Here is a 113,350-nt window from a genome sequence, read left to right as displayed (position 1 = left end):
TCACCGTCTGCGGTGGCTTCGCGAAGCTGTCCAAGCTGGCGGCGGGTCATCTGGACCTGCACTCCGCCCGCTCCCAGGTCGACAAGAACTTCCTGGCCGAGCTGGCCCGGGCGGGCGGCGCCGACGAGGACCTCGTGGCCCGGGTGGCGTCCGCCAACACCGGCCTTGCCGCCCTCCAGCTGTGCGCGGCCCGGGGTGTGCCACTGGGCGACCTGGTGGCCGTGACCGCCCGCGACCAGGCCCTCGGGGTGCTGCGGGGCGCCCCGGTCACGGTCGACGTGGTGTGCATCGACCGAGCCGGGACGGTGGTGGGGCGCTCGTCGCCGAAAGGCCCGCGGGAGGACTGACCTGCTCAGCGGCGAACTCGGCGGCGAGCCCTATCGGCAGAGAGCGTCGAGGTCGTCGGAGAAGCCCGGGAACTCGGCCTTGGCCACATCCGCCAGAGCACGCGGGAAGGGCCGGTCGACGGCTATCCGCTCGCTCATCCGGCCGGTCAGCCCTGCTGCTCGGTGATGTTGACCATCCACGGGATGCCGAAGCGGTCCGTGACCATGCCGAACACATCCCCCCACACCTGCTTGTCCAGGGGTACCGCCACCGAGCCGCCACCGGACAGCTTCTCCCAGTAGCCGCGCAGCTCGGCGTCGTCGTCGCCGCTGAGGCTCACCGAGAAGTTGTTGCCCGCCGTGTGCGGCATCCCGGGCGGGGCGTCGGCGCCCATCAGCGTGAAGCCGCTCGGGGTCTCCAGCATGGCGTGCATGATCCTGTCGCCTTCCGGTGTGCCCGGCTGGCCGCCGCCCGACTCGCCGTAGGTGTGCATGGCCAGCGTGCCGCCGAGGACCTCCTTGTAGAACTCCATCGCCTGCCGGGCGTCGCCGCCGAAGCTGAGGTAGGGGTTGAGACGCGAGGTCATGGGAACCACCCTCCGAACTGGGTCCAGTCGATGTCCGCAGACTAACCGCGGCCACCGACAACGCCCCGGCCCCGCGCCGCGCCCCTGGTGGGGCCGCCGCTACCCGGGGTACGTGCGCGGGGTCCAGGCGATCCGCTCGCCCGGGCCCTGCGCCCCGCGCCGGACCGTCCGCGTCTGTGACGAACCCACCAGCAGCAGCGTCCGCATGTCGACCGTGTCCGGATCGAGGTCCTCGAGCCGCACGATCCTCACGCTCTCCCCCGATCCGCCCACATCGCGCGCGACGACCACCGGAGTGTCCGGCGCCCGGTGTTCCAGCAGCAGTTCGCGGGCCTTCGCCACCTGCCACGTACGGCTGCGCGAGCCGGGGTTGTACAGGGCGAGTACGAGATCCGCGCTCGCGGCGGCCCGTAGCCGCTCCGCGATGACCTCCCAGGGCTTGAGCCGGTCGGACAGCGAGATGGTCGCGTAGTCGTGGCCGAGCGGCGCACCCGCCCGGGCCGCCGCGGCGTTCGCCGCGGTCACCCCGGGCAGCACCCTGACGGGCACGTCCGCGTAGGCCTCCTGGGATGCCGCGTCCAGCACCGCCGTGGCCATCGCGAACACCCCCGGGTCGCCACCCGAGACCACGGCGACGCGGCGTCCGCGGCGTGCCAGGTCCAGGGCGAACTCGGCGCGTTCGGCCTCCACCTTGTTGTCGGAGCCGTGCCGGCGCTGGCCCGGGCGCACCGGCACCCGGTCCAGATAGGTCGTGTAGCCCACCAGGTCATCGGCCGAGGCGAGGGCGCCCCGGGTCTCCGGGGTCAGCCACAGCGGCCCCGCGGGACCCGTGCCCACCACCACGACCTCGCCCTGCGGCCGGGCTTCCGGGGGCTGCTGGTCGATGCGGCTCGGCAGCACGGCTACCGAGAAGTACGGCACCGTCTCCGGATCCACGTCGGCCAGGCGCTCCGTGCGCTCGCCCTCCATCGTGGCCCGTTCGACATACCGCGCGTCGTCGAGCCGTCCCGCCCGCCGCAGCGCGCGCCGCACCGCCGGGAAGGTACGCCCCAGCTTCATCACGACCGCCGAGTCGGTCGCGGCCAGCCGGGCCGTCAGCTCCTCCTCGGGCAGCGTGCCCGGGATGATCGTGAGGACCTCCTCCGCCTCGCACAGCGGCTCCCCGAGACGCGCCGCCGCCGCGCTCACGGAGGTGATGCCGGGGATCACCTCGGTCGGGTAGCGGTGCGCGAGCCGCTTGTGCATGTGCTGGTAAGAGCCGTAGAAGAGCGGGTCGCCCTCGGCCAGCACGGCGACGGTGCGGCCGGCGTCGAGGTGGGCTGCGAGCCGCGCCGCCGCCTCCTCGTAGAAGTCGTCGAGCGCGCCCCGGTAGCCCCCGGGGTGGTCGGTGGTCTCGGTGGTGACCGGGTACATCAGGCGCTCCTCGACATGGTCGGAGCGCAGGTGCTTCGCCACGATCGAGCGGGCGATGGAGCGGCCGTGCCGGGCGCAGTGGTACGCCACGACGTCCGCCTCCGCGATGACCTCGACGGCCCGGAGGGTCATCAGGGACGGATCGCCGGGACCGAGTCCGACCCCGTACAGCCGCCCGACCTGCTGGGTGCCCATCCGCGTGCTCACTCTGCCTCACTCGCTATCGCGTTGATCGCCGCCGCTGCCATGGCACTGCCGCCTCGCCGCCCGCGTACCACCAGGTGTTCCAGGCCCGAGGAGTGCGCGGCGAGCGCGTCCTTGGACTCCGCGGCGCCTATGAAGCCGACCGGGATGCCGATGACGGCGGCCGGGCGGGGCGCCCCCTCCTCGATCATCTCGAGGAGGCGGAAGAGCGCGGTGGGCGCGTTGCCCACGGCGACGACGGCGCCGTCCAGCCGGTCGCGCCACAGCTCCAGCGCCGCGGCGCTGCGGGTGGTGCCGAGTTCGGCGGCGAGTGCCGGGACCTTCGGGTCGGAGAGCGTGCAGACCACGTCGTTGTCGGCGGGCAGCCGCTTGCGCGTGACCCCGCTGGCGACCATCTGCGCGTCGCACAGGATCGGCGCACCGGCGCGCAGGGCCTCACGGGCGCGGGCCACCACACCGGGCGAGTACGCGAGATCGCGGACGAGGTCGACCATGCCGCAGGCGTGGATCATCCGCACCGCGACCTGGCTGACGTCGGCGGGGAGCGCGGCGAGGTCCGCCTCGGCGCGGATGGTGGCAAAGGACTGGCGGTAGATCTCCGCTCCGTCCTTCTCGTAGTCGAACACGGTCTTCTTCTCGCTCATCTCGGTGTGGGGGTACGGGAATCGGTACGGGCTCCGGCGACGGTGCCGGCGAGTCGGTCGCGGGACGGTACGGGTACGCAGCGGCCGCGGACGCGCACCCGGTACGCGCCGTCCGAGGTGGCCACCACGTCCACGTGGTCTCCCTGCGGATGGCCGCAGCGCCTTTCGCAACCGGACCAGTACACCGGGAGGCCGGGGCCGTCGACCGGCGTGGCGTCGGCGCGTACGTCGGCGAGGGACTTGGCGCACCCGGGCCGCCCGGTGCATGCCCCGACGCCGAACCAGGGCGAGTCGATCCCGGTGACGAACCCGGCCCGTCCGAGCGCGTCCAGCCGCGCCCGCGCCGCGCCGTCGTCCGCGAACCCGGGCACGACGATCCCGCGCCACGGTGTGAGCCGGATCTCGTCGGCGGGGGCGGGCAGCAGCGCGCGTGCCTGGGCGGCGGTGAGGCGGCCGAGCGGCGCGACGGCGGACACCGCCCGGCCGCGCGGGCCCGCCACGATCCCGGGCAGTGGCCCCGCGGGCCCGGACCGCTCTGTTCCGTCGGAGCCGGCGCCGGGCGGCGGTGGCAGCGGCACCGCCGCCACTCCCGCTCTCTCCAGTCCGGCGCCCACCGCGATGTGCTGCCCGTCCGGGAGCTCCCTTACGCGCCAGGCGCCCGTATCCGCTTCGGCCGCCGCCGCCAGGAACGCTTCCGCCGCTGCGAGCGCGGCGCGCGGCGCGTCGACGGCTCGGGCGACACGGAAGGCGAGGCGGCGGCCCATCCGCAGCACCGCCGTGCCGTCCCGCTCTGCGAGCAACGTCACATCCGCGCCGAGCCCCGCGACATCGCCCCTCCCGTCGTCCAGGGCGAACAGGAAGCGTCCGGAAAGACCCGACGGGCCGGCCGCCCACTGCGCACCGCACAGCAGTCCGTCCAGCTCACGGGCCCACAACTGCACGTCAGCGCAGCCGAGCTCGTCCAGTCCGGCGAGCGGCGAGGCCACCACGTTGCGTACCCGCTCATGGGTGTCGGACGGCAGCAGCGCGGTATCCCGCAGCAGTGCCGCGAGCGGCGCCCCGCAGGCGTCCCCGAGGCCGCGCAGCTCCACATTGCCCCGGGAGGTGATGCTGAGCGATCCGTCCCCCAGCTCATCGGCCGCCGTGGCCAGTGCATCGAGTTGATTTCCCGTCAGAAACCCACCAGGGAGCCGGAGTCGGGCCAGTCGTCCGTCGTCCGCCGCATGCAGCCGCAGCGCCCCCGGGCAGGCGTCGCCCCGGTCCCGTATACGAGGTTCGCCCGGGTCTGCGGGGCTTGTGGGTGTGGGCGGCATGGCGGCGAGCATACCCACGTCCTTCCAGGTGGCCGCCGTGCGATCCCGGGCCAGCATCTACTATTCAGGCGGCATGGGGTCCCAGGGCCCCGGGGAGGAAGCCCGGTGGAAATCCGGCGCGGTCCCGCCACTGTGAGCCAGGCCCGGGAAACACCAGCAACAACCGAGGCCCGGCGAGTCAGGAACTCCCGCCGACCACGACCACCCGGGGCGCGGAAACCCCGAGGAAGGCCTGCGCACGCGATGACGCACGCGAAGACCACGCCCGCGACAATCCTGCTGCTGTCGACCTCCGACACCGACCTGCTCAGCGCCCGCGCTTCCGGTGGCCCGGTCGCGTACCGCTTCGCGAACCCCTCCCGGCTCCCGGTCGGTGACCTCCCGGGTCTCCTGGAAGGCACCGACCTGGTCGTCGTACGGCTGCTCGGCGGCATCCGCGCCTGGCAGGAGGGTCTTGACGTGCTGCTGGCGCAGGACCGGCCCGTCGTCGTCCTCAGCGGTGAACAGGCCCCCGACGCCCAGCTGATGGAGGCGTCCACCGTCCCGATCGGCATCGCGGCCGAGGCCCACGCCTACCTCGCCCACGGCGGCCCGGACAACCTGGAGCAGCTCGCCCGCTTCCTGTCCGACACGGTGCTGCTCACGGGACACGGCTTCGAGTCCCCGGCGACCGCGCCCACCTGGGGTCCCCTGGAGCGGACGAAGCGCACGGACGACGGCCCGACCGTCGCCGTGCTCTACTACCGCGCCCACCACATGAGCGGCAACACCGCCTTCGTCGGCACCCTCTGCGATGCCATCGAGGCGGCGGGCGGCCAGGCCCTGCCCCTGTACGTCGCCTCGCTGCGCGCCCCCGAGCCCGAGCTGCTCGACCGGCTGCGCGGCGCCGAGGCCATCGTCACCACCGTCCTCGCCGCGGGCGGCACCAAGCCCGCCGAGGCCCAGGCCGGGGGAGACGACGGGGCCTGGGACGCGGGCGCGCTCGCCTCGCTCGACGTACCGGTGCTCCAGGCACTGTGCCTGACCGGTTCGCGCAGCACCTGGGAGGAGAACGACGAGGGCCTCTCCCCGCTGGACGCCGCCAGCCAGGTCGCCGTCCCCGAGTTCGACGGTCGCCTCATCACCGTCCCGTTCTCCTTCAAGGAGATCGACGAGGACGGACTGCCCGCCTATGTCGCCGACCCCGAGCGCGCCGCCCGCGTCGCCGGGATCGCCGTACGCCACGCCCGGCTGCGCCACATCCCCAACGCGGACAAGCGCCTCGCGCTCGTGCTCTCCGCCTACCCGACGAAGCACTCCCGCATCGGCAACGCGGTCGGCCTCGACACCCCCGCCTCCGCCGTCGCCCTGCTGCGCCGACTCGCCGCCGAGGGCTACGACTTCGGCGCGGAGGAGATCCCGGGCCTCGCGTCCGGCGACGGCGACGAGCTGATCCGCGCGCTGATCGAGGCCGGCGGCCACGACCAGGACTGGCTCACCGAGGAGCAGCTCGCCCGCAACCCGGTCCGTATCCCCGCCGCCGACTACAAGCGCTGGTACGCCACCCTGCCCGCCGAACTGCGCGAGCAGGTCGAGCGGCACTGGGGCCCGGCGCCCGGCGAGATGTTCCTGGACCGCAGCCGCAACCCCGAGGGCGACATCGTGCTCGCCGCCCTGCGCCGCGGAAACCTGCTGATCGTCATCCAGCCCCCGCGCGGCTTCGGCGAGAACCCGATCGCGATCTACCACGACCCCGATCTGCCGCCCTCGCACCACTATCTGGCCGCCTATCGCTGGATCGCGGCCCGCCACGACGACGGAGGCTTCGGCGCCGACGCGATGATCCACCTCGGCAAGCACGGCAACCTGGAGTGGCTGCCCGGCAAGAACGCGGGTCTGTCCGCGGCCTGCGCCCCCGACGCCGCACTCGGCGATCTGCCGCTGGTCTACCCCTTCCTGGTGAACGACCCGGGCGAGGGCACCCAGGCCAAGCGCCGCGTCCACGCCACCCTGATCGACCACCTCGTGCCGCCGATGGCCCGCGCCGACTCGTACGGCGACATCGCGCGCCTGGAACAGCTGCTCGACGAGTACGCGCAGATCTCCTCCATGGACCCGGCGAAGCTTCCGGCGATCCGTGCCCAGATCTGGACCCTGATCCAGGCCGCCAAGCTCGACCACGACCTCGGAATGGAGGACCGGCCGGACGACGACGGCTTCGACGACTTCCTGCTTCATGTCGACGGCTGGCTGTGCGAGGTCAAGGACGCCCAGATCCGCGACGGTCTGCATGTCCTGGGCGGTGCGCCCACCGGGGCCGAGCGGGTCAACCTGGTCCTGTCGATCCTGCGCGCCCGTCAGATCTGGGGCGGTACGACCGCGCTGCCCGGGCTGCGTGAGGCCCTGGGCCTCGACGAGTCCGCCGCGACGCGTACGACCGCCGACGAGGCGGAGGCCGCGGCCCGCGCCCTGGTCGAGGCGATGGAGGAGGCCGGCTGGGACCCTGCCGCTGTCGCCACCGTCGCCGAGGGGCATGGAACGGCCGTGGCGGACATCCTGGACTTCGCCGCCCGCGAGGTCGTCCCGCGGCTCGCCGCCACCACCGACGAACTCGACCACGCCGTCCACGCGTTGAACGGCGGGTTCGTCCCGGCCGGTCCGTCCGGCTCCCCGCTGCGCGGCCTCGTCAACGTGCTGCCGACCGGTCGCAACTTCTACTCCGTCGACCCCAAGGCCGTGCCCTCCCGCCTCGCCTGGGAGACCGGCCAGGCCCTCGCCGACTCGCTGCTCACCCGCTATCGCACCGACAACGGCGAATGGCCCACCTCCGTCGGCCTCTCCCTCTGGGGCACGAGCGCGATGCGCACCGCGGGCGACGATGTCGCCGAGGCCCTGGCGCTGCTCGGTGTCCGCCCGGTCTGGGACGACGCCTCGCGCCGGGTCAACGGCATCGAGCCGATCCCGGCCGATGAGCTGGGCCGCCCCCGCGTCGATGTCACCCTGCGCATCTCCGGCTTCTTCCGGGACGCCTTCCCGCATGTCATCGGGCTGCTCGACGACGCGGTACGGCTGGTGGCCTCGCTGGACGAGCCCGCCGACGTCAACTTCGTGCGGGCGCACGCCCAGGCGGACCTGGCCGAGCACGGCGACGAGCGCCGCGCCACCACCCGTATCTTCGGCTCCCGGCCCGGTACTTATGGCGCCGGTCTGCTCCAGCTCATCGACTCACGCGACTGGCGCACCGACGCCGACCTCGCCGAGGTGTACACGGTGTGGGGCGGTTACGCGTACGGCCGTGGGCTCGAAGGCCGGGCGGCGCGCGAGGAGATGGAGACGGCGTACAAGCGGATCGCGGTCGCGGCCAAGAACACCGACACCCGCGAGCACGACATCGCCGACTCCGACGACTACTTCCAGTACCACGGCGGCATGGTGGCCACCGTCCGCGCCCTGCGCGGCACGGCTCCCGAGGCGTACGTCGGCGACTCGACCCGCCCCGAGACGGTCCGCACCCGCACCCTGGTCGAGGAGACCTCGCGGGTGTTCCGCGCCCGGGTCGTCAACCCCAAGTGGATCGAGGCCATGCGACGCCACGGCTACAAGGGTGCGTTCGAACTGGCCGCGACGGTGGACTACCTGTTCGGCTACGACGCCACGACCGGGGTCGTCGCGGACTGGATGTACGACAAGCTGACCGAGGCCTACGTCCTGGACCCGGAGAACCGGGAGTTCCTCCAGCAGGCCAACCCCTGGGCGCTGCACGGAATCGCCGAGCGGCTGCTCGAGGCGGAGTCCCGTGGCATGTGGGAGAAGCCCGACCCGGCCGTCATCGAGGCGCTGCGCCAGGTGCTCCTGGAGACCGAGAGCGATCTGGAGGGCGACGAGTAGCGCCTCGCGCTTCCGGCGGCACGTAAGGATTTCGTCATCGGCCGATGCCCCCGTTGCAGCCCCTTCCCGGGCTTCAATGGGGGCATGAGAACGTCTGTGCTGAAGAAGCCGGTGGTCAGGGTGGTTCTGGCGGTCGTCGCCGTGGCCCTGGCCATCGGGGTGTACTGGTTCGAGCCGTGGAAGCTGTTCGTGGACCAGACCGTGCGCGAGGAGCTCCCGCAGGCCGCCGTGCCCACGGCGCCGGTGGACGGATCAGGCGCGCCCTCCGCGCCCGCAGGGCCCGAGGTGCTCGCCACCGGCACGTTCATCAGTCATGAGCACGACACCGAGGGCAAGGTCGAGGTCATCAGGCTCTCCGACGGCAGCCGGGTGCTCCGGCTCGAGGGCCTGAACACCAGCAACGGCCCCGATCTGCGGGTCTGGCTGACCGATGCCCCGGTCAAGGAGGGCACGGCGGGCTGGCGGGTCTTCGACGACGGCGCGCATGTCAGCCTCGGCAAGCTCAAGGGCAACAAGGGCGACCAGAACTACGCCCTGCCCGCAGATGTCGATCTGTCGAAGTACACGAGCGTCAGCATCTGGTGCGACCGCTTCGACGTCTCCTTCGGTGCCGCGGAGCTGTCCCGGTAGGGCTGGGTTCTCCCCCGGGCCTCCGGCCGGGTGACTCCCTTCGGCTCACCCGGCCGCCCACGGGCCGCGTAGCCTGGGAGGACGATGAACACGTTCACCACGTCATGGGGCGATCTGGGGCTCACCCGCTACCCCGAGGACCCTCGTGACCAGCTCCGCGCCTGGGACGCCGCCGACGAGTATCTGCTGCGCCACCTCGAATCACTCGAGGACCCCGCGGCCCTCGGCGGCACCGTGGTCGTCCTGGGCGACCGCTGGGGCGCCCTGACCACCGCGCTCGCCTCGCACGGCCCGGCGCAGATCACCGACTCGTATCTCACCCAGCAGGCCACCCGCGCCAATCTCGCCCGCAACCGGCCCGCCGAGCAGCTCGCCGGCGTACGGCTGCTGTCGACACAGGAGCCGCCCCCGGACCGTGTCGACGTCCTGCTGGTACGCGTGCCGAAGAGCCTCGCCCTCCTCGAGGACCAGCTCCAGCGGCTCGCCCCGCGACTGCACGCGGACACCCTCGTGGTCGGCACGGGCATGGTGACCGAGATCCACACCTCCACGCTGAGGCTGTTCGAGCGGATCGTCGGTCCGACCAGGACCTCGCTCGCGGTGAAGAAGGCACGGCTGATCTTCTGCACCCCCGACCCGGCCCTGCGCCCGGCCGGTGAGCCCTGGCCGCGCGGCTACGAGCTGCCCGGGGACATCGGAGTGATGTCCGGCCGTCCCGTCACCAACCACGCGGGCATCTTCTGCGCCGACCGCCTCGACATCGGCACCCGCTTCCTCCTCCAGCACCTGCCCGAGCCCCGGGGCCCGGTCCGGGTGGTCGACCTGGGCTGCGGAAACGGCGTGGTCGGTACGGCGGCGGCAGTCGCCAACCCCGAGGCCCATGTGGTCTTCACGGACGAGTCCTTCCAGGCCGTGGCATCGGCCGAGGCCACCTTCCGGGCGAACACGGACCCCGGTGCCAAGGCCGAGTTCCTCGTGGGCGACGGGCTCGCGGGCATCGAGCGCGCCTCGGCGGACCTGGTGCTGAACAACCCGCCGTTCCACACCCATCGGGCCCTTACCGACAGCACCTCCTGGCGCATGTTCACCGGCGCCCGTGCCGCGCTGCGCCCCGGTGGCGAGCTGTGGGTGGTGGGCAACCGGCACCTCGGTTACCACACCAGGCTGCGCCGTCTCTTCGGCAACTGCGAGACCGTGGCCGGGAACCCCAAGTTCGTCGTACTGCGCGCGGTGAAACGCCGCTGATTGCGCTCCATCGAATGCCCCTGTACGGGATATTGGGTGCATGACGGATCACAAGGGTCGTTGGGAACGGCAGGGGCTGATTCCGGCGAGCCGGCGGGAACCGGCAGAGCGGACCGCGGAGCCCATCTACGCGTCACTGCTCGCCCAGTGGTCGGCCCAGGGCAAGGCCGTCCCCGGGCCGGACCGTGAATGGACGGCGATCGTCTCGCGCTCCTGCTGGCCGCGCTGGTAGCCCCCCGGGGCTCTTCCGCCTGTCCGCCAGTCCGCTGTCCGCGCGTCCATGCACCCGGCCATTCGGGTGAATTCGGGAAACCAGAACCCGAATGCGCGCGTTGAACCGACGCGCGGACAAGTTCATGAGTACCGGAGGCGGGGCTCCTGACGTCATTCGGCAGGCGGAAATATGACCGCCGGGCAGACGTGTGGAATTGATGGATCGAGGGTTTCTTCGCCGGTAGCCGCTCGTTGGAAGTGCGTCGATGACCTGGTCGTGGGTCTTGTGAGTCTGCCCGCGGCACTCATCGGCATTGACATGATCCAAGGGCTAGGAATCCAAAGGAATCCACATGAAGTACAGGAAGACGGCCACACTTTTCGCCGGGGCTGTGCTGGCCATGGGAATCGCTTCTCCCGCCATCGCCGACTCGGGTGCCACCGGAGTCACCTCCGCCTCCCCTGGTGTGCTGTCCGGGAACCTGCTCCAGGTGCCCGTGCACGTGCCGGCGAGCGTGTGCGGCAACTCCGTGGGCGTCATCGGCCTGATGAACCCGGCCTCGGGCAACGCCTGCATGAACGGCTGACGAACAGCTCGTCACGCGGACCAGTGGCCCTGAGGGGCTGTGATCCGCCGGTCCGGGGACGTGCCCGCCGGTGCGTCCCAGGACCGGCCTTCGAACCAACAGCGGGAAAGACAACGAGATGCGACAGCGACAGGTCATCACCAAGGGAATCCTGACGGCCGCGGCGGCCACCAGCATTCTGTCCCTGAACAGTGCTTACGCCAGCGCCGCTTCCCAGGCCGACGGGGAGGCCCAGGGCTCCCCGGGTGTGCTGTCCGGCAACAGCGTCCAGGTGCCCGTGGACGTTCCGGTCAATGTGTGCGGCAATTCCGTGAGCGTCGTGGGAGCCCTCAACCCGGCGTTCGGCAGCGTCTGCGCCAACGCCTCGGCTCGGGGTATGTCCGGTTCCGAGGCATCGGGCGACACGGTGGGCTCCCCGGGTGTGCTGTCGGGCAACAACGTCAAGGTCCCGGTGCACGCCCCCGTCAACGTCTGCGGCAACACCATCGATGTCGTCGGGCTTCTGAACCCGGTGACGGGCGGATCCTGCGCGAACGACGAGACGCCGGGCACCACGGTGCCTCCGGGCGAGGTCCCGCCGAACACGCCGCTGACGCCGGTGGCCGAGGTCCTGCCGGGTCCCGGTGGTCCGGTGGACGACAGCGAGGTGGCGGGCGCCGTCCACTCCCCGCAGCTGGCCGAGACCGGCATGGGCGCCGGCTCGGTGGCCGCCGCTGCCGCGGCCATGGCCCTGCTGGTCGGCGGAGGCGTGCTGTACCGGCGTGGCACGGTCGGCGCCCGGCGCTGAACCCCTCGATACCCTCACCACCCCCGCCCGCACGTGTGCGGCCCCCGGCCGGGAGAGTCCCCCTCGACTCTCCCGGCCGGTGCACGTTCACGGCACCAGCTCGCGGTAGATGTCCGCGACCGCCTCCGCCGTGATCCTGGCGTTGTGGCTGGACTGCACGTGCAGATGCCCCTGGCGTCCCAGGGTGGCCCGCAGCGGCGCGTTCAGCAGGAGGTCCGCCACCGCCGTGGCCAGCGCGTAAGGGTCCTGCGGGGGCGTCAGACAGAACAGCGCGTGGCCGGGCGGGAGGCTCTCGCGCGCTCCGCCCACATCCGTGACCACCACCGGGCGCCCACAGGACATCGCCTCCAGCGGCGCCAGGGCCATGCCCTCCCAGCGGGACGGCACCACGACCAGGTCTGCGGCCCGGTACCAGGGCGCCGGGTCGGTCACGGCGCCGGCGAAACGCACCGACGCGGGGGCGGAGAGGCGCAGCCACTCGGCCTCCGGGCCGTCGCCGACCAGCACCAGGCAGGCGTTGGGAATCCGGCGCAGCACCTGCTGCCAGGCGGTGAGCAGCACATCCTGGCCCTTCTGGCGGCACAGCCTGCCCACGCACACCACCAGCGGCGCGGACTCCGGCAGATCACCGACGAGCGGCGGCCGGACCCGCGGCCGGTCATCGGGGGCGGGCCGGAAGTGCTCGGTGTCCACCCCGTTGGGGATGACGGTCCAGCGGGCCCGTACACCGGCACGCTCCGCCGTGCGCAGCTCCGCCTCGCTGACGCACACCACACGGTCCGTCCAGCGGGTCCCGTAGCGCTCCCAGCGCCGGGCCAGCCCCGCCGTGACACCGCCGGCCGCCTCGAACGACCAGGCGTGCGGCTGGAACACGGTCGGGATCCGGCCCCGTACGGCGAGCCGTGCGGCCAGCCCCGCCTTCCCGCTGTGCGCGTGCACGATCTGCGGGCGCACCCGGGCCACCAGCCGCGCCAGCCGCCCGACCTCGGGCAGCAGCAGCGGTCCCGGCCCGCTGCCCGCACGCCAGCGATGGACCTCGGCGCCGAGCCCGCGTGCGCAGCGGGCGAGCCCACCGCCGTCGGGGCAGGCCACGGCCACCCGCAGTCCGCTGCGGATCTGATCGGTCACCAGATCCGCCACCACCCGTGCCGCTCCTCCGTCGGCGGACTGCACGACATGGAGCACGGCCGGCCTGCGGCCGGGCGGGCCGGGCGGACCCGGCGGAAGGGACGGTGGCGGCAGCACGTGCAGATCTCCGATCCGAGCATATGACCAATGTCGGACGGTGAATGCCGGATGTCCCGCATGGGCGGCCCGGTATTTCACGTATTTACGTATTCATGCTCGGGCCGGTTGTCGGGCAGTGCGGGGATTCTAACGGAATTCCCAGGCTGAATCGCGCAGATGGCCCTGTGATGCGTGGGCCAGGTTCAGCGAGTTAACCCATTCGGGGTTCTCCCGTATCCGGCGAGAGGTGTCGTCGTTGAGCGAATTGCCCTCATCGGTTACCCCGAAAGGAAATCAGGAAGATGAAGCGAATCGCCACGTCGGTCATGCTGGCAGGCACCGGAGCCGCTCTGGTCTTCGGTGGTGCGGGGGTTGCCTCCGCCGACAGCGGTGCGACCGGCGCTGCCGAGGGTTCGCCCGGTGTCCTGTCCGGCAACACGGCCCAGGTCCCGGTGCACGTCCCGGTTGGCGTCTGCGGCAACACCGTGAGCGTTGTCGGTCTGCTCAACCCCGCCTCCGGCGTGGGCTGCCAGAACGCCTGACACGGTCTCAGCGGTCCCGGCAGCAGCTTCGCTGCCGGGCGCTGACACTCGTATCGGCCGACCGGTTTTCACTCTCATGGCCGCACAACCTGGCGGCCGTCGCTTCCGTTGAAGCATCTGGTCGGACAGTCACGTCCGGCCACTGAAACACCTTGATCAAGGAGTGCCTCTCCATGTCGCGTACCGCGAAGGCTCTTGTCCTTTCCACCGTTGCTGCCGCCGCCGTTGCGGGCTCCGCCGGTATCGCCACCGCCGACAGCGGTGCGCAGGGTGCCGCCGCCGGTTCGCCCGGTGTGCTCTCGGGCAACGTGGCCCAGGTCCCGGTCCACGTTCCGGTTGGCGTCTGTGGCAACACCGTGAGCGTTGTCGGCCTGCTGAACCCGGCGATGGGCAGCGCCTGCGTGAACGGCTGATCGCCTTTCACCGACTTCCCCTCGGGCCGCCCTTCCTGCCATGGCGTCACATCGCCATGGCAGGGAGGGCGGTCGCTTCGTTTCGCTCCCGCCGATCCAGTGCATGCGTTCTCGCGCATTCGCGTTCCGAGAATTCCCCGGCTTCGGAGTTTCCCGGGCCTCGGGGGCTCGTTACACATCACGGAGCAGCAACAAGCAGCACCATGCAGCACGGCAGGCATACGGGCGGTCGGCCGCAAACAACCGCAATATGCCCGAACCGCATGACACTTGCGCCGCGACACGCGTGGCCGAAGGAGAGATTCACTGATGAAGCCCATGAAGGTTGCCGCCATCGTCGCCGGGTCCCTGGTGGCCGCGGGGGCCGCCTCGCCGGCGTTCGCTGTCGACTACCCGCCCACCACCCTCGGCGGCGGTATCAACACCCTCACGACCCAGTCCAAGTCCGCCACCCAGCCGCTGACGGGCGAGGCCCTGGACTCGGAGAAGCAGGGGTCGCTGCTCAACGAGGTCAAGGGCGCGACCACCGAGCTGAACCAGGCCAAGCACGCCGCCCCGGCCAAGCTGATCGGCGGGCTTCCGGTCAGCGGCTCCTGATCCTCCGGGCCGCACAGGCACGCCGACCTCCGACCCCCGGCACCTCGCCACGCCTCCTGACACCTTCGGAGTAATCGGTGTCGGGGGTCGACCGCGAAGGTGAGGCGACTGTTCGGAAAGTCCTGATACGTCGCTAAGGTCCCGAGAGTGACCTCAACCTTCAGCGCCGTAAGTGCCCTCTGCCCGGCCCAGTTGGGCACGCTCGTCGTCATCGCCTGGAAGGGCGAGCATCCCGACGACGAGCGGGACATGCCGTTTCTGCTGGCGTACTCGCTCGGGGACGGTGAGGGCGGCCCCGACGCGGTGACGGCCGCCGCCCGGCAGCTCCTCGACGAGGTGGGTCTGCCGGTCGGCAGCGAGTACGTGGACGTGGTGCAGGAGGGCGGACCGCCCATCACGCTGGTGGTCGAGGACGGCCGACCGGGTCAGGAAGTGGTGCTGACGATGCCTCACCTCAGTGCCCGGTGTGCGGTCTCGCCCGAGTGGCTGACCGCGGCACGAGGACACGGGCACGTCTACTTCCTCTTCGCCAGCCGGCCCTGGCCCAAGGCCGCTCCGGGAGTGCCGGTCAGCGAGGGGGAGCTGCGGGACTTCGTGGGCGACGAGGCGGTGCTGTCGTCGGCGGCCCACTGTCTGCTGCCGGTGCGTCAGCTCCAGGGGTGACGCGGGAGAGCGCGGCGGACCGCAGAAGCACGTCAAAGGGCCCGGCGGCGGTGGTATGACCGCCTGCCGGGCCGGGATTACGCCATGCGGATTACGGGTGACCGGTCTCGCTCGCCGGGCGGGTGGCCGTGCGGGGCACGAGCCTCCGAGTGGTCCCGGCGAGCCTGAGTGGTATTCCACTGGCGGGGGCGGCCAGGGCCGCCAGGTGGCGAAGCGTCAGCTTCATGATCGAGCTCCTCGATACAAGGGTCAGGACACTTAAGACGCTAATCGGAATCTGACGTTCCGTCGCGTCGGGCGAGGCAGTGACTACTGCGTGCGCGCATCGGCCCAGGTGAGGAACACAGGACTCAGGACTTCGGACAATGGACACACAAGTACGCACGCACAGGCGCGTCCCGCGCCCCGCCACCGCTTCCGGCGAAGCTCCGTCAGATGCCGTGGACTGCCTGGCTGCCTCGCGCGGCCTTGCCTGGCTGCTGGTGGTCACCGGCGCGGCGGGGCTGCTGGCGTCCTGGGTCATCACGATCGACAAGTTCCTGCTGCTCGAGGACCCCGGCTTCACCCCCGGGTGCAGTCTCAACCCGGTCGTCTCCTGCGGCAGCGTCATGAAGAGCGACCAGGCGGCGGTGTTCGGCTTCCCCAACCCGATGCTGGGCCTCGTGACCTACGCCGTCGTGATCGCGGCCGGCGCCGGACTGCTGGCCGGTGCCCGCTACCGCCGCTGGTTCTGGCTGGGGCTCAACGGCGGCGCCCTGTTCGGTGTGGGGTTCTGCACCTGGCTCCAGTTCCAGTCGCTGTACCGGATCAGCGCCCTGTGCCTGTGGTGCTCGCTGGCCTGGGTCGCGACCATCGTCCTGTTCTGCGCGGTGACCCGGCACACCGTCGTCCACCGGATGCTCCCGGCCCCGGCAGGAGTGCGGACCGTGCTGCGCGAGTTCGGCTGGATGCCCCCGGTGCTGTGGACCGGTGTGATCGGGATGCTGATCCTGACCCGCTGGTGGACCTTCTGGATCAGCTGACCGCATGTCATACGGGCGTGACCGTCCGCGCGGCCGGTGAGGTGCCTGGCGGAGTGCGGTACGGCGGCCCGGCAGGCCGTTGACATGGGTGTCGGGTACACGCAGACTCATGACGCGCTGCCGGGACGCACGCGGACACGGCCACGGGCGCGGCCACCGCCACGAAGGAGCTGACATGACCGATCGCCTGCGTGACGTGTACATCGTCGATGCTGTCCGCACGCCCATCGGCAAGTACGGCGGCGCGCTCTCCGCTGTCCGCCCCGACGATTTTGCCGCCGGGGTCCTGAGCGCCCTTGTGTCCCGTACACCCGGTCTCGATCCGGCCCGCATCGACGATGTCTTCTTCGGCGACACCAACGGCGCCGGCGAGGACAACCGCGATGTGGCGCGCATGGCCGTGCTGCTCGCGGGTCTGCCGGTCACGGTGCCCGGCACGACCGTGAACCGGCTCTGCGGCTCCGGTATGGAGGCGGTCATCCAGGCGGCCCGGGCCATCGCCGTCGGTGACGCCTCGATCGCCGTCGCGGGCGGCGTCGAGTCGATGAGCCGCGCGCCCTGGGTGATGAACAAGCCGGCCCGCGGATTCCCCGCTGGCCACCAGCAGATGTACTCGACCACGCTGGGCTGGCGGATGGTCAATCCACGGATGCCCGACGAGTGGACCGTCGGCCTGGGCGAGGGCGCCGAGCTGCTCGCCGAGAAGTACGGCATCGGGCGCGACGAGCAGGACGCGTTCGCGCTCACAAGCCACCGCAACGCCGCCCGGGCCTGGGCGGAGGGGCTGTACGACGGTGAGGTCGTGCCCGTAGAAGGCGTCGAGCTCAGCCGTGACGAGTGCATCCGCGACAGCACCTCGGTGGAGGCCCTGGCCAAGCTCAAGCCGGTCTTCCGCACGGACGGGAACGGCACCGTGACCGCGGGCAACTCGTCGCCGCTCAACGACGGCGCCGCGGCGCTGCTGCTGGTGGACGAGGACGGACTGCGCGCCACGGGGCGTGAGCCGCTCGCCCGCGTCGGGGCGTCCGCCGTCACCGGGATCGAGCCCCAGCACTTCGGGTCGGGACCGGTCGAGGCCGTCCGCCGTGCCCTGAAGAAGGCGGGCCGGGAGCTCGGCGATCTGCGCACCGTCGAGCTCAACGAGGCCTTCGCCGCACAGTCGCTGGCCTGTCTGCGGCAGTGGCCCGGTTTGGACCCGTCGCTCGTCAATCCGCGCGGTGGCGCCATCGCCATCGGCCATCCCCTGGGTGCGTCCGGTGCCAGGCTCACCGGCGCCGTCGCCCACCAGCTCGCGGCCGCCGGCTCGGGTACGGGCCTCGCCACGCTGTGCATCGGTGTGGGGCAGGGGCTGGCTCTCGTCCTGGAGCGCTGAGGCGCCGAATCAGCCGGCGCGCCAGGTCAGGTGCCGGGTGAACCAGTGCTCGGCGAGCACGGCGACCTCGTCCAGCGTGCCCGGCTCCTCGAAGAGGTGTGTCGCGCCGGGCACGAGCTCCAGCCGGTTCTCGCAGCGCAGGGCGGCCTGGGCCTGCCGGTTGAGCTCGATCACGGTCGTGTCCAGTCCCCCGACGATCAGCAGCGTCGGCGCGCGGACGCCCGGCAGTCGGGCCCCGGCCAGGTCGGGTCGCCCCCCGCGGGACACCACGGCGCCGACGTCCGTGCCCGCCGTCGCGGCGGCCCACAGCGCCGCCGCGGCCCCGGTGGATGCCCCGAAGTAGCCGATCGGCACCGGGGTGCGGGTGCGCAGCCAGTGGGTGGCCCCTTCGAGCCTGCGGGCGAGGATCTCGATGTCGAAGACATTGGCGCGGTCGGCCGCCTCGGACTCGGTGAGCAGGTCGAAGAGCAGGGTGCCGAGGCCCGCCCGGTTCAGTGCCTGCGCCACGGAGCGGTTGCGGGGGCTGTGCCGGCTGCTGCCCGAACCATGGGCGAACATCACGGCGGCCGCGGTGTCGGCCGGCAGGGTCAGCTCACCGGCCAGTCGTAGGGGATCTGCGTCGACCTCCACCTCCTCGGTCTGCGTGGCCCCCGCCCTTCTCAGCAGTGCGACGACCTCCTCGTCAGGGGTCTGGGAGAAGTCCTCGTACCACTCGCCGACCGCCGAGAAGGCGCGTGGCGTCGACAGGCACACCACCTCGTCCGCCGTGCTCCGCAGCCATTCCACCGCGTCCGGGGGCGCCACCGGTGCGGCCAGCACCACCCGGGCCGCCCCCTGCGCCCTGACGACCTCGACCGCCGCCGCTGCCGTGGCCCCGGTGGCGATGCCGTCGTCCACGAGCACCACCGTCCGGCCGGTGATGTCGACGCGCTCGCGGTCCGCCCTGAACTTGCGGGCCTGCCGGGTCAGTTCGGCCTCCTCGGCATGCTCGACCGACTCGACCTCCTGACGGGACACATGGCCGCGGCTCACGATGTCGTCACTGATGACCCGCACCCCGCCTTCCCCGATCGCCCCGAACCCGAGCTCCCGGTGGTACGGCACCCCCAGCTTCCGCACCACGATCACGTCCAGCGGCGCCCCGAGTGCCCGAGCCACCTCGTACGCCACCGGCACCCCGCCCCGCGGCAGCCCGAGGACGACAGGATCAGCCCCGCGCAGGTGTCGCAGTGCTTCGGCGAGGTGCCGTCCCGCGTCGACGCGGTCGGTGAAGTGCATTGCGCTGGCTCACCCCCTGAACAGGGAACGGGGGCACACGGGCTCTCCTTCGAACCAACCTCATGCCGGGTGTCCCCGCAACTCGAGGAGCCCCGGGATCAGCGGTGCTCGGGGTTCGGATAGTCGAACCGGCAGCCCGCGTCCCATTCGGAGCGCTGGTTGCCGTGCGCCGGGATACCGCCCGCCTGCCGCAGCAGAGCGGCGAGGTGCATCAGGTTCCACGTCATGAAGGTGGTGTTGCGGTTGGTGAAGTCGTTGTCGGGACCGCCGGACTCGGGGTCCAGATAGGAGGGTCCCGGTCCCGCCTCACCGATCCAACCCGCGTCGGCCTGCGGCGGGATGGTGTAGCCGAGGTGCTGGAGGCTGTAGAGGACGTTCATCGCGCAGTGCTTCACGCCGTCCTCGTTCCCGGTGATCAGACAGCCTCCGACCCGCCCGTAGTACGCGTACTGTCCGCGGTCGTTGAGCAACGACGAGCATGCGTAGAGCCGCTCGATGACCCGCTTCATCACGGAGCTGTTGTCGCCGAGCCAGATGGGCCCGGCGAGCACCAGGATGTCGGACGCCATCACCCGCTCGTACAGTGCGGGCCACTCGTCGGTGGCCCAGCCGTGTTCGGTCATGTCCGGCCATACGCCGGTGGCGATGTCGTGGTCGACGGCCCGGACCAGCTCGGTGGCGACCCCGTTGGCCTCCATCACGGCTCGGCTCCTGTCGATCAGGCCCTCGGTGTTGCTGATCTCGGGGGAGCGCTTCAGCGTGCAGTTGACGAACATCGCACGGAGACCGTCGTACGAGGGTGTGGCGGCCATGGACACCTCATGGGGGGAGGGGCGGATTCCCCACGGACGCTACCGACGCCCGGGCCGCCGCTCACGGAAGCTCTCCGGTCACTCGCCGATACGGATCAGCGCCAGCGTGATGTTGTCGGGCCCGCCGGACTCGATCGCGGCCTTCCAGAGCTCGTAGGCGGCCCGGCCGCCGTCGTGCACCCGCAGCAGGTCGTCGAGCTCCTCGTCGGGCACCGGGTCGGTCAGTCCGTCCGAGCAGATCAGCCAGCGGTCCCCCACGGCCAGCGGGGAGTGGGACACATGCGCGCTGATCGGGGTGCGGCTGAAGGAGCCGCCGAGGGTCTGGGTCACGGCCGACGTGGTGCGCCTGCCGGGTGCGGGCGGCGGGCTGTCGTCCACGCTCACCTGCCGCAGACGGCGCTCGCCCACCTCGTAGACCTTGCTGTCGCCCACGTTGAAGACCAGAACGGAGTCCGGCAGCACGACCGCGCCCGCGACGGTCGTGCCCATCGCGGTCAGCCCCGGGTCGCGGTCGGCGGCCGCGTACACCGAGTGGTTGCACAGGTCCAGCGCGTCACGCACGGCCTGCTCCCCGTCGAGGGACGGGCCGAGCCCCGCGAGGCGGCGAACCACCAGCGCGCTCGCCACCTCACCGGCGGGCTGCCCGCCGAGACCGTCGGCGATCGCGACGACCAGTGGGGTGCCGAGGGGGAACAGCAGGGTCTGGGGATTCTCCGTCACGGTCGCGCACAGGGTCCACGGTCCGGCGACAAAGCTGTCCTCGTTGTGCTCGCGGACCAGGCCGGTATCGCTCAGGGCGGTCACCGTTATGTACGGCACGCCTCCATTGTCACGCGTGGAGCGGACTTGTGCCTGTGTTCAGAGGATGAACGAACAACTTCCGCAGGAACCCGCCGACTTGGCCATTTCCCGGGTTTGGTGTGAAGTCTTGACGACAAGGGCCACCGGCAGTTGACTCACGCCCGGTTGAACCACAGCCGGCGCCGTCGTCAGCGGAGGAAGCCTTATGCACCAGGCAAGATCCCGGCTCAGAAAACTCACAGGAATCACCGGACTCACCAGCCGTACGGGACTCAGAAGAACCGCCACGCTCGTGTCCGCGTGTCTGCTCAGCGCGCTGCTCCCCCTCACCTCCGCCGCCGCCACCGTCGCGGCGGACGACTTCCCACCCGTCCCGATCGACCGCTTCGAAGGCGAGGTCCCCTTCGCGAGGCCGCCCGCCGACGGCATCTTCGCCTGGGGAAGCGACGCCGACGACCATCCGCCGCTCAGCCTCGCTGCGCGCTCCGACGCCCCCGAGGGCGGCAAGGTGCTCCAGGGTTCGTACGACATCAGCGGCTGGGGCGGCTTCACACATGATTTCGCCTTCGACAAGCCGGCCCGGGACTGGACCGCGCACCGGGGCGTCCGCTTCTGGTGGTACGGCCAGAACGCCGCGCCCCTGCCGCCTGGTTCGGGCAGGCGGGTGCACTTCGAGATCAAGGACGGCGGGGCAAACGGCGAGGCGTCGGAGCTCTGGACGACGTCGTTCACCGATGACTGGCAGGGCTGGCACCTGGTCGAAATCCCCTTCTCCCAGCTGGAGTACCGCACCGACTACCAACCCGTCGGCGGTATCGACCAGGTACTCGGGCTGACGGAGATCTGGGGCTACGCCTTCACCTTCCCGGTCGGTGTGCGGGGTGAATTCGCCATCGACAACGTGGAGTTGTACGGCAGCCCGGACCCGTCTCGTACGGCGCAGATCGTCACGGACGGCCCCCTGGTGAGGGCGCAGGAAGGTGCTTCGGCCGGTGTCCGGGTCACGCTGGGGACCTTGGGCGGTGTGCCGACCGAGAAGGCGGTGACCGTCGCCTACGCCACCGGGGGCGGCAACGCGACGGCCGGCCGGGACTACACGCCGGTGTCCGGCACGGTGACCTTCCCCGCGGGCACGGCGTCCGGTGCGTCCCGCACGATCGCGGTGCCCGTCCTGGCGGACGGTGTGGCCGAGACCGCCGAGACGGTGGGGCTGAAGCTGACCGTGACGGGAGCGAGGGCGCCCGCCGAGGACCCGAGGATCGTCATCAACGCGCACGGTATGCCGTACCTCGACACCGCGCTGCCCGTGCGCACGCGGGTCGCCGACCTGGTGTCGCGTATGACCCTGGAGGAGAAGGCCGGTCAGATGACCCAGGCCGAGCGGGGTGCGCTCGCGACGCAGGACGACATCGCGGCGTACGGTCTCGGCTCGCTGCTCTCCGGCGGTGGCTCGGCTCCCGCCCCCAACACCCCCGAGGCCTGGGCGAAGATGGTCGACTCGTACCAGTCACGGGCCATGACCAGCCGCTTCCAGATCCCCCTGATCTACGGCGCCGACGCCGTGCACGGGCACAACAACGTCTCCGGCTCCACGATCATGCCGCACAACATCGGCATCGGCGCCGGGCGGGACACCGCAATCGCGGAGCGTACGGGCGAGGTCACCGCCGCCGAGGTGCGTGCCACCGGGATCCCGTGGGACTTCGCGCCGTGTCTGTGTGTCACCCGCGATGAGCGCTGGGGCCGTTCGTACGAGTCGTTCGGCGAGGATCCCGCGCTGGTCACGGCCATGGAGACGGTGATCCGCGGGATGCAGGGCGCGGCGGACGGCAGTGACCTCGACCGCTCGGACAAGGTGCTGGCCACCGCCAAGCACTTCGCGGGTGACGGCGGCACCGGGTACGGCACCTCCACCACGGGCACGTACACCATCGACCAGGGCGTCACCAGGGTCACCCGTGCGGAGCTGGAGGCCGTGCATCTCGCTCCGTTCACGGACGCGGTGCGGTACGGGGTGGGCACGGTCATGCCGTCGTACTCGTCCGTCGACTACCTCGGTGACGGCCTCGGCCCGGTGAAGATGCACGCCAACGCCGAGCTGATCAACGGCGTGCTGAAGGGCCGGATGGGCTTCAAGGGCTTGGTGATCAGCGACTGGCAGGCCATCGACCAGATCCCGGGCGACTACGCGAGTGACGTGCGCACCTCGGTCAACGCCGGACTTGACATGATCATGGTGCCCTATGCCTACCAGGACTTCCGGCGCACCCTGATCCAGGAGGTCCAGGCCGGCCGGATCGCCCAGTCCCGGGTGAACGACGCCGTCTCGCGCATCCTGGAGCAGAAGTTCCGGCTCGGGCTGTTCGAGAAGCCGTACGCCGACACCTCCGGCCTCCCGCGGGTCGGATCGGCGGAGCACCGGGCGGTGGCCAGGGAGGCGGCGGCCAAGTCGCAGGTGCTGCTGAAGAACTCGGGAGGGGTGCTGCCCCTGCGCACCTCACAGAAGGTGTATCTGGCCGGGTCCAACGCGGATGACCTGGGCAACCAGGCGGGCGGCTGGACGATCAGCTGGCAGGGAGGGTCGGGCGCGATCACCCAGGGGACCACGATCCGCCGGGCGATGGAGAAGGCGGCGCCGGGCACCCTCACCTACTCCAAGGACGCTTCCGCCCCGCTCGGGGGCCATGACGCCGGTGTCGTGGTGGTCGGCGAGACCCCGTACGCGGAGGGCGTCGGCGATGTCGGCAACGGCCACGACCTGGAGCTCTCGGCCGCCGACAAAGCCGCGGTGGACCGGGTGTGCGGGGCGATGCGGTGTGCGGTGCTGGTCGTCTCCGGCCGCCCCCAGCTCATCGGTGACCGTCTCGGCGACATCGACGCGCTGGTGGCCTCGTGGCTGCCGGGCACGGAGGGCGACGGGGTGGCGGACGTGCTCTACGGAAAGCGCGCCTTCAGCGGGCAACTGCCGGTCACCTGGCCGAAGTCGCAGTCGCAGCTCCCGATCAACGTCGGCGACGCGACCTACGATCCGCAGTTCCCGTACGGCTGGGGACTGACGACGCTCACCGCCGTGCCCACGGGTGGTGAGGCCACGCTCGAGGCGCTGGCCGTCTCGGCGCGGATCGTGCAGGGGATGGGCGCCGCGAAGAGCGAGGCGGGCCGCGCCATCGCCGCCAAGGCCCGTGCGGTCGTCCAGCAGCGGATCGGGCAGAAGATGACCGCGGCGGTGGCGAAGCCGTTCGCCGAGGCCGACCATCTGCTGCTGACCGGGGATCTGAAGGGCGCGGTCGCGGCACTGACCACGTCCTACCGGGCGGTGACCGCGACGCGCTGAGACCCGTCCACAGCAGAGCCGTGCGGATGACAGGCCCGGGTGTGCTCCGGCGACGCCCGGGCCTGTGTCATGCGGGTCGCCCGGGAGCGGCTCGGCCTCGGGTTCGGTGCCCTGGCTGTTCGTCAGAGGCCTTCACACCGGGCTGCCCTTGAGCGCGAGCACGATCGCGGCCCCGATGCCCCCGGCGATCAGGGCGAAGGCGAAGGCTCCCCAGCCGCCGTTGCGCCAGGGGAAGAAGCGGTCGACCGCCAGGCTGCCGGGGCCGACGGCGGCCACCGTGAGCGCGGACACGGCCAGCATCAGGGGAAAGCCGAGGCCCACGGCTGCCCAGAGGTCCAGCTTCTCGGCGACGGACATGGCGTTGATCATCACCCCGACCACGGCGGCCGCGGCGAGCGGGGTGAGCAGTCCGATGGCGAGACCGATGCCGCCGAGGAACTCGGAGGCGCCCGCCAGGCCCGCGTAGACGGAGCCGGGCCGGTAGCCGATGTCGGCGAACCACTTCCCGGTTCCGTCGAGGCCCGCTCCGCCCAGCACCCCGAACAGCTTCTGGGCGCCGTAGCCGGCCAGGATCACCCCGGTGGCCAGTCTCAGGAGCAGCAGCCCGGCGTCGGCGGCGCCGACGGCGAAAGGGGCCGGTCCTGCACCATGGGCAGGGGAGTGCCGGGCACTCTCGGTGGACGTGTTCATCGTGGAGTCACCTCCGGTGGAATCACCTGCCGCACCGGTCACCATCGATAGTGCGCCCTTGCCGACGGGACAGTCCAGAACGGGTGAGTTCATGACGTGCACATGCGAACACCGTGCGGAGGTCGCCGGGACGTCACCTCCCGCTCCCACTCTCGGCGGGTATCCGTCCAGTCACTGAGACCGAGGAGTGCCACGTGAGCTTGAGGACGACCGGCGTCGCCGCCCTGGGCACGCTCCTTGCGGCGCTCACCGCGGGCGTGCCCGCCGAGGCCCGCACCTGGGACCCCACGCCCGCGCTGCCCGCCGTCACGCCGCGTGCCGAGGCGCCCACCTTGTACGACGACGAGGCGGGCGGTAATGCCAACGCGGACGACCCGGCGATCTGGCGCAACCCCAAAGACCCGGACCGCAGTCTGGTGATCGCCACGGCCAAGGAGGGCGGGCTGCGGGTATACGACCTCGACGCACGACAGATCCAGTCCATCGCAGCGCCCCGGCCGGGGCGCCGGGACGACGCCCCCGGCCGGTTCAACAACGTCGACCTGGTCCAGGGCCTGCGGCTGCGGGGCGGATCGGCCCAGGGCGCCCGGGCCGATCTCGCCGTGACCACGGACCGGGGCAACGACCGGCTGCGCTTCTACCGCATCGACGGCGACCGCCACCGGTCCGGCCGCGGCGCCGGCCCGCTGACCGATGTCACCGACGCCGCCGCGCCCCCGGTCTTCTCCCGGGACCAGGACGAGATCAACGACCAGAAGACCGCGTACGGCCTCGCCACCTGGACCGACAAGGCCAGCGGCCGTTCCTACGCCCTCGTGAGCCGGCGCAACCGCACCACCGTGGCCCTCATCGAGATCCGCCCCACCCCGACCGGCACGGTCACCTACCGCACCGTCCGCACGCTCGACCTCCCGTCCGCCTTCCGTCTCCCGAACGGCACCTCCTGGACCCCGTGCGCCGAGCCGGACGAGCTGCCCCAGGTCGAGGGCATGGTGGTGGACCCCGCCACCGGGATGCTCTACGCGGGCCAGGAGGACGTGGGCATCTGGCGGGTCAGGGCCGACCTCAAGGGCGCTCCGAAGCTCGTCGACAAGGTCCGTGAGTACGGCGTTCCCGGTGTGTACGACGAGCGGACCGAGGAGTGCACCCCGGGCACCGACCCGGGCTACGGCGGCTCCCGCCTCGCCGCCGACGTGGAGGGCCTGACGCTGCTGACCGAGCCGGACGGCGACGGATACCTGCTGGCCTCCAGCCAGGGCGACAACACCTTCGCCCTCTACGACAGGGAGTTGGGCGACCACAACGAGTACGAGGGCGGCTTCCGCATCACCGCCGCGTCGGCGACCCTGGACGGCTCCGAGGAGTGCGACGGCGCTGCCGTGCTCAACGCGCCCCTCGGCAGGAGGTATCCGCACGGGCTGCTCGTCGTCCAGGACGGTCATGACACCCCGGTGCAGGGTGACCGTGAGGCGACCGGCTTCAAGTTCGTCGACCTGGGCGAAGTGATGGAACGCATCGACGACTGACTCCGGTCGGTCACGGTCGGTGACGCCTTGGGTGGCGCCCCCTTTCGGCCCGATGGATCCTGAGAACTCCGGGATGTTCCGGGGAGGCCGAGAGGGAGGCGCCATGACCCGTACGACCGAGGCACCCCGCCACATCAGTGGTCTGAGGGGCACGCGCTACGGCGAGATCCTGCTGATCTCCCCCAGCGGCAACGGGTCCGACGGGCTCAAGGCGGCCGTCTACAACACGCTCGGACTCAACGACTGCCCGCAGGACTGGTGGAACGGGCTCGACCCCGGGTCGCTGGCCGAGCAGTTCAAGGTGCCCATGGTGCTGCTGAACGGACCGCGCTACTGGGCGATCGACGAGCTCACGGCGTACGCGGTGGGCGGGGTGACCACCTTCGACGGTGTCGACGCGCGGCTGGTGGCCGAGGTCGACATCCCCGCGGAGACGGCCCCCACGGGCGCCACGCCCCGGAAGCCCTACGTCGACATCATGGTCAAACGGGACACGGAGTATCTCCTGACCGCGGGCAAGCCGATCTACGCGCTGAACGCCTCCGACGGCCGCACATACGTCCTCCAGGCCTACGCCCATATCGTGGACGACAGCCTGACCCTCGACTCCCTGGCCACGCTCGGCGATCGCCTGAGCCTGCCGGAGGGCTGGCGGTTCGAGGTGCGGACCCCGGAGGAGGACCTGCGCGTGCGGACGGTCGACGGCGAGGCGCACGTCGTCCAGGACGAACTCCAGAACACCTACATGTTCCTCGCCCGCTGACGGGTGCCCACGCCGGCCGGGTCCCCGAGGTCCGTCCGGGCGCCGCCGGTCGGGGGCTGACATGCTGACTCCATGGCGGAACTCAACGGACGGCCCGTGGGACCCGATGCCCTCCTGGCCCTCGGGCTCACGAACTACGGGCACTTCACGAGCATGCGTGTGGACGACGAGCGTGTGCGCGGCCTCGATCTGCATCTGGCGCGGCTGGCCCGGGACTGCCGGACCGTCTTCGGTGCCGAGCTCGACCTCGACCGGGTCCGCCATCATGTGCGCCATGCGGCCGGGGACAAGGCAGGCTCCTTCGTCGTCCGGGTCACCGTCTTCGATCCCGGAATCGACATCGGGCACCCTTCCGGCGCGGACAGCCCGGACATCCTCGTCACCATCCGGCCCGCGGCGGCCTTCCCCCTGGCACCGCTGCGAGCGAAGACGGTCCGCTATGAACGCGACGTACCGACGGTCAAGCACCTCGGCCTGTTCGGCTCACTGCACGCCCGCCGCTCCGCACAGCTCAACGGCTTCGACGACGCACTTTTCACCAGCCGGGACGGCCTCGTCGGAGAAGGCGGCACCTGGAACGTCGGTTTCCTCACCGGGGCGGGCATAGTGTGGCCCGAGGCCGATGTGCTGCCCGGGGTCACCATGGCGCTCCTCCAGCGACTCGCCGAGCACACCGTCGCACCGGTCACCGTCGCCGAAGCCCAGGGCGCGCAGGCGGCGTTCGCCACGAACGCGGCCATCGGCGTCCGGCCGCTGTCCTGCATCGACGACGCCCGGATGGCTGACGGGGATCCCCGGCTCACCGTACTGCGCGAGGCGTACCGCGCGCTGCCCGGCGATCGGCTCTAGCCCAGGCCTTGCGGGCCAGCCCTCGGTCCCGGTCGCGGTACCAGGTGAGCCGCCCCGGCCGAGTGGGCCGCCCGGACCGTGTCCGACTCCAACTCCTGTGACAGGGCTGATGACGGGTGTCGCCGCTCAGGGCGCCGTGAACAGCGTGGGGAAGCGAGGTGCGAGCCACGGCTTCCGGCCCCAGGCCAGGACCCCTCCGCGGGCCATGGCACCCCAGGGGCCCCGGCGGCCGAGGGCCATCAGGAGGAACGCGACCGGCTCGGTGAGGATCGTGCAGTCGGGGTGCCGCGGGAGCTGCGGGGACACGGTCACCGCGCCGTCGGCGAACGTGGCGCCGAAGGTGGCGCCGCCGCGCAGACGGATGGTGTAGCGGGCCGAGAAACCGGCCGCGGCGGGGGTGTTGACGACGCGGGGCATGGCCGTGATCAGGAAGGGCAGGGCCAGCTCGACGCGGGTGCGGTCGATCATGTGCGGGCGGCTCACGGCGCGGGCGATGTCGTAGCCGTGGCCCAGCATGTGAGTCAGCAGGTACGCGCCCAGGTCGGCGGGGCTCATCGGGCCCAGGGGGGTGACCAGGGTCCGGTCCGCCGGGAGCTCCTCCACGGCGGTGAGGAAGGCCTCTGCCTGGTCCACGATCATCCGGGCCAGCGGTTCGGCCCCGCGCTCACCGAACGCGGCGAGGGCACGCTCATTTGCCTCGGCCAGACTCTGCGGGGTGCCGTCGCCGTGGCTGCGGTCGTGGCCTGCCGCCACATCGGCCATCAGCTCGTTGGCCTGTGCCAGGTGCGCCGCCGCCTCCCCGAGGGTCCACTCGGAGCCGGGCACGGGGCCGTTGGTGTCGGCGGCGCCGCGCAGGAGCGCCGCGATGTCCTCGGCGGTGCCGCGTATCGCCGTGTCGAGGCCGCTGGGCAGCGTGCCTCGTATGCGCAGTCCGGCCGTTGGTTCCATGCCGTCGCCTCTCCTGGCCCGCCTTGTCCCCCGCGTGTCCGCGTACCCAATCAGGCAGCGGCGCCGGCGGCAAGGGGTGGCCCGGGTCCGGCCGTACCCCGGGGACTGGCCGGACCCTGGTGGGCTTCAGCCCTGGCCGGAGGCCTGCTCCAGGCGGTCCAGATGGGGCAGCAGGTGACCCATCCGCTCGCGCTTGGTCCGCAGATAGGCGATGTTCTCCTCGCGCGGGGGCGTCAGCAGCGGCACCTGCTCGGCGATCTCGATGCCGTGCTTGAGGAGCGCGTCGCGCTTTCTCGGGTTGTTCGACATGAGCCGTACGGACCGCACCCCGAGGTCGTGCAGCATGTCCGCCGCGACCTGGAAGTCGCGGGCGTCGGCGGGGAGCCCGAGCGCGAGATTCGCCTCGACGGTGTCCAGGCCCTCGGCCTGGAGCTGCATCGCCTGGAGTTTGGCCAGCAGTCCGATACCGCGGCCCTCGTGGCCCTGGAGGTACAGGAGCACCCCGCGGCCCTCACGCACGATCGCGCGCAGGGCGGCGTCCAGCTGGTCGCCGCACTCGCAGTGCTTGGAGCCGAAGGCGTCTCCGGTCAGGCACTCCGAATGGACACGGGTGAGCGCGCCCTCTCCCTCGATGTCGCCGTAAACCAAAGCGATTTGTTCGTCGCCGCGAATGCGATCCAGGTAGCCGACGGCGAGAAAATCACCGTGTACGGTGGACAGTCGGACATTTGCCCTGCGTTCCACGCAGGATGCACCTACCGTGTCCACGTTTGAGCCATCGGTATCTATCATGGCCAGATCATATCGGGTAACCTCTGCTGCTGGGCCAGGAATCGGCGAGAAGTTTCCAACTGATCTCCCAATCGCCTGGCGTGAAGAGGAAGAGTGAAAGGGTCGGGAAAGATGGGTGGCCCGCATGTGCGACTCCCTGCATTGGGTCTGCTGCCGTTGGAGACGACAACGGACGATGTAAGGGACGGGCGGGCTTCCGTGGCCATCCTGCCCATCGGCAGTTTCGAGCAACACGGGTCGTTCCTCCCGCTGATGACGGACACGGTGGTGGCCTGTGCCATCGCCCGTGAGATCGCCGCCGCCTACCCGGTGCACTGCCTCCCACCTGTGACGATCTCCTGCTCACACGAGCACGCCACGTGGCCGGGCACCGTCAGTATCTCCGCCGCCACGCTCTACGCCGTTGTACGGGACATCGCCGAATCGCTGCGCCGATCCGGTATCGACGATCTCGTACTGATCAACGGCCATGGCGGAAACTACGTGCTGCGCAACGTGGTTCAGGAGTCGGACGGCACCGGGACGCGCATGGCGCTGTTCCCTGGGTCCGGCGACTGGAGTGCCGCGCGGGAGCGTGCGGGAGTGCGGACTTCGTCGCACAGCGATATGCACGCGGGTGAGGTCGAGACGTCGATCCTGTTGCACGATCATCCCGAACTGGTCCGCCCCGGCTATGAGGCATCCGACTTTCTCGCCGATGACCGGCAGCATCTGCTCACTCTCGGCATGAACGCCTACACGGAATCCGGTGTCGTGGGCCGGCCCTCAATGGCTTCGGCGGAAAAGGGAAAGCAATTGCTCGCCGGTCTCGTTGAATCGTTCGGTGATTACTTTTCACTTCTCACCGGCCCTGCTGGCCCTGCTGTTCCAGCCGTTCCCGCGAAATCGGCCGACGTTCTCCGGGAGGCGCGATGAGCGGCCCGCTCGACACGGCCGGGGCCTGGCGGCGGCTGCTCACCGTGCGCACGGAGGCGGACGCGTCCGGCGCCGGCCTCCGCACCGGCGAGGACGGACGGTGGCACTGGCCCGACGCCCTCCCGGGGGCGGATGACCTCGCAGACCGCTATCTGTCGCTGTGCCTGGCCGGCCCCCGCTTCACCTTCGCCCAACTCGGGCAGAGCCTGGACGGGTTCATCGCCAGCCGCACGGGGGACGCCGACTACGTCACCGGCGAGGAGGACCGCCGCCATCTGCACCGGCTGCGCGCACTCGCCGACGCGGTGCTGGTCGGAGCCGGGACCGCGGTCGCCGACAACCCCCAGCTCACGGTGCGCGCCTGTGCCGGGACCAACCCGGTGCGTGTCGTCCTCGACCCGCAGGGCCGGGTGCCGCTGGAGCACAAGGTGTTCACCGACGGCGCCGCCCCGACCCTGTGGGTGCTGGGCGCCGACAGCGAGCGCGACGCCTCCGGCGTGGGCGGGGGAGTGGACGTACTCGTCCTGCCGGACCGCGCGGCCTTCGGTCCGAGCCGCCTGGTGCACGAGCTCGCGCGCCGCGGTCTCGGCCGGCTGCTCGTCGAGGGCGGCGGCGTCACGGTGTCCCGCTTCCTGCACACGGGCGCGCTCGACCGGCTCTATGTGACCGTGGCCCCCGTCCTGCTCGGCGACGGGGTTCCCGGGCTGGCCTTCCCCGGGCCCGCGCGGATGCGTGATGCCCTGCGGCCCCCGGTGCGACGGGCCGTCCTCGGCGAGGACACCCTCTTCGAACTCGACCTGCGTGCGGCGAGTTCCGGTCAGGAAGGGGCCCAGCCACTGGGCGACGAGAACGGCGATACCGGGCAGGCTGGCGACGAAGGCGAGCAGCCCGTAGACCACGGCCACGGTCAGGCCCTGTGAGGTGCTGAGGCCGGCGGCTCCGAAGGCCCAGGCGGTGACGCCCTCCCTGGGCCCCCAGCCGCCGACGTTCAGCGGGAGGGCCATCGCCAGCAGCGCCAGCACCATCAGCGGCAGCAGTTCGGAGGCCGGGGCGGTCGCCCCGGCGGCCCTGGCGGCGACCAGGAACAGGCCGAGATGTCCGGCCAGTACGGCGACCGACGAGACCAGCACCCCCGGCCAGCTGCCACGGGCGAAGAGACCGCCGCGGGCCTCGGTCAGCGTGGCCCGGAGAGCCCGCCCCCAGCGCGACTTCGCGGGCCTGCGCCGCAGCAGGCGTACGGCGAGGGCCACGGACCCGCACCCCAGGGCGAGTACGGCCAGCACACCGGGCGAGGTGGCCAGGTCACTGACGGCCCGGCCCGTTTCGCCCGGCGCGAGCGTGGGGCGCCCGACCAGCAGCAGCAATCCGACCGCGATCAGCACCGCCTGACCGGCGACCCGTTCCAGGACCACCGCCCGTACGCCCCGGCCGACATCGCCTTCGCTGCGCCCGTGCCGCACGGCACGGTGCACATCGCCGAGCACGCCACCGGGCAGCGCGGCGTTCAGGAACAGCGCGCGGTAGTAGTCGGCGACCGCCTGCCCCAGGGGCAGCCGGATGCCCAGGCCCCGGGCCACCAGGCACCAGCGCCATGCACTCAGCACGGTGGTGAGCAGCCCGAGTCCGAGGGCGGCCAGGACGACAGGGAGGTCGATCCCGCGCAGACCGGCGACGAAGGCGCCGGTGCCCTGCCACCACAGCATCCCCACCAGGATGGCCGCCCCGGTGAGCATCCCGAGGCGTGCCCTGACCGCCCGCAGAGTCATGAGACCCCGCCCGCCGCCGTCCCGGGCAGCGCCAGTACGTCGCTGTGGTGGAGCGTGACCCGCAACTCGCCCGCGGCACAGGCTTCCAGGCGGCGGCGCAGATACGCCTCCGCGTCCGCGGCGAGATCCGGCCGCTGCTCACAGGCGGCGCCGATCCAGCCGCGCAGCCACTCGGCGGTGAGTTGCCGGAGCGCCGGGTCGGCCGCAGTGCCGGTCGCCGGGGCGACGCCCAGCCGCCAGGGGCTCGGCTGCACCCGTACGGTCATCCCGTAACGGGCGAAGGCGACCGAGGCCGCGGCGACGGCGTCCGGGCCGAGCAGCCGGCGTCCCTGGTCGACCCGGCGCTGGTGCGCGTTGAACGCCTCGGTGATCTCGGTGTCCAGCGGGTCGGCGGGGTCGAGGTCGACCCGGCCCACCACCGACAGCGCCAGCAGCGCCGGGCAGCGGGCTCCGGCGCAGGCCGCCGCAAGGGCGTCCAACTCGTCGCGGGTGAGCAGGTCGAGCAGGGCGGACGCCGTCACCAGCGAGGTGCCGGCGAGGGCCGCGGTGTCCAGCAGGGCGATGTCGCCGCGCTGGGTCGCGACCGTGACGGGGCTGCCGTCGGCGGCCGTACGCGGCAGTTGCGCCGCGGCGATCTCCAGCAGTTCGGGGTCGTGGTCGTGCAGGATCCAGTGCTGGGGGCCGCTGAGCCGGGGAGCCAGCCAGCGCCCCATCGAGCCGGTGCCGCAGCCGAGATCCCGGATCACCAGTGGGGTGTCCGTCCGCGTGGACATGTGGTGCCGCAGCGGGTCGAGGAGTTCGGGTGCGCGGGCGGCGGCGTCGGCGCTCTCGCGCAGCGTCAGCCACTCGGGGGCGAAGCGGGGCTTCGTGCCTGCCATATCGGTGGTGTCCATCGTGGTCATGCGGCCTCCCGGGAGTCTTCGCGGAGTCGGTCCAGCGCCGCGGCCACTCCGCGCGCCGTGGAGTCCCAGCCGGTCAGCGCGGCGCGCCGACCGTGTGCGGCGGCCCGGGATCGGCGGCGTTCGCCGGGGTCGCTGATCCAGTGGCGCAGTGCCGCGGTGAGGGCCGGCCGGTCGTCCGGCGGTACGAGCGCGCCCGGCACGCTCCCGTCGGGTGCCAGCCCGACGGCTTCCGGAAGTCCGCCGACGGCGGTGGCCAGCACGGGGACGCCCCGGGCCAGCGCCTCGGTCACGACCATGCCGTAGGTCTCCGCGTGAGAGGCGAGCACCAGCAGATCCGCGTTGTCGTAGTACGCGTCCAGCTCGGTTCCGGGGGCCCGCGGGCCCGCGAGCCGTACCCGGTCGCCGAGCCCGCGCTCCGCGATCAGCGCCCGCAGCCGGGACACGTACTCCGGGTCCTGGCCCAGTCCGCCGACGCACACGCAGCTCCACGGCAGCTCGGCGACCGCCGAGAGGGCCTCCACCAGCTCGTACTGCCCCTTGCGCGGGGTCACCGACGCGACGCACAGCAGGCGGGGGGCCGCGTCGCTGCCGTCGCCCGCCGTGGCGGGTGCCGGTGCCAGGGGGGCCGGGTCGGCTCCTGGGGCGGCGACATGGACCCGCCGCCGGTCGAGACCGTGGTGGTGCACCAGGCGTGCCGCCGCCCACTCGCTGGTGGCCACCACCGCGGGGACCGCACGCAGCGTGTGGCGTTCCGCGGTGTCCAGGGCGCCGGCCTCGGCCGGGTCGAGTCCCGTCTCGTCGGCCAGCGGAAGGTGCACCAGCACCGCCAGGCGCAGCCTTACGGCCTCCGGGACGACCACGTCGGGTGCGGCGCAGGCGACCAGGCCGTCCAGCAGCACGAGGCTCCCGTCGGGCGACTCCCGAAGGATCCTGGCCAGTGCCGTCCGCGCGGCGGCGTCCGGCCGGGGCCAGTCGCCGGGCACGGTCTGCTCGTCCACCTGCCAGCCGATCCGGGGCAGGTCCGCGCACACCCTGCGGTCGTACGCGTTGCCGCCGCTCGGCGTGGCGGGATCGTGGACGCCGGCCGGCATCACGATCCGTACCGGAGAAGCGTGAGCGCTGGTCACAGGGCCCGCTCGTAGCTTGCCCACGCGATGTGCGACTCGTGCAGGGTGACGCTGATCCCGGTCAGTCCGCGGGCCCCCTCACCGAGGGCCCCGGCGTGCACCAGGCCGGCCAGCCGGTCGGCGATCACCTTGGCGAGGAACTCGGTCGAGGTGTTGATCCCGGCGAATTCGGACTCGTCGTCCAGATTGCGGTAGTTGAACTCGCCCACGATCTTGCCCAGCTCGGTGGTCGCGAGGCCGATGTCCACGACGATGTTGTCGTCGTCCAGCTCCGGCCTGTGGAAGGTGGCGTCGACCAGGAAGGTCGCACCGTGCAGACGCTGTGCTGGTCCGAAGACCTCCCCGCGGAAACTGTGGGCGATCATGAGGTGTTCGCGGACGGTGACGCTGAACAACGGCTGTGCCTCCGGTCGGTACTCCTGGCCGCTAGGGCCCGTGTCCTTCAGTACGGCCGGAGCGTACGCCGCGTTCAGAGGCCCGGTTCGTACCGGTCCTGCCGGTCGCACCGGTCGTATTCATATGAATCATTCGTAGCGCACCCGGTGGCACATTCCGGGCAGCTCGCCGGATGCGATACGGGCCAGCACCGACGGCAGTTCGGCGAAGGCGCACTCGCCGGTGATGAGCGCGTCGAAGGCCGGGTCGGCGAGCAGCTCCAGCGAGAGCGCGAGACGGTCGCCGTAGGTGCGGCTGGAGCGCCGCGCCGGGGACACCCGCCCCACCTGGCTGCCCCGCAGCACGAGACGCCCGGAGTGGAAGGCCTCCCCGAGCGGCAGGCTGATGCGCCGGTCGCCGTACCAGCTCAGCTCCAGGACCGTGCCCTCCGGGGCGAGCAGCTCCAGCGAGCGGGTCAGTCCGGCTTCCGTCGCGCTGGCGTGTACGGCGAGGTCGCAGCCGCCCAGGGCGTCGGCGGGGAGTGCGAAGTCGACGCCGAGAGCCTCGGCGACGGCGGCACGCGCCGGGTCGGCGTCGACCAGCTGGACCCGGACCCCGGGGTAGCGGGCCAGCAGCCGCGCCACGGAGCAGCCGATCATGCCCGCGCCGACGACGGCGATCCGGTCGCCGACCAGGGGCGCCGCGTCCCACAGCGCGTTGACGGCGGTCTCCACCGCCCCGGCCAGGATCGCCCGTTCGGCGGGCACGGTGTCCGGTACCGGGGTCACGGCGCTCGCCGGGACCACGAAGCGGGTCTGGTGCGGGAAGAGCGAGAAGACCGTGCGGCCGACGAGCTCCCGCGGCCCCTCCTCGACCAGTCCGACGTTCAGATAGCCGTACTTGACCGGCCCCGGGAACTGCCCCTCCTGGAACGGCGCCCGCATCTCGGCGTACTGGCTCTCGGGCACACCGCCGCGGAACACCAGGCTCTCGGTGCCGCGGCTGATCCCTGAGTACAGCGTCCGGACCTGCACTTCGTCGTCTGACGGGGCCGCCAGAACCACATCGCGTATGTCGCCGCTGCCGGGGCAGCCGAGCCAGAAAGCACGCGCCGCGCGTTCGCTCGACGGCTCGGCCGACGGCGCGTGCGACGACCCGTTCGGTGACGCTGCGGACTCCATTGGGTGCCTCCCGCTGAACACTCCGGTTCCGGTTTACGTTCTGAAAATCATGAGGGCCGCGCATACGGAACGCGGCGTTCATCGACTCTGCCACACAGCCGGAGGGTGGTTACGCAGTGGCCCTGAGCGGCACTTTCGACGCCAGACTGGTGCGCCCCGAGACAACCGCGGGGGCGGGCGCGCAGACACTCCTGCTCGTCCTGCTCGGCACCGTGACCGGCCTTGGGCCGGCGGGCTGGCTGGCGGGCCTGACCTTCACGTTCGCCACCTGGGCGGTACTCACGCGGGCGTTGCGCCGGTCATGGCCCCGGCGGGTCTCCTTCGGGCCCGCCAACGGCGTCACGCTGGCGCGGACGGTGCTGGTGGGGGGCGTGACCGCGCTTGTCGCGGACTCCTTCGTGAGCGGATCCCCCCTCACGGGCCCCTTCGTCAGTCATCCGTCGCTCGCGGTCATGGTGGCCCTGACGGCGGTGGCACTGGTCCTCGACTGCGTGGACGGGCAGGTGGCGCGGCGTACCGGCTCGGAGTCCTCGCTGGGGGCGCGCTTCGACATGGAGGTCGACGCCTTCCTCATCCTGGTGCTCAGCGCCCATGTCGCGATGTCGCTGGGGCCCTGGGTGCTGCTGATCGGTGCGATGCGGTACGCCTTCGTCGCGGCGGCCAGGTTCCTGCCGTGGCTGAACGGCCCGCTGCCGCCGAGCATGGCCCGTAAGACGGTCGCCGCGCTCCAGGGCATCGTGCTTCTCGTGGCGGGCTCCGGGATCGTGCCGGTCGAGGTCTCGGCCGCCATGGTGCTGATGGCGCTGGCCGCGCTGGTCTGGTCGTTCGCGCGGGACATCCGGTGGCTGTGGCGGGCAGGGCGGGTGCGCGAGAGCGGGAGCGGGACGGTGGTGCTCCGCGAGCCCACGCACGTGGGGGTCTGAGGGCCCTGGAAGCACGGACTGCGGCGCCCCGCGCGACAAGCGGGGCGCCGCAGTCCGTGCTCCGGTACCCCTCAGCGGGCGGAGGAGAAGGTGCTCAGGAACCGGTCCCGGAAGCTGTCCATCCGCCAGACCGGGGCCTTCGCGCCGGGCTTGAGCCCGTCCTCCCAGCCCCATCCGGAGATCCGGTCCAGCACCGCCTGGTCACGGGCGACGATCGCCACGGGCACATCGCGGCCCAGACTGCCCCGGGTGACCGTCGAGACGGGCTGGTGGTCGCCCAGGAAGACCAGCACCGTGTCCTTGTCGCCGTACTTCTCGACGTACGAGATCAGGCTGTTGAGGGAGTACTCGATGGCGCGCCGGTACTCGTTGCGCACCTGGTCGGGGTCCTGCCACACCTCCTCGGGGCTCTTGCCCTCCTCCTTGATGGAGTCGTAGACCGAGCCGTCGCCGACCTGGTCCCAGCCGATCATCCTGGGTATCGGGGCCCAGGGGTTGTGGCTGGAGGCGAGGATGATCTCCGCCATCAACGGCCCCCGCTCGGCCTTGCCGTGTTCGAGACGCTCGAACGCCGCCAGGCTGTACTGGTCGGGCACGGGCGTCCAGCTGAACTTCGGCCCCTGGTAGCCCAGCTTCCCGGAGTCGTACACGTGGTCCAGCCCGTAGAACTTCCCCTCGGGCCAGGACCGGGTGACACCCGGCATGATGCCGACGGTGCGCCACGCCCTCGTACGCCGGAAGGCGCTGGTGAGGGTCATCCGGTCGCTCGCGGTGAGGCTGCGGTAGCGTTGCTGGTTCTTGATCCACAGGCCCGAGTTGAAGGTGGAGTGGGCCAGCCAGCTCCCGCCGCCGTAGGTCGGCGAGGTGAGGAAGGCGCTGCGCGAGGAGAAGCCCGCCGCGCGCAGCCGCTGCGTACCGTCCGCGAGCACGGCGTCGACCTGCGAGGCCATCGCCGGATCCTGCACGGCGCTGCGGCCGTAGCTCTCGATGAAGGTGAAGATGACGTCCTTGCCGCGCAGCCCGCTCAGCAACTGGTCCGGGGGCGTGGCCCGGAAGGCGTCGACGCGGGACTCCTTGGCGAACTGCTCCTTGTCCTCCAGCCCGGCTCGCACCTGGTGCACCCGCTCCTGGGCGAGGTCGGCCGTGGTCCCGGAGGCGAAGGGGAGCCCCACCGACGTCTGCGGACCGAGCAGCGCCAGCACCATCCACAGGGAGCCGAACGCGAAGGTGCCCTGGGTGGCCACGGCGCTGTGCCGCACCACCAGGTGGCTCACCCTGACGACCGCCAGGGATATGAGCACCAGCAGGGCGAGCACGAGGAGCACTACCCCGGTTTGGGCGGCGATCGCGCCTGCCCTGCCGACGGAGTCCTCGAGGAACGACCTGGCGTCGTCGAACAGGATCCAGTCGAGCACGAGGTCGAACGGCCGGTCCAGCACGGAGAAGAACCCCATGTCGAGGAACTTCAGGACCGTCAGCACCCCCAGCACGGCCCCGCCGACCGCCGCCGTGACGCGCCTCGCTCGCGGGCGGAGGGCCTGGAGGACGAGGAGGAGCGCGGCGCCGAAGACCCCTTCGACGGGGATGCGGAAGAAGACCCCGGAGGTGAGGTAGCCGGGCTTGTTCGGCACGAGCAGGGCCAGGAACACGAGCACGGCGGCCAGTGCGGTGGTGGAATGCCTGACGACGCGCGCCGCGCCTGGATACCGGCCGCGCCACCCGCGTACGGCATCGGGGGTGGTGGGAGCGGCCCCGGCGGCCTCTTCCGCGGATTCCGGGCCGGACCGCGCCGCGCCGGGTGCGCCGGGCGTGTCCGGCTCTGCTCTGGCCTGCCTCGGGAGCCGGACCCGTCTCGGCTGCGCATCTTGTTCCTGCTGTTCCTGCTGTTCCTGCTGCCCCTGCGGTTCTTGCGGTTCCTGCAGTTCCTGCTGTTCTTGGCGAGAGCGCGTCCAGGGCGTCACCCGAGGATCCTTCCGTACTGGCCCGGTGAGGCACGACGGCCCGGACCCGGGAAGCCCGGGGTCGCCGTTATCAGTACGGCTCGGCGATGCCATCAGTTCAAGCCGTGGCCTGTGCCCCATGATGGGGCAGCCCACCACTTCGGGAGTGACCCGTGTCTCACAGCACCACCGTCAGCACCACGGCGCGCACCGCGCGACGCCTCTCCGTCCTCACCGGAGCCGCGTTCGCTGCCTCGCTCGTCCTCGCCGTCCCGGCATCGGCACACGTGGAGGTCGAGGCGGAGGACGCCGCGGCCCTCGCCGAGAACGTCACGCTGGACTTCAGCGCCGAGTCCGAGTCCGACAGCGCGGGCATCAGCAGGATGGAGGTCATCCTCCCCGAGGGCATCGTCCCGGCCGACATCACCTACAAGGAGGGTCCGGACGGCTGGAAGTTCGCGGCCACACCGCGCGGATACACCGTCTCCGGCCCCGCGGTCGGGGTCGGCGACGACGTCGAGTACTCCGTGACCGTACGGCAGTTGCCCGACGCCAAGTCGCTGGCGTTCAAGACCCTCCAGACATACGGGGACGGGCGGGTCGACCGCTGGATCGAGCTGGAGAAGTCCGGCGGCGGGGACGGCCACGGTCACAGTCACGGTGACGGCAACCCGGCGCCGCTGCTCGCCCTGAAGCCCGCGGCGCCCGGGGCGAAGCCGGTGGCGCCCAGCCCGAGCGCCGCGCCGGAGAAGTCCCCGGCGAAGGGGACCCCGGCGAACGAGGCTCCGGCGAAGCGCGCGACCGGGCAGCAGGGGCCCGAACAGGAGCGGGAGAGTGACGGCGGCTCGCCGCCCGCCCCCGCGCTGGTCATCGGTGCGGTGGTGCTGGCCGCCCTCGCCGGTGGTGTCGTGTGGTGGAAGCGCCGGGGCGCCTCCGCCTGACCGCATCGGCAGCGCGCGGCCTCCCTGTGCCCTTGTGCTGTCTACGGGGAGGTCGCCGCGATCAGCCGCAGATTCCACCGTCCCGCACGGCCGGTGAGGCCGACACCGGACAGCGGTGGCACGTCGATCCGCCAGAACGCGGTCAGTGGCGTGCCGAGCGCGTGCAGGATCGCCGCCCGTACGACGGCCGGCTCGACCACGCCAAGCACGCGCGGCCCGGCGTCCTGCGGCAGTTCGTCCAGCCAGGCGCCCATCCGCAGGCACAGCTCCCGCACGGACTCCCCGCCGTGCGGTGCCGCCCCGGGGTCGGCGGTCCATTCCCCGACCGGCTCGGGGCCCACGTCCGCCACCACATCGGCGAGCGAGCGTCCCCGCCAGTCCCCGTAGTCCAGATCGCGCAGTCGGTCGTCGACGGTGGCGTCGAGTCCCAGCGCCTGTGCCGTCTGCCCGCACCGTACGGACGGCGCGGTGAGCACCACCGACGCGGTGGGCAGCGTGGCCGCCGCGGCCCTGGCCTCGCGTACACCCCGTTCGTCGAGCGGTCCGTCGCCGAACCGGGCTTCGCCGCGTACCGAGGGACCGGCTGCCGCGCACAGCAGTGTCAGCCTGATCGTCATTTGGCCGGATTCCTCCCCGTGTTGCCCGGCCCGCTCCCGGGCCGTTCCGGATCCTAAGTCCGCCCGCGCACCCCGCCCGAGCGCCCCTGTGTGATGAAGATCGCTGGTCAAAGGCCCTATTGGCGGCGGGTTCGCGGACCGATACCCTTCCTCCGAAAGGATGACGGCATACACGGAAGTCCGGTGAGAAACCGGCACGGTCGCGCCACTGTGTGCCAGGCGGTCAGTTCCCTTGCCGGGGACGGGCCCGCCGGGTGAGTCAGACCCGTGATCGTCATCGCGTGCACCACCGAAAGCGGGACGCGTGTTCCCGAGGAGGTCCGGTATGGCCCAGTCCGCCATCACACCCGCCGAAATCCCCGTTTCCCAGCCCGTCGTGGCGAAGCTCCCGGTCCGCGTCGTCGCGCCCTGGGCCGCCTTCTTCGGTCTGCTGATGCTCGTCCTGCTCTACTTCGTCGGCGCCGAACAGGGTGCTTTCTCCGTGTTCTCCGGCGAAGGCGTCCACGAGTGGGTCCACGACGGCCGTCATCTGCTCGGCTTCCCGTGCCACTGATGCGCATACGCACGGAACAGGACATCAGCACATGAAATCCGCAACCGTAAGGGCTCTCCTGGTCCGTGGCATGCTCGCGGGCGTGCTCGCCGGGCTGCTCTCGTTCGGACTCGCCTATCTCATCGGTGAACCGCAGGTCGACGCCGCCATCGCCGTCGAGGAGGCGGGCGCGGCTCACCACGGCCACGGTGGTGGCGGTGGCGAGCCGGAAGAGGAACTGGTCAGCCGTGCGGTGCAGTCGACCGCCGGTCTGAGCACGGCCGTTCTGGTCTACGGCACGGCACTCGGCGGCATCACGGCACTGGCGCTCTGCTTCGCGCTCGGCCGTGTGGGGGCCTTCGGCACACGTGCCACGGCCGCGTTCGTCGCGGCGGGCGGCTTCCTCGCCGTCGCGTTCGTACCGTTCCTCAAGTACCCGGCAAACCCTCCCGCCGTCGGCGACCCGGAGACCCTCAACCAGCGCACCGCGATGTTCTTCCTGATGATCGTGCTCAGCGTGCTGCTGCTGATCGGGGCGGTGCTGGTCGGCAAGAAGCTCGCGCCGCGCTGGGGCAACTGGAACGCGACGATCGCCGCGGGCGCCGCCTTCGCCGTGGCGGTGGGCATCGCACTGGCCTTCCTCCCGGCGGGCGACGCGATCCCGGAGCACTTCCCGGCCGACGTCCTGTGGCAGTTCCGTCTGGCGTCGATCGGCGTCCAGGCCCTGCTGTGGGCGGCGCTCGGACTGATCCTCGGCGAGCTGTCCCAGCGGGTGCTGGAGCCCAAACCCGCACAGGCGTCACGGCAGTCGGCGGAGCCGGCCGCTTCGGTGCCCGCGAGCTGAGTCACGCGACACGAATGGACCCCGCCCGGGGGCGCGCCCGGGCGGGGTCCTTCTTTTTGGTCTTTCTTCTCGGTCTTCTTCCTGGTCCTCCGCTGTGGTCTGCTCCGTGGTCGTGCTTCGTGGTTTTGCTTCAGACCAGGACCCGGGCGGGCCGCAGTGTGAGGTGCGCGGTGAGGAAGGCCCACATCGCGGGTGCCATCCACTGGGCCATGTCCTCCGCGCTGCACAGATCCGCGGAGAAGCTGAGGTTGGCGAGTTTCCCCTGCGGGAGCACGCGGGCCAGTTCCTCGGCCAGGCCCGGCGCGTGCGTGTGTCTGTGCGGGTGTGCGTGGCGCCGGTGGTGTCGTTCCCCGCCGGGGATGATCAGAGTGGGTGCGGAGACGGCGGCCAGTGCCGCCATCCTTCCGAAGGTGTGGGCGATGTCCTCGGGGGCGAGGTCGTCGGCGTTGATGACGACTGCCGCCGCGATGTGCTCGGGATCGTCCGCCGCCGCACGGAGCGCGATGGCGGCGCCCGTGCCCGTACCGCCGACAGCAGCCTTGCGCAGCCCGAGATGGCCGACCAGCGACGCCACGTCGTCGGCGTCCCGTGTCTCGGCGACTGTCACGGTGTAGCTGTCGGCGAGCCGCCGGGCCAGCGGGAGCAGCCCGCGGTGGTCCGGTCCGCCCGGACTGTGCGGTCCGCCTGAGCCGTACGGTCCGCCTGAGTCGGGCAGGAGGATGGCAGCCGGTCCCATGCCGAGCCGGGTGGCGTGCAGGGGGTGACCGTCACTGCCGGGATAGCTGAACGTGTCCATGCCCTGTCCTCCGGTCCCGCGCGGTCGCGCTGTCGAGGAGCCGACACGTCGTGCGTCATATGCTCAAGAGTCAAGGAAGCTGCCCGTTACAACCATCCGGCAGTCGTCCGGAACCGCCCCCGCCGGGTGGCTGGCCCGTCCCCGCCGTCCGGCCGGGACGAGCCGCCGCGACACCGGCCGGCATGGTACGAAATGGTGCTTATCGGGTAGTGGTCCGACGGGCGAGTGGAGCACACGTGATCCGGGTACTGGTGGTCGACGACGAAGCCCTGATCCGCACGGGCTTCCAGCACATCCTCGACGCGGCCGACGACATCGAGGTCGTCGCGGCCGTCCCCGGTGGCGAAGCGGTCAGGACCGCCGAGGAGCGGCGCCCCGACGTGGTGCTGCTGGACATCCGGATGCCGGATGTGGACGGGCTCACCGTGCTGGCCGCGCTGCGCAAGCTGCCGAAACCGCCCGTGGTCGCCATGCTCACGACCTTCGACATGGACGAGTACGTGGCCACGGCCCTGCGCTCGGGGGCTGCCGGTTTCCTCCTCAAGGACACCGACCCCGAGGCGCTGCCCTATCTGGTGCGGACCCTGGCCGACGGGGGAGCCGTACTGTCCTCCAAGATCACCCGCACGGTAGTGGACCGCTACCTCGAAACGGGCGCGGGCTCCCACGAGAGCGCGGCCCGGGGCTTCGGGCTGCTGACCGAGCGGGAACGTGCCGTGCTCGTGCTCGTCGCCGAGGGGCTCTCCAACGGGGACATCGCCACGCGGATGCATCTGAGCACCGGCACGGTGAAGGACCATGTCAGCGCGATCCTCACCAAGCTGGAGGTGGGCAGCCGGGTCCAGGCCGCGCTGCTCGCCGAGCGGGCCGGGCTGCTCAGGCCGTCGCGTACGGAGGGGCAGAAGGCGGACGGGTCGCGTACGGGGGAGGAGCCGCGCACCCGTACCGAGGAGGCGCCATGATCCCCCGTGGAATCATGCACGGCGCGGTGGTCGACCACACGGTGGCCGAGCACGGCTCGCTGCCGAGACGGCTGCCCACCCCGCTGGTCAACGCCGCCCTCGTCGCGTTCTCGCTGTTCGACGCCTGGATCCAGGTCGGCACCCATGACCCGCTGCTGCTGTCCTTCGCGCTGGTCGCCGCGGTGTCGCTGCTGCTGCGCCACCGGCTGCCGCTGCTCACGTTCATCGTCACGCTGCCCGCCGTCATGGTGTCCGACGCGGTCTTCGCCGCCCTGGTCGCGCTGTACACGCTGGCCTCGCTCACCCGCCACCGTGTCCTGCTGGGGGCCTGCGCCCTGGCCTTCACCGTCTGCGACACCATCAAGTGGCCGTCCGCCTCCATCGACCTGTCCAGCACCCAGAGCCTCGTCGCCCTGGGCTACTCGGCGGCCACGGCAGCCGCCCCCGTGTTCCTCGGCCAGCTCGTCCAGACCCGGCGCGATCTGTCCCTCCGGCTCGTCGAGATCTCCGAGGCTCGCGACCACGAGCGCCTGCTGACCGCCCAGAGCATGCTGTCCCAGGAACGTGCTCAGCTCGCCCGCGAGATGCACGATGTGGTCTCCCACCAGGTGAGCCTGATCGCGGTACGGGCCGGAGCGCTCCAGGTGGGTACCCGGGACGCCGAGGTGCGGGATGCGGCCGCCACGATCCGGCGCCTGAGCGTGCAGACACTCGACGAACTGCGGCACATGGTCAGCGTGCTGCGCGCCTCAGGGGGGCGCCCCACGGAGCTCACCCCGCAACCGTCCGTGGCCGATCTGCGCCGGCTGGTCGACAGCAGCGGTATCGAGGTCGAGCTGTGCACGAATCTGCCGGACGGCCTGCCGGCGACCGTCCAGCGCGCGATCTACCGCACCGTCCAGGAGGCGCTGACCAACGTACGCAAGCACGCGCCCGGTGCCACGGCCACGGTACGCGTCCGCCACGAGGAGGGCGCGGTGCGCGTCAGCGTCACCAACACCGCCCCGACCCGGCCCGCCCTCCCGCTGCCCAGCGCGCACTACGGGCTGGTCGGCCTGCGGCAGCGGGCGGCACTGCTCGGTGGCACGGTCACATCGGGCCCGACGGCCGACGGCGGCTACGAACTGCGTCTCGAGCTGCCGGCCAGGGGGGACACGGCCTGACGAGGCGCGTCGGTGGCGGGCGCGGTGCGGGCGCGACGAGACGCGGCGCGACGAAGACGAAGACGCGAAAGCCAGGCGACGCGAAGTCAGGGATGCGCAGCCAGGGGACGCGCACGTCAGGGCTCTTCCCGCTCCAGCTCGAGCTTGGCGGCCAAGAGCTCCCTGCGTGCCTCCTCGCCCACCACGGGGAACTGCGGATCGATCTCCATGAGGGTGTGCGCCAGCACCGCCGATGTGCAGATCCGGGCGAACCACTTGCGGTCCGCCGGCACGACGTACCAGGGAGCCCATTCCGTACTGGTCGCCGACAGCATCTCGGAGAAGGCCTGCCGGTACTCGTCCCAGTGCCGCCGTTCCCGCACATCCGCGGCCGAGAACTTCCAGTTCTTCTCCGGTACGTCGATCCGCTGGAGGAAGCGCCTCCGCTGCTCCTCCTTCGAGAGGTTCAGGAAGACCTTGACCACCCGGAACCCGTTGTCGCTGAGATACCGCTCCCAGTCGTTGACGGCCCGGTAGCGGCGCTCCCAGAGCGCGGGACCACGAGCCTCCTCCGGCAGCCGCTGCCGGTCGAGGTGCTCCGGGTGCACGCGTACCACGAGGACCTCCTCGTAGTGCGACCGGTTGAAGATGGCGATCTCGCCGCGTGACGGCAACCTGCACGCGTAGCGCCACAGGTAGTCGTGGCCGAGCTCCTCGGACGACGGCACCTTGAAGCTGCTCACCCGGACGCCCTGCGGGTTCACCCCGCTCATGACGTGCCGGATCGTCCCGTCCTTGCCGCCCGCGTCGATCGCCTGGAGGCAGAGCAGCACCCCGTGGGTGCCCTGGGCGGCCAGCCGCGTCTGGTACTCGGAGAGCAGCTCCACACCGGTCCGCAGCAGATCCGCGGCGTCCTGCTTGTCCAGGTGCGCCTTGTAGCGGGGGTCGAAGTCCTTCGCCAGGTCCACCAGCGACCCCGGCTCCACCCGCAGCGGTCGGACGAACTCCGCGATCCGCTCTGCCCCGGCATCCCCGATACCACCGACATCCGCCATCGCCCCATTCTCGGGGCACGGGCACCGCGGCCTCAACCGCACCGCCGCACCGCTGCCCCGCCGCACCACCGCTGGCGATCAGGGGCGCCCCGGTGTGAGCTGGGCTTGAGCAGCAAGGGGGTACGGCCGGCCCAGGAGGCAGACATGGCGGTGGCACGAGTCGGACTCGTCGTCCACGGAGGACGCCCCGAAGCCGTCGGCGCGGCCCGGGTGGTCCGCGACTGGTGCGAGGGCCACGGCATCCGCTGCACGGACATCGACGTATGGCGCGACAGCGAACCGCGCCACCGCCCACGCGAGGAGCTCGCGGCGGCCGGGGATCCCGACCTCATCGTCACCCTGGGCGGAGACGGAACCTTCCTGCGAGGCGCCCGGCTGGCCGCCGAGAACGACGCACTCGTCCTCGGCGTCGACCTCGGACGCGTGGGTTTCCTGACCGAGGTCCCCGTCGAGGACGTGTGCATGGCACTGGACGCCGTCCACGAGGGGCGCGTCACCGCCGAGTGCCGCATGATGCTCGCGATGCGCGCCTCGTGCCCCCTGGAACTCCCCGAGGACATGGAGATGCTGCTCCGCTACGGCCGCGGCCCGCTCCTGCCCCCGACCTGCGCCCGCCCGGACTGCGCGGCGGGCGGTGGCTGGGGCATCGCCCTGGAGGCCACCGCCCTCAACGACGTCGTCCTGGAGAAGCTGGCCCGGGACCACCAGGTGTCGGTCGGTGTATACGTCGCGGGCAGGCTGCTGGCCTCGTACTCCGCCGACGCGCTGATGGTCGCCACCCCCACCGGCTCGACCGCTTACAGCTTCGCCGCCGGCGGCCCGGTCATCTCCCCCCGCGCCGAAGCCCTGGTCTTCACCCCCGTCGCCCCCCATATGACCTTCAACCGCTCCGTCATCGCCGCCCCCGACGAACCCATCGCCCTGCGCCTCCTCGACCGCTCGGGCCTCGCGGTGGTCAGCATCGACGGCCAGGTGCGCGGCATGCTCCACCCCGGCGAATGGATCGGCGTCTACGCGGCTCCCCGCCCCCTGCGGGCCGTGCGCCTCGGCCCCACCGACTTCTACGGACGACTGCGTGAACGCATGCGCCTGACCGACGCCCCAGCGGCCGCGGCAGACGGCGACGCCGCCCCGCTCTGGCCGCTGTCGACCCCGGCCCCGCCGGACCTGGCCCATCTGAGCCTCCCGCCGGTACGGACGGACGCGTATCCGCTGCGCTGAACGACTCAGGCGCCGTGCTCGGCGAGGAAGCCGGTGATGAGCCGCCGCCACTCCTCGGGCTGTTCCACCATGGGCAGATGGCCGGTGGCCATCTCGACGAGCCGGGCGCCGGGGATGCCCTCGGCGAGCTGGCGGTGCAGGCGGGTGGAGGTGAAACCGTCCTGGGTGGTGGAGATGACCAGGGTGGGTGCCTGGATGCCCGGCATGTCGTCGCGTACGTCTATCCGGGGGGCCAGTTCGGCATGTTCGGGGGTGCCGTCGGCGATGCTGGCGGCGGTGAATCCGACGGCCTGCCGGAGCTGCTCGTCCGGCATCGCCTCCAGGGCTTCGGCCCCCACGGCCATCATCGTCAGGTACTCGGCGAGCAGTTGGCGGTCGCCCGACTCGGCCAGCTTGCGCCAGACCGGCAGGGCGAGAGCGAGACGGTTGTCGCGGTGGGGGAAGGTCGCGGTCAGCACGAGGGCGGTGACGCGCCCGGGGTGCCGGGCGGCCGCGCGGATCGCGACCGGGCCGCCGAGGGAGTAGCCGGACACCGCGAAGGTGTCCAGCCCCTCGGCGACGGCCGCGGCGACGAGCTGGTCGGCCAGGTCGTCCAGCGACAGCGGTGTGGTGGAGCGGGGGGTGTCGCCGCTGCCGGGGTAGTCGACGCCGACCACCTTGTGGTGGGCCGCCAGGCTTTCCAGGATCGGGCCGTAGGTGCCCGCCACGCTGCTGCCGGCGCCGTGCGCGAGGGCGAGTCCGGAGGCGGAGCCGGAGCCGGAGCCGAGGACGGTGCGGGAGAAGGTCGCTTCGGGAAGGGGGCGTGCGGACATGGGTGTTCCAATCTGAGAGTGACGGGGGATCAGGTGGTGCGGTGCCGCGACGCAGGTGGTTTCGCGGTCCTGCGTCGTGGTGACGGGGCGTTCGGTGGGTGGGCCGCGGCCGGCCAAGGGATGGAGCCGGTGCGGCCCAGGGGCCGCACCGTCGCTCCGGCGGTGCGAGGCGGCTCCCGGAGGCCGGGAAACAGCCGGGTCAGGGAAGGAGAACGACCTTGCCCTTGTTGCGGCGGGCCTCGATGTCGCTGTGCGCTGTGGCTGCCTGGTCGAGCGGATAGGCGCGCCACACGGGGATGTCGAGCTCGCCGGTGGCGGCCAGCCGCACCAGCTGCGCCAGGGACTCGTCGGCAGCGTCGGCGGTGCCGACGCTGAAGCGGACGCCGTGCTGCGCGGCGGACATGTCGGCGATGGTGACGACCCGCGTGCTGTCACCGGTCAGGGCGACGGAGTCGGCGAGTACGCCGGCGCCGGAGGCGTCGAACACGACGTCGACGCCCTGGGGGGCCGCGGTCCTCACCCGCTCCACCCAGCCGTCGCCGTAGCGGACCGCAGTGGCTCCGAGTGCCGTGACGCGCTCGGTGTCGTGCTCGCCGGCCGTGCCGGCGACGGTGATGCCGCGGGCGACGGCCAGCTGCACCGCGACGGTGCCCACGCTCCCGGCGGCGCCGTGGACGAGCAGGGTCTGTCCCGCCCGCACATCCAGCTCCCGCAGGACACGGAACGCGGTCCGGCCGACCGTGACCAGCGAGGCGGCGACCTCCCACGACAGGCCTCGGGGCTTGGCCACCAGCCTGTCGAGCAGGGCGAATTCGCCGTAGCTGCCACCGGCGGTGGCACCGAGGACCTCGTCCCCGACGGCCGCGTCGGCGCCCTCGCCGACGGCGTCGACGACACCGGCCGCGTCCAGGCCGGGGATCACGGGAAAGCGGGACGGGACGGCACCTGCCATCAGACCGGACCGGATCTTGATGTCGAGGGGGTTCACTGAGGCGGCCCGGACGCGGATCCGGACCTGGCCCGGGCCCGGTTCCGGCGTGGTGACCTCCGACAGCCGCAGCACCTCGGGTGCGCCGTACTCGGAGAAGGTGATCGCTCTGGACATCGGAGGACTCCCAGGTAGGGGGTAGGTGGGGAAGGGAACCGCAGGCGCTGGGACGTACGCGCTGTGCGGACGCATCGGCGGGTCGCCGCTCAGGCGGGAAGGCCGGGAAGGCCGTGCAGGGTGGGGTAGTCGGTGTAGCCGCGGTGGTCGCCGCCGTAGAAGGTCGCCGTGTCCGGGGTGTTGAACGGACCGCCGGAGGCGAGACGCCGGGGCAGGTCGGGGTTGGCCAGGAACAGTGCCCCGTAGGCCACCATGTCCGCGCTCCCGTCCTCGACCAGCCCCAGCGCGTCGGGACCGGTGGAGTGGGGGTAGGTGAACGGATTGAGGACGAACGTGCCCGGCCAGACCTTGCGCAGCCGCGGGGTCAGCTCGCGGTTCGGCCCCTCCATCAGGTGCAGGTAGGCCAGGTCCAGGCCGGCCAGCCGGTCAAGCAGGGCGAGGTAGACCTCTTCCGGCTCGTCCTCGGAGATGTCGTTGAACTGGTTCCCGGGCGAGATCCGAAGGCCGACCCGGTCGCCGCCGATCGCCTCGGCCACGGCCGTGACGACCTCGACGGCGAAGCGGATACGGCCCTCGGTGGTGCCGCCCCAGGCGTCGGTGCGGTGGTTGGTGTTGGGCGCGAGGAACTGGTGGATCAGGTAGCCGTTGGCGCCGTGAAGCTCCACGCCGTCGAAGCCGGCCTCGATCGCGCCCCGGGCCGCGTCGGCGAAGTCGGCGATGGTCTGCCGGATCTCCGCTTCGGTCAGCTCCTTCGGCGTCACGAACTCCTTGGGCCCCTCGTGGGTGAAGACCCGGCCCTTGGCGGTCACCGCCGACGGCCCCACCGGGACCAGACCGTCCGGCAGCAGGCTCGGATGTCCGATCCGGCCGGTGTGCATCAGCTGCGCGAAGATCACCCCGCCCTCGCCGTGCACGGCGTCGGTGACCGTCCGCCATGCCCGTACCTGCCCGGGCGTGTGCAGGCCGGGGGTGTCGGGGTAACCCTGGCCGAGCGGGGAGGGCTGGATGCCCTCGGTGACGATGAGCCCGGCGCCGGCGCGCTGCGCGTAGTACGTCGCCATCAGCGTGGTCGGCTCGGCGCCCGGCCCGTAGGCGCGGCTGCGGGTCATCGGTGCCATCACGAGGCGGTTCGCCAGGTGCTTGCCGCCCAGGATGATCGGATCGAAAGCAGTGGTCATGGTCTCTTCCTCGGGGGTTGGGCCGTGCCGTGGCACGGGCGCTGGAAAGCCCGCACCAGCGGATGCTTGTCTGAACAAGTAAATCACCTGTCCGAACAAGTAACACTTACGAATCCATTCCCGCCGTCCCATGTGAAGCGACTAGCGCGCTGCTACCTGCCCCTACGTCCCCTGTATTCGGTGCCAGTACTGCGAGGTCAGAGGCAGGACAGTAGGGTTGCACTGCCCAAGCAGGAAAGTGAGATGCAGATGACGCAGTCCGCACCGGAAGCCGGGAACGGCTCCGCGGGGCCTACGGGTATCGGTCAGGAAGCCACTGTCCCGGTGCCGGCCGCGGCCGGCGGCGGGCCGGTCAGTCACGCGATCTTCCGCCTGGCCCGTCTGCACCGCATGTTCGCCGGACAACTGCTGCGCAGGATCGGCCTGCACCCGGGGCAGGAGCTGGTCATGATGCACCTGTGGGAGCTCGGCCCCCAGCGGCAGATCGACCTGGTGCGCCTGATGGACTCCGACGCCGCCACCATGACCCGCACCGTCCGGCGCCTGGAGCAGGCCGGCTTCGTCCGGCGCCGCCCCTCGCCCACCGACAAACGCGCGTCGCTCATCGAGCCGACGGCAGCGAGCCACGCCCTGCGCCGCCAGGTCGAGCAGGTCTGGAGCCAGCTCGAGGACCTCTCGACGGCGGGTCTCTCCGACGACGAGCGGACCGCGGCCCTGCACACCCTGGAACGCCTGGAGCGCAATCTCGTCCAGGCCGCCACCGACGCGGCGGGTGCGAACGGGGAGGGCGGCCGGTGACCCCGCAGCCCTCTGCCTGACCGGCGCGCCGGCGGGCATGCCCGGAAGCTGCGGTCACCAGGGCGACGGGGCGTACGTCGCGGCAGCCGGGCAGCCGTGCGGCCGGTCGCCGGAAGCGAAGCGGCCCCGTGTGCCGCCCGCCCCGCGTGCGCCGTACGGGCTGTGGCGCGCATCCCGGCAGTGCCGTGTGCGGGCGCGGCGAGGCGAGGTGGGACGCAGTGGCGGGCACGGTTCCGGTCCACCCGCGGCCTGTCGGCTGTCAGACCGCTGAGGTCGTCGGGCGCCGGCCGGGGAGCAGGGGCGCCGTCCCCGCGATGGCTGCCGCCTCAGCGGTACGTCGCCACGGTCTCGACCGTCGCCCGGGCGTAGCAGTGGGCGCAGAGAGGCGGGTGCCAGGCAAGCAAGAGTTCTGCGGGGTCGCGAGGTGCAAGTTCACCCCGGTGGGCGAGAGGGGCCGCCTCCTACGCGTGCGCGCGGGACGCCGACACGCTGGACAGCGGTTCCCCGTTCAACGATTTTTCCTTATATGAGGTGCCTTTGGTGGTGTTTCAGGCTTATCGGTGCATTTCGGGTGTGAACATCGGTGCGTTCGCCTCAGCCAGGCGCATCAGGCGCCTGCTGTGAAAGGAGCACGAATGCGGGCTTCCCGTTTTGCCGCCGCGCTGGGCGTCGCGGCTGCTGTCCTGCTGGGTGGCGCCACCGGCGCCAGTGCCGCCACCACGCCTTCGGTGGTGTCTCATGTCATGAACGACCGTGGACACGACCGCGGTGACGACCGCGGGCACGACCGCGGCGACAACCGTCGCGGCGACCGCGACGGCCGTTGGGACAACCACCGTGGCGACCGTGACGGTCGCTGGGGCCACCACCGTGGTCACCGTGACGGTCGCTGGGGCCACCACCGTGACCGCCGCTGGAGCCCCTGGGGTCACTGGGGCCACCGGCACCCCGGTCACCCCCAGCACCACGGCCACCACCGCGGTCACGACCGCCACGGCCACCGCTGACCGTTCTTGGGGTGCCCTTCCTGTAGCGGGGGCACCCCTCCCCCGCATCTCCGTACTCCTTCGGGCGATGACCGGCGAGACCGGGAAGCGAGCTCGTCCGAGAGCGGCGTGATGCGGTGGATCCCCAAGCGTCTGGCACGGTTGCGGCACAAGACGCTTGGCACGGTCTGGACAGTGAAGAAGCCCCGGGTCCCCGACCCGGGGCTTTCCCTTGAGGGTGGGGCGACGAAGTTCGTCCTTGGCCTCACAGATGGAATCGGAGCGGGGCGTGCGACGCTGAGCCGGTCCAGACGACAACAAAGGGGCTCGTCGTCTTCGCTTTTCCCTTGGACGGCGGAAATTGGCACCCGGGTTCTGATATCTGAAACGCCGGCCGAGACGCACGGTCACGGACCGCCGTGCCACTTATGGGCGCCAACCCTGATGGACGGCCGCGGACTTGCGCACGGCCGCCGCCTTCCCCTCACATCCTTGCCTCTACCCTTGAGGACTTCGGATTGATGGTTCACGAACAACCACGGAACGGAGCGCGCAGTGACCGCGGGGGAAGCGCATGGCGGAGAGCTGACGGGCAAGGTACTCGGCGGGCGTTACCGGGTGACCTCCATGATCGGGCGCGGCGGCATGGGGCTGGTCGCCCGGGCGGAGGACGAACTCCTGAACCGAGAGGTCGCCGTCAAGGTCCTGCGGGCCTTCACCGACACCTCCGCAGCCGAACTGGCCGGCGTGCGGACCCGGATGCAGCGGGAGGCGCAGGCCGCCGCCCGTATCCGGCACAGCGGCGTGGTCACCGTGCACGACGTGACGGAGGAGCGGGGCCTCCCGGTCATCGTCATGGAGCTCGTCGACGGGCCCTCGCTCGACGACGTGCTGACGGAGCGCGGCACACTGGAGCCGCACGAAGCCGCCGCGATCGGCGCCAAGCTGATGGACGCGCTCGACGCCGCGCACCGGGCCGGCGTACTCCACCGGGACGTCAAACCGGGAAACGTGCTGATCGAGCGCGGCGGCAGGGTCGTGCTCACCGATTTCGGCATCGCCACCATGGAAGCCTCCGCCGACGACGCCATGGCCAAGCTGACCCAGAGCGGTCAACTCGTCGGTTCCCTCGACTATTTGCCGCCGGAGCGCGCGCAGGGCAGGGAGCCCGGTCCCGCGTCGGACATCTGGTCGCTCGGCATGACGCTCTACGCGGCCGTGGAAGGGACTTCGCCGTTCCGCCGCACGTCCGCGTGGTCCACCCTGTCGGCGATCGTCACCGAGCCCCTGCCGGAGCCCCGCCGGGCGGGTCCGCTCACGCCGGTGCTCCGGGCGCTGATGGCGAAGGAGCCGGAGAACCGGCCCACCGCGGAACAGGCGCGCGGCATGCTGGAGCGCGTCGCCTCGGGCGGGACGGTGCACCTCGCATCCGCCGCTCCGACGTCGACTCCCGCGCCCGCTCCCACGGTGGGGCCCGGGGCTGCGGCCGCCGCCGCACCGGCCCCTGGGTTCGGTCCCCCGCTGTTCCCCCAGCACGCCCCGGAGTCTGAACCTCCGCATGCCGGCTACGTGCAGCCCGACCTGCCGCAGCACGGCGCGCCGGTCGCGGGCCACGCCGGGGTCCCCGCTCCCGAGACGGGTCGGACGGCAGTCCGTCGCGCACGGCGCCGCGGCAACCGCACGGTCGTCGCGGCTGCGGCCGCCGTCGTGCTCGTCGCCGCAGGCGCCGGCATCACCTACGCCCTGACTTCCCAACGAGGCGGCACGACCACGGAGGTCGCACAGCCGGCAAGGCCCGGCGTCGGCTCCCCCAAGGACAGCCCCTTGCCGACCGGGGGCAGCACTCCGTCGTCCGCCGGTTCTCCCGGCACGTCCTCGAAGCCGTCGACCTCGGAAGAGCCGGATGGCCACGAGGACGAGGAGCTGGGGCCCACGAAGAAGCCCGGCGTCGAAGGCGACAAGCCGACCGAGAGCCTGCCGGCCTCCCCGGAGACCAAGCCCAGCCCGACGGTGAAGGAGCCCACCCCGGTGTCGACGGCTTGCACCGGCTGGGGCCACGAGAACCGCAGCGATGGCTACGGCTACCTGGCCGGGACGTCCCACCTCTACACCGGGCCGTACGCGGAATGCCAGTACGTGACCGCGGTCAAGACCGGTGTGAAGCTCTACTACCACTGCTACATCACCAACGCCTACGGCAATAAGTGGATCTACGCCCGCATCGTCGGGACGAACACCGAAGGCTGGGCCCACAGCACCAAACTCACCAAGGAGAGCGGCACCCTGTCCCGGTGCTAAGCGCTGTCCCGTAATCCCCGGCGGGCGCACGACGACAGCTACGGCACCCTGCGTTGTCGAATCGCCCGAATACGCCCAGTATGAGGACGACCCTCCGCCTTGCGATGCACCGCATCTGACGCCGTGCGCTGATCCACCGGGGATTACGGGACAGCCCTTAGGCGTTCCCGACCAGTGAGCGGCACTCACAAAGCCGCGCTGGTCACACACGGCGGACATCGTCGTGTCAGCGCGCTCTGCGAGAGCGTCTACGAGGTTCCGGTCCGCCTCTGGACCGTGGCGACCAGCGGGCCCGGTGACGGTTCCGTACCCGAGTCCGTTCGCGTACAACTCTTCTGCCCCTGGGTGTGTCTCCTGTTTACTCAGAACACAGGAGACACATGTTCACGCACAGGAAGCTCCGCCTGGCTCTCGTGACGGCGACGGCCGTCTCGCTGACCGGCGGGCTGCTCGTCCTCGCGACCCAGACGGCGACCGCGGCCACGCCCGCCAAGTACGCCGACGACTTCAACGGCGACGGTTTCCGGGACTACGCGGTCGGCTGGGCCGGGGAGGTCACCGTCACCTACGGCACGGCGACGGGCCCTGGCACCGTGACGAAGACGTTCACCCAGGACAGCGCCGGCATCCCCGGAAAGGCCGGCGACAGCGGGGGCTACGGTGATTCGTTCGGCGATCAGCTGGCGAACGCGGACTTCAACCGCGACGGATACGCCGACCTCGCCGTCGCCGACCGCAGCGAGAAGGTCGGCACGAAGGTCGCGGCCGGCGCGGTCACCATCCTGTGGGGCGCCAAGTCGGGCCTCGGCACGAAGGCCACGCGCATACCCGCCGCGGCTCAGGCTCTGTACGGGTTCGGCGCCGCCCTGGCCACCGGCGACTTCAACGGCGACGGAAAGGCGGACCTGGCCGTCGCCGATGGCGTGAGCACCGTCTCCATCTACCGCGGCGGCTTCTCCCAGTCCGGCACGACGGGCGCGGTCACCCGGCACGAGTACTCCGACATTCTGGAACCGACCGGCCTCGTCGCCGGAAATGTCACCAAGGACAAGGCGACGGATCTGTACGTCCTCGGTCAGGGCTACAAGAACGACAAGATGACCCAGGCCGCCTGGTTCCTGCGCGGCGGCACCACGGTCAAGGCGGGCGCGTTCACGACGTACGACACGTCGTCACCGGATTACAGCCCGACCGGAGTCATCGCCGATTTCGACAAGAACGGCTATGGGGACCTGGCCGTCAGCGACACCCCGTACAACAAGCACGCGGGCTCGGTCGTCGTCCTGCGCGGCGGCTCGGGTGGCCCGACCACCTCGTACCGCCTGACCCAGACCACGGCGGGTGTGGCCACTTCCGCCACAGCGCACGACGGTTTCGGCTTCGCCCTCTCGGTCGGTGACACCGACCGCGACGGCTACCCGGACCTGGCGGTGGGCGTGCCCGGGGAGAAGGTCGGCACGCTCAAGCAGGCGGGCGGCGTGCACGTCCTGCGAGGCGGTGCGCACGGGCTCAGCGGCACCGGCTCCGGGTGGTTCACCCGCGCCACCGCCGGCGTACCCGGCAAGGCCACGCCGTACGAGGCCTTCGGCCAGTCCGTCCGCCTGCGCGACTTCGACCGGGACGGCGACGCCGACCTGCTGGTGTCGGGTGTGCTGCTGCGGGCGGGTGCGGCCGGTGTCACGGCCGATGGCGCGACGGAGCTCGCGCTGGTCCCCGCGTTCCCGCAGTAGGACGCCCATTCGCAGGCTGAGGAGCCCACCGGATCGGTCCGATGCCGCTGGTGAGTCGGGGGCCTGCGTGTCAACGGCCTGTACGACCCCGTTGGGGTTGTGCAGGCCGTCGACATGTATCTGAGGTGGGTTCGTGTCCCGGCCGTTGGCTTCGTATCGACGAGAGAAGACGGCCGTGTCCGGTCCCGGTGACAGCCGGTCGATCTCATGAGCCTGGACATCCGCAATTGTGCTGTCGAACGCTGAGTCGCCCCTTCAAGGGCCGTGTCCGGCAGGCCGCGCCTGAGCTGACGACCGGCCGGCGTGCGCTCGGCGACACCAAGTCAGACGCCTTCCGAGTCCAGGACAACGGTCTCGATGTGCTCGTTCACGCCGCGTCCGCGTCCGCGTTCTTGGAGGTGCCGACGGCGCCGAAGATCTTCGCGTGGGCCTCGCCGGCTGACCTCGGCGGGCGGGATTGAACGAATCCGTGGGGCTCGTGGCGCTCCGCTTATCCGTAGCGGGGTGAGAACCTGCAGCGGTGCCCCTGATGGGTAAGTGAAAAGTCCCGGTTGCTGACCGGGACCTTCGCCAAAGAGTGGGTGACGAGAAGTGAACTCATGCCCATAGCTCGGGAATCACCGCGCCTGTGAGCGTCTTTGGCGGCCTGACCAGCGGCACGGGCGCCAGAGCGAGCCACGCGGCATTTCCTGGGCAACCGCTATCGACCGCGGCTTACCGACCTGTCGGGCACGCAACGGGCACGGAAGTGCACGCGGAACATGCAGTGCAAGGGCAAGGACGTCAACGTCCTTGCCCTTGCACTGCATGAATGGGCTACTTCATTGCTTAATCGTTGTAAATGTTGTACGTCGTGCCTGGATGCTGGCATCCATTTCCGTTGGTGACGCAGGCGGTTATCTCGATCCAGGTGTTTTCCGGAAGGTTGTAGAAGCTACCGTCAGAGGCCTTGGAGTAGCTGCACTTGCCGTCATTCTTGGAATCGCTGAAGTCCATCAGGTAACGATTGCTCGAAGTGGTGACCCAGACCAACGCTCGCATACCATCAGTCTTGATGTCACAGACCTTGAACTGATCACCGTTCTCCTCGAAGTACACCTTGGCTCCCTTACCGCTGCTGTAGTAAGGGCCCCAATCCCAATCAAGAGCTGCTGCGGGACTGATGGTCAGTGCCCCTGAAGCAAGGACCATCGCGGCTACAGGAAGAGCACGGCCGAGCACTGTTTTGACGTTCAAGTCAGAGTCCAATCTGTTTCTGATGTCAGGGCGACAGTGGAAGAGGCATACGGAAGATTGCAGCGGGAGGACAGCGCTCGGGGCACCGGGGGCCCACTGCCTCCTGGGGTGGGGCGAGTTGATCAAGGTAGCCGACACTACCTTGACGCGACGGGCCCCCGGGAAGGTTGCATCCCGGCGTCAAAATCGTGTCCGGCACCCGAGGATGACAAGACCCGTGGCTGTGATCACTACGCGATTCTACGAACCGGGGGTCGGTGGAGCGGCTTTGGGCGGGAGCTGCCGTGGGGCGAGAGGTCGGGTGCCCGTAAGCTTCCCGCGAATCGGGCAGTCTCTTGACCTGCCCGCAATAGCCGATGTGCCCACCGATCTTCGAGGCTCGCCCCATGGTGGCTGCCTAAAGCCGAGGGCGACCGCCACAGCCACATAGGAGTTCACCCCCATCAAGCCCTCGCCTATCGGCGTGCGGCCGACGGCCGGGCCAGAGCGGGGCGAAAACAGGAGCGCGGCCCGAGTCGCCGGGCCGCGCGACGCCGCGCTGTGCGCGGCGGATGCGCCTTGATCGAGTAGAGAAACTCTTACCGCGCCGCCTGGTTGGCGGCTGTGGCTCGCGCAGCGCGGAACTCGTCCAAGAGCTCGAAGAACATGTCCAGAGACTGGAGGCCCGCTGCTTCAGCTGCCTGTTCGATCTCGACGGCCCAGCCGAGTGCGCTTGAGTACTGCATGCCGAGCCGAGACCAGAGCCACTCGCTGAATGGCCCGAAGTGATCGAAGTCCTTTACCACCGGAACTCCGTGGATCTCGCAGGCGACGCTGTACCCGTACAGGATCGACTGGAGGTGCAAGACGGAACGGCCTCGCACGTACATGCTTGGCCGGAGGCGAATGTCGTCGAGGAAGTCGTGTACACCGCCCAGCTCGTGCAGCGGCCTTGGCTCGGGGAGTCTGGCATTGCTGGTCACGCCGATGCCTCCAACGGCTGTCGGCCGTCGTGGCTCCTGACGTGAGGCCCTGCCCCGTCCAGCGCATCGAGCAGGCGTACCGCGTAGACCTCGGACATCCGATCGGCGACTTCTTCGGGCGTGAGCCATGCGACTGTCGTCGACTCGTCGGAGGTGCGCTCGGTGCCCCGGAGCGCTTGCAGCGGAAGTCCAGGGCCACGATGCCTCGCGTCGTGTTCTTGTAAACCCCGCTGAGCTGGTCGACCTTGACGCGGAGGCCGGTCTCTTCCCAGACCTCGCGGGCCACCCCGTCCTCCGGTGTCTCGGAGAGCTCCAGGACTCCGCCCGGCAGCTCCCAACTTCCGTTGTCGGCCCGGCGGATCGCGAGTAGCCGGCCGTCCTCGCGCATGACCGCCCCCCCATGGACGCGGAGTGCAGTGGCGTTGACTTGTGCTGCGGAAAACCGTACACGAGACGCTTAAGCAGGTCTAGACAACAAAGAAGCCCCGGGCCGCTGGCCTGGGGCTTTCTCGTGGAGCGGGTGACGAGAATCAACCCGCGCTCTGAGCTTGGGAATCACCGGGCCGTCACGGAGGGTGTTGACGCTTACCAGCGCAGACGGCCTCTGGTGATTGATTGCGAGGCGTCGCGCTTGACTGCTCTTGACCGCTGGGATCCGCTCTTTCTGGCATGTGGCACGGGCTTCCATCCGTTCTGACGGGTCGCGTCACCGACCCCGCACCCGACAACACTGTCACCCGAATGGCCCAACATGACGTGCCACCCATATGGGTGAAGATCAAGCTGGCTAGTGCCCCAACCGAGGCAATCTGTGAAAGGCGAACCAAATGCGCATTCGACGAATCCTCGCCGCAGTCTTCGCCACGGCAGCCCTCGCCGGACTCGGCCTCACAGGCGCTGCCACCGCCACCGCCACCCCGGCCAGCGTCACCCCGGGTGAGTGCACGGACGGCGGCGGAACGATCGATCGGTCGACGCCCGTGCTCCCGACCTGCAGAGGTGGTATGTACGACGGGCAGACGGTCGACTAAACCCCACTAGGGCCCGTTGTGAAAGTGGATCGGCGCCCCGCAGCCACGCGTTGCGGGGCGCTCCCTCGCGAGCGTTCCCCCTCGGCTGACGGCTCGACGTACCTGGGAGGCGTGACGATCGCACACGGGGCCGACCGGGCCCAGCCACCGCGGGCTGCCGTCCACCGCTCGGGTGTGCTCGCTACAGCCGCGCGGCCGGCGTAGCCGGGCCGCGCGCAACGCCGCGCTGTGCGCGGCGGATGCGCCTTGATCGAGTAGGGAAACTCTTCCCGCGCGGTGGTTGGCGGCTGTGGCTCGGGCAGCGCGGAACTCGCCCAGAAGATCGAAGAACGCGTCCAGGGGCTCAACGCCCGCTGCGTCAGCTGCTCGTTCGATCTCGACGGCTCAGCCGAGCGAGCTCGAGTACTGCATACCGAGCCGGAGGCTGTCGGCCGTCGTGGCTCCTGACAAGAGATCCTGAGCCGTCAAGCGAATCGAGCAGACATACCGCGTAGACCTCGGTCATCCGCTCGTTGACTTCTTCGGGCGTGAGCCATGCGACTGCCGTCGACTCGTCGGAGGTGCGCTCGGTGCCCCCGGAGGGCTTGCCGCGCAAGAGGCGGCAGTCCGCTTGGACCGGCCACTGCAGCGCGGCGTGATGCAGTGGATCTCCGCCACCTTCAGGCACGGATGTGGCACGCGACGCCTAGTACTCCAGCTGCAGTACGTGATGATCCGTGGGACAGAGTGGGGGCATGACTACGTACGAGACGATGCCGTTCCACCTTGAGACCGAGCGGCTGATACTGCGGCCGTGGGCCGAGTCGGACGCCGCTGAGTTCTGCGCCCTCCTTTCCGAACGCGGCAAGGGGACCCCCACGGTTGAGCACATCCGGACGTCCATCGCGGAGCTGCTGACCGCGACGGCGACTACGGGGATCGCCCTGTTGCCCATTCAGCGCCGTGACGAGGGGGACTTCATCGGCTACTGCGGGTTGATCATCGGCCGCTCCACCCTGGAGGAGCCTGAAATCGCGTATGAGCTGTTCCAGCGCGCGCATGGGCGTGGCTACGCCACCGAGGCGGCCAGGGCGGTGCTCGACGCCGCTATCGCGACCGGGCGGAAGCGGCTCTGGTCGACCGTCGGCGCATGGAACACACCGTCGCTCCGTGTCCTTGAGAAGCTCGGGTTCGAGCGGGATCACGTGTCCACGGAAGACAACGGTGAAGTGGTCTGGCTCACACGCTCGTTGCCGTGATGCGAGAGCACGCTCCCGGGGCTTCATGCTCGAGTGCGCTCCGGCGGAGCGCCAGGCATGCCGAGATCGGTACTCCAGGTGCAGATCGTGATCTTCATGTCTGGGCTGCGGCTTGTCGACGGTAATGGCTGGTGCGTGATCGCTCCTGATGGCGGCGCCGCCAGCCGGACCAGCCGAGTCGGTGGGCCATGTCGTGGAGAGGCCGGACGACGACCGTGATGAACAGGCGCTGGATCTCGTTGCAGGACAGCGGGACCAGGTCGGCCGGCCCGGGATGGCGGGCGTGTTCGTCGGCACGGACGACCGCGAGGAAGGCGTGGGCGAGCATGGCCAGGGTGACCCAGCGGGTCCAGGACGAGTAGCGGCGGACCTGGTGCTCATGAGTCCCGCCAGCCCCTTCTCGGTCTGGAAGGTCTCTTCCACTCGCCATCGTGAGCCGGCGACCTTGACCAGGGCGGACAGGGGCACCGGCTCGGTGGAATGACAGCGGTAGTAGGCGAGTTCGCCGGTGGACCGGTTGCGTCGAATGAGCAGGTGCCGGTGGCTGCCGGTGCCGACGTGGATCCAAGCCCAGTCGTAGTACCGCGGGCCCTTCGCGCCGTTGCCGGCACTGTGCCTCTGCCAGGCCGTGGCAGGCAGACGGCCGACGATGGTGTCCGCGCGGACGGCAGTGCGGCCGTGGTTGATCCTCACCCGCATTGAGCAGGCGACGGCCATCACGTAGCCGGTGCCGCGTGCCTCGAGCGCGCCGCGGAGCTGGGGGTCCTGGCCGTAGGCCTCGTCGCCGGTCACCCAGGAAGTGGTGATGCCGGCGTCCAGAGCGGCGGCGATCATCTCTCCGGCCAGGCGGGGCTTGGTGGCGAACTGGATGTCCTCGGAGATCCCGGCCGCGTGACGGCGTTCGGGGTCGGAGCACCAGGAGTACTCGGGCAGGTAGAGCCGACGGTCGATCAGGGCCCGTCCCAGGCGGGTTGCGTAGGCGAGGAACACGCCGACCTGGGTGTTCTCGATGCGTCGATCGAGCCCAGTCCGAAGAGGTCACGCAGGAGGCATGATCGACCTGTGGCGGCGCGCCCCCCGCTACGACCCGAGCAAGGCCAGCGTCCCCGCCTTGGCCACCATGATCGCTCACCGCCGGGCCGTGGACCGGGTCCGCGCTGCCGACCGGACCGTCTCCGCCCTACCGTGCGTTCAGCACGGCCGCGACGACCTTGCCCGCCGGCCCGCTGCCGTAGCCGCCGGACTGGACGACCGAGCCGGCGGCCAGGTCGTCCGCGTAGCCGGTGAACCAGCTGTTGGAGTCGCTCTGCCCGTCGACCTCGGCCGACCCGGTCTTGGCTCCCTTGTCGCCGCTGACCGCGGACATCGCCTTGGCGGCGGTGCCGTCGGTCGCGGCGGCGCCCATCACGCTGCGCAGGGTGGCGGCCATGTTCCCGGGCAGCGGCTGGGCGGTGGTCAGCTCGCCCTTGATCATCTCCCTGGGCACGATCACCGGCTGGCGGAACGCGCCGTTTTTCACGGTCGCCGAGAGGGAGGCGATGCTGAGGGCGTTCATGGTGACCTTGCCCTGGCCGATGTAGGAGGCGGCCGTCTCGGGGCCCCTCGAGACCGGGATGCGGGCGTCGGTGGAGCCGATCCCGATGGACCACACCCCGCCCAGGCCGAAGTACTTGCGCGCCGTCTGGCTCAGGGCGATGTCCTCCACGCCCTTGGCGTTCAGCGGGCCCAGCGCCTTCATGAAGAAGGTGTTGCAGGAGCGGCGGAAGCTGTCCCGGAAGGTGCCGTTCGCGATGGAGAAGTGCTTGTTGTTGTGGAAGGTCCGGCCCGACCAGGTCACCTCCTTCGGACACTCGACCGGGGAGGTCGGTCCGCCGACCAGGCCGTGCTCGAGCATCATCGCCGCGGTCACGACCTTCATCGTGGAGCCGGGGGCCTGCGCCCCCTCCAGCGCCACGTTGAACCCGCCGGCCGGGCTGTTGGCGACTGCGCTGATCTCGCCGGTGCTGGGCCGGACGGCGACCACCGAGGCCCGGTCGTACTTCTTCACCGCCTGCTCGGCGGCGGCCTGTACATCGGCGTCCAGCGTCGTCTGGAGCTTCCTCGTCTTTCCCTTGGCGAGGGTGAGCAGCGTCCGCTTCGGCGCGTCCGCGTCGGCCGGCTCGATCCAGGTCTCGACGCCGGGCTCGCCCGCGGCCCCGTCCGCGTACCGGGTACGCAGGGTGTCCAGCACGGGGGCCAGTGACGGGTACTTCTCGGCGGTCAGCTCCCGGCCCTCGCGGTCCACCGCCTGGATCGTCTTCGCCTCACCGGTCCGCAGGGTCGCGCCCTCGTTCAGCTTCGGGTGCAGCACCGTCGGCCGCCAGTCCACCAGCGCCCGCCCACTGCTCTGGCCCCGCACCACGGTCAGCTCCGAGGTGTACGCCAGCTCCTTCTCGTGCCCCTTAAAGCTGATGGTCGCCGTCACCGTGTACGGCACCGTGGCGCCGCTCGCCGCGCCCGGCGTGACCACGGCGTTCTCCACATGTCCGGTCTCCCGGAAGCCGCGCAGCGCCTCCTCGGCCGCTGCCGGGTCGTCGGTCAGCGTCCCCGCCGCGTCCACGTCCCCGCGGGCCCACGCCGCCAGGAAGTCCCGCGATGTCCGCTCGACCTCCTTGGCGGTAACCTCCCCGGGCCCGGACGAGTTCAGCGGCGCGGCGTCCGCGCCACCGAGGCCCGCACCATCCGAGTCCCCACCTAGCATCTCGTAGCCCGCGAACCCCACCCCGCCCGCCACCAGGACGAACACGCCGCCGACGAAGGCGGTCTTCACTCCGCTGCGCATGGCGCAGTCCCTCCCCAAGAGCCCCGTACGCACGAGCATGTTCACCTGAACATGGTCAAGACATAGATACGTATGCACTCTAGGGGCCATATGTCGCCCCTGAGCCGCCAGAACCGATCGTTACCCGACCGGAACGCGCACCGAATCGTGCCTTATGCGGACTCAAGCCGCGAAGCGACCGTCCGTGCACGTAGTCCCGCATCCGGCGGCGGGGATCGACGCGGCCGAAGTGGTGCCCGATGGTGGTGAAGAGGTGGTCCAGGTTTCGGTCCCAGGCTCGGCCTGATCGGTGATCATGGCCCGTGGCTTCCCCGACCCGGGGTGTTCATGTCGTCGTGGGCACTCCTTCGAGGGTCGGCGGGCAGGACCCGTCCGTGACGGGTCCTGCCCGCTACACTCCCACCGCCCGACGTTTCCCCAGGTCAAACTACGAAGTGCTGCTGGAGTACTAGGCGCGTCTGGACAACAAAGAAGCCCCGGGCCGCTGGCCTGGGGCTTTCTCGTGGAGCGGGTGACGAGAATCGAACTCGCGCTCTGAGCTTGGGAAGCTCATGTTCTACCATTAAACTACACCCGCGAAACGGGCCGATCGATCAGCTCCGCATCGTTGCACACTGTACCCCATAGGGGCCCCACGGTGCATGGAGCCGTGGGGCTTTCGTGTGGGAGCAGGTGACGGAGGGCGTACCTTCGGGTAGTCGGGCGGGGTGGCGCGGCGTCTGGAGTGGTGTCCTGTTGATCCCTTAATGTGGCTGTCTCGTCCGCGTGTTGGGGAAGGGACTTGATGGACCCGATGGACTCGATCGAGCGCACCGTCGTCCGATGTGCCGATGGGCATGTGTTCACCACCTCGTCGTTTCCGATGCAGCAGCTCGGTGACGGCCGGATCGGGCCCGGGCGGCTGATCCGGTGTCCTCGGTGTGCCCGGCTGCGGCACGCGGTGCCGGTCGGGCGCGAGCGGGGCGGGCCGGTGGTTGTGGTGGAGCAGCGTCAGGGCCGGTGAGGCGGTGGCGAGGGGAGCGCGCGGCGGGCGCCCGGTTGGGGTGGGGCCGTGCGCTCTGCGTATCCTCGGGGGGTGCTTCTCTCAGACAAGGACATCCGGGCCGAGATCGACGCCGGACGGGTGCGTATCGACCCGTACGACGAATCGATGGTGCAGCCCTCGAGCATCGATGTGCGGCTCGACCGCTATTTCCGGGTGTTCGAGAACCACCGCTATCCGCACATCGACCCCGCGGTCGAGCAGGCGGATCTGACGCGGCTGGTGGAGCCGGAGGGGGACGAGGCGTTCATCCTGCACCCCGGTGAGTTCGTGCTGGCGTCGACGTACGAGGTCGTCACGCTGCCGGACGACCTGGCATCCCGGCTCGAGGGCAAGAGCTCTCTCGGGCGGCTCGGTCTGGTCACGCATTCGACGGCGGGTTTCATCGACCCTGGTTTCTCCGGGCACGTCACGCTGGAGCTGTCGAATCTGGCCACGCTGCCCATCAAGCTGTGGCCGGGGATGAAGATCGGTCAGCTGTGCATGTTCCGGCTGAGCTCGCCCGCGGAGCACCCCTACGGTTCCGAGAAGTACGGGTCCCGCTATCAGGGACAGCGGGGGCCGACGGCTTCCCGGTCGTTTGTGAACTTCCATCGGACGCAGGTGTGACGGGCGTGACGCAGATACGGGAAAACCTGACGTACGAGAAGTTCGGCGGCGCGATTCGCGAGCTGGCGCAGGCGATCGCGGACGACGGCTACGAGCCGGACGTCGTGCTCTCCATCGCCCGTGGCGGCGTGTTCGTCGCCGGGGGTCTGGCGTACGCCCTGGACTGCAAGAACATCCACCTGGTGAACGTCGAGTTCTACACCGGCGTGGGGACCACGCTCGAGATGCCCGTGATGCTGGCTCCGGTGCCGAACGCGATTGATTTCTCGAACAAGAAGGTCCTGATCGCGGACGACGTCGCCGACACCGGCAAGACGCTCAAGCTCGTGCACGACTTCTGTCTCGAGCATGTCGCCGAGGTGCGTTCCGCCGTCATCTACGAGAAGCCGCACAGCCTGGTGAAGTGCGAGTACGTCTGGAAGCGCACCGACGACTGGATCAACTTTCCGTGGAGCGCCGAGCCCCCCGTGGTGCAGCGTGAGGGTCAGGTACTCGACGCCTGACCGCGAGACGCAGAAGACGCGAGAAGAGGCCCCCGCCCGAAGGCGGGGGCCTCTTCTTCGGGCCGTGTCAGATCGTGCCGAGCTTGATGATGGACAGCAGCGCGATCAGCTGGATCGCCGACGCGCCGAGCGCCTTCGGCCAGGGCAGATCATGGGACTTGCTCACCATCGACGTGAACAACGCTCCCGCCGCGAGCCAGGTCGCCCAGCCCACCACCTGGACCAGCGAGTTGTCGCCGCCCAGGAACATGGCGAAGACCAGTCGGGGGGCGTCCGTCAGGGACATGATCAGCATGGAGAGGCCGACCGTCGGCTGCCAGGCGCCGTCGCCGCCGAGCTGGCGGGCCAGGGTGTGAGTGACGGCGCCCAGGATCAGGCTGCCGATGACGAAGGCCACGCCGGTGATGAGCACCGAGGTGAGCGCGGTTGTGAACGGTGCCTTGATGGCCTCGTCACGGGTCTGGTCGAAGCCGAAGATCGCGAGCAGCCCGTAGAGGAAGGTGATCGTGAGCGCCGGGCCCCAGACCGGGTAGTCCCGCATCTGGAGGAAGGTCTGGCCGGGGCGCAGCACGATGCCGCTGAGCAGTTCCTTCCAGTGCAGGCGCGGGCCCGCGGGGACGGAGGCGGAGCCGGCGTGGTACGTGGCGGCGTCTCCGTAGGGGTCCTCGTTGATGCTGAAGGCTCTGGTGTGGCCGGGGTTGTTGGCGTACGGGTCACCGGCCGGGTGGTGGTCGCCGCCGAAGTACTCCGGCTCGCCGTGTGGGGCCCGCGCCTGCTGGTGGCCGCCGGAGTGGCCGCCAGGGTGGCCGCCGCTCGGGGGCCACTGCTGCTGCGGGGGGTACGAGGGCGCGGCCTGGCCACCGCCGTACTGGCCCTGCGAGGGGCCATACGGCGGCGGGGGCGCCTGTTGCGGTTGCTGCGGAGGGCGGTTGTTGCCCCGGCCGCGTCCGATCCTGAATCCAGCCACGTATTCGAACGTACCTGTTCCCGTGAGGTCCGGTGTCCCCAGTCCCGGAACGCGGGTGCCTTTGCTGCGGAGCTGTGACATCCCCTACGTGATGTCCCCGAGCATCCCTAAGGCCCGCACAGGGCTCAGGGGAGGAGCGCCCGGAGGAAGATCGCTGGAGGAGGACCGCTCAGAGAAAGACCGCCGTGCTGAACGTGACCGAGGGGTGGGAGCCGTCTCCGGTCGCCGGGTAGAACGCGATCACGTCGGCGCTCTCGCCCCGGTGGGTGCGCGTCACCACATCGGGCCGCTTGTCGCCGTCGAAGTCCGCGTAACGCAGCAGGTCCGTCGTGGTGGATGACTCACCGGCCGGCAGCGCGGGCGCCGGTGGGATGCGTACGGCCTTGAAGGTGTACGACCCCCCGGGAGCGCCCGGGCCGTCCGGCCCGCCCAGCAGCAGCTTGCCCTTGGCCGCCTCCGCGCCCGGGGCCAGCGAGCGGGTGGAGTGGACGAGGTCGTCGTAGCCGTCGCCGTTCGCGTCCGGCCTGGGGGAGGGCGCGGCCAGTACGGGGCCTCCGCCCGGGATCGGCTTCGCAGCGGCGCGCGGTGCGCCCGTACGGGTGAACGGGCCGCGCAGGAAGCTCACCTGGCCCGCCGTCGCGGTGACGGCGAGGTCCTCGGTGCCGTCGCCGTCGAAGTCGCCGCAGACGGGGTGGTCGGGCCATTCGTTGCCGTATCGCGCCTGCCCGGGGATCTTGAGCACGACGGCCTTGCCACCGAGGCCCGTGGGGCCCCCGAAGAGCAGTTGGAGGGGGACGGGCGGGCGTCCGACGCCGTTGTACGGGGGGTCGGTTGCCACGATGAGATCGCTGAAGCCGTCCTGGTCGAGGTCGCATGCCGCCGCGGCGTCGAAGGCCGAGGGCAGCACGCCCGCGACCTTGGCGCCGTTGGCCTGCGGGGTGAGGAGCTGGTGCACGGCGGGGCCCGGGGCGCCCGTGGCGGTGCCGTAGACGATCCCGAGGCCGGCGTCGTCGTCATGGCCGCTGCCCGGGGCCTTGACCAGGTCGTTGAGGATCAGGTCGCGGTGGCCGTCGCCGTTGAAGTCCTCCGGGACCCGGCTTCCGTCGCCGCGCGGTACGGGCGCCGCGCTGCCGGCGAGTACGGAGGTGCTGGGGGTGGCTGCGGACGGCGACGGTGTGGCGGCGGGGTGGGGTACCAGCCCGCAACCCGCGAGCAGCGCGCCCGCGAGCAGCGCACCCGCACCCGTCAGGGTGGTGTTGCGGATTCGGCGCACCACGACTCCGTCTTCTTCTCGTTCGTCCCTGGGAAACCAGCCGCATCATCATGCTCCCACCAGGGGCTTTCGCCAATGGGTGGGCGGTGGGTGATGGGTCACGCGTGGAGGATTTGCACATTTGTGCGGAATTTCGATGGTGTCTGTTACATGTTCGAGGGAAGCGCTACATATGGGGTGCTTAGCGTCGGGGTGGTCAGCTGTTCCGACGCAGGAGTTCCTTTCCCATGCACGTCACCCGACGTACGTTCCGTAACGCCGTCAACACCGCCGTCGCCGCGGGAGCCGTGATGGCCCTGGCCATTCCGGCCGGGGCGGCCTTCGCCGAGGCGGGCGCCGGGTCCGGTATCGAATCCGGCCCGGACGAGGGGCGCACCACGACCGGTGAGGGCAGGGCGGCCAAACTCGCCGACGGGTCCGTCGCCCGCGTCTACAGGCTGGGCCCGAACCACCAGCGCGCCGACATCCGGGACGGGCGGACCGGAGTGGGCACCCTCGAAAGCGCGGGAGCCCCGGCGCTCGGGCGGTATCACCAGCTGCGGGTCATGCTGCTGCCCGACGGCAACGTCGTGTCCTGGCTCGAGCGCGGGGACAAGCCCGGCACCGCGCGTACGAGTGCCTCTGCCGGGGTCGTCATGCCCGACGGGCGCGCCGTGAGGCTGATCGAGGGCGACAAGCCCCGCGCCGAGGTCTCGTCGGACACCGGCCGCTCGCTGGGCACCCTGACGCCCGAGTCCTCCACCGCCCGCTACGGCGGCTGGACGTACAAGCTCGTCACCGACCAGGGGGACACGCGCGAGCCGCTGCTCGTGGTCGTCGACGGCAGGAGCGGCGGCAAGGGCTGGGTGTTCGACTTCCACGGCGAGCTCATCCAGACGTATCGCACCCGGTGACGACGTACCGCACCTGATCACACGATCACCCGGAAACCGCGAAAGCGGATGACCGGGAAACCGTCAAAGCGGATGACCGGGAAACCGTCAAAGCGGATGACCGGGAAACCGTCAAAGCGGATGACCGGGAAACCGTGAAAACGGAAGCGGCCGGTCCTGCCCCCGAGGCAGGTCCGGCCGCTTCCGTGCTACGGAACAAACGACGCCGTGGTCACTTCACCGGTTCCGGCTCGGGCGAGTTCTCCGTCTCCGCCTCGCCCGCCGGGTCGACCGGCGTCCTGACGGAATCGAGGAGCAGCTGCGCCACGTCCACGACCTGGAGGCTCTCCTTGGCCTTGCCGTCGTTCTTCTTGCCGTTCACGGAGTCCGTGAGCATGACCAGGCAGAACGGGCAGGCGGTGGACACGATGTCCGGGTTCAGCGACAGCGCCTCGTCCACCCGCTCGGTGTTGATGCGCTTGCCGATCCGCTCCTCCATCCACATGCGGGCACCACCGGCGCCACAGCAGAAGCCGCGCTCCTTGTGGCGGTGCATCTCCTCGTTCCGCAGGCCCGGCACCTTGGCGATGATCTCGCGCGGCGGGGTGTAGACCTTGTTGTGGCGGCCCAGGTAGCAGGGGTCGTGGTACGTGATCAGACCCTCGACCGGCGTCACCGGGATCAGCTTGCCCTCGTCGATGAGGTGCTGGAGCAGCTGGGTGTGGTGGATGACCTCGTACTCGCCGCCGAGCTGCGGGTACTCGTTCGCGATGGTGTTGAAGCAGTGCGGGCAGGTCGCGACGATCTTCTTCGCCGACTTCGGCTTCCTGGTCGACTCGTCCTCGTCGTCCTCGCCGAACGCCATGTTCAGCATCGCGACGTTCTCCGCGCCGAGCTGCTGGAACAGGAACTCGTTGCCGAGGCGACGCGGCGAGTCACCGGTGCACTTCTCCTCGCCGCCCATGATCGCGAACTTGACGCCCGCGATGTGCAGCAGCTCCGCGAAGGCCTTGGTGGTCTTCTTGGCGCGGTCCTCCAGCGCACCGGCACAGCCGACCCAGTACAGGTAGTCGACCTCGGTGAGGTCCTCGACGTCCCTGCCGACCACCGGGACCTCGAAGTCGACCTCCTTGGTCCACTCGATGCGCTGCTTCTTGGCCAGGCCCCAGGGGTTGCCCTTCTTCTCCAGGTTCTTGAGCATCGTGCCCGCCTCGGACGGGAACGCGGACTCGATCATCACCTGGTAGCGGCGCATGTCGACGATGTGGTCGATGTGCTCGATGTCGACCGGGCACTGCTCCACGCACGCACCGCAGGTGGTGCAGGACCACAGCACGTCCGGGTCGATGACGCCGTTCTCCTCGGCGGTGCCGATCAGCGGGCGCTCGGCCTCGGCGAGGGCCGCGGCCGGGACGTCCTTGAGCTGCTCCTCGGTGGCCTTCTCCTCGCCCTCCATGGTCTTGCCGCCGCCCGCGAGCAGATACGGGGCCTTGGCGTGCGCGTGGTCGCGCAGCGACATGATGAGCAGCTTCGGGGAGAGCGGCTTGCCGGTGTTCCACGCGGGGCACTGCGACTGGCAGCGACCGCACTCGGTGCAGGTCGAGAAGTCGAGGATGCCCTTCCAGGAGAACTGCTCCACCTGGCTGACGCCGAAGACGTCGTCCTCGCCCGGGTCCTCGAAGTCGATCGGCTTGCCGGCGGAGGTCATCGGCAGCAGTGCGCCGAGCGAGGTCTCACCGGTCGCGTTGCGCTTGAACCAGATGTTCGGGAAGCCGAGGAAGCGGTGCCAGGCCACGCCCATGTCGGTCTTGAGGGAGACCGTGATCATCCAGATGAAGGAGGTCGCGATCTTCAGGCCCGCGAAGAAGTAGGTGAGGTTCTGGAGCGTGGAGACGTCCATGCCCTCCAGCCACGACACCACCGGGTAGGAGATGAAGAACGAGGCCTCGTAGCCCTCCACGTGGTGCTGGGCGCCCTCCAGGGCGTGCAGCATGAAGATGCAGACGCCGACGATGAGGATGACGGTCTCGACGAAGTACGCCTGGCCGAAGTTGGAGCCGGCGAAGCGGGACTTGCGCCCCGGCTTGTCCGGCCTGCTCAGCTGGCGGATCACGATCAGCACGAGGATGCCGAGCACCGTCATCGTGCCCATGAACTCGACGTAGACGTTGTACGGCGCCCAGTCGCCGATGACCGGCAGGATCCAGTCGGCCTGGAAGAGCTGGCCGATGGCGTTGACGATCGTCAGCAGCAGAGTGAGGAAGCCCACCGCCACGAACCAGTGCGCGACACCGACGATGCCCCAGCGGTTCATCCGGGTGTGTCCGACGAACTCCCGGACCAGGGTGACGGTGCGCTGGTACGGGTTGTCGGTGCGGGCGCCCGCTGGCACGTTCTGGCCGAGCCGCAGGAAGTTGTAGATCTTGATGATGGCGCGGCCGAACAGGGCCACGCCTACCACGATCAGAACCAGCGACACGATGATCGCGGCGAGTTGCATGTGGGGCTCCTCGGGCCTGCGAGGTGGGGAATCCGGCGCTTACCAGACGCTGATTGCCTACTAAGCGGTAACTTAATTAGTCCGTGCTGAGACTACCCAGATATTCCGCCGCACTGTAGTTGCGCAAGCGGTGATCTGCGTCGCTCAGGTCACCCTGAGTACGTAGGGGCGGGGCGCCGCTGTGAGCGCCGCCTGACCCGCCGCCGTCCGGAGCGCGCCGGGCCGCGGTGGCGCATCCCGCCGGGGGTGCGCAGCAGGATGGCCAGGTCGAGTCCCATCCCATGGTGCTCCACATAGTGCTGGTCGAGGAGTGCGGCCTCGTACCAGGGCATGGTGGAGTGCCGGGCGAGCTGTGCGAGTCCCGTCAGGCCCGGTTTGACCGTCTGCCGCCAGGGCGCCGCCGCGCGCGGGTGGTCGGGCGCCAGTGCGGCCGGGCCGACCAGGGACAGTTCGCCGCGCACGACGTGCGGCAGCCGGGACAGCAGGTCGAGCCGGAAGCGGCGGGTGCGCAGGGAGCGGATGACGATGCGTCGCCCGTGCAGTCCTGCTCTGGTCTCGTGTACGTACGCACCTCCGGGGCGCCGCAGCAGCACCGCGGAGCAGGCGGCGGCGACCAGCAGGGGTGCGGTGATGACCAGCAGCGCGGTGCCGGCGAGCAGGTCGAGAAGTCGCTTGGGCTGCACCGGGTGCAGGGCTCTCACCGGGGTCTCACCTGACTCCCCTGTCCGTTCTGTCATCATTTCGGGTGCTTCGGCGAGAACCATGACACGGTGATGGTGGAGGTGTGCGCAGGCCGCGCCGGAGCAGGCGCGGGAGGTCTCGGCGCGCACCATAGTTGAGTCATGGCGACTCAGGTCTGTTGACTCGCTGGGGCGGGTGGTGCATCCTTGAGTGAGTTGCACTCAAGTCCTATGGAGGAATCGAAATGGCACGTGCGGTCGGCATCGACCTGGGCACGACTAACTCCGTCGTCAGCGTTCTGGAGGGCGGCGAGCCCACCGTCATCACCAACGCCGAGGGTGCCAGGACCACGCCGTCCGTCGTCGCCTTCGCCAAGAACGGTGAGGTGCTGGTCGGCGAGGTCGCCAAGCGTCAGGCGGTCACCAACGTGGACCGGACCATCAGGTCCGTGAAGCGCCACATGGGTACGGACTGGAAGATCGAGCTCGACGGGAAGAACTTCAACCCGCAGCAGATCTCCGCGTTCATCCTGCAGAAGCTGAAGCGTGACGCCGAGTCCTACCTGGGCGAGAAGGTCACCGACGCGGTGATCACCGTCCCGGCGTACTTCAACGACTCCGAGCGCCAGGCCACCAAGGAGGCCGGTGAGATCGCGGGCCTCAACGTCCTGCGCATCGTCAACGAGCCGACGGCCGCCGCTCTCGCCTACGGCCTCGACAAGGACGACCAGACCATCCTGGTCTTCGACCTCGGTGGCGGTACCTTCGACGTCTCGCTGCTGGAGATCGGCGACGGTGTCGTCGAGGTGAAGGCCACCAACGGTGACAACCACCTCGGTGGTGACGACTGGGACCAGCGCGTCGTCGACTACCTGGTGAAGCAGTTCGCCAACGGCCACGGCGTCGACCTGTCCAAGGACAAGATGGCGCTCCAGCGTCTGCGCGAGGCCGCCGAGAAGGCGAAGATCGAGCTCTCGTCCTCGACCGAGACGACGATCAACCTGCCCTACATCACGGCGTCCGCCGAGGGCCCGCTGCACCTGGACGAGAGGCTCACGCGCGCCCAGTTCCAGCAGCTCACGGCCGACCTGCTGGACCGCTGCAAGACCCCGTTCCACAACGTGATCAAGGACGCGGGCATCCAGCTCTCCGAGATCGACCACGTGGTCCTCGTCGGTGGTTCGACCCGTATGCCCGCCGTCGCCGAGCTCGTCAAGGAGCTGACCGGCGGCAAGGAGGCCAACAAGGGTGTGAACCCGGACGAGGTCGTGGCCATCGGTGCCACCCTCCAGGCCGGTGTGCTCAAGGGTGAGGTCAAGGACGTCCTGCTCCTCGACGTGACTCCGCTGTCCCTCGGTATCGAGACCAAGGGCGGCATCATGACCAAGCTGATCGAGCGCAACACCACGATCCCGACCAAGCGCTCCGAGATCTTCACGACGGCCGAGGACAACCAGCCGTCCGTGCAGATCCAGGTCTACCAGGGCGAGCGCGAGATCGCCGCGTACAACAAGAAGCTCGGCATGTTCGAGCTGACCGGCCTCCCGCCGGCCCCGCGCGGTGTCCCGCAGATCGAGGTGTCCTTCGACATCGACGCCAACGGCATCATGCACGTGACCGCGAAGGACCTCGGCACGGGCAAGGAGCAGAAGATGACCGTCACCGGCGGCTCTTCGCTCGCCAAGGACGAGGTCGACCGGATGCGCCAGGAGGCCGAGCAGTACGCGGAGGAGGACCACCGCCGCCGCGAGGCCGCCGAGACCCGCAACCAGGCCGAGCAGCTCGTCTACCAGACCGAGAAGTTCCTCAAGGACAACGAGGAGAAGGTCCCGGGCGAGATCAAGACCGAGGTCGAGACGGCGGTGACCGAGCTCAAGGAGAAGCTCAAGGGCGAGGACACCGCGGAGATCCGTACCGCCACCGAGAAGGTCGCGGCGGTCTCGCAGAAGCTCGGCCAGGCCATGTACGCGGACGCGCAGGCCGCGGGCGGTGCCGGCGAAGCCGGTGCCGGGCAGGCCAAGGCCGATGAGGCCGACGACGTGGTCGACGCCGAGATCGTCGACGACGAGAAGGACCAGAAGGGCGGCGCTGCCTGATGTCGGAGGAGACCCCGGGCTTCGAGGAGAAGCCTGACGTCCCCTCCGGCGCCACACCCGAAGACGCGGCGCAGGCCGCCTCCCCCTCTGCGGAGGAGGGGGCGGCCCCGGCCGGGGACACAGCACAGAACAGCACCGCCCAGGCGGGTCTGACGGCCCAGCTGGACCAGGTCCGTACCGCGCTCAACGAGCGCACCCTGGACCTCCAGCGGATCCAGGCCGAGTACCAGAACTACCGCCGCCGGGTGGAGCGGGACCGGATCACGGTCAAGGAGATCGCCGTCGCGCAGCTCCTGACCGAGCTCCTGCCCGTCCTCGACGACATCGGTCGTGCCCGTGACCACGGCGAGCTGGTCGGCGGCTTCAAGTCGGTGGCCGAATCGCTGGAGACGGTCGCCGCCAAGATGGGGCTCCAGCAGTTCGGCAAGGAGGGCGAGCCCTTCGACCCGACGGTCCACGAGGCCCTGATGCACTCCTACGCACCGGATGTCACCGAGACGACCTGTGTGGCGATCCTTCAGCCGGGTTACCGGATCGGGGAGCGGACCATCCGTCCCGCGCGGGTCGCGGTGGCCGAGCCCCAGCCGGGTGCGACGCCCGCGGGGCAGAAGGAGGAGCAGGCTCCGGCCGACGAGGAGAGCGGTGGCCCGGACGAGGGCTGACGCGACCACCGCTCACGAGCAGGGACAGGTCCGGAAGGAGGGACGTCGATGAGCACGAAGGACTTCGTGGAGAAGGACTACTACAAGGTTCTCGGCGTCCCCAAGGACGCCACCGATGCCGAGATCAAGAAGGCGTACCGCAAGCTCGCCCGCGAGTTCCACCCGGACGCCAACAAGGGTGACGCCAAGGCCGAGGAGCGCTTCAAGGAGATCTCCGAGGCGAATGACGTGCTCGGCGACGCCAAGCGGCGCAAGGAGTACGACGAGGCCCGCGCCCTCTTCGGCAACGGTGGCTTCCGGGCCGGTGGCCCCGGTGCCGGCGGCACCTTCAACTTCGACCTGAGCGACCTCTTCGGGGGCGCCCAGGGCGGAGGGGGCGGTGCCGCGGGCGGCTTCGGCGGCGGTGGCGGCGGGCTCGGCGATGTCTTCGGCGGGCTGTTCAACCGCGGTCCGGGCGCGGGTACGCGTACCCAGCCCCGCCGCGGCCAGGACATCGAGTCCGAGGTGACGCTCAGCTTCACCGAGGCGGTGGACGGGGCCACGGTCCCGCTGCGGATGTCCAGCCAGCAGCCCTGCAAGGCGTGTTCGGGCACCGGCGACAAGAACGGCACACCGCGGGTGTGCCCGACCTGCGTCGGCACCGGACAGGTGTCCCGCGGCGGCAGCGGCTCGTTCTCGCTGACCGACCCCTGCATGGACTGCAAGGGCCGCGGCCTCATCGCCGAGAACCCGTGCGAGGTCTGCCACGGCAGCGGCCGTGCCAAGTCCTCGCGCACCATGCAGGTCCGTATCCCGGCGGGGGTCTCCGACGGACAGCGGATCCGGTTGCGCGGCAAGGGCACCCCGGGCGAGCGCGGCGGACCGGCCGGTGATCTCTATGTCGTGGTCCATGTCGACACACACCCGGTGTTCGGTCGCAAGGGCGACAACCTCACCGTCACCGTGCCGGTCACCTTCACGGAGGCGGCCCTCGGCGGCGAGGTGAAGGTCCCGACCCTCGGCGGCCCCCCGGTCACGCTGAAACTGCCCGCCGGTACTCCCAACGGCCGTACGATGCGGGCCCGCGGCAAGGGCGCCGTCCGCAAGGACGGCACCCGCGGCGACCTGCTGGTCACCGTGGAGGTCGCCGTCCCGAAGGAGCTCGGCGACGAGGCGCGGGAGGCGCTGGAGGCCTACCGGAAGGCGACTGAGGACACGGATCCGCGGGCAGAACTGTTCCAGGCTGCGAAGGGAGCGTGACCTCATGGAGAGGGAAGGCCGACGCCGTAATCCATACCAGCTGACGGACGAGACACCGGTGTACGTCATCTCGGTGGCGGCCCAGCTCTCCGGCCTGCACCCGCAGACCCTTCGGCAGTACGACCGCCTCGGCCTGGTCTCCCCGGACCGTACCGCCGGCCGGGGCAGGCGCTACTCGGCCCGTGACATCGAACTGCTCCGCCAGGTGCAGGCGCTGTCCCAGGACGAGGGCATCAACCTCGCCGGCATCAAGCGCATCATCGAGCTGGAGCACCAGGTCGCCGCGCTCCAGGCCCGCGTCGCCGAGTTGTCAGCGGCGGTCGAGGGAGCGGCGGCGGCGATGCAGCAGCGCGAGGCGCAGGTGCACGCGTCGTACCGGCGCGATCTGGTGCCGTACCAGGATGTGCAGCAGGCCAGTGCGCTGGTGGTGTGGCGGCCGAAGCAGCCGAGGCGGGACACCTGACGGGCGCCTGAAAGGGTGGCCTGAGGTCATGCGGTAGGGGCTGGGGGGTGATCCCCCCAGCCCCTACGCGCTGGTCGGTGCTGGTGCATGACGGGGGCGAACCGCTCGGCCGGGGAGCGCCGCAGGCCGATGACGTGGGGGATCGCCGGCGTTGATCCACACCGGTGCGCCGTGTGGCGGATGTGCCCGAGCTGCTCGACGTCCGACGTGACGGCCCGGCCGGTCCGTGGCAGCTGCCGGGCCGGTCGGGCTGATTGGGCCGGCTGGGCCGACCGGGACTCCCCTAGACCGGTTCCGCCGCTTCGGCGTGCTCCCCCGGTTCGTCCTGCTCCAGGATTCCCGAGCGGGCGATGAGGAAGCCGAGTTGCGCGCGCGAACCACTGCCGAGCGCGGAGGCCAGCTTGGCGATGTGGGCGCGGCAGGTGCGGACGTTCATCCCGAGACGGCGGGCGATGGCCTCGTCGACGTGGCCGTCGACCAGGAGCTTGGCTATGGACCGCTGCACCCCGCTGATGCCGTCCAGTTCCGGGGTGTAGGAGACGACATGGTCGTCCCAGGGCACGCCGTGCAGCCAGAACTGGTCGAAGACGCCGACGAGATACTGCACCAGGCCCTCGTGGCGCAGCTCCAGGGCGGCCCGGCGGTCGCTGCGGGCCGGTATGAAGGCGACTTTCCGGTCGACGATGATGAGCCGGTCGATGATCTCCTCGAGGGTGCGGACCTCCGCGCCGTAAGGGGCGACCCGCTCGACGTAGGCAATCGTGGACGGGTGGTGGCGCGCGGTGTGCTGATAGAGCGTCCGCATCCGGACACCCCGGTCGATGAGGGTCTCGACCCGCCGCAGTCCGTCCTGCAGAGTGGCGGGCCTGCGTCCGCTGCCGGGCTGTACGGTCAGCAGCTCCTCGGTGCACTCGGCGATGACGCGGTCCAGCGTCGTGTTGATCACGCTCAGGCCCTCGAGCACCGTGATGGCGTGCGTGGTGGACGGGTCGTGCGGATTCAGCGTCATAAATGGCTCGAACGAGTCCGTGAGCGACATCGTGAGTCGTCTTCGCTCTTGGATCTCCCGCTCGATGGGGTATATCAGCTGGTGCAGCGCGATGGACGGCGGAACCGGACGGAGCCATTCGGCGTCCTCCGGATCCGGGCGCAGCATGGCCAGTTCGACCAGGCAGGGCGCTTCGGCCACCTCGGATCGCGCTATGCGCCCACTGCGCAGAGCGGACGCATAGAGGTTTTTCCCCGCCTCGCACAGCTCGTCGTGACTGTGCTTGTCTCCCGAATCGCCCCTTTTCGCATGCATGTGCACCCCCCTCAGGGTCCTGAATTACAGGAACATGATGCCTGCACTCGCTGGTGGAAGCGGTCGGAGTGAGCCATCGTCTTAGGCGCGGGGGAGGAGGTAGTGATCAAAAGAGGTGGAGATCGGCGATGACCAGGATGGTTCGTGCACTTTGCGCAATAGCCGTTGCGGCCGCTCTCGGTGGTCTCGCGGTGAACGGGGAGCCCACCTGGGAGACGGCGCCGACGTCGGCGGCCGAGGCCTCGGTGGAACCCACTTGGGAGGCGGCACCTGCTCCGGACGCCGCGATGCCGGGTGAGCCCACATGGGAGAGGACACCTACTTCGGTGATCGCGATGCCGGGTGAACCCACCTGGGAGAGCGTCCCTGCGGGCGTCGGCGCATGAGTGCTCCTCCGGACGACCGTGTCTTCCGCCGTGAGATGGCGACCGCGTACCGATCAGGGTGGCACTTCATCGATCTCGTCACGGCCATCCCCGGCCGTGGGGACTCGCTGATGGTCACGCTGTTCGGGGAGCCGATCGTGGTTGCCCGCGGCGACGATGAGGACGTCCGTGCCTACCGCTGCCTGCGGAGGCCCCGAGGGGCCCCGCAACCCGTCCGCTGTGCCATCCGGTACGGCATGATTTTCGTCAATCTCGATCAGCGCGACCACCAGTTGGTCGAAGCGCAGACCACCACCACCCCCCGCAGTGCCTGAGCGATTCCCCCGTCGTTCAAAATCGCTCAGGCGCTTCCCCCACACAGCGGCGCCATCGTGGACCTGAAACACGATGGCGCCGCTGTGCTTTTTGCGTTCCCCATGTGCTGCGTCCTCCTTCGCGGCAGGGCCTTGAGTGGATTAGACTCAACTTTGTGTACGTTGGATGAGTCATAGACATCAGGGCCTACAGGGCACAGTCGAAGGAGGAGAGACCGCACGTGGACGCCGAGCTGACCAACAGGAGCCGGGATGCGCTCAACGCCGCTTCCAGCCGAGCCGTGTCCGAGGGCCATCCGGATCTGACCCCCGCACACCTCCTGCTCGCACTCCTCGCGGGTCAGGACAACGAGAACATCACCGACCTGCTGGCCGCCGTGGACGCGGACCAGGCGGCCGTACGGGCCGGGGCCGAGCGGGCGCTCGCCGACCTGCCCAGCGTCACCGGGTCCACCGTCGCGCCCCCGCAGCCGAACCGCGAGCTGCTCGCGGTGATCGCCGACGCGGACCGCCGTGCCAAGGAGCTCGGCGACGAGTTCCTCTCGACCGAGCACCTGCTGATCGGCGTCGCCGACAAGGGCGGGCGCAGCGCCGACGTGCTGACCGCGCAGGGCGCCACGGCGAAGAAGCTGCTGGCCGCCTTCCAGGAGTCCCGGGGGTCGCGACGGGTGACCACCGCCGACCCGGAGGGCCAGTACAAGGCCCTGGAGAAGTTCGGTACCGACTTCACGGCCGCGGCCCGCGAGGGCAAGCTCGACCCGGTCATCGGGCGGGACCACGAGATCCGCAGGGTCGTCCAGGTGCTGTCCCGCCGCACCAAGAACAACCCCGTGCTGATCGGTGAGCCCGGCGTCGGCAAGACCGCGGTGGTCGAGGGCCTGGCGCAGCGGATCGTCAAGGGCGACGTGCCGGAGTCGCTGCGGAACAAGCGCCTGGTGTCCCTCGACCTGGGTGCGATGGTCGCGGGTGCGAAGTACCGCGGTGAGTTCGAGGAGCGGCTGAAGACCGTTCTCTCCGAGATCAAGGAGAGCGACGGGCAGATCATCACCTTCATCGACGAGCTGCACACGGTGGTCGGCGCGGGCGCCGGCGGCGACTCGGCGATGGACGCGGGCAACATGCTCAAGCCGATGCTGGCGCGCGGCGAGCTGCGTATGGTCGGCGCCACGACGCTGGACGAGTACCGCGAGCGGATCGAGAAGGACGCGGCCCTGGAGCGGCGCTTCCAGCAGGTGCTGGTGGCCGAGCCCACGGTCGAGGACACCATCGCGATCCTGCGCGGGCTCAAGGGCCGCTACGAGGCCCACCACAAGGTGCAGATCGCGGACAGCGCGCTGGTCGCCGCGGCGACCCTCTCCGACCGCTACATCACCTCCCGCTTCCTGCCGGACAAGGCCATCGACCTGGTGGACGAGTCCGCGTCCCGGCTGCGGATGGAGATCGACTCGTCCCCGGTCGAGATCGACGAGCTCCAGCGCTCCGTCGACCGGCTGCGGATGGAGGAGCTCGCGCTCAAGAACGAGACCGACGAGGCCAGCAAGCAGCGCTTGGAGAAGCTGCGCCGCGACCTCGCCGACCGCGAGGAGGAGCTGCGCGGTCTCACCGCCCGCTGGGAGAAGGAGAAGGAGTCCCTCAACCGCGTCGGTGAGCTCAAGGAGCGGCTCGACAGCCTGCGCGGACAGGCGGAGCGCGCCCAGCGCGACGGCGACTTCGACACCGCGTCGAAGCTGCTCTACGGGGAGATCCCGGCGCTGGAGCGTGAGCTGGCCGAGGCCACGGAGGCGGAGGCCCAGGTGGAGGCCGCGAAGGACACCATGGTCAAGGAGGAGGTCGGTCCCGACGACATCGCGGACGTGGTGGCCTCCTGGACGGGCATCCCGGCCGGACGGCTGCTCGAGGGCGAGACCAAGAAGCTGCTGCGCATGGAGGACGAGCTGGGCAGGCGCCTGATCGGCCAGACCGAGGCCGTACGGGCGGTGTCCGACGCGGTACGCCGCGCCCGGGCGGGTATCGCGGACCCGGACCGGCCCACCGGGTCGTTCCTGTTCCTCGGGCCGACGGGTGTCGGCAAGACCGAGCTGGCGAAGGCGCTGGCGGACTTCCTCTTCGACGACGAGCGGGCCATGGTCCGGATCGACATGTCCGAGTACAGCGAGAAGCACTCCGTCGCCCGGCTGGTCGGCGCGCCTCCCGGCTACGTCGGCTACGAGGAGGGCGGCCAGCTCACGGAGGCGGTGCGCCGCCGCCCGTACACCGTGGTGCTGCTCGACGAGGTGGAGAAGGCGCACCCGGAGGTCTTCGACATCCTGCTCCAGGTGCTTGACGACGGCCGTCTCACGGACGGTCAGGGCCGCACGGTCGACTTCCGCAACACCATCCTGATCCTGACCTCCAACCTGGGCAGCCAGTTCCTGATGGATCCCCTCACCAGCGAGGAGGACAAGAAGCGTCAGGTCCTGGAGGTCGTGCGGGCCTCCTTCAAGCCGGAGTTCCTCAACCGGCTGGACGACCTGGTGGTGTTCTCGGCCCTGTCGAAGGACGAGCTGGCGAGGATCGCCGAGCTCCAGCTCGACCGCCTGGCCCGGCGGCTCGCCGAGCGCAGGCTCACGCTTGAGGTCACCCCTCAGGCGCTGGAGTGGCTCGCGGAGGAGGGCAACGACCCCGCGTACGGGGCCCGGCCGCTGCGCCGGCTCGTCCAGACTGCGATCGGTGACAGGCTGGCCAAGGAGATCCTGGCGGGCGAGATCAAGGACGGCGACACCGTGCGTGTCGACCGGGCCGGGGACGGGCTGCTCGTCGGCCCGGAGCGGTGATGCGGGGTGGTGATCCGGACACGAACGGATCAAGCGCCTGCGGGGGTTGCCAGCCCCCGCCCGGCATAAGGGAGGATGGCCACATCCGTACGAAGGGAATCACCCCGTGAGCATCGACCCGTCCTCGATTCCGAATTTCGGGGGCCAGCCCCAGTCGCAGCCCGGACCGCCGCCGGGCCCCGTGGTGCCCGACCAGGATCTGGTCAAGCAGCTCCTCGACCAGATGGAGCTGAAGTACGTCACCGACGACGAGGGTGACCTCGCGGCGCCGTGGGAGGACTTCCGCACGTACTTCATGTTCCGCGGCGAGGACGAGCAGCAGGTCTTCTCGGTGCGTACGTTCTACGACCGGCCGCATGCCGTCGAGGACCGGGCGAAGATCCTGGACGCGATCGACGACTGGAACCGCCGCACCCTGTGGCCGAAGGTCTACACGCACACCCACGAGGACGAGGAGGACGGCGGCCAGCCGACCCTCCGGCTCATCGGTGAGGCGCAGATGCTGATCGGCACCGGTGTGAGCCTGGAGCACTTCGTCTCGTCCACGGTGAGCTGGGTGCGTGCCTCGATCGAGTTCGACAAGTGGCTCGTGGAGCTGCTCGGTCTCGAGCCCGCCGCGGCGGACGGCGAGGCGGACGGGAAGCCCGCCGACGAGAGCTGAGCTTCGGAGCGCTCGTGGTCAATACACCTAGAGCGCCAGTGGGGCCAGCGTCAGCAGATAGGTCCCATAGCCGAACGACACCGCGGCCAGGGCGGCGATCACCGTGATCGCCGCCCTTGGCCGTGCCCGGGTCAGGGCCAGCGCCAGCGGGATCAGCAGCGGGAACGCGGGCAGCAGGAAGCGCGGCTTGGACTCGAAGAAGCCCGAGCCCCCGACCGTGATCAGCACCAGCACCCCGGTGTAGACGACGAGCGGCAGCGCGGGCCGCTCCAGCAGGAGCAGCACCAGCAGCAGTACGCCCGCGCAGGTGATCACCAGCGCCATGGGGAAGCCGAAGAAGGCCGGTGCGGTCACCATCGACCGCACCACCCGCAGCGAGCCCGCCCCCAGGTCGAAGCGCGAGGTCCAGCCGCTCTGCACGGCGAAGTAGCCGCCGAGCGGATCGCCCGTGCGCAGCCCGACCCACAGGAGATAGCCGAGCCAGCCGGCCGGTGCCAGCGCCGCCGCGGCCCACAGCCGCCAGACGGGACCCTCCCTCCTGCGGGTGCACAGCCGGTACGCCGACACGGCGCACACGGCCGCCGCGACCGCGATTCCGTTGGGCCGGGTCAGCCCCGCCAGAGCCGCCAGCGAGGCCGCCCACAGCGGCCGGCCGGTCACCAGGGCGTACAGCGACCAGGCGGCGAACGCGGTCAGCAGGGGTTCGGTGTACGCCATGGTCAGCACGATCGAGTGCGGCAGCAGCCCCCACAGCAGCACCACCACGGTCGCAAGACGGCGGTCGTGGAGCCGCTCGACCAGGGCGTACACGCCCCAGGCAGCCGCCCCGGCCGCCGCCCAGGACAGCAGGAGACCCGCAGTGCCCCCGGTCACCGGCAGTACGGCCGTCAGGGACCGCACAAGACCGGGATAGAGCGGGAAGAACGCGAGATCGGACTGGACGGCGCCGTCCGGCCAGTGCAGCGTGCGCCCGTAGCCGTGGGCGGCGATCCGGCTGTACCAGTCGGAGTCCCAGGAGGTGGCGAGCAATGCCCTCGGGGACTTCCCGATGTGCCACGCCCACAGGGCCATCAGACCCATGCCCGTCAGCCGCGCCGCCGCGAACAGCCCGAGCGCCGGCGCGGCCCGCCGCAGCGCCGCGCGCCAGCGGGTCCGGGCATCGGCGGTGCTCCGGGCGTCGGGTACGGGCTGGGCATCGACTGACGCCTCGTCGAACGTCTCGGCGGACAGTGGACACCTCCGGGCGCGCGTGATCGGCCAGTCATCCCGACCCTCAGTGGCGTACGGGCAGGGCGCGAGCCCGGCGCGGCCATCCGGGTGGCGACCCGGTGACGCCCGCGCGCATGGCGCCTAAGGTGGGGGCCCGCTGACTCGACCGGACTGACTCGACGGGGGTGGACACGTGCGTGGGAATCCCGCGGCGCGGGTGCGGGGCATGGGGACGTCGGTCTTCACCGAGATGACGGAGCTGGCGCGGCGCACCGGCGCCGTGAACCTGGGGCAGGGGGTTCCGGAGCTGGACAGCCCCGCCGAGCTGCTCAAGGACGTGGCGGACGCGGTGCTGTCGGGCAGCAACCAGTATCCGCCCGCCGTCGGTTTCCCGGCCCTGCGCGAAGCCGTCGCCGCCCATCAGCTCCGCCGCTACGGCCTCGACTACCGTCCCGACGGCGAGGTCCTGGTGACCACGGGCGCCACCGAGGCCCTCGCCGCCGCTCTGCTGGCGCTGTGCGACCCGGGGGACGAGGTCATCGCCTTCGACCCCTGCTACGACGCCTACGCGGCGGACGCGCGGCTCGCCGGTGCCCGGCTCGTCGGTGTGCCCCTGACCCTGGACGGGGACGGCTTCGCTCTCGACATGGACGCTCTGCGCGCCGCCCTGACGGACCGGACGAAGGTGCTGCTGCTGAACAGCCCGCACAATCCGACGGGCAAGGTGTTCACGGACGGCGAGCTGGCGGCGATCGCCGAGCTCTGTGCCGAGCGCTCCCTGACCGTCGTCACGGACGAGGTGTACGAGCACCTGGTGTACGCCGACGGCGCGCGGCACCGGCCCATCGCGACGTTCCCAGGGATGCGCGAACGCACCCTGGTCATCTCGTCGGCGGGCAAGACGCTCAATGTGACCGGCTGGAAGGTCGGCTGGATCTGCGGCCCGGCACCCCTCGTCACGGCGGTGAACTCCGCCAAGCAGTTCCTGACATACGCCTCGGGCACCCCGTACCAGGAGGCCATTGCCAGGGCACTCGGCTCGGTGGAGAGCTGGGCCGCGGGCCTGCGCGAGTCCCTGCGGGCGAACCGGGACCTGCTCGGCGCGGGACTGACCCGGGCCGGGCTGCGTCCGCTGCGCGCGGAGGCCGGGTACTTCGTCCAGGCGGACGTACGGCCGTGGGGCTACGACGACGGAGTCCGCTTCTGCCGGGAACTGCCGGAGCGCGCGGGTGTGGTGGCCATTCCGACCTCGGCGTTCTACGTCGGCGCGGACGCCCCGTCCTGGCTGGTGCGCTTCTCGTTCTGCAAGAGCGAGGTGTCGATCCGGCAGGCCGTGGACCGGCTGGTGGAAGCAGGCGGCCGCCCGCACTGAGGCGCGCAACCTCTGGACTTGCTCAAGTCTGCTTTGGCTCGCGGAGGCAGGGGGCATCCCCCCTTCACGCACGGAGAGACAGAGAGACCCAACAAAGCAGAGCAAGAAGCAACGGGGAGGTGACGACGATGTTGGCCGAGGTCATCGTTATCGTCGCGGTTTTCATGCTGTTCGCCATTGTGGTGTCGGTCGCGGTTTCCCGCTCCGGCTCCGGCCGTGGCAGGACCCGGTCGCGAAGCGGAGGTTCCCGCTCCAGCGGCGGTTCCGGCTCCTGGTGGGCGGGGAGCGACGGCGGGGGTTCGTCCTGCGGCGGGGGTTCGTCCTGCGGTTCCTCGTCGTCCTGCGGCGGCGGCGGAGGCGGCTGCGGGGGTGGCGGCGGCAGCTGACGGGCACATGGTGCCGAAGGCACATGCGGCTGACATGCATGCGTGGAACGTGCGCCCGGGCGGGAGTTCAACTCCCCCCGGGCGTCGTCACATTGACGTCCAGGATGGATTTCTGTTGAACAGTTGAACCGTAAGGCACCCGGGGGGATGGAAACCGCCCCGTGTTGGGTAAAAGGCCTGTGACCGGCGCGCACTTCATGCTTCCCTCGCTGTGGAAAACCTCCAGCCCTCGGACCCTCAAGCGGGGTGCCGAGCAGGCGGTCCCGTTTCCCCTGTGCCTGCTCCGGGGCGTCCCGGACCGCCCGTCAACCCGTTACGCGTGTTTGCGGAGCCGACCCATGCTCACGACCCTGAAAACGTCCTACACCGATACCTGCGCGGCCGATCTGGCGTGGGCGCTGGGTCGGGAACCGCTGCCCGCCCTCGCCCTGCTGGATCTCGAACTGGCGGGTGCGAAATTGCAGTTGAGGCTGCTCGGCGCCTCCCACCAGGTGCTGCTCGAGGAGGAGGAAGGCGTCTGCTCCGAGACCGTGGCCTGCATTCCGGGCAGCAGCACCCCGCTGCCGCTGGGCGTGGCCAAGCGGATCGGCACCTGGGAGTACCAGTTCGCGGCACATGTCGAGACCCTGTCCAAGGGCTCCTTCGCGGGCCGCGCACAGGAGTTGCTCGCCCTGGTGGCCGACCATCCGAACGGGCTCGCGGGTACCTTCCCCGGCTCTCCGCACGCGTTCACCGCGATGGTGGCGCAGCGGCTCGACGGGCAGGTGCGGTGGCGCACCTGGCACGCGTACCCGCAGGAGGGGCAGTTGGTGGTGACCCGCACGCGGGTGGGCGCACGTGTGCCCGCCGCGCTCTGATTTCACTCACCCGCACGGCATTTTGCGGCAATTGCACCCGTGTGGGTGACGTGTTGTGCATGCTGGAGTGACGTAGCGTTACGCCATGACCGACCCGCCCCCGCCAGCGCCGCCCGCTGAACGCGTCCTGGAGGTGTACCGGGCCGACCAGGGCAGGGCGCGGGGGCCCGTCCGTCCGGGCGCGGGCAGGTTCCCCGTCCTCCTCGTGGTCTTCGTCTGCGCCGCCTGCGGACTGGTGTACGAGCTCGAACTCGTCGCGCTCGCCTCGTATGTGGGCGGTGACTCGGTCACCCAGGCGTCCGTGGTGCTGTCCGTGATGGTCTTCGCGATGGGCCTCGGATCGCTGCTCGCCAAGCGGCTGCGCTGCCATGCGGCCGTCGGCTTCGCTTTGGTGGAGGCGGTGCTGGCACTGGTCGGCGGTAGCTCGGCGCTGGTGCTGTACGGCACCTTCGCCTGGTTCGGTGAGGCGCGGCCGGCGCTGGTGGCCTTCTCGCTGATGATCGGGGTGCTGATCGGGGCGGAGATCCCGCTGCTGATGTCGCTGATCCAGCGGGCGTCCCGGCGCACCGGCCGCGATCGGGGTGACCGAGGTGAACAGGCCGAGCAGGCAGAACAGGACGCAGTGGGCACGGTCGCGGATCTGTTCGCGGCGGACTATGTGGGCGCCCTGGTCGGCGGGCTCGCCTTTCCCTTCTTCCTCCTGCCCTGGCTCGGACAGCTCACCGGTGCCCTGCTGACCGGCGCGGTGAACGTGGTGGCGGGCGGGGCGCTGGTGCTGTGGCTGTTCCGCCGGGATCTCTCGGTGCGGGCCCGCTGGTGGCTGCTGGTGGCCAATGCGACGGTGCTGGCGCTGCTCGCCACGACCACCGCGCTGGTCGGGGACTTCGAGGCCGCGGCACGGCGTGCGTTCTACGGGGAGCCGGTGCGGGTGGCCGTGCGCACCGGGATGCAGGAGGTCGTGCTGACCGGGGCGCGGAAGGGGCCCCTGGACCTGTTCCTGGACGGGCATCTGCGGGCGAGCGGCCGGGACGCGGGGCGCTCGCAGCAGGCGCTGGTACGCGGGGCGATGCGCGGTCCGCACGCACGGGTGCTGATCCTCGGCGGAGGCGACGGGCTCGTGGCGCGCGAGGTGCTGCGGTACGCGGGCGTTCGCGCGGTGACCCTCGTCGAGCGGGATCCCGGAATGATCCGTCTGGCCCGTACGAATCCGGCGCTCAGCGGGCTGAACGGGCACGCGTACCGGGATCCGCGGCTGCGGGTGGTGTGCGCGGACGCGTTCGACTGGCTGCGCACCGTCCGGACCGGCGCGTACGACGTGGTGGTCTCGGACCTGCCGGCCCCGGCGACCGCACCCGGCACGAAGCTCTACTCCCAGGAGTTCTACGGTCTCGCGGCCGAAGTGCTCGCTGATGACGGGCGGATGGCCGTGAACGCCGGACCGGTCGCGGGCGGGGACCGCACGTACTGGACGGTGGAGGCGACCATGCGCTCGGCGGGGCTCGCGACGGTGCCGTACCGGGTGCCGGGGCTGTCCGGGCGAGGCTTGGTGCTGGCGGCGGCTGCCGGGGGCGGCGCGCGGCCGGTGCTGGGGCCGGGGGCGGTGAGCCTGGCGCGCGAGCGCCCGGCCGACCTGCCCCCGTCGACGCTGCTGCATCCCCGCTACGCGGATTGACGGTGCAAGAACAGCGACCTGCGGGCCGGGGCTGAGTAGGCTCGGTTCCCATGGAGCATGAGGTGTTCGTACCGGTTCCGGCAGAGACCCTCCGGCAGACGCTGGCCGACCCGGCGCGCGTCGCGCGCTGTGTCCCCGGTCTGCAACGGGACGCCGACGCTTCGGCGGGCCCGCTCACGGGCCGGCTGAGGGTCAGGGTGGGCAGCCACACGATCACCTATCGCGGGGAGTTGCGGATCACCGAGCGGCAGGGTGGCGACTTCGCGATCGAGGGCGAGGGCATCGAAGCGCGCGGCTCGGGTGCCGTGAAGCTGGTGCTGACCCTACGGCTCACCCCCGCGGAGGGCGGTACGACCCTCGGTTTCACCGGTACCTCGAACGCCGAGGGCCGCCTGGCAGCGCTTCCGCAGGAGGCGACCGCCCAGACGGCGATCCGGTTGCTGGAGCGTTTCGCTTCGGGCCTGGCACTGGTGGCGGCGCAGGGTCCGCCGACCGGCGGTGCCACAGCGGAGCGCGCCGGCGAGGACCTCTGGGAAGAGGGCGACGAGACGGACGGCGGCGGCGGTCTCAACGGCGTCGACGCGGTGAACGGCGGCAGTGGCGGCAACGGCGTGGACGCGGTGAACGGCGGCGACGGCGGTAACGGCGCCGATGACGAGCACGGCGGCGAGGGTGTGAACGGAAGCTCCGTCTTCGACGTCGACGTGCCCCCGTCATCCCTGGACCCTCTGGCGCACGACGAGTTCGGCGCCGCCGACGAACCCCCCGCCGAGGCGGCCCATGCCCGGCGCACCATGATCGGCCGCAGTGCGGAGGAGGTCGACCACGCACCGCCGCGCGGCCGGTACGCGCCCATGCCCGCGCCCCAGTCCACGGGCCCGAACGGCCCTCTGCGCTGGATCGCCCCCGCCGCGGCGATCGCCATCGCATCGGCGGTGGTCGTCGGACGCGCCCTGCGGCGCAGGCGCTGAGCGGCTCCGGCCATGGCCTGAGTCCAGGGGACCCCCAGTTGGCGCACCCGATTTCCAGCGGTGTGCTTGGTCCGCCAGTAGTGTCGCGGTGTGAGTAGCGAAGAGCACGTCCGGCTCAGCGCCGGAGATGTCGAGCTGACCGTGGCACCCCTCAACGGCTGCCGGATCAGCAGTCTGCGGATCTCGGGGGTGGAGCTCCTCCGGCAGGGCGAGCGCTACGGCTGCTTCCCCATGGTCCCCTTCTGCGGCAGGACCAGGGACGGCCGCTTCCTCAACGGCGGGGTCACCCATCAGCTGCCTCTGAACTCCCCACCGCACGCCATCCACGGCACCGGCCGCGACACGGCCTGGCGCCTCGCCCCCGGCGCCGGCCCCACCACCGCCGCGTTCACCTACGACCTCGCCGAGCCCTGGCCGTACACCGGAAGGGTCACCCAGATCTTCGAGCTGACCGAGGACTCCCTCACGCTTCAGCTCGGTGTCGAGACCTACGATGTGTCGTTCCCCGCCCAGGCCGGCTGGCACCCCTGGTTCCTGCGCAGCCCCTTCCCGGACGGCAAGGACGCGCAGCTCGCGTTCACACCCGACTGGCAGGAGGAGCGTGGCGACGATCATCTGCCGACCGGCCGCCGTATCGGCCCGACCCCCGGGCCATGGGACGACTGCTTCGGGATGACCGACGGCGTCGATGTCACGATCACCTGGCCGGAGCATCTGGAGCTGACGGTCAGGAGCAGGTCGCCGTGGGTGGTGATCTATGACGAGCAGCCGGAGGCCGTCTGCGTCGAGCCCCAGTCCGGACCGCCGAACGGCCTGAACACGGACCCCCGGCTTGTCACCCCCATCGAACCACTCGAAATGTCCGCGACCTGGACATGGCGGAGGCTCGGGTAGGCCTCGGTTGGGCCCTGGGCGGGGGGCGGCATCTAAGCTCGTGACCATGACTGACGTACGTGCTGAGCTGCTCCAGCAGATCAAGGACAAGGCCGTGGTGCACGGCAAGGTGACCCTCTCCTCGGGTCGTGAGGCCGACTACTACATCGACCTGCGCCGGATCACGCTGGACGGCGAGGCCGCACCCATGGTCGGCCAGGTGATGCTGGATCTGACCAGCGATCTGGACTACGACTGCGTCGGCGGTCTGACACTGGGCGCCGACCCGGTGGCGACCTCGATGCTGCACGCATCCGCCGCGCGCGGTGAGCGCCTGGACGCCTTCGTCGTGCGTAAGGCCCAGAAGACCCACGGGATGCAGCGCCGTATCGAGGGCGCCGACGTCAGGGGTCGCCGCTGCCTGGTCGTCGAGGACACCTCCACCACCGGAGGCTCACCGCTCACCGCGGTCGAGGCGGTCCGTGAGGCGGGCGGCGAGGTCGTCGCGGTGGCCACGATCGTGGACCGGGGCGCGGCCGGCGCCATCGCCGAGGCCGGGCTGTCCTATCTGACCGGATACCAGCTCTCTGATCTCGATCTGGGCTGATGTGTCGAGGGGCGGGGGTTCCACGAGGTTTCACGTGAAACGCCCGCCCGTTGGTTGCAGGACCCTGGGAGTACCCGTGGGCGTCTGGGAAGATAGGTGCGACGATGACGTCGCCCCCCAGGTCAGGGCCTAGCAACGCACACCGCACATCACAAGGAGCGGACAGATGCCCATCGCAACCCCCGAGGTCTACAACGAGATGCTCGACCGGGCGAAGGCAGGCAAGTTCGCCTACCCGGCCATCAATGTCACCTCGTCCCAGACCCTGCACGCTGCGCTGCGCGGATTCGCGGAGGCCGAGAGCGACGGCATCGTCCAGATTTCCACCGGTGGCGCGGAGTTCCTCGGCGGACAGCACAACAAGGACATGGTGACCGGCGCCGTCGCCCTCGCCGAGTTCGCGCACATCGTCGCCGAGAAGTACGACGTCAACATCGCGCTGCACACCGACCACTGCCCCAAGGACAAGCTGGACGCCTACGTCCGCCCGCTGCTCGCCGTCTCCGAGCAGCGTGTCGCCAAGGGGCAGAACCCGCTGTTCCAGTCCCACATGTGGGACGGCTCCGCCGAGACCCTGGCCGACAACCTGGCCATCGCCAAGGAGCTGCTGCCCCGGGCCGCCGCCGCCAAGATCATCCTCGAGGTCGAGATCACCCCGACCGGCGGCGAGGAGGACGGCGTCACCCACGAGATCAACGACGAGCTCTACACCACCGTCGATGACGCCATCCGCACCGCCGAGGCCCTCGGCCTGGGCGAGCAGGGCCGCTACCTGCTGGCCGCGTCCTTCGGCAACGTCCACGGTGTCTACAAGCCGGGGAACGTGGTGCTCCGCCCCGAGCTGCTCAAGGACCTCCAGGCCGGTGTGGCGGCGAAGTTCGGCAAGTCGGCGGAGCCCGGCCCGTTCGACTTCGTCTTCCACGGCGGCTCCGGCTCCACAGTCGAGGAGATCGCCACAGCGCTGGAGAACGGCGTCGTGAAGATGAACCTCGACACCGACACCCAGTACGCCTTCACCCGCCCCGTCGCGGACCACATGTTCAAGAACTACGACGGCGTGCTGAAGGTCGACGGCGAGGTCGGCTCGAAGAAGACCTACGACCCGCGTAGCTGGGGCAAGGCGGCCGAGGCGGGCATGGCCGCACGTGTCCTGGAGGCCTGCCAGGCGCTGCGTTCCGCCGGCACGAAGCTCAAGTAGGCGGTCGAGGAGGCCCGGCACCGTTCGCAAGGACGGTGCCGGGCCTCCGTCCTGTCCGCGGGAACGTTGCCTGATGCGGCACGAGGAGGCGCCATGACCAGGTACGACTTCGACAAACCCGTCGATCGCCGGGGCACCGCCTGCGTCCAGTGGGACGGCGTGGCCGAGCGCTTCGGTGTGGACGGCCTGCTGCCGTTCACGATCTCCGACATGGACTTCCCGTCCGCGCCCCCGGTGCTTGACGCGCTGCGGGAACGGCTCGCGCACGGGGTGTTCGGCTACACGGACTGGCGCGTGAGCGGATTCCGTGAGGCGATATGCGGCTGGTACGCGACGCGGTACGACACCGAGCTCGACCCGGAGCAGATCGTGTACGGGCCCTCCGTGCTCAACCAGCTGTCCCAGCTGCTGCGGATGTGGACGGAACCGGGCGACGGGGTGGCCGTGCACACCCCCACCTACGACGGCTTCCGCAAGGCGGTGACCGGGCTCGGGCGGGAGCTGCGCGGGGTGCCGCTGGGGGACGCTACGGCCCTGGAACGGGAGCTCGCCAGGCCGGACACGAGGATCCTGATCCTGTGCTCCCCCCACAACCCCACGGGCCGGGTGTGGACGGAGCCCGAACTGGCGGAGACGGCCCGGCTGGCGGCGGCGCACCATGTCGCCGTGATCAGCGACGAGATCCACGCCGACTTCGTCCATGACGGTCACCGGCATCTGCCGTGGACGCGGTTCGCTCCCGACCGGGGTCGCTGGGCACTGATCACCTCCGCGTCCAAGGCCTTCAACTTCCCGTCGCTGAACGGTTCGTACGGGATCATCGGCGATCCCGGGGAGCGGGCCGCCTTCATCCGCCGCATGGAGACCGGGGAAGGGCTGGCCTCCCCGTCGGTGCTCTCGCTCACCGCCCATATCGCGGCCTACCAGGAGGGCGCTCCCTGGCTGGACGCCGCGCGCGGCTATGTCGCCGGGAACCTGGGCCTGCTCGCCCAGCGGCTGAACGGGGCGTTTCCCGCGTTGCGCTGGACGCCGCCGCAAGCCGGCTATCTGGCGTGGATCGATCTGCGGGCGCTGGGCGTGAGCGATGAGGCCCTCCAGCGCGAACTGATCGAACGCGAGCGCGTGGCGATGATGCCCGGGGCGGTCTACGGGGCGGACGGGTTCGTCCGGTTCAACGTGGGGTGCCCGCGGGGCAAGGCGGAGGCGGGGGCGGAGGCACTGGTCAGGGCGCTGACCCGACTGGTCTGAGGCCGGGTTGGGCGATGCGGCGCGGGACCGGACGGGGCCGGCTTCCGGGCCTGCCCGGTTGCGTGGGCGCGCTCATCCCGCGGACGCGCCCATCCCGGCGGCCGGGCCCACGCGCCCACCCCGTGGACGCGACACACGCGCCACACCGCGAAACCCACGGCAGGACTGTGCCGCCACCTCGGGCCGCGAGACCCACCGCGCCGGGCCGGGCCGGGAAACCTACGCTGGCCCCATGGACATCCGGCTCGCGACCGCCACCGGCCGCTGGGTGGTCCTGACCACCGTCCTCGGGTCGAGCATGGCCATGCTCGACTCCACCGTGGTGAACGTCGCGCTCCCGCATATCGGTGACGACCTCGGTGCCGATCTGGCCGGGCTCCAGTGGACGGTCAACGCGTACATGCTGACGCTCGCGGGGCTGATCCTGCTGGGTGGGGCGCTCGGGGACCGTTACGGCAGGCGGCGCGTGTTCGTGATCGGCGTGGCGTGGTTCGCGCTGGCCTCGCTGATCTGCGGACTCGCGCCGAACGCGACGCTGCTGATCGTCGCGCGGGCGCTCCAGGGCGTCGGCGGGGCACTGCTCACCCCGGGGTCGCTGGCGCTGATCCAGGCCAGCTTCCACCCGGACGACCGGGCCCGCGCCGTGGGGCTCTGGTCCGGTTTCGGCGGGGTCGGCGCGGCGGTTGGGCCGTTCGTCGGGGGATGGCTGGTCGACGGTCCCGGCTGGCGCTGGGTGTTCCTGCTCAATGTGCCGCTGGCCGCCGTGTGCCTGCCGGTCGCGCTGCGGCATGTCCCCGAGTCGCGCGACCCGGACGCCCATGGGCGGTTCGACGTGCTCGGCGCGGTGCTCGGTGCGCTGGGCCTCGCCCTGGTGACATACGGGCTCATCGACATGTCCTGGTGGGCGGGGGTGGCCGGGGTGCTGACGGGTGTCGCGTTCGTGGTGGTCGAGCGCCGCCGCGCGGAGCCCATGCTGCCGTTGTCGATCTTCCAATCGCGCCAGTTCACGGCGGTCAACCTGGTCACGCTGTGCGTGTACGCGGCGTTCAGCGGCTTCTTCTTCCTCGCCGCCCTTCAGCTCCAGGTCGTCGCGGGTTACTCGGCCCTCGCCGCCGGCACCGCACTGCTCCCCACCACTCTGCTGATGCTCACCCTCTCGGCCCGCTCGGGCACGCTGGGCGAGCGGATCGGCCCCCGTATCCCCCTCACGGTCGGCCCGCTGGTCTGCGCGGCCGGGATGCTGCTGATGCTGAGGGTCGGCGCGGACGCCTCGTACCTGACGGACGTCCTGCCCGCCACGCTGGTGCTGGGTCTCGGCATGGTGACCCTCGTGGCCCCGCTGACCGCGACCGTGCTGTCTTCCGTCGACACCGCGCGCGCCGGGATCGCCAGCGGCATCAACAACGCCGCCGCCCGCGCCGCGGGCCTGCTCGCGGTGGCCGCATTGCCGCTGCTGGTCGGCATGGGCCCGGAGGCGTACCGCATACCGGAGGAGTTCGCGGCGACCTTCCGCCGCGCGATGCCGCTGTGCGCTGGCGTGCTCGTGCTGGGCGCGGCGCTCGCCTTCGCGCTGGTGCGCCGCCCGGCACTGCCGTGCTGCCACCCCGAGTGCAAGGTCCAGTGCGGGGTCGGGGCGCCCACCCTGGAGAGCCCGGTGGAGCAGAGCCGGGGGCGTGGGGCCCCGGAAGGGCAGGGCTGACACGGCCCGGGTACGCCTTCTGTGACACTGAACCCATGTCCATCCACGAAAACCTGCTCGGGGGACCGCCCCCCACCCGTCTCCCCGACGACCCGGAGCCCCGGGAGCTGCTCGCCGCGGGCACCGCGCCCGCTGATGTCGCCGCGAAGTACCCGACCTCCTCGCTCGCCTGGGCGCAGCTCGCCGACGACGCGTTCGAGGGGGGCCGGGTCGTCGAGTCGTACGCGTATGCCCGCACCGGTTACCACCGGGGCTTGGACGCGCTGCGCCGCAACGGCTGGAAGGGGCACGGCCCGGTGCCGTGGGAGCACGAGCCGAACCGGGGCTTCCTGCGTGCCCTGCACGCACTCGCCCGCGCCGCGCAGGTCATCGGCGAGCAGGAGGAGTACGAGCGCTGCTCCACGTTCCTGCGGGAGTCCTCCGAGACCGCGGCGCAGACCCTGGGCTGACGGCCGACAGGTGCTGACCAGCGGGTAAGCAGAGGGGCGGGCGCCTTTCCGGGTGCTCGCCCCTCGCGTTGCCCCTGGGGCCCGTGTTTATGATGCCCGCAGGGGACCGGAGCTCCGAGACCACCGACGGAAAGGGGCGGACCGCTACCCGGACACATGTGTCAGGAGACAGCGATGTCGCAGTATCCCGATGCCTCCGGAGCCGGTTCGGTCACCCCGAACCTCGACTTCGCGGGCACCACCCCGTACGAGGACTACGTCCAGGCCGACGTCCTCACCCACCTCCAGCACCCGCTCTCCGACGATCCCGGCGAGATGGTCTTCCTGGTCACCACCCAGGTGATGGAGCTGTGGTTCACCGTCATCGTCCACGAGTGGGAGACCGCGTCCCACGCCCTGCGCCGCGACGACCTGCCCGTCGCCGTGGACGCCCTCAAGCGGTCCGTACGCGAGCTGGACGCGCTGAACGCCTCCTGGCGCCCGCTCGCCCAGCTCACCCCCATGCAGTTCAACTCCTACCGCAGCGCCCTGGGCGAGGGCTCCGGGTTCCAGTCGGCGATGTACCGGCGCATGGAGTTCCTGCTCGGCGAGAAGTCGGCGTCGATGCTGGTCCCGCACCGCGGCGCGCCGCGCGTCCACGCGGAGCTGGAGAAGGCGCTGCACGAGCCGAGCCTCTACGACGAGGTGCTGCGGCTGCTGGCCCGCCGCGGGCTGCCCGTGCCGCAGGAGGTGCTCGACCGGGATCTCTCGCAGCGGTACGAGCCGTCGCCCGAGGTGGAGCGGGTATGGGCGTCCCTGTACGAGGGCACCGACCAGGACGCCGAGCTCGTACGCCTCGGCGAGGCGCTCACCGATGTCGCCGAGCTGGTGTGGCGCTGGCGCAACGACCACCTCGTGGCGACCCGCAGGGCCATGGGCGCCAAGTCCGGCACGGGGGGTTCCGCCGGGGTCGCCTGGCTGGAGAAGCGCGCGGCGAAGAACGTGTTCCCCGAACTGTGGACGGCGCGCAGCTATGTCTGAGACCGGGGCACGGCTCATAGCGAAGGCCGCGGAGCTGGACGCGGCGGATGAACTCGCCAAGCGGCGCGAGCTGTTCGCACTCGACGACGGCACGGTCTACCTGGACGGGAACTCGCTGGGCGCTCTGCCCCGCCATGTCCCTGCCCGGATGGCCGATGTCATCGGCCGCGAGTGGGGCGAGCTGCGCATCCGCTCCTGGGACGAGAGCGGCTGGTGGACGGCGCCCGAGCGGATCGGCGACCGGATCGCCCCGCTCGTCGGCGCGGAGCCGGGCCAGATCGTGGTCGGCGACTCCACCAGCGTCAATGTGTTCAAGGCCGTCGTCGCGGCGGTACGGATGGCCCCGGACGACCGGGACGAGATCCTCGTCGACGCCACCACGTTTCCCACCGACGGCTATGTCGCCGAGTCCGCCGCCCGGCTGACCGGCCGGCGTCTGGTGCCGGTCGCCCCGGCCGGGCTGACCGCCGCGCTCGGGCCCCGTACGGCCGCCGCGCTCATCAACCACGTGGACTTCCGCACAGGCCGGCTGCACGACCTGCCGTCCCTCACCGCGGCCGTCCACGAGGCGGGCGGGCTGGCGGTCTGGGACCTGTGCCACAGCGCGGGCGCGCTGCCCGTCGGGCTCGACGCCCACGGCGTGGACCTCGCTGTCGGCTGCACCTACAAGTACCTCAACGGCGGCCCCGGCTCGCCCGCGTACCTGTACGTCGCCGAGCGGCACCAGGCCCGTTTCGACTCCCCGCTGCCCGGCTGGAACTCGCACGCCGACCCGTTCGCCATGGCCGCGGGCTTCTCCGCGGCGGACGGTGCGCTGCGCGGCCGGGTCGGCACGCCGGACATCCTCTCGATGTTGGCGCTGGAGTCGGCGCTGGACGTCTGGGACGGGGTCCAGGTGGCGTCGGTACGGGCCAAGTCGCTGGCTCTGACCGACTTCTTCCTGGAGTGCGTGGAGGCGTACGCCCCCGCGGGCAGGGTCACCTCGCTGACCCCGCGCGCCCACGCGGAACGCGGCAGCCAGGTCGCGCTGTGCTGCGCCGAGGCGCCCGTCGTGATGGAGGCCCTGATCGAGCGCGGCGTGGTCGGCGATCTTCGCCGCCCTGACGTGCTGCGCTTCGGCTTCACCCCGCTGTACGTCGGCTTCGCCGACACCGAGCGGGCGGCGCGGGTCCTCGCGGAGGTGCTGGCGCAGGTGCCGGCTGCGGCACGCGGCTGAGCAGGGGCTGATCAGCGGCTCACCCGGGGACGGGGCACGAGTGTGGCCGGTGCGGGCGAGCCGCTGACGGTCCCCTCGGCCCGGGGGCCTGGGGAGACCCCACCCCCTCGGCCCGGGGGCCTGGGGAGACCCCACCCCCTCGGCCCGGGGGCCTGGGGAGACCCCACCCCCTCGGCCCGGGGGACATCCCCTCGGCCCGGGACCCGAGGGACGCGCTCACGTGTCCGACGACGCGGGCTCCCTCGAAGATCGCCAGGACGGGTCCGGGCTCCGGGTGGCCTGGTACCGTCCCGGCTGGCCAGGTCGATTCGGCCCCCGTACCGAAAGGTTGGAGCAGCATGCCGGACCCCGCCGCGGACGACGCCGCCCGTGAGGCTGCCGCTCGTGACGCCGCCGAGGAGACCTCGGCCCTGTCGCATCCGGCCGTCGCTCCCGACGCCACCGCCGCGTACGGCGAGCACCCCGACCAGAAGGTCGACTTCTACGCCCCGCGGGGCGGCCAGGACGGGGCGCCGCTGGTGGTGCTGCTGCACGGCGGGGCCTGGCGGGCGCCGTACGGGCGGCTGCATGTGACCCCGCTCGCCGACTTCCTCGCCCGGCGCGGTCTCGCCGTCGCCAACGTCGAGTACCGCAGGGGTGCGGCGCTGCCCCAGCAGCGGGAAGCCGATGCCGTCGGGGGGCCGGTGGCCGGGCGCTGGCCGGACACGTTCGACGACATCGCGGCGGCGATGGACGCGCTGCCCGGGCTGGCCGCCGCCGCGCTGCCACAGGCGGACCCGCGCCGCTTGGTCATCACGGGCCACTCCGCGGGCGGCCACCTCGCGCTGTGGGCCGCCGCCCGGCATGTGCTGCCCGCCGACGCTCCGTCCGGCTGGCGGCTGCCCCGGCCGCCCGGGCTGCGCGGGGTCGTCGCGCTCGCACCCGTGGCGGATCTGCGGCGTGCGGCCGAGCTGGATGTGTGCGGTGGGGCGGTGCGCCAGCTCCTGGGCCCGGACGAGCAGTTCGATGAGCGTCTGACCTGCGCGGATCCGGCCTTGTTGCTGCCCACCGGCATCGCGACGACCATCGTCCACGGCCGCGCCGACACCGTCGTGCCACCGGCTGTCGCCGAGGCGTACGCCGACGCGGCGGCGAAGGCGGGCGAGCCGGTCGGCTTCACGCTCCTCGAGGACGTCGGGCACTTCCCGCTGATCGATCCGGCGTCGGACGCCTGCGCCGTGGTGGCGGAGGAGATCGCCCAGCTCGCCTGGTGATTCCGCGAGTCGGCCGCGTAGTACCTGGGACGGATACCGAAGTATCCGCATCGCAGGTGACGACCCCGCCCGCGCGTCCCCGTACCTTGGCTGACGTGACCGATTCGCAGACCACCCAGCGCATACCGGGCCCCGAGGCCGAGGCCGGGTCGAAGAGCGCTGGAGACCGCAGCCCCGAGCTCCGCCTGGCCATGGGCCTGCTCCAAGGGCTACGCGACGACCTCGCCCACGATGTCCTCGCCTACCGACCGCTTCCGCCGCTCGGCAAGGACGGGCCCGTGATCCGCCGCCTCCCGGGCCGGCTGGGCGACGGGGCGGTCTGGATCCGGCACGCGCTCGTGGCCTTCGCCGCGTTCATCGTGCTCACCGCCGGATACACGGTGGCCGCGAGCCCCTACGACGGCCGCAGCGACATAGGCGCGCTGCTGCTCGTCGCACCCGTCGCGGCGGTGTTGCTGACGCTGGTGAGGCCCGTCGCCGCGTTCTGGCTGTCGCTGCTGACCACCCCGTTCGTCTCCGTGCTCGTGTCGGGCTGGGAGGACTGGCCCTGGTCGGTGCCGTGCTTCGTCGCCCATCTGACGGTGCTCACCGTGGTCGCCGCCCGGACCCGGCCCCGCACCGCCGCATGGATGTGGCTGCTGACGGCCGCGTACGGGGCGTTCGCCGACGCCCTGCTGCACGACAACACCTACTACGGCACGAACACCCCGGTGATGCTGACGCTCTCCGCGATGTCCCTGCTCGTCATGACCGTGTCGTACGTCCGTCGCGAGGCCCGCGAGGAGGTCGCCGTACAGCAGAGCGTCACCGCCGTCGAACGCGACCGGCGCACCCTGCTGGAGGAGCGCACCACCATCGCCCGCGAACTGCACGACGTGGTGGCGCACCACATGTCGGTGGTCGCCATCCAGGCCGAGGCCGCGCCCTACCGGGTGGAGAACCCGCCCCCGGAGCTCGAGCAGGCCTTCGTCACCATCCGCGAGAACGCGGTGGCCGCGCTCACCGAGCTGCGCCGGGTGCTCGGCGTCGTACGGGCCGAGGACTACGAGGCCCCCGACGCACCGCAGCCGACCCTCGCCGACCTCGACGGTCTGCTCCGCAACGTCCGGGACGCGGGTCTTGAGGTGGGTCTGGCGATCACCGGCGCGGTGCGCGAGCTGCCCCAGGGCGTGGAGCTCTCGGCGTACCGGATCGTCCAGGAGGCCCTCAGCAACGTGCTCCGGCACGCACCGGGAGCGTCGGCCAGGGTCGAGGTCTCATACGTGCTGGGCGGCCTGGGTCTGCGGATTCTGAACGGCCCGGCCGACCGGCTGAGCAAGCCGTCACCGGGCTCGGGCCACGGTCTCACCGGCATGCGGGAACGCGTGACCATGCTGAAAGGCGAGATGACAGCCGGACCCGCCGACGACGGCGGCTACGAGGTCGCCGCATACCTCCCCGTCGCGAAGGACGAGCCCGCATGACCGGCACCCCTGACATCCGTGTGCTGATCGTGGACGACCAGGCGATGGTCCGCGAGGGCTTCTCCGTGCTGCTGAACGCGATGCCCGGCATCGAGGTCGTCGGCGAGGCGGTCAACGGCCGCCAGGCGGTCGTCCAGGTCGCGGCCCTGCGCCCGGACGTGGTCCTGATGGACATCCGCATGCCGGAACTCAACGGCATCGAGGCCACCCGCGAGATCGTGGCGGCGGACTCCGACGCCAAGGTGCTGGTCCTCACCACCTTCGACCTCGACGAATACGTCTACCAGGCCCTGCGCGCCGGTGCCTCCGGCTTCCTGCTCAAGGATGCCTCGGCACGCCAGCTCGCGGACGGCGTACGTGTCGTGGCGGCGGGCGAGGCCCTGCTCGCCCCCACGGTCACCCGACGCCTGATCACCGAGTTCTCCCGGATCTCCACCTCGCCCCGGCTCCCGGCGATGGCCCAGATCGGCGATCTGACCGAACGCGAGACGGAGGTGCTGGTACTGATCGCGCAGGGCCTGTCGAACGCGGAGATCGCCTCGCACCTGGTGGTCGCGGAGTCCACGATCAAGACACACGTCAGCCGGATCCTGGTGAAACTGGGCCTGCGGGACCGCACGCAGGCGGCGGTGTTCGCGTACGAGGCGAGGCTGGTCACGCCGGGTTAGACAGCGGCTGACGAGACGGTGGATTTCCCTCGTCCGGGCGATCGTCGGGGGAATGGCCCCGGCAGCGGAGCTATCTGCCCATGCTGGCGTGAGCACGGGAAGGAGTGCACCATGACGGTTATGGCAGAGCGCATGTCTCAATTGACGGTGGAAGAGTTCGAGAGGGTCGCCGAATTCACCGCCAAAGAGTCCGACGACGCCGTCAGGTTGGAGTTCATCAACGGGCGGATCGGGGAAAAGCGCGTGCCTGACGGCGATCATGGTGAGATCATGAGCTGGCTTCAGGAACGCTGCATGCAGGCTGGGGCGGGCATGTGGCTGTTTGGCGAGCAGGGCCTGAAGTTGAGTTCCTACCGCAAGGGCCGAGCCAGGCCGGACGGCTCCCTCGCGCGAAGGGGGACCTTCGCCGGTCAGGGCGAGTGGGCGAACCCGGATGGCGTCCTGATGACCGTCGAGATCACGTCGTACGACAGTGACACCGACAAGCGCGACCGCGAGGACAAGCCCCTCGCATACGCCGATGCCGGCATCCCCGTCTACCTTCTCATCGACCGCGACGACTGCACGCTCACCGTGCACAGCGATCCGGCTCCGGAGAGCGGCCGCGGCTACCTCGACGTGCACAGGGTCGCCTTCGGCGCCGGGATCGTCCTCCCCGACCCCGTCGGCATCACCCTCGACACAGAGGTCTTGAAGAACTACGTCCGCTGACCCTAGCGTCCCCTCATGGATGCCCCCGCCCCCTCGCCGCACGCCGCTTCCCGGTTCGCCCCCTGGTCCCCGTCCTTCGCCGCCGACCCCTATCCGGCGTACGCGGAGCTGCGCGCCGCGGGGCGGGTCCACTGGTTCGAGCCGACGCGGCAGTGGCTGGTCCCGCGCTACGAGGATGTCTCGGGGCTGCTGCGGGACCGGCGTCTGGGGCGGACGTATCTGCACCGCTTCACCCACGAGGAGTTCGGGCGTACGGCCCCTCCGGCCGCACACGAGCCGTTCCACACGCTGAACGACCACGGGCTGCTGGATCTGGAGGCCCCCGACCACACCCGTATCCGGCGCCTGGTCACCAAGGCGTTCACCCCGAGGACCGTCCAGGCGCTGGAGCCCACGGTGCGGCGGCTGGCCGCCGAGCTGGTGGGACGGTTGGTGAAGGAGGGCGGTGGTGATCTGCTCGGGGAGGTCGCGGAGCCGCTGCCGGTGGCCGTGATCGCGGAGATGCTGGGGATCCCCGCGACGGACCGTGTGCTGCTGAGGCCCTGGTCGGCGGATATCTGTGGGATGTACGAGCTGAATCCGACCGACGAGACGGCTGCCCGCGCCGTCCGGGCCTCGGTCGAGTTCTCCGCGTATCTGCGGGGGCTGATCGCCGAGCGGCGCAGGGACCCTGGCGAGGATCTGATCTCGGCGCTGATCGCCGCGTACGAGGAGGGCGACCGGCTCAGCGAGCAGGAGATGGTCTCCACCTGTGTGCTGCTGCTGAACGCGGGGCACGAGGCGACCGTCAACACCACGGCGAACGGCTGGTGGACCCTTTTCCGCCACCCGGAGCAGCTCGCCGGCCTCCGCGCTGACCACTCCCGGCTGTCCACAGCTGTGGAGGAGCTGATGCGGTACGACACCCCGCTCCAGCTCTTCGAGCGCTGGGTGCTCGACGACATCGAGATCGACGGGACCATCATTCCCCGGGGCTCCGAACTGGCGCTGCTCTTCGGCTCCGCCAACCGCGACCCGGCTCGCTTCGAGCGCCCCGACGAGCTGGACCTCGCGAGGCCCGACAACCCGCATATCTCGTTCGGCGCCGGTATCCACTACTGCCTGGGCGCCCCGCTCGCCCGGATCGAACTGGCCGCGTCCTTCGGGGAGCTGCTGCGCGAGGCACCGGCGATGCGGCTGGCGGCGGAACCGGAGTGGAAGCCGGGGTTCGTGATCAGGGGGGTGCGCGAGTTGCTGGTCGAGCTCTGACACCTCTGCCGAGACCTCTGACGCTCAGCCCTACGAGACGAGGTCCCGGCGCCGGAAGCTCACCAGGCCCGCCACCACAAGACCCGCCGCGAGCCCGGTCAGCACCAGCACGGGCGGCCAGTGCATCGCCGGACCCGGCAGCTTCGGCAGGTGCCCGAAGGGGGAGAGGCCCAGCATTGTCTCCGGCAGGTCCAGCGCCGGGCCGATCCAGCCGAGCGCCAGGCAGACCCCCGCCACGCCCCGGCCCGCCGGTGCCGCCTTCGGCACGGCCCCGTACAGCACCACGGCCATCCCCGCGACCGTCCACACCGCGGGCACCTGCACGAGCACCGCGCCGAGCAGCGCGGGCAGCCGCCCACCGTGCCCGGCGGCGAGCCCGGCCCCGGCGAGCAGCATGATCAGAGCCGCGCCACCGAAGGCGATGAGCAGATGGCCGGTCAGCCAGCGGGTCCGGCCGACCGCGTTCGCGAGCACGGGTTCCGCGCGCTGTGACGTCTCCTCGCCGTGTGCTCGCAGCACGGCCCCGACCGCGTACAGCGTGGCGATCAGGCCGAACATCCCCGCCATCGTGGCGAGGAAGGCGTCCGTGAGGCCGGACTGCCCGCCCATCCGCTCGAAGATCTCCCTGGCCTGTGCGTTGCCGCCCACGATGTCGGCGGCACCGCTCGCCATCCGGCCGAACACGACTCCGCCGAGCAGGAATCCCGCGCCCCAGCCGAGCAGACCCCCGCGCTGCAACCGCCAGGCGAGCCCGCCCGCCGTCGCGACCGTCCCGGTGCCCGGACCCGGCCGGGTCGGCAGGAAGCTCATGCCGACGTCGCGTCGCCCGGCGAGGGTGTAGGCGACGGCGGCCTGGAGCGAGGCGGTCAGGGTGATGAGTCCGAGCACCCACCACCGTTCGCCGGCGAAGGCGCGTACGTGCTCGGTCCAGCCGATGGGGGACAGCCAGGTCGGGACGGAACCGCCGTCCTCCGTGCCCGCGTCACCGGCCGCGCGGAGCACGAACGCCAGCCCCAGCACCCATGCCGTCAGGCCCTTGGCGAGCCGTGCGCTCTCGGTGAGCTGGGCGACGATCGCCGCCATCGTGCCGAAGAGCACGCCCGTCCCGCCGACCGCGAGCCCGAGCGCCAGAGCGCCACCCACACCCTGACGGGCCAGCCCCGCCGTGATCAGCAGGGCGAGCGCCGCGTTGGCGGCCACGGCGGTGAGCAGCGCGGCGGTCAGCGGTGCGCGCCGGCCCACCACGGCCGACGACAACAGCTCCTGACGGCCCGTCTCCTCCTCCTCGCGGGTGTGGCGTACGACCACGATCAGGCTCATCACGGCGGCAAGCACCGCCGCGAAGGTGCCGAACCGCCAGGCGACGAGCCCGCCGACCGAGTCGCCGAAGACCGGACCGTAAAGCGACCGCATGGAGCTGTTCGCCGTCATCGAACGGGCCAGCTCGGTGCGCGCGGCGTCCGTGTCGTAGAGGGCCGCCAGCGAGCCGGCGCCGCTGACCACCATGCCCCCGACGCCGAGGACCCAGAGCGGCAGCACGATCCGGTCGCGGCGCAGGGCGAGCCGGAGCAGCGTCCCGGTCCCGGCCACCGGTGCGAACGCCGTGGCGGTCATCGCGCCACCGCCGCTTCCGCCGGTTCTTCCGGCACCTGGTAGTGCCGCAGGAACAACTCCTCCAGGGTGGGCGGGGTGCTGGTCAGCGACCGCACACCCGATCCGGTGAGCGCGCGCAGCGCCGCGTCCAGCTTGTCCGTGTCGACCTGGAACCGCACCCGCGGTCCGGTCACCTCAAGGCCGTGCACCCCGGGCAGGTCCGCGAGTCCGTCGGGCGGGCTCGCGAGCTCCGCGCTCACGCTCGTACGCGTCAGATGGCGCAGCTCGGCGAGCGAACCGCTCTCGACGGTCCGGCCCTTGCGGATGATGCTGACCCGGTCGCACAGCGCCTCGACCTCGCTCAGCACATGGCTGGAGAGCAGCACGGTCCGGCCGCGTGCGCGTTCCTCGCGGACGCAGTCCTGGAAGACCTCCTCCATCAGCGGGTCGAGGCCGCTCGTCGGCTCGTCCAGGATCAGCAGATCGACATCGGAGGCGAAGGCGGCGACCAGCGCGACCTTCTGCCGGTTGCCCTTGGAGTAGGTGCGCCCCTTCTTCGTCGGGTCCAGCTCGAAGCGCTCGATCAGCTCGCCGCGCCGCGTCCGCGCCCGCTCGCCCTTCGCCCGCCGCGCTTCACGCGGTCCCGTCTCGTGCAGCCGCGTGTAGAGGTCGATGACCTCGCCTCCCGAGAGATTGCGCCAGAGGGTCACATCGCCGGGTACGTACGCGACTCGGCGGTGCAGTTCGACGGCGTCCTTCCAGGGGTCCCTGCCGAGGAGCCGGGCAGTGCCGGAGTCGGCCCGCAGCAGTCCGAGCAGCACCCGGATGGCGGTCGACTTGCCCGCGCCGTTGGGCCCGAGGAACCCGTGGACCTCACCGGCCCCGACGGTGAGGTCGAGGCCGTTGAGCGCGTGGGTGCGTCCGAAGGACTTGTGCAGTCCCGCGACTTCGATGGTCATGTTTCGGAACATACGCTACTTTCACAAAGTTGTGAAGTTAAGGAAGCGTATAAACTAAGGCAGGCAGGGTGAGCAGGGGAGATGATCCGGTGGTGACCGACCAGACCGACGGGACCGGCCAGGACGGGCAGACAGACCCGCAGGAGCGCGACCGGCAGGCGGTCTCCGACTTCGTCGAGCGCTTCGCCGCGCAGCTGGTCGAGGCGGGCATGACCCGGATGCCCGCCCGGGTCTTCGCGGCGATCCTCTCCAGCGACGCGGGCGTCATGACCTCGGCCGAGCTGGGCGAGCAGCTCAAGGTCAGCCCCGCCGCGGTCTCGGGAGCTATCCGCTACCTCTCCCAGGTCAACATGGTCTCCCGGGAACGCGAACCGGGTTCCCGCCGTGACCGCTACCGCGTGCACAGCAACCAGTGGTACGAGGCGCTCGCCAATCGCGACAACGTGCTCAAGCGCTGGGAGGGTACCTTCCGCGACGGCGTCGCCGACCTCGGCGCCGGCACCCCGGCGGGGCGCAGGCTCGCCGAGACGCTGGAGTTCTTCGAGTTCATGGAGAGCGAGCTGGCCGGGATGATGCGCCGTTGGCGCGAGCACCGCGAGCGCGTCTTCGGTGCGTCCTGACTCTCCGTCTTATCCTGCACCTTCTCTCCGTTTGACCCTGCACCTTGTCGAGGGCCCAGAGTCCCGGATGTGGAGAGCGAGATGCGCAGCATCGGTGAGCTGGCCCGGGACAGCGGCCTGACCGTCAGCGCCCTGCGGTTCTACGACCGCGCGGGGGTGCTGGTCCCGGCTCAGGTGGACCCGTTCAGCGGCTACCGGTGGTACGACCCCGGTCAGCTGGACGAGGCCCGGCTGCTTGCCCGGCTACGCGCGGCGGGTATGCCGCTGACGGACATCCGGCTGGCCCTGGCCGCCTGGGCCGGCGGGGACAACGGACTGGTGCGGGGGCTGCTCAAGGAGCATCTGCACCGACTGGAACGGGGGTTGTCCGATGCCCGCCGCGAGTTCTCCACGGTCCGAGAGCTGATCGACAACGAGGAGAGCCCGATGACCACCACCAACACCGCCGTCTGCGTCTCCGTCGCCGCCGCCGAGCTGGCGGACGCGCTGGGAGCCGTACGGTTCGCGGCCGGCACGGACCCGGCGCTGCCGATGCTCGCCGGTGTGCTGTTCGACATCCAGGGCGGTGAACTGCGGGTCGTCGCCACCGACCGCTACCGCATGGCGGTTTCGTGCGCCTCGGCCACCGGCCATGACGCTGCCCGCGTCCAGGCCGTCGTCCCGTCCGCGCTGGTGGACGCGATGCAAGCGCTCCTCGGCGACGGTGACGCAGCCGCCCGGCTCACTCTCGACGGCGATCGGATCACCCTGGAGACCGCCGACCGCCAGACCGGCGGACGGTGCCTCGGTCAGGACTTCCCCGACTACCGCCGCCTGGTCAGGCTGCCCGCCGGACGCCGCGTCGAGACCGACACTGCCACGCTGCGGGCGGCCGTCGAGAACGGGCCGGTCCGCGCCGGCGAGGTGCGTGAACGGGACGGGGTGTCCTTCGACCTGACCGTCCTCTCGCTGACGGCCGGCGGCGGACTCACCGTGTCCGGGGACCGCGAGCATGCCGAACAGCGGCCCACCGACCACATCGGGGTGAACCGTGACTTCCTGCTTCAGGCGCTGGCGGCCGGGGCGCGGGACCGCTTGGTCCTGGAGCTGGGCGGCCCGACCGCGCCCCTGGCGATCCGGCGCCCCGACACGGAGCACACGTTCTCGCTGCTGATGCCGGTACGCATCGAGGAGGGCACCGCCTGACAGCCCCACTGGCGCTCCGCGGCACCGAACCGCAGCACCGCACCGCCGCGCCACCTCACCGCGCCGGAAGCGTCAGCGCCCACGCCCCTGCCCGCACCGTCCAGGTGCGCTTACGCACCGGCCCCGTGATCCTGGCGTCGGCGCGATAGCGGAAGTCAGGTCCGGAGACCGTCACCACTTCGGCGAGGGCCCGCACCGGGTCCTCGCCTCCGCTGCGGTGGACGATGACCTCGGCGGCGCCATCCCCGGCCCGTACCCGTACGTCCTCGACCGGTTCGTCCAGATCGTGCAGCAGCACTCCGTCCGCTTCGACGCGCAGCCGTCCGACGCCGGATCTCGGCGGTGGCAGAGGCAGCGGGGCGGGCCGGACGAGGGTGCGGACCAGGGAGCGGCAGGCGTCCCAGACCGACCCTGGCCCTGACTCCGGCCCCAACCTCGTAGGGCCGGCCGTGGCCAACCGCGACACTGTGGCCGGGATGCGGACCGCCCCCAGCACCACCCCGTCGCTGTCGTCCACCAGCAGGTCCAGCTCACGCGCCGCCCCGTCCAGCACCGTCCGGGCCGCCGCCACCGCTCCCGTCGGCACCCCCAGCGAACGCGCCAGCTCCACCGAAGCCCCGTCTCCGACCGGTACCACCGACAGGGCCTCGCCCGTGAGCCCGCGCGCCCGGTGCAGGGCCGACACGGCCCGCAGCAGCGCGCGGTCGTCACCGACCACGACGGGCCGCCGGGGTCCCCTGCGTTCCAGGGTCCGGGCGAATTCCCCGGGGCTGTCCGGAAGGCAGATCTTCACATCTGCGCCCGCACACAGCACATCTTTCGCGATACGGACGGACTCGCCGTCAAAACGGCGGGCGACCGGGTCGATGACCACCAGGAGCTGGTCGTGAGCCGACACCTCGGTCCTTCCTCGGGTAGCATCTTTGTGCAAGAGCCCCTTGCGCTATTGCGCCAGGGGCTTCGTCTATTCCGGGGCAAACACCGGTTGGCGGCTCAGGCCCCCGACCTTGGACATGCCCCGCCCGGAAGGGGTGTACGCCTGTGCCCGCACTTGTGCTGCTCGGTGCTCAGTGGGGTGACGAAGGCAAGGGAAAGGCCACCGACCTCCTCGGTGGTTCCGTGGACTATGTGGTGCGTTACCAGGGTGGTAACAACGCCGGCCACACTGTGGTTGTCGGCGACCAGAAGTATGCGCTCCACCTCCTCCCTTCCGGAATCCTTTCGCCGGGATGTACCCCGGTCATCGGCAACGGTGTCGTGGTCGACCCGGCTGTCCTGCTCTCCGAGCTGAGCGGGCTGAACGAGCGCGGCGTGGACACGTCCAAGCTTCTGATCAGCGGTAACGCCCATCTGATCACCTCGTACAACGTCACTCTCGACAAGGTGACGGAACGGTTCCTCGGGAAGCGGAAGATCGGCACCACGGGCCGCGGCATCGGACCCACCTACGCCGACAAGATCAACCGTGTCGGTATCCGGGTCCAGGACCTGTACGACGAGTCGATCCTGACGCAGAAGGTCGAGGCGGCGCTTGAGCAGAAGAACCAGCTGCTCGCCAAGGTCTTCAACCGCCGAGCGATCGAGGCGGAGCGCGTGGTCGAGGAGCTGCTCGACTACGCCGACAAGATCAGGCCGTATGTCGCCGACACCACGCTGATCCTGAACAACGCGCTGGACGAGGGCAAGGTCGTGCTCTTCGAGGGCGGCCAGGGCACCCTGCTCGACGTCGACCACGGCACGTACCCCTTCGTCACCTCGTCCAACCCGACGGCGGGCGGGGCCTGCACCGGCGCGGGGGTGGGCCCGACGAAGATCAGCCGGGTCATCGGCATCCTCAAGGCGTACACCACCCGCGTCGGGGCCGGTCCGTTCCCGACCGAGCTCTTCGACGAGGACGGCGAGGCGCTGCGCCGCATCGGCGGCGAGCGCGGTGTGACCACCGGACGTGACCGCCGCTGCGGCTGGTTCGACGCGGTCATCGCGCGCTACGCGACCCGTGTCAACGGCCTGACCGACTTCTTCCTCACCAAGCTGGACGTGCTCACCGGCTGGGAGCAGATCCCGGTCTGTGTGGCGTACGAGATCGACGGCCGGCGCGTCGAGGAGCTGCCGTACTCGCAGACGGACTTCCACCACGCGAAGCCGGTCTACGAGTACCTGCCGGGCTGGTCCGAGGACATCACCAAGGCCAAGACCTTCTCGGACCTGCCGAAGAACGCGCAGGCGTATGTGAAGGCGCTGGAGGAGATGTCCGGCGCCCCGATCTCGGCGATCGGCGTCGGTCCGGGCCGTACCGAAACCATCGAGGTCAACTCGTTCTTGTAGGCCGGTCGGGCAGGCACACGCGCGCAGGGCGCACACGGTGCCCCGGGACCCTGGTGTCCCGGGGCACCGCCTTCTTGTCTTCGGGCCTGGAGCGGCTGATCAAGCCGACGGGCGGCGGATCATATCCACTTTCTGCATGTCATGTACCAGTAATCGCGATTCTTCTCCCTGGTTCCGCGCACAGTGCGTAGCTTCCTCGTGACGGAACGGGCGCGTAGTTCGAGGCCCGGGCAACGCTGTGACGAGCATGACGAGGAGCAGGACCGGAATGGCAAACGTGGAGGTCTCCCTCAAGGAGACGATGACAATGATCGAGGGCGCCCTGGGGGTCGCCCTGGTCGACTACACCAGCGGAATGGCGCTGGGCACCCTGGGCGGCGGCAAGGACCTCGACCTGGCGGTGGCGGCGGCGGGCAACACCGATGTGATCCGCGCCAAGGTCCGCACCATGGAGCACCTTGGGCTCAACGACGACATCGAGGACGTCCTGATCACCCTCGGCGGTCAGTACCACCTCATCCGGCTGCTCAAGGGACGGGGCGGCAACGGCCTGTTCCTCTACCTGGTGCTCGACAAGAGCAACTCCAACCTGGCCATGGCCCGCCACCAGCTCAGGCGCATCGAAGCCGAGCTCGAGGTCTAGCCAAGCCCCTCTTCTCCCGGCCTTCGCACACCCAGGACTTGAAAATTTCTTCAAGTCGCCACATCGCCACATCCAGATCAGGGCAAACGCCTGAGTGTGCGGGGCCGGGAGGCTGGAGGATGGTGCGCACGACACGCCCCGCCCAGGAGTGATTTCGCCATGCAGGTCCCGCTCTACCAGGCCAAGGCCGAGTTCTTCCGCATGCTCGGGCACCCGGTGCGCATTCGGGTTCTGGAGCTCCTTCAGCACGGCCCCGTACCCGTACGCGACCTGCTGGACGACATCGAGATCGAGCCGTCGAGCCTGTCCCAGCAGTTGGCCGTGCTGCGCCGCTCCGGGATCGTCGTCTCCATCCGGGATGGCGCCACCGTGAGCTACGCCCTGGCGGGAGGGGACGTCGCCGAGCTGCTGCGCGCCGCCCGCCGGATCCTCACCGAACTTCTCGCGGGACAGACCGAGCTGCTGGCGGAGCTCCGTCAGGCCGATGTCGTGGGCCCCGCCCAGTCGTCCTGAACCGAAACCCCCGACTGCGGGGGCAGCGCCACCCCAGATCCTCACCGCTTCGGATGGGGCGCCGCCTCTTCTGATACGGCATACCTGTCGCCCGCCTCCGGCATCCGGCCGGGGCGGGCGAGCGTCGTATGCCACTCGCGTCTGCCGAATTCCGCGGCACTCCCACATATGGAGTAATCATCAGATTTTAGGCTTTTATCGTGTTGGGGTGTCGCTTACTTGCCCCTTTGCCCTCGGAGGGGGTGTGACGGCCTGTCATAGAGAAAGCGAGCTGCATCGGATGTCTGGATCTCGGGGCATGAGCGCGGGTGTGACGCGTCGTGCGAAGTCGGCGGCGTTGAGCCGTCACTGGAGGGCCGCTGTGGTGACGGCGGCCGGTTTCGCCACATTGGTCGGCATGTCGACCGTCGCGGTCGTCGCGGAAGCGGACGCGGCCGAGGCGCACGCGCCGTCTCCCGCGCCGAAGGCGGAGGAGGCCAAGGGAGCGAATGGAGGCGAGGGCGCGGAGAAGTCCGCCCCGTCGAAGGAGGGGGGAGGTGAGGAGGGCCACGGGGGCAAGGGTGACAAGACCGAGAAGAGCGGCAAGGGGGACAAGGGGGACAAGGGGGACAAGGGCTACGCCGGCAGGAAGCGCGGAAGCTACGAGGACGATGACAAGGAATACGTCGAGTGCGACCCCAACGCGCTGGTGGCCGCGCTGGTCAGGCTGAACGAGAACCGTGGTGGGAATCTGGTCCTGGCCAAGGACTGCACGTACACCCTGACGGCGAATCTGGACGGTAGTGGCCTGCCGCGGATCACGCAGCCGATCTCGATCTTCGGTCATGGCGCGACGATCGAGCGCGCTGCCAACGCAGACCAGTTCCGCCTCTTCGATGTCGGTCCCGGCGGCGACCTGAAGCTCCGCAAGCTGACCCTTACCCGAGGTAAGACCATCGAGGCCGAAGAGGGCGGCGCCATCAGGGTGAGCAACGCGGGGCGGATTGAGCTCAACGACGTCAAGGTCACGGACAACACCGTCGACTCCATCGAAGACGACGACGCCGGCGGTCTCCTGAACGACGGAATCGCCACAGTGCGCAGCAGTGTCTTCCAGGGGAACTCCGGTGACGACGGCGCCGCCATCACCAACAACGACGGCAAGGTCGAGATCGTTGACAGCGAGATCACGCGCAACACCGCCGACCCCGATGACGGCTTCGCCGCTCTCTACAACGACGGCACCATGAAGATCCTCAAGAGCACGGTCAGTCACAACATCGCCAGCGACGGCGGCGGCGTACACAACGACGAAGTCCTGGAGGTCGAGGAGAGTACCTTCGCCTACAACTTCGCGGCGGAGGAGGGCGGTGGTATCGAGAGTGACGCCGGCCAGCTCCACCTGCGCGACAGCCTCATCAAGGGCAACACCGCCGGGGAGAACGGTGGCGGTGTCGACCTCCCTGCCCCCGCGACGATCGTGCGTACCAAGATCGTCGACAACGTGGTCACCGGAGGCGAGGCCACTGGTGGTGGTGTCTTCGTGGACGTGGGCGTGGGCGAGGCGGTTTCGATCCGCGATTCGAAGATCATCGGTAACCAGGCTCCCGGCGACGCGGCATCGGGCGGCGGCATCTTCGTGACCGGCAGCGGGGGTGTCCTGCGGCTGACGGACGTGAAGGTGACGGGGAACATCTCCGACGAGCCCGCCGGTGGTGTGGACAACAACGGCACCGTCGAGACCTACGGCAAGATCAAGATCGTCGACAATGTGCCCACCAACTGCGAGGGCGGGGCCAACCCCGTTCCGAACTGCTTCGGCTGACGGGCCACGCTCGACCGCCTGCCCCCGGTTCCTCTCCCCGGGGGCAGGCGCACGTCCGGGTGCGCCGCCGCTGACACGAATCCCCGCACAACACCGGGCTTCTGTCCGATATACAGCTTTTGTGTGTTTTGATATATCTGCTTTCGCTTCTTCGGGATCTGAGGGGTGACGGCCTGTCACACGGAAGGAGGGCTGCGTCGATGTCTGAATCACAGGTGGCGGACGTGCTGAGCCGTCGCTGGAAGGTGACTGTGCTCGCGGCGGCCGGATTCGCGACGGTGGTGGCCACCACGACGATCGTCACGATCAGGGACTCCGAGGAGCCGGGACCGCAAGCCGCCACGGCGCTCGTGGACGACAAGGGCGACGAAGGTGGGGGCGGCCACGGCGAAGCCGGCGACAGGGGCGGCCATGACGAGTACGCCCACGACACCGGTGTCGGCACCACGCACGTGGAGTGCGACCCGAACGACCTGATCGCGACGCTGGTGGAGCTGAACGGGAACAGCGGCGGGGAGCTGGACCTGGCGAAGGACTGCACCTACACCCTGACCGCCAACGAAGACGGCAACGGCCTTCCGCGGATCACCCAGCCGGTCGTCATCCACGGCAACGGCGCCACCATCCAGCGTGCCGCCAACGCGGACGACTTCCGCTTCTTCGAGGTCGAGTCCGGGGGAGACCTGAGGCTTCGTCATCTCACTCTCACTCGCGGCAAGGCTGCCGTGGACGAGGATGGCGGTGCGCTCTATGTGCATGCCGGGGGCCGGCTCGATCTGGACCGCGTCACCGTCACCCGCAACACCATGTTCGACCCGCGGGACAACAGCCAGGACGGTGCCGGCGTCTACAACGAGGGCGTCACCACCATCCGCAACAGCACCTTCGGCGGGAACACCAGCGATGACGGCGCCGCCGTCTTCAACCTCAATGGCAAGGTTGAGATCCACAAATCCAAGATCATCGGCAATGTCTCGGACCCCGGGGACGGTCGGGGTGTCGTCTACAACGAGGGCGGTTCCCTGCGGATCTCCAAGAGCTTGGTCGGCCACAACCATGCATTCCAGGGCGGGGCCGTCTACAGCGAAGGCGGCACCACACAGATCGAGGGCAGCGGTGTCGTGTACAACCGCGGCGCCATCGGCGGCGGTGCCCATCACGTGGACGGCACGCTCGCCGTACGCGGCAGCACTTTCGCCCACAACACCGCTACCACGGGCGCGGGCGGCGGGGGGTTCAGTCTGGAGGGCTCCGCGGTGATCGAGGACAGCAGGATCCACGGCAACGTCGCCGTCTCCGGCAATGGCGGCGGCGTCATCACCAACACCGGGGAAGCCGGTCAGCTGATCTCGATCCGCGACTCGAAGATCTACGACAATCAGGCGCCCGGCAACGGGGCTGTGGGCGGTGGCATCTTCGTCGGCGAGGGTGATGAAGTCCGGCTCACGGACACGAAGGTGACCGGCAACATCTCCGACGAGCCCGCCGGTGGTGTGCACAACCTGGGCACCGTCACCACGCACGGCAAGGTCAGGATCGTCGACAACGTGCCGACCAACTGCCAGGCCACCGGGACCAACCCCGTCCCCAACTGCTTCGGCTGACAGCAACCACCGACACCTCCCCAGACCGCCCGCCCCCGGTTCCTCTCCCCGGGGGCGGGCGCGCGTCCGGGTGCGCGTCGGCATTGACGGCGACACACCGAAGTCCAGAGGGGTGATTGTCCTATTTTGGGCTTTTCATGTGTTCTGATGTGACGTACTTTCACCCCTTTTGGAATCCGGGGGTGTGACGGCTTGTCACATAGAAGGAGAGCTGAGCGCATGTCTGAAGCGCAGGTGACGACGGCGCTGAGCCGTCACTGGAAGCTTGCCGTGCTTGCCGCGGCCGGCTTCGCCACGGTCGCGGCCACCACCACGTTCGCCGCCGTCAGCCACCGCGAGACGGTGGCGGGGGCGCAAGCGGCCGCTGCGGCCGCTGACGGCAAGGGGCTGCCCGCCGGCGGCGGGGGCAAGGGCGACGAGGGTAAGGGCGACCACGACAAGGGTGGTCACGACAAGGGTGGTCACGACAAGGGTGGTCACGACAAGGGTGGCCATGACAAGGGTGGCCATGACAAGGGTGGTAGGTCCGGCCACGGTGAGGACGACGAGTACGGTGGTCGCCATGGTGGCGATGACGCGATCAAGGTGGAGTGCGACCCGAACGAGCTGATCGCGGCGCTGGTCGACCTGAACGCGGACACCGGTGGCACGCTCGTCCTGGCGAAGGACTGCACGTACACGCTGACCGCCAACGAGGACGAGAACGGCCTTCCGGAGATCAC

At 70.6% G+C, this 113,350-nt stretch carries 101 protein-coding genes, 1 tRNA gene, 6 pseudogenes and 2 riboswitches (1 of these 110 cut by a window edge); of the genes and pseudogenes, 69 read left to right on the top strand and 39 right to left on the bottom strand.

The window, feature by feature from the left end:
* Positions 1–347, top strand: partial view of a cobalt-precorrin-5B (C(1))-methyltransferase gene (locus ABZ532_RS18270; RefSeq protein ID WP_361284002.1) — the 3' end only. The gene continues 811 nt to the left of window position 1, outside the view; the window shows 347 of its 1,158 coding nt (coding positions 812–1,158); its start codon lies beyond the left edge, outside the window; it ends in the stop codon at positions 345–347.
* Between the two features lie 146 nt (positions 348–493).
* Here the strand turns inward: ABZ532_RS18270 and ABZ532_RS18265 are convergent, their stop codons facing one another.
* The 4 genes from ABZ532_RS18265 to ABZ532_RS18250 form a co-directional block, all read right to left on the bottom strand.
* Positions 494–913, bottom strand: a complete 420-nt coding sequence (locus ABZ532_RS18265; RefSeq protein ID WP_361283999.1) for a VOC family protein — start codon at positions 911–913, stop codon at positions 494–496.
* 99 nt (positions 914–1,012) lie between these two features.
* Positions 1,013–2,521: a precorrin-2 C(20)-methyltransferase gene (locus ABZ532_RS18260; RefSeq protein ID WP_361284249.1), complete on the bottom strand. Its 1,509-nt coding sequence runs from the start codon at positions 2,519–2,521 to the stop codon at positions 1,013–1,015.
* A gap of 8 nt (positions 2,522–2,529) precedes the next feature.
* On the bottom strand, positions 2,530–3,174 hold the full coding sequence (locus ABZ532_RS18255) for a precorrin-8X methylmutase (RefSeq protein ID WP_361283996.1): 645 nt from the start codon (positions 3,172–3,174) through the stop codon (positions 2,530–2,532).
* Positions 3,171–4,487, bottom strand: a complete 1,317-nt coding sequence (locus tag ABZ532_RS18250) for a cobalamin biosynthesis protein CobG (RefSeq protein ID WP_361283993.1) — start codon at positions 4,485–4,487, stop codon at positions 3,171–3,173. Before ABZ532_RS18250 ends, ABZ532_RS18255 begins: the two co-directional genes overlap by 4 nt.
* 58 nt (positions 4,488–4,545) lie before the next feature.
* Positions 4,546–4,694, top strand: a riboswitch (cobalamin riboswitch).
* 36 nt (positions 4,695–4,730) lie between these two features.
* Between ABZ532_RS18250 and cobN the strand changes: the two genes are divergently transcribed.
* From cobN to ABZ532_RS18220, 6 genes are all read left to right on the top strand, one after another.
* Complete coding sequence (gene cobN, locus ABZ532_RS18245) at positions 4,731–8,354, top strand: cobaltochelatase subunit CobN (protein WP_361283990.1); 3,624 nt, start codon at positions 4,731–4,733, stop codon at positions 8,352–8,354.
* An 84-nt stretch (positions 8,355–8,438) separates the two neighbouring features.
* Positions 8,439–8,984, top strand: a complete 546-nt coding sequence (locus tag ABZ532_RS18240; protein ID WP_361283987.1) for a DM13 domain-containing protein — start codon at positions 8,439–8,441, stop codon at positions 8,982–8,984.
* Positions 8,985–9,068: 84 nt separating this feature from the next.
* Positions 9,069–10,229 (top strand): methyltransferase, encoded by a 1,161-nt coding sequence (locus tag ABZ532_RS18235; RefSeq protein WP_361283984.1) that lies wholly within the window; start codon positions 9,069–9,071, stop codon positions 10,227–10,229.
* A gap of 40 nt (positions 10,230–10,269) precedes the next feature.
* Entirely contained in the window at positions 10,270–10,461 is a 192-nt protein-coding gene (locus ABZ532_RS18230) for a hypothetical protein (RefSeq protein ID WP_361283981.1), read from the top strand.
* Between the two features lie 334 nt (positions 10,462–10,795).
* Complete coding sequence (locus tag ABZ532_RS18225) at positions 10,796–11,029, top strand: chaplin (protein WP_361283978.1); 234 nt, start codon at positions 10,796–10,798, stop codon at positions 11,027–11,029.
* Positions 11,030–11,147: 118 nt separating this feature from the next.
* Positions 11,148–11,816 carry a chaplin gene (locus ABZ532_RS18220; RefSeq protein ID WP_361283975.1) on the top strand — a complete coding sequence of 223 codons (669 nt, stop codon included), beginning with the start codon at positions 11,148–11,150 and terminating at the stop codon, positions 11,814–11,816.
* A gap of 87 nt (positions 11,817–11,903) precedes the next feature.
* Here the strand turns inward: ABZ532_RS18220 and ABZ532_RS18215 are convergent, their stop codons facing one another.
* Entirely contained in the window at positions 11,904–13,061 is a 1,158-nt protein-coding gene (locus ABZ532_RS18215; RefSeq protein ID WP_361283972.1) for a glycosyltransferase, read from the bottom strand.
* Between the two features lie 284 nt (positions 13,062–13,345).
* Between ABZ532_RS18215 and ABZ532_RS18210 the strand changes: the two genes are divergently transcribed.
* From ABZ532_RS18210 to ABZ532_RS18185, 6 genes are all read left to right on the top strand, one after another.
* Positions 13,346–13,585: a chaplin gene (locus ABZ532_RS18210; RefSeq protein ID WP_361283969.1), complete on the top strand. Its 240-nt coding sequence runs from the start codon at positions 13,346–13,348 to the stop codon at positions 13,583–13,585.
* A gap of 173 nt (positions 13,586–13,758) precedes the next feature.
* Positions 13,759–13,998 carry a chaplin gene (locus ABZ532_RS18205; RefSeq protein WP_361283966.1) on the top strand — a complete coding sequence of 80 codons (240 nt, stop codon included), beginning with the start codon at positions 13,759–13,761 and terminating at the stop codon, positions 13,996–13,998.
* Between the two features lie 309 nt (positions 13,999–14,307).
* Positions 14,308–14,595, top strand: coding sequence for a hypothetical protein (locus tag ABZ532_RS18200; protein ID WP_361283963.1), 288 nt, complete (start codon positions 14,308–14,310; stop codon positions 14,593–14,595).
* 147 nt (positions 14,596–14,742) lie between these two features.
* Positions 14,743–15,258 (top strand): DUF5949 family protein, encoded by a 516-nt coding sequence (locus tag ABZ532_RS18195; RefSeq protein ID WP_361283960.1) that lies wholly within the window; start codon positions 14,743–14,745, stop codon positions 15,256–15,258.
* 365 nt (positions 15,259–15,623) lie between these two features.
* The gene (locus ABZ532_RS18190; protein WP_361283957.1) at positions 15,624–16,280 is read left to right on the top strand and encodes a vitamin K epoxide reductase family protein; all 657 of its coding nucleotides are present in this window, start codon (positions 15,624–15,626) and stop codon (positions 16,278–16,280) included.
* 175 nt (positions 16,281–16,455) lie between these two features.
* Positions 16,456–17,652 (top strand): thiolase family protein, encoded by a 1,197-nt coding sequence (locus ABZ532_RS18185; protein WP_361283954.1) that lies wholly within the window; start codon positions 16,456–16,458, stop codon positions 17,650–17,652.
* A gap of 9 nt (positions 17,653–17,661) precedes the next feature.
* Here ABZ532_RS18185 and ABZ532_RS18180 read toward each other — a convergent pair whose 3' ends face one another.
* The 3 genes from ABZ532_RS18180 to ABZ532_RS18170 form a co-directional block, all read right to left on the bottom strand.
* Complete coding sequence (locus ABZ532_RS18180; RefSeq protein ID WP_361283951.1) at positions 17,662–18,930, bottom strand: phosphoribosyltransferase family protein; 1,269 nt, start codon at positions 18,928–18,930, stop codon at positions 17,662–17,664.
* Positions 18,931–19,028: 98 nt separating this feature from the next.
* Complete coding sequence (locus ABZ532_RS18175; protein ID WP_361283948.1) at positions 19,029–19,742, bottom strand: flavodoxin family protein; 714 nt, start codon at positions 19,740–19,742, stop codon at positions 19,029–19,031.
* Between the two features lie 78 nt (positions 19,743–19,820).
* A complete protein-coding gene (locus tag ABZ532_RS18170) occupies positions 19,821–20,561 on the bottom strand; it encodes a protein phosphatase 2C domain-containing protein (RefSeq protein ID WP_361283945.1) in 741 nt (246 codons plus the stop codon).
* 274 nt (positions 20,562–20,835) lie between these two features.
* On the opposite strand from ABZ532_RS18170, the gene ABZ532_RS18165 reads away from it, so the two are divergent.
* Complete coding sequence (locus tag ABZ532_RS18165) at positions 20,836–23,877, top strand: glycoside hydrolase family 3 N-terminal domain-containing protein (protein ID WP_361283942.1); 3,042 nt, start codon at positions 20,836–20,838, stop codon at positions 23,875–23,877.
* 132 nt (positions 23,878–24,009) lie between these two features.
* Here the strand turns inward: ABZ532_RS18165 and ABZ532_RS18160 are convergent, their stop codons facing one another.
* Positions 24,010–24,660 (bottom strand): DoxX family protein, encoded by a 651-nt coding sequence (locus ABZ532_RS18160; protein ID WP_361283939.1) that lies wholly within the window; start codon positions 24,658–24,660, stop codon positions 24,010–24,012.
* A gap of 164 nt (positions 24,661–24,824) precedes the next feature.
* On the opposite strand from ABZ532_RS18160, the gene ABZ532_RS18155 reads away from it, so the two are divergent.
* The 3 genes from ABZ532_RS18155 to ABZ532_RS18145 all read left to right on the top strand — a co-directional run bounded on the left by ABZ532_RS18155 (position 24,825) and on the right by ABZ532_RS18145 (position 27,705).
* Entirely contained in the window at positions 24,825–26,093 is a 1,269-nt protein-coding gene (locus tag ABZ532_RS18155) for a phytase (RefSeq protein ID WP_361284246.1), read from the top strand.
* Positions 26,094–26,196: 103 nt separating this feature from the next.
* Positions 26,197–26,856, top strand: a complete 660-nt coding sequence (locus ABZ532_RS18150) for a hypothetical protein (protein WP_361283936.1) — start codon at positions 26,197–26,199, stop codon at positions 26,854–26,856.
* 72 nt (positions 26,857–26,928) lie between these two features.
* Positions 26,929–27,705 carry an aminotransferase class IV family protein gene (locus ABZ532_RS18145; protein WP_361283933.1) on the top strand — a complete coding sequence of 259 codons (777 nt, stop codon included), beginning with the start codon at positions 26,929–26,931 and terminating at the stop codon, positions 27,703–27,705.
* A gap of 126 nt (positions 27,706–27,831) precedes the next feature.
* Here the strand turns inward: ABZ532_RS18145 and ABZ532_RS18140 are convergent, their stop codons facing one another.
* Together ABZ532_RS18140 and ribA are read right to left on the bottom strand one after the other, a co-directional pair.
* Entirely contained in the window at positions 27,832–28,653 is an 822-nt protein-coding gene (locus ABZ532_RS18140) for a maleylpyruvate isomerase family mycothiol-dependent enzyme (protein WP_361283929.1), read from the bottom strand.
* Positions 28,654–28,779: 126 nt separating this feature from the next.
* A complete protein-coding gene (gene ribA / locus ABZ532_RS18135) occupies positions 28,780–29,445 on the bottom strand; it encodes a GTP cyclohydrolase II (RefSeq protein WP_361283926.1) in 666 nt (221 codons plus the stop codon).
* Between the two features lie 111 nt (positions 29,446–29,556).
* Here ribA and ABZ532_RS18130 point away from each other — a divergent pair, with 111 nt between their 5' ends.
* Both ABZ532_RS18130 and ABZ532_RS18125 read left to right on the top strand, forming a co-directional pair.
* Complete coding sequence (locus ABZ532_RS18130) at positions 29,557–30,360, top strand: creatininase family protein (RefSeq protein ID WP_361283923.1); 804 nt, start codon at positions 29,557–29,559, stop codon at positions 30,358–30,360.
* A complete protein-coding gene (locus ABZ532_RS18125; protein WP_361284243.1) occupies positions 30,357–31,280 on the top strand; it encodes a RibD family protein in 924 nt (307 codons plus the stop codon). The genes ABZ532_RS18130 and ABZ532_RS18125 overlap by 4 nt, the downstream gene beginning before the upstream one ends.
* On the opposite strand, the pseudogene ABZ532_RS18120 reads toward ABZ532_RS18125, so the two are convergent.
* The 5 genes and pseudogenes from ABZ532_RS18120 to ABZ532_RS18100 form a co-directional block, all read right to left on the bottom strand.
* Positions 31,194–32,126: pseudogene (locus ABZ532_RS18120) on the bottom strand (lysylphosphatidylglycerol synthase transmembrane domain-containing protein); the annotation flags it as partial. The gene ABZ532_RS18125 and the pseudogene ABZ532_RS18120 overlap by 87 nt on opposite strands.
* Positions 32,123–33,019: a class I SAM-dependent methyltransferase gene (locus ABZ532_RS18115; RefSeq protein ID WP_361284240.1), complete on the bottom strand. Its 897-nt coding sequence runs from the start codon at positions 33,017–33,019 to the stop codon at positions 32,123–32,125. The gene ABZ532_RS18115 and the pseudogene ABZ532_RS18120, both read right to left, overlap by 4 nt.
* Positions 33,020–33,024: 5 nt before the next feature.
* The gene (locus ABZ532_RS18110; protein ID WP_361284237.1) at positions 33,025–34,119 is read right to left on the bottom strand and encodes a glycosyltransferase family 4 protein; all 1,095 of its coding nucleotides are present in this window, start codon (positions 34,117–34,119) and stop codon (positions 33,025–33,027) included.
* A 32-nt stretch (positions 34,120–34,151) separates the two neighbouring features.
* On the bottom strand, positions 34,152–34,550 hold the full coding sequence (locus tag ABZ532_RS18105) for a 6-carboxytetrahydropterin synthase (RefSeq protein WP_361283920.1): 399 nt from the start codon (positions 34,548–34,550) through the stop codon (positions 34,152–34,154).
* Positions 34,551–34,679: 129 nt separating this feature from the next.
* A complete protein-coding gene (locus tag ABZ532_RS18100) occupies positions 34,680–35,711 on the bottom strand; it encodes a zinc-binding alcohol dehydrogenase (protein WP_361283917.1) in 1,032 nt (343 codons plus the stop codon).
* Positions 35,712–35,827: 116 nt separating this feature from the next.
* On the opposite strand from ABZ532_RS18100, the gene ABZ532_RS18095 reads away from it, so the two are divergent.
* Positions 35,828–36,634, top strand: coding sequence for a CDP-alcohol phosphatidyltransferase family protein (locus ABZ532_RS18095; RefSeq protein WP_361283914.1), 807 nt, complete (start codon positions 35,828–35,830; stop codon positions 36,632–36,634).
* A 71-nt stretch (positions 36,635–36,705) separates the two neighbouring features.
* Here the strand turns inward: ABZ532_RS18095 and ABZ532_RS18090 are convergent, their stop codons facing one another.
* The gene (locus ABZ532_RS18090; RefSeq protein WP_361283911.1) at positions 36,706–38,595 is read right to left on the bottom strand and encodes a sulfatase; all 1,890 of its coding nucleotides are present in this window, start codon (positions 38,593–38,595) and stop codon (positions 36,706–36,708) included.
* A 152-nt stretch (positions 38,596–38,747) separates the two neighbouring features.
* On the opposite strand from ABZ532_RS18090, the gene ABZ532_RS18085 reads away from it, so the two are divergent.
* Positions 38,748–39,515, top strand: a complete 768-nt coding sequence (locus tag ABZ532_RS18085; RefSeq protein ID WP_361283908.1) for a DUF1775 domain-containing protein — start codon at positions 38,748–38,750, stop codon at positions 39,513–39,515.
* Positions 39,516–39,556: 41 nt separating this feature from the next.
* On the opposite strand, the gene ABZ532_RS18080 is transcribed toward ABZ532_RS18085, so the two are convergent.
* The gene (locus ABZ532_RS18080; protein ID WP_361283905.1) at positions 39,557–40,132 is read right to left on the bottom strand and encodes a histidine phosphatase family protein; all 576 of its coding nucleotides are present in this window, start codon (positions 40,130–40,132) and stop codon (positions 39,557–39,559) included.
* Positions 40,133–40,248: 116 nt separating this feature from the next.
* A riboswitch (cobalamin riboswitch) is annotated at positions 40,249–40,418 on the top strand.
* A 39-nt stretch (positions 40,419–40,457) separates the two neighbouring features.
* Between ABZ532_RS18080 and ABZ532_RS18075 the strand changes: the two genes are divergently transcribed.
* Complete coding sequence (locus tag ABZ532_RS18075) at positions 40,458–40,685, top strand: CbtB-domain containing protein (protein WP_361283902.1); 228 nt, start codon at positions 40,458–40,460, stop codon at positions 40,683–40,685.
* 31 nt (positions 40,686–40,716) lie between these two features.
* Entirely contained in the window at positions 40,717–41,508 is a 792-nt protein-coding gene (locus ABZ532_RS18070) for a CbtA family protein (RefSeq protein WP_361283899.1), read from the top strand.
* A 130-nt stretch (positions 41,509–41,638) separates the two neighbouring features.
* Here the strand turns inward: ABZ532_RS18070 and ABZ532_RS18065 are convergent, their stop codons facing one another.
* Complete coding sequence (locus ABZ532_RS18065) at positions 41,639–42,304, bottom strand: alpha/beta hydrolase (protein ID WP_361283896.1); 666 nt, start codon at positions 42,302–42,304, stop codon at positions 41,639–41,641.
* Positions 42,305–42,540: 236 nt separating this feature from the next.
* Between ABZ532_RS18065 and ABZ532_RS18060 the strand changes: the two genes are divergently transcribed.
* Both ABZ532_RS18060 and ABZ532_RS18055 read left to right on the top strand, forming a co-directional pair.
* Complete coding sequence (locus ABZ532_RS18060; protein WP_361283893.1) at positions 42,541–43,266, top strand: response regulator transcription factor; 726 nt, start codon at positions 42,541–42,543, stop codon at positions 43,264–43,266.
* A gap of 14 nt (positions 43,267–43,280) precedes the next feature.
* Positions 43,281–44,429: a histidine kinase gene (locus tag ABZ532_RS18055; RefSeq protein ID WP_361284234.1), complete on the top strand. Its 1,149-nt coding sequence runs from the start codon at positions 43,281–43,283 to the stop codon at positions 44,427–44,429.
* A gap of 116 nt (positions 44,430–44,545) precedes the next feature.
* On the opposite strand, the gene ABZ532_RS18050 is transcribed toward ABZ532_RS18055, so the two are convergent.
* Complete coding sequence (locus tag ABZ532_RS18050; protein WP_361283889.1) at positions 44,546–45,463, bottom strand: polyphosphate kinase 2 family protein; 918 nt, start codon at positions 45,461–45,463, stop codon at positions 44,546–44,548.
* Between the two features lie 144 nt (positions 45,464–45,607).
* Here ABZ532_RS18050 and ABZ532_RS18045 point away from each other — a divergent pair, with 144 nt between their 5' ends.
* On the top strand, positions 45,608–46,684 hold the full coding sequence (locus tag ABZ532_RS18045; RefSeq protein WP_361283886.1) for an NAD(+)/NADH kinase: 1,077 nt from the start codon (positions 45,608–45,610) through the stop codon (positions 46,682–46,684).
* 5 nt (positions 46,685–46,689) lie between these two features.
* On the opposite strand, the gene ABZ532_RS18040 is transcribed toward ABZ532_RS18045, so the two are convergent.
* From ABZ532_RS18040 to ABZ532_RS18030, 3 genes are all read right to left on the bottom strand, one after another.
* The gene (locus ABZ532_RS18040) at positions 46,690–47,496 is read right to left on the bottom strand and encodes an alpha/beta fold hydrolase (RefSeq protein ID WP_361283883.1); all 807 of its coding nucleotides are present in this window, start codon (positions 47,494–47,496) and stop codon (positions 46,690–46,692) included.
* 199 nt (positions 47,497–47,695) lie between these two features.
* A complete protein-coding gene (locus tag ABZ532_RS18035; protein WP_361283880.1) occupies positions 47,696–48,601 on the bottom strand; it encodes an NADP-dependent oxidoreductase in 906 nt (301 codons plus the stop codon).
* Between the two features lie 89 nt (positions 48,602–48,690).
* Positions 48,691–49,779, bottom strand: a complete 1,089-nt coding sequence (locus ABZ532_RS18030; protein ID WP_361283877.1) for an alkene reductase — start codon at positions 49,777–49,779, stop codon at positions 48,691–48,693.
* Between the two features lie 249 nt (positions 49,780–50,028).
* Here ABZ532_RS18030 and ABZ532_RS18025 point away from each other — a divergent pair, with 249 nt between their 5' ends.
* From ABZ532_RS18025 to ABZ532_RS18010, 4 genes are all read left to right on the top strand, one after another.
* Positions 50,029–50,577 (top strand): MarR family transcriptional regulator, encoded by a 549-nt coding sequence (locus ABZ532_RS18025; RefSeq protein ID WP_361284231.1) that lies wholly within the window; start codon positions 50,029–50,031, stop codon positions 50,575–50,577.
* A 635-nt stretch (positions 50,578–51,212) separates the two neighbouring features.
* Entirely contained in the window at positions 51,213–51,584 is a 372-nt protein-coding gene (locus ABZ532_RS18020) for a hypothetical protein (RefSeq protein WP_361283874.1), read from the top strand.
* Between the two features lie 534 nt (positions 51,585–52,118).
* Positions 52,119–53,861 (top strand): protein kinase, encoded by a 1,743-nt coding sequence (locus ABZ532_RS18015; protein ID WP_361283871.1) that lies wholly within the window; start codon positions 52,119–52,121, stop codon positions 53,859–53,861.
* Positions 53,862–54,241: 380 nt separating this feature from the next.
* Positions 54,242–55,591 (top strand): FG-GAP and VCBS repeat-containing protein, encoded by a 1,350-nt coding sequence (locus tag ABZ532_RS18010; RefSeq protein WP_361283869.1) that lies wholly within the window; start codon positions 54,242–54,244, stop codon positions 55,589–55,591.
* 828 nt (positions 55,592–56,419) lie between these two features.
* Here ABZ532_RS18010 and ABZ532_RS18005 read toward each other — a convergent pair.
* The 3 genes and pseudogenes from ABZ532_RS18005 to ABZ532_RS17995 all read right to left on the bottom strand — a co-directional run bounded on the left by ABZ532_RS18005 (position 56,420) and on the right by ABZ532_RS17995 (position 58,191).
* A complete protein-coding gene (locus tag ABZ532_RS18005) occupies positions 56,420–56,827 on the bottom strand; it encodes a hypothetical protein (protein WP_361283866.1) in 408 nt (135 codons plus the stop codon).
* Between the two features lie 578 nt (positions 56,828–57,405).
* Complete coding sequence (locus ABZ532_RS18000; RefSeq protein ID WP_361283863.1) at positions 57,406–57,789, bottom strand: hypothetical protein; 384 nt, start codon at positions 57,787–57,789, stop codon at positions 57,406–57,408.
* Positions 57,786–58,191: pseudogene (locus ABZ532_RS17995) on the bottom strand (NUDIX domain-containing protein). The gene ABZ532_RS18000 and the pseudogene ABZ532_RS17995 overlap by 4 nt, the downstream one beginning before the upstream one ends.
* A 425-nt stretch (positions 58,192–58,616) precedes the next feature.
* On the opposite strand from ABZ532_RS17995, the gene ABZ532_RS17990 reads away from it, so the two are divergent.
* Positions 58,617–58,820, top strand: coding sequence for a hypothetical protein (locus ABZ532_RS17990; RefSeq protein ID WP_361283860.1), 204 nt, complete (start codon positions 58,617–58,619; stop codon positions 58,818–58,820).
* 358 nt (positions 58,821–59,178) lie between these two features.
* Here the strand turns inward: ABZ532_RS17990 and ABZ532_RS17985 are convergent.
* A pseudogene (locus ABZ532_RS17985) lies at positions 59,179–59,406 on the bottom strand (hypothetical protein); the annotation flags it as partial.
* 148 nt (positions 59,407–59,554) lie between these two features.
* Here ABZ532_RS17985 and ABZ532_RS17980 point away from each other — a divergent pair.
* On the top strand, positions 59,555–60,058 hold the full coding sequence (locus tag ABZ532_RS17980; protein WP_361283857.1) for a GNAT family N-acetyltransferase: 504 nt from the start codon (positions 59,555–59,557) through the stop codon (positions 60,056–60,058).
* A gap of 94 nt (positions 60,059–60,152) precedes the next feature.
* On the opposite strand, the pseudogene ABZ532_RS17975 reads toward ABZ532_RS17980, so the two are convergent.
* Positions 60,153–61,072, bottom strand: a pseudogene (locus ABZ532_RS17975) (IS701 family transposase); the annotation flags it as partial.
* Here ABZ532_RS17975 and ABZ532_RS17970 point away from each other — a divergent pair.
* Positions 61,068–61,172, top strand: a pseudogene (locus ABZ532_RS17970) (hypothetical protein); the annotation flags it as partial. The pseudogenes ABZ532_RS17975 and ABZ532_RS17970 overlap by 5 nt on opposite strands.
* 66 nt (positions 61,173–61,238) lie before the next feature.
* On the opposite strand, the gene ABZ532_RS17965 reads toward ABZ532_RS17970, so the two are convergent.
* Complete coding sequence (locus ABZ532_RS17965) at positions 61,239–62,879, bottom strand: penicillin-binding transpeptidase domain-containing protein (RefSeq protein ID WP_361283854.1); 1,641 nt, start codon at positions 62,877–62,879, stop codon at positions 61,239–61,241.
* A 503-nt stretch (positions 62,880–63,382) separates the two neighbouring features.
* A tRNA-Gly gene (locus tag ABZ532_RS17960) sits at positions 63,383–63,456 on the bottom strand.
* A gap of 216 nt (positions 63,457–63,672) precedes the next feature.
* Between ABZ532_RS17960 and ABZ532_RS17955 the strand changes: the two genes are divergently transcribed.
* The 3 genes from ABZ532_RS17955 (at position 63,673) to ABZ532_RS17945 (ending at position 65,033) form a co-directional block, all read left to right on the top strand.
* Positions 63,673–63,882, top strand: coding sequence for a hypothetical protein (locus ABZ532_RS17955; RefSeq protein WP_361284228.1), 210 nt, complete (start codon positions 63,673–63,675; stop codon positions 63,880–63,882).
* A 72-nt stretch (positions 63,883–63,954) separates the two neighbouring features.
* Positions 63,955–64,530: a dCTP deaminase gene (gene dcd / locus ABZ532_RS17950; RefSeq protein WP_361283851.1), complete on the top strand. Its 576-nt coding sequence runs from the start codon at positions 63,955–63,957 to the stop codon at positions 64,528–64,530.
* A gap of 5 nt (positions 64,531–64,535) precedes the next feature.
* Positions 64,536–65,033 carry a phosphoribosyltransferase gene (locus ABZ532_RS17945; RefSeq protein WP_361283848.1) on the top strand — a complete coding sequence of 166 codons (498 nt, stop codon included), beginning with the start codon at positions 64,536–64,538 and terminating at the stop codon, positions 65,031–65,033.
* A 67-nt stretch (positions 65,034–65,100) separates the two neighbouring features.
* Here the strand turns inward: ABZ532_RS17945 and ABZ532_RS17940 are convergent, their stop codons facing one another.
* Together ABZ532_RS17940 and ABZ532_RS17935 are read right to left on the bottom strand one after the other, a co-directional pair.
* The gene (locus tag ABZ532_RS17940; protein WP_361283845.1) at positions 65,101–66,000 is read right to left on the bottom strand and encodes a Yip1 family protein; all 900 of its coding nucleotides are present in this window, start codon (positions 65,998–66,000) and stop codon (positions 65,101–65,103) included.
* 169 nt (positions 66,001–66,169) lie between these two features.
* Positions 66,170–67,276 carry a VCBS repeat-containing protein gene (locus ABZ532_RS17935; RefSeq protein WP_361283842.1) on the bottom strand — a complete coding sequence of 369 codons (1,107 nt, stop codon included), beginning with the start codon at positions 67,274–67,276 and terminating at the stop codon, positions 66,170–66,172.
* Between the two features lie 224 nt (positions 67,277–67,500).
* Between ABZ532_RS17935 and ABZ532_RS17930 the strand changes: the two genes are divergently transcribed.
* Positions 67,501–68,166 (top strand): hypothetical protein, encoded by a 666-nt coding sequence (locus ABZ532_RS17930; RefSeq protein ID WP_361283839.1) that lies wholly within the window; start codon positions 67,501–67,503, stop codon positions 68,164–68,166.
* A 211-nt stretch (positions 68,167–68,377) separates the two neighbouring features.
* On the opposite strand, the gene ABZ532_RS17925 is transcribed toward ABZ532_RS17930, so the two are convergent.
* Together ABZ532_RS17925 and ABZ532_RS17920 are read right to left on the bottom strand one after the other, a co-directional pair.
* Positions 68,378–70,645 (bottom strand): (Fe-S)-binding protein, encoded by a 2,268-nt coding sequence (locus ABZ532_RS17925; RefSeq protein ID WP_361283836.1) that lies wholly within the window; start codon positions 70,643–70,645, stop codon positions 68,378–68,380.
* 149 nt (positions 70,646–70,794) lie between these two features.
* Positions 70,795–71,346: a sugar transferase gene (locus ABZ532_RS17920; protein ID WP_361283833.1), complete on the bottom strand. Its 552-nt coding sequence runs from the start codon at positions 71,344–71,346 to the stop codon at positions 70,795–70,797.
* Positions 71,347–71,570: 224 nt separating this feature from the next.
* Between ABZ532_RS17920 and dnaK the strand changes: the two genes are divergently transcribed.
* From dnaK to ABZ532_RS17900, 4 genes are read left to right on the top strand one after another with little or no spacing between them, the layout of a single operon-like run.
* On the top strand, positions 71,571–73,421 hold the full coding sequence (dnaK, locus tag ABZ532_RS17915; RefSeq protein ID WP_361283830.1) for a molecular chaperone DnaK: 1,851 nt from the start codon (positions 71,571–71,573) through the stop codon (positions 73,419–73,421).
* The gene (gene grpE / locus ABZ532_RS17910) at positions 73,421–74,083 is read left to right on the top strand and encodes a nucleotide exchange factor GrpE (protein WP_361283827.1); all 663 of its coding nucleotides are present in this window, start codon (positions 73,421–73,423) and stop codon (positions 74,081–74,083) included. Before dnaK ends, grpE begins: the two co-directional genes overlap by 1 nt.
* A 48-nt stretch (positions 74,084–74,131) precedes the next feature.
* Positions 74,132–75,322, top strand: a complete 1,191-nt coding sequence (dnaJ, locus tag ABZ532_RS17905) for a molecular chaperone DnaJ (RefSeq protein ID WP_361283824.1) — start codon at positions 74,132–74,134, stop codon at positions 75,320–75,322.
* A 4-nt stretch (positions 75,323–75,326) separates the two neighbouring features.
* A complete protein-coding gene (locus ABZ532_RS17900; RefSeq protein ID WP_361283821.1) occupies positions 75,327–75,785 on the top strand; it encodes a helix-turn-helix transcriptional regulator in 459 nt (152 codons plus the stop codon).
* Positions 75,786–76,068: 283 nt separating this feature from the next.
* Here the strand turns inward: ABZ532_RS17900 and ABZ532_RS17895 are convergent, their stop codons facing one another.
* On the bottom strand, positions 76,069–77,088 hold the full coding sequence (locus ABZ532_RS17895; protein ID WP_361283818.1) for a helix-turn-helix transcriptional regulator: 1,020 nt from the start codon (positions 77,086–77,088) through the stop codon (positions 76,069–76,071).
* A 382-nt stretch (positions 77,089–77,470) separates the two neighbouring features.
* Here ABZ532_RS17895 and ABZ532_RS17890 point away from each other — a divergent pair, with 382 nt between their 5' ends.
* The 3 genes from ABZ532_RS17890 to ABZ532_RS17880 all read left to right on the top strand — a co-directional run bounded on the left by ABZ532_RS17890 (position 77,471) and on the right by ABZ532_RS17880 (position 81,262).
* Complete coding sequence (locus ABZ532_RS17890) at positions 77,471–77,788, top strand: (2Fe-2S)-binding protein (protein WP_361283815.1); 318 nt, start codon at positions 77,471–77,473, stop codon at positions 77,786–77,788.
* A gap of 221 nt (positions 77,789–78,009) precedes the next feature.
* Positions 78,010–80,601 (top strand): ATP-dependent chaperone ClpB, encoded by a 2,592-nt coding sequence (clpB, locus tag ABZ532_RS17885; protein ID WP_361283812.1) that lies wholly within the window; start codon positions 78,010–78,012, stop codon positions 80,599–80,601.
* 106 nt (positions 80,602–80,707) lie between these two features.
* Positions 80,708–81,262 carry a YbjN domain-containing protein gene (locus tag ABZ532_RS17880; protein ID WP_361283809.1) on the top strand — a complete coding sequence of 185 codons (555 nt, stop codon included), beginning with the start codon at positions 80,708–80,710 and terminating at the stop codon, positions 81,260–81,262.
* Positions 81,263–81,289: 27 nt separating this feature from the next.
* On the opposite strand, the gene ABZ532_RS17875 is transcribed toward ABZ532_RS17880, so the two are convergent.
* The gene (locus ABZ532_RS17875) at positions 81,290–82,342 is read right to left on the bottom strand and encodes a mannosyltransferase family protein (RefSeq protein ID WP_361283806.1); all 1,053 of its coding nucleotides are present in this window, start codon (positions 82,340–82,342) and stop codon (positions 81,290–81,292) included.
* Positions 82,343–82,697: 355 nt separating this feature from the next.
* On the opposite strand from ABZ532_RS17875, the gene ABZ532_RS17870 reads away from it, so the two are divergent.
* The 17 genes from ABZ532_RS17870 to ABZ532_RS17790 all read left to right on the top strand — a co-directional run bounded on the left by ABZ532_RS17870 (position 82,698) and on the right by ABZ532_RS17790 (position 101,382).
* Positions 82,698–83,843 (top strand): aminotransferase class I/II-fold pyridoxal phosphate-dependent enzyme, encoded by a 1,146-nt coding sequence (locus ABZ532_RS17870; protein WP_361283803.1) that lies wholly within the window; start codon positions 82,698–82,700, stop codon positions 83,841–83,843.
* A 724-nt stretch (positions 83,844–84,567) separates the two neighbouring features.
* Positions 84,568–85,086, top strand: coding sequence for a DUF2617 family protein (locus ABZ532_RS17865; RefSeq protein WP_361283800.1), 519 nt, complete (start codon positions 84,568–84,570; stop codon positions 85,084–85,086).
* 85 nt (positions 85,087–85,171) lie between these two features.
* Positions 85,172–86,758: a polyamine aminopropyltransferase gene (locus ABZ532_RS17860; protein ID WP_361283797.1), complete on the top strand. Its 1,587-nt coding sequence runs from the start codon at positions 85,172–85,174 to the stop codon at positions 86,756–86,758.
* A 50-nt stretch (positions 86,759–86,808) separates the two neighbouring features.
* Positions 86,809–87,729, top strand: coding sequence for an SRPBCC domain-containing protein (locus tag ABZ532_RS17855; protein WP_361283794.1), 921 nt, complete (start codon positions 86,809–86,811; stop codon positions 87,727–87,729).
* Between the two features lie 90 nt (positions 87,730–87,819).
* Positions 87,820–88,623: an aldose 1-epimerase gene (locus ABZ532_RS17850; protein WP_361283791.1), complete on the top strand. Its 804-nt coding sequence runs from the start codon at positions 87,820–87,822 to the stop codon at positions 88,621–88,623.
* Between the two features lie 46 nt (positions 88,624–88,669).
* Positions 88,670–89,209, top strand: a complete 540-nt coding sequence (gene pyrE, locus ABZ532_RS17845; protein ID WP_361283788.1) for an orotate phosphoribosyltransferase — start codon at positions 88,670–88,672, stop codon at positions 89,207–89,209.
* A 166-nt stretch (positions 89,210–89,375) separates the two neighbouring features.
* On the top strand, positions 89,376–90,407 hold the full coding sequence (gene fbaA, locus ABZ532_RS17840; RefSeq protein ID WP_361283785.1) for a class II fructose-bisphosphate aldolase: 1,032 nt from the start codon (positions 89,376–89,378) through the stop codon (positions 90,405–90,407).
* 93 nt (positions 90,408–90,500) lie between these two features.
* The gene (locus ABZ532_RS17835; RefSeq protein WP_361283782.1) at positions 90,501–91,655 is read left to right on the top strand and encodes a MalY/PatB family protein; all 1,155 of its coding nucleotides are present in this window, start codon (positions 90,501–90,503) and stop codon (positions 91,653–91,655) included.
* Between the two features lie 232 nt (positions 91,656–91,887).
* A complete protein-coding gene (locus ABZ532_RS17830) occupies positions 91,888–93,354 on the top strand; it encodes an MFS transporter (RefSeq protein WP_361283779.1) in 1,467 nt (488 codons plus the stop codon).
* 35 nt (positions 93,355–93,389) lie between these two features.
* Positions 93,390–93,803 (top strand): DUF3151 domain-containing protein, encoded by a 414-nt coding sequence (locus tag ABZ532_RS17825; protein WP_361283776.1) that lies wholly within the window; start codon positions 93,390–93,392, stop codon positions 93,801–93,803.
* Between the two features lie 174 nt (positions 93,804–93,977).
* Positions 93,978–94,823, top strand: coding sequence for a tryptophan 2,3-dioxygenase (locus ABZ532_RS17820; RefSeq protein ID WP_361283773.1), 846 nt, complete (start codon positions 93,978–93,980; stop codon positions 94,821–94,823).
* Positions 94,816–96,039 carry a kynureninase gene (kynU, locus tag ABZ532_RS17815; RefSeq protein ID WP_361283770.1) on the top strand — a complete coding sequence of 408 codons (1,224 nt, stop codon included), beginning with the start codon at positions 94,816–94,818 and terminating at the stop codon, positions 96,037–96,039. Before ABZ532_RS17820 ends, kynU begins: the two co-directional genes overlap by 8 nt.
* A gap of 338 nt (positions 96,040–96,377) precedes the next feature.
* A complete protein-coding gene (locus tag ABZ532_RS17810) occupies positions 96,378–97,292 on the top strand; it encodes an alpha/beta hydrolase (RefSeq protein WP_361283767.1) in 915 nt (304 codons plus the stop codon).
* Positions 97,293–97,414: 122 nt separating this feature from the next.
* Positions 97,415–98,755 carry a histidine kinase gene (locus ABZ532_RS17805; protein ID WP_361284225.1) on the top strand — a complete coding sequence of 447 codons (1,341 nt, stop codon included), beginning with the start codon at positions 97,415–97,417 and terminating at the stop codon, positions 98,753–98,755.
* Positions 98,752–99,423 carry a response regulator transcription factor gene (locus ABZ532_RS17800; protein WP_361283764.1) on the top strand — a complete coding sequence of 224 codons (672 nt, stop codon included), beginning with the start codon at positions 98,752–98,754 and terminating at the stop codon, positions 99,421–99,423. The genes ABZ532_RS17805 and ABZ532_RS17800 overlap by 4 nt, the downstream gene beginning before the upstream one ends.
* Before the next feature lie 111 nt (positions 99,424–99,534).
* Positions 99,535–100,134 carry a Uma2 family endonuclease gene (locus tag ABZ532_RS17795; protein WP_361283761.1) on the top strand — a complete coding sequence of 200 codons (600 nt, stop codon included), beginning with the start codon at positions 99,535–99,537 and terminating at the stop codon, positions 100,132–100,134.
* Between the two features lie 15 nt (positions 100,135–100,149).
* Positions 100,150–101,382 carry a cytochrome P450 gene (locus tag ABZ532_RS17790; protein WP_361283758.1) on the top strand — a complete coding sequence of 411 codons (1,233 nt, stop codon included), beginning with the start codon at positions 100,150–100,152 and terminating at the stop codon, positions 101,380–101,382.
* Positions 101,383–101,412: 30 nt separating this feature from the next.
* On the opposite strand, the gene ABZ532_RS17785 is transcribed toward ABZ532_RS17790, so the two are convergent.
* Positions 101,413–102,996, bottom strand: a complete 1,584-nt coding sequence (locus tag ABZ532_RS17785) for an ABC transporter permease (RefSeq protein WP_361283755.1) — start codon at positions 102,994–102,996, stop codon at positions 101,413–101,415.
* Positions 102,993–103,934, bottom strand: a complete 942-nt coding sequence (locus ABZ532_RS17780) for an ABC transporter ATP-binding protein (RefSeq protein ID WP_361283752.1) — start codon at positions 103,932–103,934, stop codon at positions 102,993–102,995. Before ABZ532_RS17780 ends, ABZ532_RS17785 begins: the two co-directional genes overlap by 4 nt.
* A 92-nt stretch (positions 103,935–104,026) precedes the next feature.
* On the opposite strand from ABZ532_RS17780, the gene ABZ532_RS17775 reads away from it, so the two are divergent.
* Together ABZ532_RS17775 and ABZ532_RS17770 are read left to right on the top strand one after the other, a co-directional pair.
* Positions 104,027–104,554: a MarR family transcriptional regulator gene (locus tag ABZ532_RS17775; protein ID WP_361283749.1), complete on the top strand. Its 528-nt coding sequence runs from the start codon at positions 104,027–104,029 to the stop codon at positions 104,552–104,554.
* Between the two features lie 69 nt (positions 104,555–104,623).
* Positions 104,624–105,739, top strand: coding sequence for a MerR family transcriptional regulator (locus ABZ532_RS17770; protein ID WP_361283746.1), 1,116 nt, complete (start codon positions 104,624–104,626; stop codon positions 105,737–105,739).
* Between the two features lie 55 nt (positions 105,740–105,794).
* On the opposite strand, the gene ABZ532_RS17765 is transcribed toward ABZ532_RS17770, so the two are convergent.
* Positions 105,795–106,637, bottom strand: a complete 843-nt coding sequence (locus ABZ532_RS17765) for a diacylglycerol kinase (RefSeq protein WP_361283743.1) — start codon at positions 106,635–106,637, stop codon at positions 105,795–105,797.
* Between the two features lie 143 nt (positions 106,638–106,780).
* Between ABZ532_RS17765 and ABZ532_RS17760 the strand changes: the two genes are divergently transcribed.
* The 6 genes and pseudogenes from ABZ532_RS17760 to ABZ532_RS17735 form a co-directional block, all read left to right on the top strand.
* Positions 106,781–108,064 (top strand): adenylosuccinate synthase, encoded by a 1,284-nt coding sequence (locus ABZ532_RS17760; protein ID WP_361283740.1) that lies wholly within the window; start codon positions 106,781–106,783, stop codon positions 108,062–108,064.
* A 268-nt stretch (positions 108,065–108,332) separates the two neighbouring features.
* The gene (locus tag ABZ532_RS17755; RefSeq protein ID WP_361283737.1) at positions 108,333–108,707 is read left to right on the top strand and encodes a hypothetical protein; all 375 of its coding nucleotides are present in this window, start codon (positions 108,333–108,335) and stop codon (positions 108,705–108,707) included.
* Positions 108,708–108,866: 159 nt separating this feature from the next.
* Positions 108,867–109,220 carry a metalloregulator ArsR/SmtB family transcription factor gene (locus tag ABZ532_RS17750; RefSeq protein WP_361283734.1) on the top strand — a complete coding sequence of 118 codons (354 nt, stop codon included), beginning with the start codon at positions 108,867–108,869 and terminating at the stop codon, positions 109,218–109,220.
* 397 nt (positions 109,221–109,617) lie between these two features.
* Positions 109,618–111,024: a hypothetical protein gene (locus ABZ532_RS17745; protein ID WP_361283731.1), complete on the top strand. Its 1,407-nt coding sequence runs from the start codon at positions 109,618–109,620 to the stop codon at positions 111,022–111,024.
* Positions 111,025–111,224: 200 nt separating this feature from the next.
* Positions 111,225–112,628 carry a hypothetical protein gene (locus ABZ532_RS17740; RefSeq protein WP_361283728.1) on the top strand — a complete coding sequence of 468 codons (1,404 nt, stop codon included), beginning with the start codon at positions 111,225–111,227 and terminating at the stop codon, positions 112,626–112,628.
* Positions 112,629–112,847: 219 nt separating this feature from the next.
* A pseudogene (locus ABZ532_RS17735) lies at positions 112,848–113,350 on the top strand (hypothetical protein); the annotation flags it as partial.

Source organism: Streptomyces sp. NPDC019396, from assembly GCF_040632375.1.
In the GTDB taxonomy this organism is placed as follows: domain Bacteria; phylum Actinomycetota; class Actinomycetes; order Streptomycetales; family Streptomycetaceae; genus Streptomyces.
The sequence above is the reverse complement of the archived record's forward strand: the minus strand, read 5'-3'. Positions and strand labels throughout refer to the sequence as shown.

Bases quoted from the DNA above. Each gene is read 5' to 3' on its own strand.
- ABZ532_RS17785 (WP_361283755.1), bottom strand. From the start codon at position 102,996: ATGACCGCCACGGCGTTCGCACCGGTGGCCGGGACCGGGACGCTGCTC.
- ABZ532_RS17780 (WP_361283752.1), bottom strand. From the start codon at position 103,934: ATGACCATCGAAGTCGCGGGACTGCACAAGTCCTTCGGACGCACCCAC.
- ABZ532_RS17755 (WP_361283737.1), top strand. From the start codon at position 108,333: ATGGCAAACGTGGAGGTCTCCCTCAAGGAGACGATGACAATGATCGAG.
- ABZ532_RS18040 (WP_361283883.1), bottom strand. From the start codon at position 47,496: ATGTCCGCACGCCCCCTTCCCGAAGCGACCTTCTCCCGCACCGTCCTC.
- ABZ532_RS17860 (WP_361283797.1), top strand. From the start codon at position 85,172: ATGACCGACCCGCCCCCGCCAGCGCCGCCCGCTGAACGCGTCCTGGAG.
- ABZ532_RS18190 (WP_361283957.1), top strand. From the start codon at position 15,624: ATGGACACACAAGTACGCACGCACAGGCGCGTCCCGCGCCCCGCCACC.
- dnaJ (WP_361283824.1), top strand. From the start codon at position 74,132: ATGAGCACGAAGGACTTCGTGGAGAAGGACTACTACAAGGTTCTCGGC.
- ABZ532_RS18145 (WP_361283933.1), top strand. From the start codon at position 26,929: ATGGCGGAACTCAACGGACGGCCCGTGGGACCCGATGCCCTCCTGGCC.
- cobN (WP_361283990.1), top strand. From the start codon at position 4,731: ATGACGCACGCGAAGACCACGCCCGCGACAATCCTGCTGCTGTCGACC.
- ABZ532_RS17745 (WP_361283731.1), top strand. From the start codon at position 109,618: ATGTCGACCGTCGCGGTCGTCGCGGAAGCGGACGCGGCCGAGGCGCAC.
- fbaA (WP_361283785.1), top strand. From the start codon at position 89,376: ATGCCCATCGCAACCCCCGAGGTCTACAACGAGATGCTCGACCGGGCG.
- ABZ532_RS17925 (WP_361283836.1), bottom strand. From the start codon at position 70,645: ATGCAACTCGCCGCGATCATCGTGTCGCTGGTTCTGATCGTGGTAGGC.
- ABZ532_RS17900 (WP_361283821.1), top strand. From the start codon at position 75,327: ATGGAGAGGGAAGGCCGACGCCGTAATCCATACCAGCTGACGGACGAG.
- ABZ532_RS18110 (WP_361284237.1), bottom strand. From the start codon at position 34,119: ATGCCGGCCGGCGTCCACGATCCCGCCACGCCGAGCGGCGGCAACGCG.
- ABZ532_RS17870 (WP_361283803.1), top strand. From the start codon at position 82,698: ATGGGGACGTCGGTCTTCACCGAGATGACGGAGCTGGCGCGGCGCACC.
- ABZ532_RS18200 (WP_361283963.1), top strand. From the start codon at position 14,308: ATGAAGCCCATGAAGGTTGCCGCCATCGTCGCCGGGTCCCTGGTGGCC.
- grpE (WP_361283827.1), top strand. From the start codon at position 73,421: ATGTCGGAGGAGACCCCGGGCTTCGAGGAGAAGCCTGACGTCCCCTCC.
- ABZ532_RS18070 (WP_361283899.1), top strand. From the start codon at position 40,717: ATGAAATCCGCAACCGTAAGGGCTCTCCTGGTCCGTGGCATGCTCGCG.
- dnaK (WP_361283830.1), top strand. From the start codon at position 71,571: ATGGCACGTGCGGTCGGCATCGACCTGGGCACGACTAACTCCGTCGTC.
- ABZ532_RS18020 (WP_361283874.1), top strand. From the start codon at position 51,213: ATGCGGGCTTCCCGTTTTGCCGCCGCGCTGGGCGTCGCGGCTGCTGTC.
- ABZ532_RS18180 (WP_361283951.1), bottom strand. From the start codon at position 18,930: ATGCACTTCACCGACCGCGTCGACGCGGGACGGCACCTCGCCGAAGCA.
- kynU (WP_361283770.1), top strand. From the start codon at position 94,816: ATGTCTGAGACCGGGGCACGGCTCATAGCGAAGGCCGCGGAGCTGGAC.
- ABZ532_RS17990 (WP_361283860.1), top strand. From the start codon at position 58,617: ATGCGCATTCGACGAATCCTCGCCGCAGTCTTCGCCACGGCAGCCCTC.
- ABZ532_RS18175 (WP_361283948.1), bottom strand. From the start codon at position 19,742: ATGGCCGCCACACCCTCGTACGACGGTCTCCGTGCGATGTTCGTCAAC.
- ABZ532_RS17825 (WP_361283776.1), top strand. From the start codon at position 93,390: ATGTCCATCCACGAAAACCTGCTCGGGGGACCGCCCCCCACCCGTCTC.
- ABZ532_RS18185 (WP_361283954.1), top strand. From the start codon at position 16,456: ATGACCGATCGCCTGCGTGACGTGTACATCGTCGATGCTGTCCGCACG.
- ABZ532_RS18010 (WP_361283869.1), top strand. From the start codon at position 54,242: ATGTTCACGCACAGGAAGCTCCGCCTGGCTCTCGTGACGGCGACGGCC.
- ABZ532_RS17750 (WP_361283734.1), top strand. From the start codon at position 108,867: ATGCAGGTCCCGCTCTACCAGGCCAAGGCCGAGTTCTTCCGCATGCTC.
- ABZ532_RS18130 (WP_361283923.1), top strand. From the start codon at position 29,557: ATGGGTGGCCCGCATGTGCGACTCCCTGCATTGGGTCTGCTGCCGTTG.
- ABZ532_RS17820 (WP_361283773.1), top strand. From the start codon at position 93,978: ATGTCGCAGTATCCCGATGCCTCCGGAGCCGGTTCGGTCACCCCGAAC.
- ABZ532_RS18260 (WP_361284249.1), bottom strand. From the start codon at position 2,521: ATGGGCACCCAGCAGGTCGGGCGGCTGTACGGGGTCGGACTCGGTCCC.
- pyrE (WP_361283788.1), top strand. From the start codon at position 88,670: ATGACTGACGTACGTGCTGAGCTGCTCCAGCAGATCAAGGACAAGGCC.
- ABZ532_RS17810 (WP_361283767.1), top strand. From the start codon at position 96,378: ATGCCGGACCCCGCCGCGGACGACGCCGCCCGTGAGGCTGCCGCTCGT.
- ABZ532_RS18080 (WP_361283905.1), bottom strand. From the start codon at position 40,132: ATGACGATCAGGCTGACACTGCTGTGCGCGGCAGCCGGTCCCTCGGTA.
- ABZ532_RS18150 (WP_361283936.1), top strand. From the start codon at position 26,197: ATGACCCGTACGACCGAGGCACCCCGCCACATCAGTGGTCTGAGGGGC.
- ABZ532_RS18140 (WP_361283929.1), bottom strand. From the start codon at position 28,653: ATGGAACCAACGGCCGGACTGCGCATACGAGGCACGCTGCCCAGCGGC.
- ABZ532_RS18265 (WP_361283999.1), bottom strand. From the start codon at position 913: ATGACCTCGCGTCTCAACCCCTACCTCAGCTTCGGCGGCGACGCCCGG.
- ABZ532_RS18225 (WP_361283978.1), top strand. From the start codon at position 10,796: ATGAAGTACAGGAAGACGGCCACACTTTTCGCCGGGGCTGTGCTGGCC.
- ABZ532_RS18250 (WP_361283993.1), bottom strand. From the start codon at position 4,487: ATGCCGCCCACACCCACAAGCCCCGCAGACCCGGGCGAACCTCGTATA.
- ABZ532_RS18055 (WP_361284234.1), top strand. From the start codon at position 43,281: ATGCACGGCGCGGTGGTCGACCACACGGTGGCCGAGCACGGCTCGCTG.
- ABZ532_RS18240 (WP_361283987.1), top strand. From the start codon at position 8,439: ATGAGAACGTCTGTGCTGAAGAAGCCGGTGGTCAGGGTGGTTCTGGCG.
- ABZ532_RS17865 (WP_361283800.1), top strand. From the start codon at position 84,568: ATGCTCACGACCCTGAAAACGTCCTACACCGATACCTGCGCGGCCGAT.
- ABZ532_RS18065 (WP_361283896.1), bottom strand. From the start codon at position 42,304: ATGGACACGTTCAGCTATCCCGGCAGTGACGGTCACCCCCTGCACGCC.
- ribA (WP_361283926.1), bottom strand. From the start codon at position 29,445: ATGATAGATACCGATGGCTCAAACGTGGACACGGTAGGTGCATCCTGC.
- ABZ532_RS17800 (WP_361283764.1), top strand. From the start codon at position 98,752: ATGACCGGCACCCCTGACATCCGTGTGCTGATCGTGGACGACCAGGCG.
- ABZ532_RS17980 (WP_361283857.1), top strand. From the start codon at position 59,555: ATGACTACGTACGAGACGATGCCGTTCCACCTTGAGACCGAGCGGCTG.
- ABZ532_RS17895 (WP_361283818.1), bottom strand. From the start codon at position 77,088: ATGCATGCGAAAAGGGGCGATTCGGGAGACAAGCACAGTCACGACGAG.
- ABZ532_RS18035 (WP_361283880.1), bottom strand. From the start codon at position 48,601: ATGTCCAGAGCGATCACCTTCTCCGAGTACGGCGCACCCGAGGTGCTG.
- ABZ532_RS18030 (WP_361283877.1), bottom strand. From the start codon at position 49,779: ATGACCACTGCTTTCGATCCGATCATCCTGGGCGGCAAGCACCTGGCG.
- ABZ532_RS17855 (WP_361283794.1), top strand. From the start codon at position 86,809: ATGGAGCATGAGGTGTTCGTACCGGTTCCGGCAGAGACCCTCCGGCAG.
- ABZ532_RS17930 (WP_361283839.1), top strand. From the start codon at position 67,501: ATGCACGTCACCCGACGTACGTTCCGTAACGCCGTCAACACCGCCGTC.
- ABZ532_RS17835 (WP_361283782.1), top strand. From the start codon at position 90,501: ATGACCAGGTACGACTTCGACAAACCCGTCGATCGCCGGGGCACCGCC.
- ABZ532_RS18115 (WP_361284240.1), bottom strand. From the start codon at position 33,019: ATGGACACCACCGATATGGCAGGCACGAAGCCCCGCTTCGCCCCCGAG.
- ABZ532_RS18075 (WP_361283902.1), top strand. From the start codon at position 40,458: ATGGCCCAGTCCGCCATCACACCCGCCGAAATCCCCGTTTCCCAGCCC.
- ABZ532_RS18050 (WP_361283889.1), bottom strand. From the start codon at position 45,463: ATGGCGGATGTCGGTGGTATCGGGGATGCCGGGGCAGAGCGGATCGCG.
- ABZ532_RS18100 (WP_361283917.1), bottom strand. From the start codon at position 35,711: ATGGAGTCCGCAGCGTCACCGAACGGGTCGTCGCACGCGCCGTCGGCC.
- ABZ532_RS17875 (WP_361283806.1), bottom strand. From the start codon at position 82,342: ATGGGTCTGATGGCCCTGTGGGCGTGGCACATCGGGAAGTCCCCGAGG.
- ABZ532_RS18205 (WP_361283966.1), top strand. From the start codon at position 13,759: ATGTCGCGTACCGCGAAGGCTCTTGTCCTTTCCACCGTTGCTGCCGCC.
- ABZ532_RS18235 (WP_361283984.1), top strand. From the start codon at position 9,069: ATGAACACGTTCACCACGTCATGGGGCGATCTGGGGCTCACCCGCTAC.
- ABZ532_RS17790 (WP_361283758.1), top strand. From the start codon at position 100,150: ATGGATGCCCCCGCCCCCTCGCCGCACGCCGCTTCCCGGTTCGCCCCC.
- ABZ532_RS18210 (WP_361283969.1), top strand. From the start codon at position 13,346: ATGAAGCGAATCGCCACGTCGGTCATGCTGGCAGGCACCGGAGCCGCT.
- ABZ532_RS18255 (WP_361283996.1), bottom strand. From the start codon at position 3,174: ATGAGCGAGAAGAAGACCGTGTTCGACTACGAGAAGGACGGAGCGGAG.
- ABZ532_RS18045 (WP_361283886.1), top strand. From the start codon at position 45,608: ATGGCGGTGGCACGAGTCGGACTCGTCGTCCACGGAGGACGCCCCGAA.
- ABZ532_RS17795 (WP_361283761.1), top strand. From the start codon at position 99,535: ATGACGGTTATGGCAGAGCGCATGTCTCAATTGACGGTGGAAGAGTTC.
- ABZ532_RS17890 (WP_361283815.1), top strand. From the start codon at position 77,471: ATGAGTGCTCCTCCGGACGACCGTGTCTTCCGCCGTGAGATGGCGACC.
- ABZ532_RS17965 (WP_361283854.1), bottom strand. From the start codon at position 62,879: ATGCGCAGCGGAGTGAAGACCGCCTTCGTCGGCGGCGTGTTCGTCCTG.
- ABZ532_RS18125 (WP_361284243.1), top strand. From the start codon at position 30,357: ATGAGCGGCCCGCTCGACACGGCCGGGGCCTGGCGGCGGCTGCTCACC.
- ABZ532_RS18220 (WP_361283975.1), top strand. From the start codon at position 11,148: ATGCGACAGCGACAGGTCATCACCAAGGGAATCCTGACGGCCGCGGCG.
- ABZ532_RS17830 (WP_361283779.1), top strand. From the start codon at position 91,888: ATGGACATCCGGCTCGCGACCGCCACCGGCCGCTGGGTGGTCCTGACC.
- ABZ532_RS17955 (WP_361284228.1), top strand. From the start codon at position 63,673: ATGGACTCGATCGAGCGCACCGTCGTCCGATGTGCCGATGGGCATGTG.
- ABZ532_RS18160 (WP_361283939.1), bottom strand. From the start codon at position 24,660: ATGAACTCACCCGTTCTGGACTGTCCCGTCGGCAAGGGCGCACTATCG.
- ABZ532_RS17740 (WP_361283728.1), top strand. From the start codon at position 111,225: ATGTCTGAATCACAGGTGGCGGACGTGCTGAGCCGTCGCTGGAAGGTG.
- ABZ532_RS18025 (WP_361284231.1), top strand. From the start codon at position 50,029: ATGACGCAGTCCGCACCGGAAGCCGGGAACGGCTCCGCGGGGCCTACG.
- ABZ532_RS18230 (WP_361283981.1), top strand. From the start codon at position 10,270: ATGACGGATCACAAGGGTCGTTGGGAACGGCAGGGGCTGATTCCGGCG.